At 58.8% G+C, this 113,756-nt stretch carries 105 protein-coding genes and 1 pseudogene (1 of these 106 running past the window's edge); 59 read left to right on the top strand and 47 right to left on the bottom strand.

The window, feature by feature from the left end; all coding sequences use genetic code 11:
- Positions 1–76: 76 nt before the first annotated feature.
- From hrpB (RHM69_RS16765) to RHM69_RS16755, 3 genes are all read left to right on the top strand, one after another.
- Positions 77–2,599 carry an ATP-dependent helicase HrpB gene (gene hrpB / locus RHM69_RS16765; RefSeq protein WP_322255306.1) on the top strand — a complete coding sequence of 841 codons (2,523 nt, stop codon included), beginning with the start codon at positions 77–79 and terminating at the stop codon, positions 2,597–2,599.
- A gap of 194 nt (positions 2,600–2,793) precedes the next feature.
- Entirely contained in the window at positions 2,794–3,783 is a 990-nt protein-coding gene (locus RHM69_RS16760) for a hypothetical protein (protein WP_130175041.1), read from the top strand.
- Positions 3,784–4,059: 276 nt separating this feature from the next.
- Positions 4,060–4,323, top strand: coding sequence for a siderophore-interacting protein (locus RHM69_RS16755; protein WP_130175040.1), 264 nt, complete (start codon positions 4,060–4,062; stop codon positions 4,321–4,323).
- A 61-nt stretch (positions 4,324–4,384) separates the two neighbouring features.
- Here RHM69_RS16755 and RHM69_RS16750 read toward each other — a convergent pair whose 3' ends face one another.
- Complete coding sequence (locus tag RHM69_RS16750; RefSeq protein WP_093466079.1) at positions 4,385–4,861, bottom strand: helix-turn-helix domain-containing protein; 477 nt, start codon at positions 4,859–4,861, stop codon at positions 4,385–4,387.
- Between the two features lie 176 nt (positions 4,862–5,037).
- On the opposite strand from RHM69_RS16750, the gene RHM69_RS16745 reads away from it, so the two are divergent.
- The 5 genes from RHM69_RS16745 (at position 5,038) to RHM69_RS31120 (ending at position 7,873) form a co-directional block, all read left to right on the top strand.
- Positions 5,038–5,772: a metallophosphoesterase gene (locus RHM69_RS16745; protein WP_055137226.1), complete on the top strand. Its 735-nt coding sequence runs from the start codon at positions 5,038–5,040 to the stop codon at positions 5,770–5,772.
- A 75-nt stretch (positions 5,773–5,847) separates the two neighbouring features.
- Positions 5,848–6,165 carry a hypothetical protein gene (locus tag RHM69_RS16740; RefSeq protein WP_060548094.1) on the top strand — a complete coding sequence of 106 codons (318 nt, stop codon included), beginning with the start codon at positions 5,848–5,850 and terminating at the stop codon, positions 6,163–6,165.
- Positions 6,166–6,263: 98 nt separating this feature from the next.
- On the top strand, positions 6,264–6,761 hold the full coding sequence (locus tag RHM69_RS16735; protein WP_060548095.1) for a hypothetical protein: 498 nt from the start codon (positions 6,264–6,266) through the stop codon (positions 6,759–6,761).
- Positions 6,762–6,842: 81 nt separating this feature from the next.
- Positions 6,843–7,472 (top strand): HAD family hydrolase, encoded by a 630-nt coding sequence (locus RHM69_RS16730; RefSeq protein ID WP_200600702.1) that lies wholly within the window; start codon positions 6,843–6,845, stop codon positions 7,470–7,472.
- 134 nt (positions 7,473–7,606) lie between these two features.
- Complete coding sequence (locus tag RHM69_RS31120) at positions 7,607–7,873, top strand: antitoxin Xre/MbcA/ParS toxin-binding domain-containing protein (protein WP_200600703.1); 267 nt, start codon at positions 7,607–7,609, stop codon at positions 7,871–7,873.
- A 182-nt stretch (positions 7,874–8,055) separates the two neighbouring features.
- On the opposite strand, the gene RHM69_RS16725 is transcribed toward RHM69_RS31120, so the two are convergent.
- From RHM69_RS16725 to arsN2, 4 genes are all read right to left on the bottom strand, one after another.
- Positions 8,056–9,246, bottom strand: coding sequence for an MFS transporter (locus RHM69_RS16725; RefSeq protein WP_200645850.1), 1,191 nt, complete (start codon positions 9,244–9,246; stop codon positions 8,056–8,058).
- A 48-nt stretch (positions 9,247–9,294) separates the two neighbouring features.
- Positions 9,295–10,368, bottom strand: coding sequence for a flavin-containing monooxygenase (locus RHM69_RS16720; protein ID WP_200645849.1), 1,074 nt, complete (start codon positions 10,366–10,368; stop codon positions 9,295–9,297).
- A gap of 38 nt (positions 10,369–10,406) precedes the next feature.
- A complete protein-coding gene (locus tag RHM69_RS16715) occupies positions 10,407–10,754 on the bottom strand; it encodes an ArsR/SmtB family transcription factor (RefSeq protein ID WP_200645848.1) in 348 nt (115 codons plus the stop codon).
- Positions 10,755–10,934: 180 nt separating this feature from the next.
- Entirely contained in the window at positions 10,935–11,396 is a 462-nt protein-coding gene (gene arsN2, locus RHM69_RS16710) for an arsenic resistance N-acetyltransferase ArsN2 (RefSeq protein ID WP_153426207.1), read from the bottom strand.
- A gap of 129 nt (positions 11,397–11,525) precedes the next feature.
- Here arsN2 and RHM69_RS16705 point away from each other — a divergent pair, with 129 nt between their 5' ends.
- Genes RHM69_RS16705 through RHM69_RS16675 form a run of 7 tightly spaced genes read left to right on the top strand, consistent with a single transcriptional unit; the run spans position 11,526 to position 16,403 of the window.
- Positions 11,526–11,948 (top strand): arsenate reductase ArsC, encoded by a 423-nt coding sequence (locus RHM69_RS16705; RefSeq protein WP_033902852.1) that lies wholly within the window; start codon positions 11,526–11,528, stop codon positions 11,946–11,948.
- A complete protein-coding gene (locus tag RHM69_RS16700; RefSeq protein WP_032856860.1) occupies positions 11,945–12,301 on the top strand; it encodes a metalloregulator ArsR/SmtB family transcription factor in 357 nt (118 codons plus the stop codon). The genes RHM69_RS16705 and RHM69_RS16700 overlap by 4 nt, the downstream gene beginning before the upstream one ends.
- Positions 12,302–12,325: 24 nt before the next feature.
- Positions 12,326–13,609 (top strand): arsenic transporter, encoded by a 1,284-nt coding sequence (locus tag RHM69_RS16695; RefSeq protein ID WP_032856859.1) that lies wholly within the window; start codon positions 12,326–12,328, stop codon positions 13,607–13,609.
- A gap of 16 nt (positions 13,610–13,625) precedes the next feature.
- Positions 13,626–14,096, top strand: a complete 471-nt coding sequence (locus RHM69_RS16690; protein WP_033902850.1) for an arsenate reductase ArsC — start codon at positions 13,626–13,628, stop codon at positions 14,094–14,096.
- 47 nt (positions 14,097–14,143) lie between these two features.
- Entirely contained in the window at positions 14,144–14,857 is a 714-nt protein-coding gene (arsH, locus tag RHM69_RS16685; RefSeq protein WP_060548102.1) for an arsenical resistance protein ArsH, read from the top strand.
- 20 nt (positions 14,858–14,877) lie between these two features.
- Positions 14,878–15,300, top strand: coding sequence for an arsenate reductase (glutaredoxin) (gene arsC, locus RHM69_RS16680; protein ID WP_032856855.1), 423 nt, complete (start codon positions 14,878–14,880; stop codon positions 15,298–15,300).
- A gap of 29 nt (positions 15,301–15,329) precedes the next feature.
- Positions 15,330–16,403: an ArsO family NAD(P)H-dependent flavin-containing monooxygenase gene (locus RHM69_RS16675; protein WP_130175031.1), complete on the top strand. Its 1,074-nt coding sequence runs from the start codon at positions 15,330–15,332 to the stop codon at positions 16,401–16,403.
- 26 nt (positions 16,404–16,429) lie between these two features.
- On the opposite strand, the gene RHM69_RS16670 is transcribed toward RHM69_RS16675, so the two are convergent.
- Positions 16,430–16,987: an arsinothricin resistance N-acetyltransferase ArsN1 family B gene (locus RHM69_RS16670; protein ID WP_200645847.1), complete on the bottom strand. Its 558-nt coding sequence runs from the start codon at positions 16,985–16,987 to the stop codon at positions 16,430–16,432.
- A gap of 344 nt (positions 16,988–17,331) precedes the next feature.
- Between RHM69_RS16670 and RHM69_RS16665 the strand changes: the two genes are divergently transcribed.
- A complete protein-coding gene (locus RHM69_RS16665; protein WP_200645846.1) occupies positions 17,332–17,679 on the top strand; it encodes a hypothetical protein in 348 nt (115 codons plus the stop codon).
- Positions 17,680–17,959: 280 nt separating this feature from the next.
- Here the strand turns inward: RHM69_RS16665 and RHM69_RS16660 are convergent, their stop codons facing one another.
- From RHM69_RS16660 to RHM69_RS16625, 8 genes are all read right to left on the bottom strand, one after another.
- Complete coding sequence (locus tag RHM69_RS16660; protein WP_130175028.1) at positions 17,960–19,168, bottom strand: HEPN/Toprim-associated domain-containing protein; 1,209 nt, start codon at positions 19,166–19,168, stop codon at positions 17,960–17,962.
- Between the two features lie 269 nt (positions 19,169–19,437).
- Entirely contained in the window at positions 19,438–20,526 is a 1,089-nt protein-coding gene (locus tag RHM69_RS16655) for a UvrD-helicase domain-containing protein (protein ID WP_130175027.1), read from the bottom strand.
- Complete coding sequence (locus tag RHM69_RS16650; protein WP_130175026.1) at positions 20,519–22,117, bottom strand: ATP-dependent nuclease; 1,599 nt, start codon at positions 22,115–22,117, stop codon at positions 20,519–20,521. Before RHM69_RS16650 ends, RHM69_RS16655 begins: the two co-directional genes overlap by 8 nt.
- Before the next feature lie 42 nt (positions 22,118–22,159).
- Positions 22,160–23,218 (bottom strand): hypothetical protein, encoded by a 1,059-nt coding sequence (locus RHM69_RS16645; protein ID WP_130175025.1) that lies wholly within the window; start codon positions 23,216–23,218, stop codon positions 22,160–22,162.
- Positions 23,219–23,465: 247 nt separating this feature from the next.
- Positions 23,466–24,902, bottom strand: a complete 1,437-nt coding sequence (locus RHM69_RS16640; protein WP_130175024.1) for a tyrosine-type recombinase/integrase — start codon at positions 24,900–24,902, stop codon at positions 23,466–23,468.
- A 2-nt stretch (positions 24,903–24,904) separates the two neighbouring features.
- Entirely contained in the window at positions 24,905–25,534 is a 630-nt protein-coding gene (locus tag RHM69_RS16635) for a hypothetical protein (RefSeq protein ID WP_130175023.1), read from the bottom strand.
- Positions 25,531–27,630: a site-specific integrase gene (locus RHM69_RS16630; RefSeq protein ID WP_130175022.1), complete on the bottom strand. Its 2,100-nt coding sequence runs from the start codon at positions 27,628–27,630 to the stop codon at positions 25,531–25,533. Before RHM69_RS16630 ends, RHM69_RS16635 begins: the two co-directional genes overlap by 4 nt.
- Positions 27,614–29,950 carry a hypothetical protein gene (locus RHM69_RS16625; RefSeq protein WP_130175021.1) on the bottom strand — a complete coding sequence of 779 codons (2,337 nt, stop codon included), beginning with the start codon at positions 29,948–29,950 and terminating at the stop codon, positions 27,614–27,616. The genes RHM69_RS16630 and RHM69_RS16625 overlap by 17 nt, the downstream gene beginning before the upstream one ends.
- 79 nt (positions 29,951–30,029) lie before the next feature.
- Between RHM69_RS16625 and hrpB (RHM69_RS16620) the strand changes: the two are divergent.
- Positions 30,030–32,156: pseudogene (gene hrpB / locus RHM69_RS16620) on the top strand (ATP-dependent helicase HrpB); the annotation flags it as partial.
- Between the two features lie 122 nt (positions 32,157–32,278).
- Here hrpB (RHM69_RS16620) and RHM69_RS16615 read toward each other — a convergent pair.
- Both RHM69_RS16615 and RHM69_RS16610 read right to left on the bottom strand, forming a co-directional pair.
- On the bottom strand, positions 32,279–33,367 hold the full coding sequence (locus RHM69_RS16615) for an endonuclease/exonuclease/phosphatase family protein (protein ID WP_019818052.1): 1,089 nt from the start codon (positions 33,365–33,367) through the stop codon (positions 32,279–32,281).
- 41 nt (positions 33,368–33,408) lie between these two features.
- The gene (locus RHM69_RS16610; protein WP_032904195.1) at positions 33,409–34,068 is read right to left on the bottom strand and encodes a YciC family protein; all 660 of its coding nucleotides are present in this window, start codon (positions 34,066–34,068) and stop codon (positions 33,409–33,411) included.
- 182 nt (positions 34,069–34,250) lie between these two features.
- On the opposite strand from RHM69_RS16610, the gene RHM69_RS16605 reads away from it, so the two are divergent.
- From RHM69_RS16605 to RHM69_RS16595, 3 genes are all read left to right on the top strand, one after another.
- The gene (locus RHM69_RS16605; protein WP_200600569.1) at positions 34,251–34,973 is read left to right on the top strand and encodes a DUF2076 domain-containing protein; all 723 of its coding nucleotides are present in this window, start codon (positions 34,251–34,253) and stop codon (positions 34,971–34,973) included.
- A gap of 118 nt (positions 34,974–35,091) precedes the next feature.
- Entirely contained in the window at positions 35,092–35,568 is a 477-nt protein-coding gene (locus RHM69_RS16600) for an NYN domain-containing protein (protein ID WP_003194396.1), read from the top strand.
- A gap of 25 nt (positions 35,569–35,593) precedes the next feature.
- The gene (locus tag RHM69_RS16595; RefSeq protein ID WP_020301743.1) at positions 35,594–36,205 is read left to right on the top strand and encodes a PolC-type DNA polymerase III; all 612 of its coding nucleotides are present in this window, start codon (positions 35,594–35,596) and stop codon (positions 36,203–36,205) included.
- A gap of 327 nt (positions 36,206–36,532) precedes the next feature.
- Here RHM69_RS16595 and RHM69_RS16590 read toward each other — a convergent pair whose 3' ends face one another.
- Positions 36,533–36,844: a DUF6124 family protein gene (locus RHM69_RS16590; RefSeq protein WP_014720050.1), complete on the bottom strand. Its 312-nt coding sequence runs from the start codon at positions 36,842–36,844 to the stop codon at positions 36,533–36,535.
- A 475-nt stretch (positions 36,845–37,319) separates the two neighbouring features.
- Here RHM69_RS16590 and RHM69_RS16585 point away from each other — a divergent pair, with 475 nt between their 5' ends.
- Positions 37,320–37,886 carry a hypothetical protein gene (locus RHM69_RS16585; protein WP_032873225.1) on the top strand — a complete coding sequence of 189 codons (567 nt, stop codon included), beginning with the start codon at positions 37,320–37,322 and terminating at the stop codon, positions 37,884–37,886.
- The gene (locus tag RHM69_RS16580; RefSeq protein WP_019818047.1) at positions 37,876–38,142 is read left to right on the top strand and encodes an acyl carrier protein; all 267 of its coding nucleotides are present in this window, start codon (positions 37,876–37,878) and stop codon (positions 38,140–38,142) included. Before RHM69_RS16585 ends, RHM69_RS16580 begins: the two co-directional genes overlap by 11 nt.
- A gap of 179 nt (positions 38,143–38,321) precedes the next feature.
- Here the strand turns inward: RHM69_RS16580 and RHM69_RS16575 are convergent, their stop codons facing one another.
- Complete coding sequence (locus tag RHM69_RS16575; RefSeq protein WP_014720049.1) at positions 38,322–38,783, bottom strand: Lrp/AsnC family transcriptional regulator; 462 nt, start codon at positions 38,781–38,783, stop codon at positions 38,322–38,324.
- A gap of 160 nt (positions 38,784–38,943) precedes the next feature.
- Between RHM69_RS16575 and yedA the strand changes: the two genes are divergently transcribed.
- Both yedA and RHM69_RS16565 read left to right on the top strand, forming a co-directional pair.
- Complete coding sequence (gene yedA / locus RHM69_RS16570; protein WP_003194388.1) at positions 38,944–39,840, top strand: drug/metabolite exporter YedA; 897 nt, start codon at positions 38,944–38,946, stop codon at positions 39,838–39,840.
- A 48-nt stretch (positions 39,841–39,888) separates the two neighbouring features.
- Positions 39,889–41,223, top strand: coding sequence for a DEAD/DEAH box helicase (locus tag RHM69_RS16565; RefSeq protein ID WP_072435495.1), 1,335 nt, complete (start codon positions 39,889–39,891; stop codon positions 41,221–41,223).
- 113 nt (positions 41,224–41,336) lie between these two features.
- On the opposite strand, the gene RHM69_RS16560 is transcribed toward RHM69_RS16565, so the two are convergent.
- On the bottom strand, positions 41,337–42,563 hold the full coding sequence (locus RHM69_RS16560; RefSeq protein ID WP_191949041.1) for a TIGR03862 family flavoprotein: 1,227 nt from the start codon (positions 42,561–42,563) through the stop codon (positions 41,337–41,339).
- 171 nt (positions 42,564–42,734) lie between these two features.
- Entirely contained in the window at positions 42,735–43,655 is a 921-nt protein-coding gene (locus RHM69_RS16555; protein WP_014720045.1) for a histone deacetylase, read from the bottom strand.
- Positions 43,656–43,732: 77 nt separating this feature from the next.
- On the opposite strand from RHM69_RS16555, the gene RHM69_RS16550 reads away from it, so the two are divergent.
- From RHM69_RS16550 to RHM69_RS16540, 3 genes are read left to right on the top strand one after another with little or no spacing between them, the layout of a single operon-like run.
- Positions 43,733–44,302, top strand: a complete 570-nt coding sequence (locus tag RHM69_RS16550; RefSeq protein WP_014720044.1) for a GNAT family N-acetyltransferase — start codon at positions 43,733–43,735, stop codon at positions 44,300–44,302.
- Between the two features lie 38 nt (positions 44,303–44,340).
- Complete coding sequence (gene tesB, locus RHM69_RS16545; RefSeq protein WP_014720043.1) at positions 44,341–45,210, top strand: acyl-CoA thioesterase II; 870 nt, start codon at positions 44,341–44,343, stop codon at positions 45,208–45,210.
- A complete protein-coding gene (locus RHM69_RS16540) occupies positions 45,207–45,794 on the top strand; it encodes an HAD family hydrolase (RefSeq protein ID WP_014720042.1) in 588 nt (195 codons plus the stop codon). Before tesB ends, RHM69_RS16540 begins: the two co-directional genes overlap by 4 nt.
- Positions 45,795–45,926: 132 nt before the next feature.
- Here RHM69_RS16540 and RHM69_RS16535 read toward each other — a convergent pair whose 3' ends face one another.
- From RHM69_RS16535 to RHM69_RS16525, 3 genes are read right to left on the bottom strand one after another with little or no spacing between them, the layout of a single operon-like run.
- Positions 45,927–46,901, bottom strand: coding sequence for an alpha/beta hydrolase (locus RHM69_RS16535; RefSeq protein ID WP_200600567.1), 975 nt, complete (start codon positions 46,899–46,901; stop codon positions 45,927–45,929).
- Positions 46,902–47,789: a neutral zinc metallopeptidase gene (locus tag RHM69_RS16530; protein WP_014720040.1), complete on the bottom strand. Its 888-nt coding sequence runs from the start codon at positions 47,787–47,789 to the stop codon at positions 46,902–46,904.
- A gap of 45 nt (positions 47,790–47,834) precedes the next feature.
- Entirely contained in the window at positions 47,835–48,248 is a 414-nt protein-coding gene (locus RHM69_RS16525; protein ID WP_014720039.1) for a lipoprotein, read from the bottom strand.
- A 199-nt stretch (positions 48,249–48,447) separates the two neighbouring features.
- On the opposite strand from RHM69_RS16525, the gene RHM69_RS16520 reads away from it, so the two are divergent.
- Complete coding sequence (locus RHM69_RS16520; RefSeq protein WP_003194370.1) at positions 48,448–49,326, top strand: DMT family transporter; 879 nt, start codon at positions 48,448–48,450, stop codon at positions 49,324–49,326.
- A 1-nt stretch (position 49,327) separates the two neighbouring features.
- Here RHM69_RS16520 and RHM69_RS16515 read toward each other — a convergent pair whose 3' ends face one another.
- Positions 49,328–50,662 (bottom strand): MFS transporter, encoded by a 1,335-nt coding sequence (locus tag RHM69_RS16515; RefSeq protein ID WP_058410081.1) that lies wholly within the window; start codon positions 50,660–50,662, stop codon positions 49,328–49,330.
- A gap of 226 nt (positions 50,663–50,888) precedes the next feature.
- On the opposite strand from RHM69_RS16515, the gene quiC reads away from it, so the two are divergent.
- Entirely contained in the window at positions 50,889–52,790 is a 1,902-nt protein-coding gene (gene quiC, locus RHM69_RS16510) for a 3-dehydroshikimate dehydratase QuiC (RefSeq protein WP_200600565.1), read from the top strand.
- A 77-nt stretch (positions 52,791–52,867) separates the two neighbouring features.
- A complete protein-coding gene (locus RHM69_RS16505; RefSeq protein ID WP_014720036.1) occupies positions 52,868–53,533 on the top strand; it encodes a TetR/AcrR family transcriptional regulator in 666 nt (221 codons plus the stop codon).
- A 53-nt stretch (positions 53,534–53,586) separates the two neighbouring features.
- Here RHM69_RS16505 and RHM69_RS16500 read toward each other — a convergent pair whose 3' ends face one another.
- Both RHM69_RS16500 and aroQ read right to left on the bottom strand, forming a co-directional pair.
- Positions 53,587–54,435: a shikimate dehydrogenase gene (locus tag RHM69_RS16500; RefSeq protein ID WP_014720035.1), complete on the bottom strand. Its 849-nt coding sequence runs from the start codon at positions 54,433–54,435 to the stop codon at positions 53,587–53,589.
- Entirely contained in the window at positions 54,435–54,881 is a 447-nt protein-coding gene (gene aroQ / locus RHM69_RS16495; RefSeq protein WP_019818037.1) for a type II 3-dehydroquinate dehydratase, read from the bottom strand. Before aroQ ends, RHM69_RS16500 begins: the two co-directional genes overlap by 1 nt.
- Before the next feature lie 87 nt (positions 54,882–54,968).
- Between aroQ and RHM69_RS16490 the strand changes: the two genes are divergently transcribed.
- The 3 genes from RHM69_RS16490 (at position 54,969) to RHM69_RS16480 (ending at position 56,122) form a co-directional block, all read left to right on the top strand.
- Positions 54,969–55,148: a hypothetical protein gene (locus tag RHM69_RS16490; protein ID WP_200600561.1), complete on the top strand. Its 180-nt coding sequence runs from the start codon at positions 54,969–54,971 to the stop codon at positions 55,146–55,148.
- An 84-nt stretch (positions 55,149–55,232) separates the two neighbouring features.
- Positions 55,233–55,661 carry a DUF4160 domain-containing protein gene (locus RHM69_RS16485; protein ID WP_019818036.1) on the top strand — a complete coding sequence of 143 codons (429 nt, stop codon included), beginning with the start codon at positions 55,233–55,235 and terminating at the stop codon, positions 55,659–55,661.
- A complete protein-coding gene (locus RHM69_RS16480; protein ID WP_200600559.1) occupies positions 55,658–56,122 on the top strand; it encodes a DUF2442 domain-containing protein in 465 nt (154 codons plus the stop codon). Before RHM69_RS16485 ends, RHM69_RS16480 begins: the two co-directional genes overlap by 4 nt.
- A gap of 55 nt (positions 56,123–56,177) precedes the next feature.
- Here RHM69_RS16480 and trmA read toward each other — a convergent pair whose 3' ends face one another.
- Together trmA and RHM69_RS16470 are read right to left on the bottom strand one after the other, a co-directional pair.
- Entirely contained in the window at positions 56,178–57,257 is a 1,080-nt protein-coding gene (gene trmA / locus RHM69_RS16475; protein WP_019818034.1) for a tRNA (uridine(54)-C5)-methyltransferase TrmA, read from the bottom strand.
- Positions 57,254–58,549, bottom strand: coding sequence for an NCS2 family permease (locus RHM69_RS16470; protein WP_003194342.1), 1,296 nt, complete (start codon positions 58,547–58,549; stop codon positions 57,254–57,256). The genes trmA and RHM69_RS16470 overlap by 4 nt, the downstream gene beginning before the upstream one ends.
- A 188-nt stretch (positions 58,550–58,737) precedes the next feature.
- On the opposite strand from RHM69_RS16470, the gene RHM69_RS16465 reads away from it, so the two are divergent.
- The 4 genes from RHM69_RS16465 (at position 58,738) to RHM69_RS16450 (ending at position 62,971) form a co-directional block, all read left to right on the top strand.
- On the top strand, positions 58,738–59,184 hold the full coding sequence (locus RHM69_RS16465) for a DUF4879 domain-containing protein (RefSeq protein WP_014720031.1): 447 nt from the start codon (positions 58,738–58,740) through the stop codon (positions 59,182–59,184).
- A 96-nt stretch (positions 59,185–59,280) separates the two neighbouring features.
- Positions 59,281–59,805 carry a (2Fe-2S)-binding protein gene (locus RHM69_RS16460; RefSeq protein ID WP_019818032.1) on the top strand — a complete coding sequence of 175 codons (525 nt, stop codon included), beginning with the start codon at positions 59,281–59,283 and terminating at the stop codon, positions 59,803–59,805.
- The gene (locus RHM69_RS16455) at positions 59,802–60,791 is read left to right on the top strand and encodes an FAD binding domain-containing protein (RefSeq protein WP_019818031.1); all 990 of its coding nucleotides are present in this window, start codon (positions 59,802–59,804) and stop codon (positions 60,789–60,791) included. The genes RHM69_RS16460 and RHM69_RS16455 overlap by 4 nt, the downstream gene beginning before the upstream one ends.
- Positions 60,788–62,971 (top strand): xanthine dehydrogenase family protein molybdopterin-binding subunit, encoded by a 2,184-nt coding sequence (locus RHM69_RS16450; protein ID WP_137270834.1) that lies wholly within the window; start codon positions 60,788–60,790, stop codon positions 62,969–62,971. Before RHM69_RS16455 ends, RHM69_RS16450 begins: the two co-directional genes overlap by 4 nt.
- A gap of 28 nt (positions 62,972–62,999) precedes the next feature.
- On the opposite strand, the gene RHM69_RS16445 is transcribed toward RHM69_RS16450, so the two are convergent.
- Both RHM69_RS16445 and RHM69_RS16440 read right to left on the bottom strand, forming a co-directional pair.
- On the bottom strand, positions 63,000–65,969 hold the full coding sequence (locus tag RHM69_RS16445) for a membrane-targeted effector domain-containing toxin (protein WP_200600557.1): 2,970 nt from the start codon (positions 65,967–65,969) through the stop codon (positions 63,000–63,002).
- 152 nt (positions 65,970–66,121) lie between these two features.
- Positions 66,122–67,360 (bottom strand): MFS transporter, encoded by a 1,239-nt coding sequence (locus RHM69_RS16440; RefSeq protein WP_200600555.1) that lies wholly within the window; start codon positions 67,358–67,360, stop codon positions 66,122–66,124.
- Positions 67,361–67,676: 316 nt separating this feature from the next.
- Here RHM69_RS16440 and RHM69_RS16435 point away from each other — a divergent pair, with 316 nt between their 5' ends.
- The 3 genes from RHM69_RS16435 to RHM69_RS16425 are packed head-to-tail and all read left to right on the top strand — an operon-like array spanning position 67,677 to position 70,302.
- Entirely contained in the window at positions 67,677–69,116 is a 1,440-nt protein-coding gene (locus tag RHM69_RS16435; RefSeq protein ID WP_014720025.1) for a cytochrome ubiquinol oxidase subunit I, read from the top strand.
- Between the two features lies 1 nt (position 69,117).
- Entirely contained in the window at positions 69,118–70,125 is a 1,008-nt protein-coding gene (gene cydB / locus RHM69_RS16430) for a cytochrome d ubiquinol oxidase subunit II (protein ID WP_014720024.1), read from the top strand.
- A 12-nt stretch (positions 70,126–70,137) separates the two neighbouring features.
- Positions 70,138–70,302: a DUF2474 domain-containing protein gene (locus RHM69_RS16425; RefSeq protein WP_003194328.1), complete on the top strand. Its 165-nt coding sequence runs from the start codon at positions 70,138–70,140 to the stop codon at positions 70,300–70,302.
- Between the two features lie 49 nt (positions 70,303–70,351).
- Here the strand turns inward: RHM69_RS16425 and RHM69_RS16420 are convergent, their stop codons facing one another.
- Together RHM69_RS16420 and RHM69_RS16415 are read right to left on the bottom strand one after the other, a co-directional pair.
- Positions 70,352–71,476, bottom strand: a complete 1,125-nt coding sequence (locus RHM69_RS16420) for a methyltransferase (protein ID WP_014720022.1) — start codon at positions 71,474–71,476, stop codon at positions 70,352–70,354.
- Positions 71,477–71,614: 138 nt separating this feature from the next.
- Positions 71,615–72,325, bottom strand: a complete 711-nt coding sequence (locus tag RHM69_RS16415) for a helix-turn-helix transcriptional regulator (RefSeq protein WP_038451576.1) — start codon at positions 72,323–72,325, stop codon at positions 71,615–71,617.
- A 436-nt stretch (positions 72,326–72,761) separates the two neighbouring features.
- On the opposite strand from RHM69_RS16415, the gene RHM69_RS16410 reads away from it, so the two are divergent.
- Positions 72,762–73,538 carry a ferredoxin--NADP reductase gene (locus tag RHM69_RS16410; RefSeq protein WP_019818025.1) on the top strand — a complete coding sequence of 259 codons (777 nt, stop codon included), beginning with the start codon at positions 72,762–72,764 and terminating at the stop codon, positions 73,536–73,538.
- A gap of 41 nt (positions 73,539–73,579) precedes the next feature.
- Here the strand turns inward: RHM69_RS16410 and mscL are convergent, their stop codons facing one another.
- Positions 73,580–73,996 carry a large-conductance mechanosensitive channel protein MscL gene (gene mscL / locus RHM69_RS16405; RefSeq protein ID WP_014720019.1) on the bottom strand — a complete coding sequence of 139 codons (417 nt, stop codon included), beginning with the start codon at positions 73,994–73,996 and terminating at the stop codon, positions 73,580–73,582.
- Between the two features lie 287 nt (positions 73,997–74,283).
- Here mscL and katB point away from each other — a divergent pair, with 287 nt between their 5' ends.
- Genes katB through radA form a run of 3 tightly spaced genes read left to right on the top strand, consistent with a single transcriptional unit; the run spans position 74,284 to position 77,825 of the window.
- Positions 74,284–75,825, top strand: coding sequence for a catalase KatB (gene katB, locus RHM69_RS16400; protein ID WP_020301753.1), 1,542 nt, complete (start codon positions 74,284–74,286; stop codon positions 75,823–75,825).
- Positions 75,826–75,882: 57 nt separating this feature from the next.
- On the top strand, positions 75,883–76,422 hold the full coding sequence (locus tag RHM69_RS16395) for an ankyrin repeat domain-containing protein (protein WP_014720017.1): 540 nt from the start codon (positions 75,883–75,885) through the stop codon (positions 76,420–76,422).
- A gap of 35 nt (positions 76,423–76,457) precedes the next feature.
- Complete coding sequence (gene radA, locus RHM69_RS16390) at positions 76,458–77,825, top strand: DNA repair protein RadA (protein WP_003194313.1); 1,368 nt, start codon at positions 76,458–76,460, stop codon at positions 77,823–77,825.
- 128 nt (positions 77,826–77,953) lie between these two features.
- Here radA and RHM69_RS16385 read toward each other — a convergent pair whose 3' ends face one another.
- Positions 77,954–78,322 (bottom strand): PilZ domain-containing protein, encoded by a 369-nt coding sequence (locus RHM69_RS16385; RefSeq protein WP_020301754.1) that lies wholly within the window; start codon positions 78,320–78,322, stop codon positions 77,954–77,956.
- A 174-nt stretch (positions 78,323–78,496) separates the two neighbouring features.
- Here RHM69_RS16385 and RHM69_RS16380 point away from each other — a divergent pair, with 174 nt between their 5' ends.
- The 3 genes from RHM69_RS16380 to yjiA all read left to right on the top strand — a co-directional run bounded on the left by RHM69_RS16380 (position 78,497) and on the right by yjiA (position 81,917).
- Complete coding sequence (locus tag RHM69_RS16380) at positions 78,497–80,563, top strand: carbon starvation CstA family protein (RefSeq protein WP_014720014.1); 2,067 nt, start codon at positions 78,497–78,499, stop codon at positions 80,561–80,563.
- 15 nt (positions 80,564–80,578) lie between these two features.
- Positions 80,579–80,776, top strand: a complete 198-nt coding sequence (locus RHM69_RS16375) for a YbdD/YjiX family protein (protein ID WP_003194308.1) — start codon at positions 80,579–80,581, stop codon at positions 80,774–80,776.
- A gap of 184 nt (positions 80,777–80,960) precedes the next feature.
- Positions 80,961–81,917, top strand: coding sequence for a GTPase (gene yjiA, locus RHM69_RS16370; protein ID WP_014720013.1), 957 nt, complete (start codon positions 80,961–80,963; stop codon positions 81,915–81,917).
- A gap of 189 nt (positions 81,918–82,106) precedes the next feature.
- Here the strand turns inward: yjiA and glyA are convergent, their stop codons facing one another.
- The gene (glyA, locus tag RHM69_RS16365) at positions 82,107–83,360 is read right to left on the bottom strand and encodes a serine hydroxymethyltransferase (RefSeq protein WP_003194304.1); all 1,254 of its coding nucleotides are present in this window, start codon (positions 83,358–83,360) and stop codon (positions 82,107–82,109) included.
- Positions 83,361–83,595: 235 nt separating this feature from the next.
- Positions 83,596–87,447, bottom strand: coding sequence for an EAL and GGDEF domain-containing protein (locus RHM69_RS16360; RefSeq protein ID WP_019818019.1), 3,852 nt, complete (start codon positions 87,445–87,447; stop codon positions 83,596–83,598).
- Positions 87,448–87,732: 285 nt separating this feature from the next.
- Between RHM69_RS16360 and ettA the strand changes: the two genes are divergently transcribed.
- Complete coding sequence (gene ettA, locus RHM69_RS16355) at positions 87,733–89,397, top strand: energy-dependent translational throttle protein EttA (RefSeq protein ID WP_014720011.1); 1,665 nt, start codon at positions 87,733–87,735, stop codon at positions 89,395–89,397.
- A 66-nt stretch (positions 89,398–89,463) separates the two neighbouring features.
- Here ettA and RHM69_RS16350 read toward each other — a convergent pair whose 3' ends face one another.
- The gene (locus tag RHM69_RS16350; RefSeq protein ID WP_102666363.1) at positions 89,464–90,393 is read right to left on the bottom strand and encodes a LysR family transcriptional regulator; all 930 of its coding nucleotides are present in this window, start codon (positions 90,391–90,393) and stop codon (positions 89,464–89,466) included.
- A 95-nt stretch (positions 90,394–90,488) separates the two neighbouring features.
- On the opposite strand from RHM69_RS16350, the gene RHM69_RS16345 reads away from it, so the two are divergent.
- The 7 genes from RHM69_RS16345 (at position 90,489) to gdhA (ending at position 98,553) form a co-directional block, all read left to right on the top strand.
- Positions 90,489–91,682, top strand: a complete 1,194-nt coding sequence (locus tag RHM69_RS16345; protein ID WP_032904170.1) for an MFS transporter — start codon at positions 90,489–90,491, stop codon at positions 91,680–91,682.
- 34 nt (positions 91,683–91,716) lie between these two features.
- Positions 91,717–92,541, top strand: coding sequence for a hypothetical protein (locus RHM69_RS16340; protein WP_044483466.1), 825 nt, complete (start codon positions 91,717–91,719; stop codon positions 92,539–92,541).
- Positions 92,542–92,573: 32 nt separating this feature from the next.
- Positions 92,574–93,791, top strand: coding sequence for an MFS transporter (locus RHM69_RS16335; RefSeq protein ID WP_108538265.1), 1,218 nt, complete (start codon positions 92,574–92,576; stop codon positions 93,789–93,791).
- 39 nt (positions 93,792–93,830) lie between these two features.
- Positions 93,831–95,060: a pyridoxal phosphate-dependent aminotransferase gene (locus RHM69_RS16330; RefSeq protein ID WP_200600552.1), complete on the top strand. Its 1,230-nt coding sequence runs from the start codon at positions 93,831–93,833 to the stop codon at positions 95,058–95,060.
- Between the two features lie 24 nt (positions 95,061–95,084).
- Complete coding sequence (locus tag RHM69_RS16325; protein WP_073452133.1) at positions 95,085–95,930, top strand: hypothetical protein; 846 nt, start codon at positions 95,085–95,087, stop codon at positions 95,928–95,930.
- Positions 95,931–95,978: 48 nt separating this feature from the next.
- Positions 95,979–96,869 carry a phosphoenolpyruvate mutase gene (gene aepX / locus RHM69_RS16320; RefSeq protein ID WP_034126960.1) on the top strand — a complete coding sequence of 297 codons (891 nt, stop codon included), beginning with the start codon at positions 95,979–95,981 and terminating at the stop codon, positions 96,867–96,869.
- A gap of 346 nt (positions 96,870–97,215) precedes the next feature.
- On the top strand, positions 97,216–98,553 hold the full coding sequence (gene gdhA, locus RHM69_RS16315; protein ID WP_198833189.1) for an NADP-specific glutamate dehydrogenase: 1,338 nt from the start codon (positions 97,216–97,218) through the stop codon (positions 98,551–98,553).
- Here the strand turns inward: gdhA and RHM69_RS16310 are convergent.
- The 4 genes from RHM69_RS16310 to RHM69_RS16295 form a co-directional block, all read right to left on the bottom strand.
- A complete protein-coding gene (locus RHM69_RS16310; protein WP_014720002.1) occupies positions 98,550–99,047 on the bottom strand; it encodes a GreA/GreB family elongation factor in 498 nt (165 codons plus the stop codon). The two genes, gdhA and RHM69_RS16310, sit on opposite strands and share 4 nt — an antisense overlap.
- 153 nt (positions 99,048–99,200) lie before the next feature.
- Complete coding sequence (locus RHM69_RS16305) at positions 99,201–99,557, bottom strand: hypothetical protein (protein ID WP_019818009.1); 357 nt, start codon at positions 99,555–99,557, stop codon at positions 99,201–99,203.
- A 197-nt stretch (positions 99,558–99,754) separates the two neighbouring features.
- A complete protein-coding gene (locus tag RHM69_RS16300; RefSeq protein WP_072448318.1) occupies positions 99,755–101,608 on the bottom strand; it encodes a DUF4105 domain-containing protein in 1,854 nt (617 codons plus the stop codon).
- A 92-nt stretch (positions 101,609–101,700) separates the two neighbouring features.
- Positions 101,701–102,189 carry a DUF3015 domain-containing protein gene (locus tag RHM69_RS16295; protein ID WP_003194274.1) on the bottom strand — a complete coding sequence of 163 codons (489 nt, stop codon included), beginning with the start codon at positions 102,187–102,189 and terminating at the stop codon, positions 101,701–101,703.
- A 263-nt stretch (positions 102,190–102,452) separates the two neighbouring features.
- On the opposite strand from RHM69_RS16295, the gene RHM69_RS16290 reads away from it, so the two are divergent.
- Complete coding sequence (locus RHM69_RS16290) at positions 102,453–104,891, top strand: Lon protease family protein (protein ID WP_200600907.1); 2,439 nt, start codon at positions 102,453–102,455, stop codon at positions 104,889–104,891.
- 314 nt (positions 104,892–105,205) lie between these two features.
- Positions 105,206–105,523, top strand: coding sequence for a hypothetical protein (locus tag RHM69_RS16285; protein ID WP_003194269.1), 318 nt, complete (start codon positions 105,206–105,208; stop codon positions 105,521–105,523).
- A gap of 59 nt (positions 105,524–105,582) precedes the next feature.
- On the opposite strand, the gene RHM69_RS16280 is transcribed toward RHM69_RS16285, so the two are convergent.
- Positions 105,583–107,406, bottom strand: a complete 1,824-nt coding sequence (locus RHM69_RS16280) for a hypothetical protein (protein WP_200600906.1) — start codon at positions 107,404–107,406, stop codon at positions 105,583–105,585.
- A 162-nt stretch (positions 107,407–107,568) separates the two neighbouring features.
- On the opposite strand from RHM69_RS16280, the gene RHM69_RS16275 reads away from it, so the two are divergent.
- Entirely contained in the window at positions 107,569–108,057 is a 489-nt protein-coding gene (locus tag RHM69_RS16275) for a TIGR00645 family protein (RefSeq protein ID WP_014719996.1), read from the top strand.
- A gap of 15 nt (positions 108,058–108,072) precedes the next feature.
- Here the strand turns inward: RHM69_RS16275 and RHM69_RS16270 are convergent, their stop codons facing one another.
- The 5 genes from RHM69_RS16270 to RHM69_RS16250 form a co-directional block, all read right to left on the bottom strand.
- The gene (locus RHM69_RS16270) at positions 108,073–109,506 is read right to left on the bottom strand and encodes an ArnT family glycosyltransferase (protein ID WP_200600905.1); all 1,434 of its coding nucleotides are present in this window, start codon (positions 109,504–109,506) and stop codon (positions 108,073–108,075) included.
- A gap of 116 nt (positions 109,507–109,622) precedes the next feature.
- Positions 109,623–110,648 carry a hypothetical protein gene (locus tag RHM69_RS16265; protein WP_200600904.1) on the bottom strand — a complete coding sequence of 342 codons (1,026 nt, stop codon included), beginning with the start codon at positions 110,646–110,648 and terminating at the stop codon, positions 109,623–109,625.
- Positions 110,649–110,754: 106 nt separating this feature from the next.
- Positions 110,755–111,009, bottom strand: a complete 255-nt coding sequence (locus tag RHM69_RS16260) for a DUF6124 family protein (RefSeq protein ID WP_060764095.1) — start codon at positions 111,007–111,009, stop codon at positions 110,755–110,757.
- Positions 111,010–111,357: 348 nt separating this feature from the next.
- Positions 111,358–111,876, bottom strand: coding sequence for a cysteine hydrolase family protein (locus RHM69_RS16255; protein ID WP_200600903.1), 519 nt, complete (start codon positions 111,874–111,876; stop codon positions 111,358–111,360).
- Positions 111,877–112,288: 412 nt separating this feature from the next.
- Positions 112,289–112,948 carry a hypothetical protein gene (locus RHM69_RS16250; protein ID WP_322255305.1) on the bottom strand — a complete coding sequence of 220 codons (660 nt, stop codon included), beginning with the start codon at positions 112,946–112,948 and terminating at the stop codon, positions 112,289–112,291.
- 248 nt (positions 112,949–113,196) lie between these two features.
- Between RHM69_RS16250 and RHM69_RS16245 the strand changes: the two genes are divergently transcribed.
- Positions 113,197–113,756, top strand: partial view of a hypothetical protein gene (locus RHM69_RS16245; protein WP_322255304.1) — the 5' end (the start) only. Its footprint extends 754 nt past the window's final position; the window shows 560 of its 1,314 coding nt (coding positions 1–560); the start codon lies at positions 113,197–113,199; the stop codon falls past the right edge of the window.

The following is a 113,756-nucleotide window of genomic DNA, read 5'->3' as shown; positions in this document are numbered from 1 at the left end:
TTCTCAGCTGACTTAGTCGGCCTGCGATCCTGCAACTGAGTGAGCGTATACTGCCGCTCATGTTGCAGGAGTACACATGAGTTCGTTGCCAATCAATTCCGCTTTGCCGGCCCTTCTGAAAGCTCTGAGCGAGCGTGATGAAGTGGTGCTCCAGGCACCACCCGGCGCGGGTAAAACCACCCGCGTACCGCTCGCCTTGTTAGATGAGCCTTGGCTTCAGGGTCAAACCATCATCATGCTTGAGCCTCGCCGGCTTGCTGCGCGAGCTGCAGCCGAGCGTATGGCGAACGAGCTGGGTGAGAAAGTAGGTGAGACGGTTGGGTATCGGATTCGCCTAGAGAGTAGGGTGGGCCCGCGCACCAAGATCGAGGTCGTCACGGAGGGGATCCTTGCTCGCCGGCTACAAGATGATCCTGCCTTGGATGGTGTGGGTATAGTCATCTTCGATGAGTACCACCTGCGTAACCTCGACTCAGACCTTGCACTGGCTCTGTGCCTGAGTGGCCGCGAATTGCTGCGCGATGAGTCTCCGCTGAAACTGCTCCTGATGTCCGCCACCCTGGAAGGCGCTCGCCTTTCAAAGGTGCTGAATGATGCGCCTGTGGTCACCAGCGAAGGGCGGATGTATCCGGTCTCGACGGTTTGGGGTAGCCCCTATCAGCCGGGCGAGCGAATCGATGCACGAGTCACGGACACCTGCTTGACCGCCATCAACGAACAGTCCGGAAGCGTTCTGGTTTTTCTTCCTGGGCAAGCAGAAATTCGGCGGGTGGCAGAGACCCTCAAAGAGCAGTTGAGCAGCCGTTGCGAGGTGATCGTATGCCCGCTGTACGGTGACCTCGATCTGAACGCGCAGCGAGCTGCCATAGACCCCGCACCGAAGGGCTCTCGAAAGATTGTACTGGCCACCAACATCGCTGAGACCAGCTTGACCATCGAAGGCGTCAGGGTGGTTGTGGACAGTGGTCTTGAGCGAGTGCCGAAGTTTGATCCTCGCAGCGGGATGACCCGACTCGACACGCAGCGTATTTCGAAGGCCAGCGCTACTCAGCGAGCGGGGAGGGCGGGGCGTTTGGAGCCAGGTGTTTGCTATCGCCTCTGGTCGGAGTCGCAGCACGAGCAAATGGCGGGCTACAGCACCCCTGAGATCCTGCAGGCAGATCTCGCAGCCCTAGCACTCCAGCTGGCCCGGTGGGGAATGAAGCCGGAAGATATGACTTGGCTAGATCAACCTCCATCCGCCCCTTTTGGGCAAGCCAGAGATCTGCTGAAGCGCCTGGGCGCACTCGACGATGCTGGTCAGATAACACCGCATGGTTCGGCCATGAGTGAGTTCTCAGCGCATCCACGGATCGCTCACATGCTCATCAAAGGCAGCGCGATGGGGCTGGATGACCTTGCGTGCAATATCGCAGCGCTGCTTGGTGAGAAGGACATCCTGCGTGGAGCAGGTGCCGACCTTCACACCAGGCTGAGTGCTTTGTCTGGCGAGCAGCACTTACGTCGAGGTGGTGGCTCATTCCAGAGAGTGAAGCAGTCTGCTCGGCAGTACCGATCCCACCTGCGTGGGAAGGCCTCCATCCCGGTTTGCGAGCTCGATCACCCGCGATGGGTGGGATGCCTACTGGCGTTCGCGTACCCTGACCGAATTGGCCTCCAGAGGCGTGCAAGTGCATCCGAATACCGTCTCTCCAACGGGCGGGCTGCCGTGTTCTCAGAGCCTGATGCTCTCACCAAGCACGAGTGGCTGGTAGTGGCCGACCTGGGTAGCCGGCAAGGGCAGCGTGAGGAGCGAATCTACCTGGCAAGTGACCTTGATCCGGCCCTGTTCGATGACGAGCTGGCTTACCTTGTGAGGTCTGTCGATGAGGTCGACTGGGACGAGAGGGAAGGAGTACTCAAGGCTGAGCGGCAGTTGAAGGTGGGTCAGTTGGTGCTGTCCACAACACCTCTGCTAAATCTTGATGAGCAAACCCGTTCGCTTGCCTTGGTCAACCTGGTGAGGCGGAAAGGCATTGAGCTCCTGCCTTGGAACCCTGAGCTACGGCGGTGGCAAGCGCGGGTCGATCTGCTGCGTCAGCTCGATCTTCAAAATGGGCAGGCAGAAACCAAGTGGCCTGATCTAAGCGATAACAACCTCCTGGACACGCTGGAGGAGTGGCTCACGCCGTATCTGAGAAAAATCACGAGGCTCAGCCAGTTCAGCCAGCTGGATCTGTCTTCGATAGTTAGAAACCTCCTGCCTTGGCCGCTCCCACAGGATTTAGAGGTTCAAGCGCCGCAGACGATTCAAGTACCTTCTGGTTCGAACATCCGCATTGATTATTCAGAGTACCCGCCAATCCTTGCTGTGCGACTACAGGAGTTGTTCGGGCTGACCGAAACGCCTCGGATTGCTCGGGGGAAACAGGCCCTGACACTGCATTTGTTGTCGCCGGCTCGGAGGCCTGTACAGGTCACCCAAGATCTTGCCAACTTCTGGCGGAGTACCTATGTGGAAGTCAAGAAAGACCTCAAAGGTAGATATCCAAAGCACTTTTGGCCCGACAATCCTTTAATCGCAGAAGCGACAGCTAAAGCCAAGCCCCGAAGGTCATGAGTGTTCAAGTAATCCCCAGCCTTATTGGCGGCTGACCGCTTCGCTGCCGATCCAGTAGCAGATGCGGCGAAAAGGTTGAACTAGGCGCGTCAATGCTATATATGCAGCTCCGATGAGGGCACTTGGGTCACCCCGGCTGACGCTAGGTCATGTCGTGTTTCCTCCCCACCGATTACAGCTATGGGAAGCACGCGATGTTTGAGATAGGAAGCCTGCCAGATTGGGACAATATTGCTGGTATTACGAGCGGCGTGCTCGCGCTAGGCGGAGCTCTGCTGGGAGTGAAGAAATTCGTCAAGAGGGCTGGGGCCAAAGCCGGTAGTGAGGCGACGGGAGCACGTGAAGAGGCTGCGTCTCACTCGACTTCTGGCAATCAAAGCCCGGTAGTGGCGAATAACACGGGCAACGTCAACGTCAGCTACAACACCACCTACCATAATCACCCGCCAGTAGAGTCGACGCCGCCTAACTCTGAGCCAGAGTGTGACATTCCAGGGCGTTGGAATCGCCAGCGGGCGATTGAGCTGTGCATGCAGCATCTGAACGCGGCGGATTGGAATGGCTACGATCCTGACCTGGAATTGCCGCTGGAGCACAACGTCATTGATCAGTATTCCTTGCCTTACAGCAATCGTGGGGAAGGGATGGTCGTTTTGTTTTACACGAAGACGGAAGGGCATGACTACCACGCATGTGCCCCGCACGTGAGCATTTTCGAATTCGAGAAAGTTGCAAAAGGGTGGAACCTGATTACAGAAGACATCGCCGTCTTCCGGGGAGGCGTTTGGGGTGAGCCGCCTCAGGCTAGCGTTCAGCTCATCTCGGGTGAGCGGTACGCCGTGATTTTCCGAGATGGGGACATGCACCAAGGTTGGTGTGTTGAAGCATCAACTATTCTTGCGAAGCTGGGCGACACCTTCACTCGCCTGCTCTTCATAATAACGGCACAAAGCGATGCGGACGGTAACGGGTGGTCGAGCGAGCTCACCTTCAAAGACAATGGCGAGGCGTTGCGCGATCTTGAAGTCCGGCGCAAGCCCGATGAGGGCTCCACGAACTTTGTATTCCTCGATGGGCGGGAAGAGTTGAAGCATATGGTGGCCGACTACCACGATAACATCCGCCCGTACGACCTTTTCAAGTTTAACGGCATCTCCTACACATACTCCCCGGCCATCAATTAAAGGCCACGTTCTTCTCCGGAAGGCGAGCGAGAGTGCCGGGCTTGTCGGCGACATCCTAGACAAAACGGGCTGTCGCCGCCCAGGCTGCATCGAAACTCTCCAGCGCACACTAGCGCACCCCCAAACCACGCGATTGCTTCTCCATGTCTACGGCAAAGGCCTGGCGCTGGTCTTCCGACGGCACGATGGAGCCTGGCCCTGTTCTTCCTGAACCAGATACCGCGTGTTCTGAAGTCCTCGGCTGTTTCGTTCAGCGTGTCCTGGTGGTAGGTCACAATGAAAATTTTGCCGCTGACGAGCAGCCCATCCATTCCCATAAAGGTCAAGTCGATCAGTGCGCCGACGCCCTTGATGCGCAGGGTGGTGGTGAGCGGGGATGGGCTCTTCGGCCTCAGGCCTCTCCTCCCGGCACAGTGGGTCAAAGTGTTCCTGCCGTCCAAAACACATCACCAGGTTGGGCGCGCCTTCACCATCCGGGCCTTAGATGCTGACAAGCACGAGCTGACTTTCAATATCGCCTTGAGCTCTATTGGAGGCTGAGGCATTGGCTATGTAGGGTTGTGCGGCATCGAATGGGCATGGGTACCCCACAACTCCCTTTCTAGCCAGGCAGTTCTTTGAGCCAGTAACGCCTGACAGTCGCTTCAGGCAAACCCAGCGCTCGACTCACCTCCGCCTTCGACATGCCACTGGCCTTGAGCTCTAGCACAGCTCGGATTCGATCTGGGCTGCTGGGTTTGCCTCGCGTGCGCTTTACCAGCCCTTCACCAGCGTCCCAGTGCTTCTTCAGGCCCTGCAAGCCTCCCAGGGCTATGAAGCCCTCCAAATCCTGCGAAGCCTTCGCCATGACATCGATAGGTGATGACCCATCTTGGAGGGCCTGACACAGTGCGACCAGAGCCACGAGGTCGAAATCTAGGGTCAGCGCGATCTTGCTCAGCTTGACCAAAGAGACCTGCGTTTTCCCTTGCTCCAATCGCGACAGATTGGCTTGGGAACTGATCTCGGCGAGCTCCTCCTGGGCCGATCCTCTAAGGTCGCGCAGAGCTCGGACTATTGCTGCTATCTCGTTCTGCATGCTCAGCGCTCAAAACGAAGAATAGGGCCACAGCGCCATGCGTCGATAAATATCGAAAGCTGGCAATAATGGCGATCATCGTTTATCGTGGGCCTACAGATGACAGCCTCGCCGCGTCCGGGCGACCGGCCAGGGAGTGATCAATTTATTAGAAAGTCGACGTCAGCAGGCTAGGGATGAAGCTTCACATACTGTCTGATTTACATTGTGAGTTCGCCGATTTCGTCCCCCCTGTGGTGGACTGTGACGTGGTCGTATTAGCCGGCGACATCCATGTGAAGTCCAGGGGGGCCAGATGGGCCAGCCTGGCCTTCAGCACGCCTGTCGTCTACGCCATGGGCAATCATGAGCACTACAGCGGGAATATAGATCGAACTCACAGCAAGCTGCTTGACGCTGCTGAGGCGCACGTCCACATCTTGGAAAATCAGGTTTTAGAGTACGGTGATGTGCAGTTTCTCTGTGCTACGGCTTGGACAAGCCTGGCCGCGACCGGAGACCCAGTAGCTGCTTCTTGGTGTGCTCGTGACTCACTGAATGACTTTCGCGCTATCCGTGTCGGTGAACAGTATCGGCGTTTGCGCCCTGATGACCTGATCGCGAGAAATCGAGAGACGAAGGAGTGGTTAGAGGCTCAGCTGTCGCTGCCATTCAACGGTAAGCGTGTAGTTGTGACTCACCATCCGCCCCTTATGAAGTTCGTGAGTGACCAAGGAGCCGATCCTCACTTGCGAGCAGCCTATGGAAACAATTGGGATGGCCTGATGGATTTCAAGATCGATCTATGGATCTTTGGCCATACCCACGAAGCTGTGGATGAGGTTGTTAATGGCGTCCGGTTTGTGAGTAATCCTCGTGGTTATCCCACCGAAGAAACTGGCTTTCGGCCAGACCTAGTTGTCAGTGTATGAAGACTGATTGGGCTGCCGTCGTTTAGCTTTTTCAGTAAGTGAGTAGGTTTCAAATTCGAACGTGATGGAGAATCCATGAGTTGTCTGAATTCCCAGGGCTGGATGGTTGAGGGCGTAATACGACTGCCCAGTCTGGTGTCAGCTAAGTTGGCGATTGCGCAGGCCCATGATTGGGGTGCGCTAGTGGACGCGTACTTGGTAGATGCAGCTGAAGTTGGCGATCGTTTCGTTGCGTATGTGTATGGCGATCTTTCAGGGCAACTGGTTGATGGGATGACAATTGTCACACCCCCTAGTGAGGTGATAGCGGAGGTCGAAGGCATGGCGTTATTGCGGACAGTGTCAGGCAACGATCATTACGTCATGGTCAGCCGATTGCCTGCCGCCGCTTGAGTGCCCCCGCGTTGTCGAGGCCGCTGTCTCAGCCTACTTAATTAGGCCCCACCGTCATCTAATCCATTAATAGTTAATGTGTGTTTAAGGGAAGAAGCATGTCCGAGTTAAAGAAACTGACATTGACTGTTAAGAACTATGATGCTCAAGGGAGCGGTGATCTAGACGCTCTCTATCGACGTGTTAGATATGAAGATGAGCACGGCGCTACTCTCTATTTCAAAGAGGTTGTGATGCTGAAGTACCTTGTGAAACATGGTGCTTTGGCGACTGATGTTCCGCGAACTTGGTACTATAAGCATGCCTCAAAGAAATCGATAATTGTTGTCGCTTTTGAGAAGGCTGGTGGGAAAGTTGAGTGCGACTTGGATGATCTGCGAATTATTGCAAGGTCGACTTTGGTAAAGGGTGTGGTTATTTCGCTAGCAGCGGTTCCAGCTGGGATTATTGCTGCAACGGCAACCTTTGGAGTTGGGCTTGTCATTATTCCTATGTTTTTGTGGTATGGGTACAGGAACGTCTTCAAGCTTCCGAAAATGCTGGGTCGAAAAACGCTGGTGGATGAATTTTCAAAATTTGGCGTTACTCTTCGGTAGCTTGGTTTTTTGGTTGTTGAACTTGATTCTCGTTAGAGTGGCTGGCTGTCTCGCTGACGGTGACCAGCGAAGGAAACTCAGATGAAGACCTGTGCCGTAATCTTTGACGCCTTCGGAACGCTGGTAGAGATACAGCAGCCGACACATCCGTTTCGACAGTTGCTTCGAGAGGGGCGACGCCAAGGCCGCTTGCCTCGCGCTGATGACATTCGAACGATCATGACCCGTTGCCTTTCTCTAAGCGAGGCTGCGCTGGTCTTTGGTATCAAGATCTCGCCCACCCAACTCGCATTTCTTGATCAATGCTTGGAGGAAGAGCTGGCAAGCATTCAGCCTTATCCAGACGCGGTTGAGGCCGTTGGGCTACTGCAAGCTGCAGGGGTGAGACTGGCCGTATGTTCAAATCTGGCAATGGCCTACGGCCCCGTAGTGGAAAGGATTTTCCCGCACCTTGGGGCCTATGGTTTCAGCTATCGCATTGGTGTTATGAAACCGCAAGCCGGCATCTACCAGCACACCTGCGATCTGCTTAATGTCCGGCCAGAAAATGAGCTCAGTGGTAAGAGACGGATCGTCATGATTGGCGACTCAGAAAGGTGTGATCGGGATGGGCCTGCCCTGGTCGGTATCAAGGGTTACCTGTTGCGCAGGAATGGAGGCGGGGCTTCCAATCTTTCCCATTTTGCACAATCAGTGCTGAGTGATACGTAGCTGCTAGCAGATCCTCAATTCGATGGTAAGCGTTGCGTCTGAGCTAAAGGGCCGCGCCACGAGGTGGCCCTGCCGGGATGCCCCCTGCACAGAGTACGAGGGGCGACCAGACCAGTATCACCAGAGGGTGAAGCATGAATGAGCTTAGGATTGTCGGGCGATGCGTTCGCTCCCCGATCGGCTGCTGGAGTGCTAGGCATCGCTGTTTTCAGACGCGTTACGAGCAGGTCTTCTCAATCGCGCTGGAAGTGTTTGGAAGCCGAAAGAAGGCGCAGCGATGGCTTGTAAGATCTGTAGTAGGTGTAGGCCGTCAGACACCCTGCAGGGTGCTGTGCACACCTATGGGACTCACAATTATCCATGACGAGATTATGCGGCTTGATCACGGCATACGTGCCTAATCCCATTTAGCCTGTTGTTGCTCTCTATCGAATTAGTGGTCGCCATCCCAGAAGCTATGCGATTTGTGGTCATGTGTGCCGAGCCTCACTGCCACATTTTTCCGATATGGTTGTAAGTATTGGTTTGCTAGGGAAGATAGAGGCGGATTTTCTGCGACCAAATTTGCGTCAGGTTTAAGAAGTCATTTTGCTGGGAGAGCAAGGCTCGTAATAAAGCTTATTGCTACTAGAATGCACATTCCAACTAACAGCGGAATTGATCCAAATCTTTCTAGAGCAAGTGCTGCTGCTATGGGGCCTACAGCCTGGGCAATCAGCATCGGGCGAGCCAGCAGCCCCATACGTGCTCCGTAGCCATCCGCGCCGAATAGAGCCAAGGGTAATGTTCCGCGAGCAATGGTCAGAATTCCATTACCTGCTCCGTAAAGCGCCAAGGCTACGAAGGCCAGCCACGGGATGGCCGGTAACAGCAGCGCAATACCCACCCCGCATAGCAGGATGGCGATACGAGCCGACCAGGTAGGGTGTAGGTTTCGCCCAATCGAAAACTCTGCAAGGCGTGCCATGACTTGAGATGGCCCAATCATCATTCCTATGGCCAGTGCTGTTGAAGTTGCGATGCCAAGCAGTTTTAGCACATCAAGTAGGTGGACTGAGACGGAAGAAATAACCAGCGACTGGAATGTCAGCAGCGCTGCCAGCAGGATGAATAAGCGGTTGGTTGATTTGCTGGAACTAGGAATGGGCAGGGGACTTGCTAGAGGTGCAGATTCGGCTGGGGGGCCTTTCTCGCTGGGAATTGTCATAAGATGGATTGGTAGTCCAACTACCAGGTGCATTGCGGCTAAGACAAAGCAACTGTACCTCCACCCGATCTGGTGCTCTAGGCCTGCGATCAGTGGCCAGCCTAAGGTGCTGGCAAACCCACCTAGCAAGGTTAGACCAGTCATCGAGGCACGTGCGTGGTCGCCAAGTAGTTGTCCGAGTGTCGAAAAAGCTGCGTCATAAAGGCCAGCAGCCATGCCAGCGCCGATCAGCGTCCATGCTAGGTAATAAACGGCCAAGTTACTGGCCAAGCCCATCAACAGCATACCCATCGCCAAAAATAACGAGCTAGCTGCCAATACGGGGCGTCCCCCACTTCGGTCGATCCATCGTCCCACCATGGGCGAGCAAGCTCCTGCGACCAGCAGTCCCCATGACAATCCAATTACTACGCTCGTAACTGACCATCCTGTTTCTTTGGTGATTGGTGTCGCAAGAACTGCTGGCAGGTAATAGGTCGAACTCCAAGCGAGGATTTGTGCGATTCCTAATGCCCACACAAGCCTGAATCTATTGATAGGTTGCTGGCTGCTTTCTAGGTTTTTCACTAGCTACGGACTCTTGTGTTTTTCAGACGTAGGCTGCTCAGTTTTGCGTTACGAGCGTGGGGCGGCTTCCAAATTACGAACTCGCTTTAGCAAACACCGAAGTATTTGTTCGGCATCAGGCCCCACGCCTCGTAGGGTTGCAGAGGCGAAGTTGCGTTGTTTGGGCAAGCCTACAAAGTACAAGCCTGGAACATGAACGGCTCGCCCGTCGCGCTGCGCCACTCGTCCCTGCTCATCCATTACTGGAAGGCCTTGGAGAAATGGCAGGTTCGGACGATAGCCAGTGGCAAAAATCAGGCTATCAACGGTTTCATGCTGCCCTTCGGCCCAAATAACGCCTGTTGAAGTGACCTCGGAGAACATTGCTGCTTGATTGAAGCGTCCGGATCTCAGAGCCTTTCTGTACGTGCCGTCGTCCAGTACAGGCGTGCTTTGATCGTTTAGCCACTTAGTTTTCTCTAGGCCTGTCCATTTCAACCAAGTATGAAAATCTGCTCCTAATATCCGTTGTGGCGCGAATCGAATCGCCTCTCGCGTGGCCAGAGTCACGGTTGCAACTTTGGATAAATCGTAAGCGATTTGTACAGCCGAGTTAGCAGCGCCAACTACGACGATGCGTTGCCCACTAAATGCTTCTGCATTCCGATAATTAGCACTGTGAAGCTGAGTGCCGCTGAAGTTCTTGAGCCCAGGGATATCGGGTACGTAGGGACGACTGAAGGCTCCTGAGGCCACGACCACCGCTCTCGCACAAAAGCTTTGTCCGTTCGCTGCAGTGATCCGAAATCCTTCGCCTTCCTGACCTACGTTCGCGACCCTAATCCCTTGAAGGATAGGTAACCGGAAGAAGTCGGCATAACCTTCCAGATAACGCACTACTTCATCCCGAGAAGGGTAGTGGCCTGCTGCTCCAGGAAATGGAAGCCCCGGAAGAGAGGAATATGCTGCTGGCGAGAACAATTCAAGGCTGTCGTAGTAATTACGCCAGTTCCCCCCAGGCTGCGATTGCTCATCAACAATGCGGAAATTGAGGCCGTGCTGCTTCAGGTGCCAACCGGTAGCCAACCCTGCTTGGCCAGCACCAATGACAATAACATCCAACATCTGACTTATTATGTTCATGTATGCGCACTCATGCACGTATTTGTGCAAAAAAAGGCTCAGACCTTTTCGCCTGGACAGCACAGTGCAACGATGCTTTTGGTGTGGATGAGGATGGCCTCTAGACGCTTGATAATGGCTGGGCCGTCCACTTCATAGAACATCTGGCGCCCTACCTTAGTGGCTCTAACGATCCCCGCCTCTAGTAGCACCTGAAGGTGGCGAGACACAACCGAACGCTCTTGAGGTAAGTCAGCCGCAATTTCAGTGACATCAGCACGGCCTAGTAGCATTACGCGCTTCAGCACTGCGATTCGCGGTGGCTCACAGAGGGCTTTGAAGAATGCACCGTCCAGCGATTCTATGGCGGCCTCGATTGCCTGGGTTCGGTTCAGTAATAAGGTCATGTAGCGACTATATGTGCATGTACGTGCACATGTAAAGGTCGGGTCGACAAAGCACGACCTGCCAGCACTCCAGAGGGCCGTGCCTATCTACTGACGAGCAACACCTCAATCCAGGTGCCAAACTTCTCAATGGGATGATCGGCCAACCTTCTGCTGCTAGGTTATCGGTAGCGTCGACAATCAGCCATCGTCCAGCGGTAACGCCTTGCACATGTAACAAGCCGAGCCAGGGCAAAGCCCCCTAAACTGCTCCGTCTGTGAGATCAGAGGCGGCGCAGAGCCCCGTTGATGCACTGCGTACCCCTGCTGCTCAAAAAATCCTGGCGCTGTTGTTGTCAGCAAATGAAATCGAGCGATTCCCTGCCCGGCGGCTATCGCTTCAATGACTCGAAGCATTTCAGCTCCAACCCCTTTCGATCTGCATGCCGGCTCCACGACCAGGGAACGCAGCAACCCGTCCGTACCATGCGTTTCGAATCCTCCCCATGCGACCGTCTTACTGTCCAGCGTGAACTCAAAAAAGGTTCGGCCCGGAAGATCAATATCGTCTGATGGAAGGTCAGCAGATTTCAGTGCATCGCGAAAGCGCTGCCATTGCCCACCGGCTATTTCCGTTGCCTGGATCATCATCTCCCACTCCATCCTTCCATCTCCTTTGTGCTGCTTTGCATGGACTGTTACGGCCCAAGCCGAAGCCGTAGTCATCATATTCGCTTTACCGAATATCTGCCAAAGCGTATATTCGATTTTCCATATGCATCGAGTCTAGTCATGACCCCTGCTATCAAAGTGCTTTTCGTGTGCGTTGCCAACTCAGCCCGCTCCCAGCTTGCAGAGGCTTTGCTGCGTCACACCGACCCGCGCTTCGAGGCCTTCAGCGGAGGATCCCAACCCTCTGAGGTTGATCCGCGCACGATTCAGGCGTTGGAGGCAGTTGGAGTCGATGCGACGGGCCTGCGAAGCAAGTCCATCAGCGAGTTTCAAGCTGATCGATTCGATTACGTAATCACTCTTTGCGATAAATCCGCCAGCGAGTGCCTACCAATGCCCAGTGCAGGTGAAGTCATTGCCTGGGACTTTCCTGACCCAGTAACGAACGATGATCCCGGTGCATTTCGCCACACGCTCCACGACATCCACGAGCGCATCAAGCTCTTCGTTTTGGTCAAGACCAAACACCTGGAGGATCTATGACAGAACCCATGAACCCCACCACGTTATTCAAGTGCTTGGCGGATGACACCCGAGCCAAAATTTCCCTGCTTGTCGTGAGCGAAGGCGAGCTGTGTGTCTGCGAGCTGACGGCGGCACTCGACCTGAACCAGCCGAAGATTTCTCGTCATTTGGCCCTGCTGCGTTCTGCTGGTTTGTTGATGGATCGCCGGCAAGGTCAGTGGGTGTACTACCGCCTGAACCCCGATTTGCCTGCGTGGGTAACTGCGGTTTTGAAAGAAGTCGTAGACGCCAATCAGCAATGGCTGGAAACCGAGACTAAACGCCTGTGCGGTATGAACGACCGTCCGATCAACCAGGCCGTGTGCAGCTGATTCACGCCCAACCGGATTAACGAAATGCTGATTGCCGTATTGATATTTATCGCCACCATCGTGCTCGTCATCTGGCAGCCCAAAGGGCTCGGAGTTGGTTGGAGTGCCACGTTGGGTGCCATCGTGGCGTTGCTGGCAGGCGTCGTTACTCTTGCAGACATACCCGAGGTCTGGCGCATCGTCTGGAATGCTACCGGAACTTTCATCGCGGTCATCATCATCAGTTTGCTGCTTGATGAGGCAGGCTTTTTTAAATGGGCTGCGCTGCATGTGGCCCGATGGGGAGGCGGAAGCACCCGCAAGCTGTTCGCATTTATCGTCCTGCTTGGCGCAGCGGTGTCGGCCCTGTTCGCCAATGACGGAGCAGCATTGATCCTCACACCCATTGTGATCGCGATGTTGCTGGCGTTGCGTTTTTCTCCTGCGGCTACTTTGGCATTCGTCATGGCAGCCGGTTTTATCGCCGACACGGCGAGCTTACCGCTGGTGGTTTCCAACCTGGTCAACATCGTTTCTGCCGACTACTTCGATATCGGCTTCAACGAATATGCTTCGATCATGGTGCCGGTAAACATCGTCAGCGTGGCAGCGACATTAGCCATGCTGCTGTGGTTTTTCCGCAAAGATTTACCAAAGACCTATGACCTCAACCAACTGAACAATCCGGACGAGGCAATCCACGACCGGGCCACGTTTGTAGCCGGCTGGTGGGTGCTGGCACTACTCCTGATCGGCTTCTTTGTCATTGAGCCGTTGGGGGTGCCAATCAGCGCCATTGCAGCGGTCTGTGCGTTCATTCTCTATGTCATCGCGGCTCGTGGTCACGCCATCAACACAAGCAAGGTGCTCAAAGAGGCCCCATGGCAAGTAGTGATTTTTTCTTTGGGTATGTACCTGGTCGTCTATGGCCTGAAGAACGCCGGCCTGACCGACCACATCGCGCAGATCCTGAACGTGTTCGCCGGTTATGGCGTTTGGGGCGCGTCCCTGGGTACAGGGCTGCTAACAGCATTGCTGTCTTCGATCATGAACAACATGCCCACGGTTCTGGTTGGTGCCTTATCCATCCATGCCGCCGAAGTTGATGGCGTCGTACAGCAAGCAATGGTGTACGCCAACATCATTGGCTGCGATCTAGGCCCGAAGATCACTCCAATTGGCAGTCTGGCCACGCTGCTGTGGCTGCATGTGCTGGCCAAGAAGGACATCAAGATCAGTTGGGGTTACTACTTCAAGACTGGGATCGTGCTGACCTTGCCTATCCTCGTCGCCACCTTGTCTGCCCTGGCATTGCGCCTCAGTTTCTGAATCAAGGAATCTTCTGATGAAAGTCTTGTTCATGTGCACCCACAACAGCTGCCGCAGCATTCTGTCCGAGGCGCTTTTCAACCACTTGGCGCCCGAGGGCGTAGAAGCTGTCAGCTCAGGAAGCTTTCCCAGTGGCCGGGTGAATCAAAGGGCACTGCAGACACTGGAGGCGGCGGGTATCTCTACTGCGGGCTTAAGCAGCAAGGCTTCGGACGCTTTTGAAGGCTCGCCGCCAGACATCGTGATCACTGTCTGTGACCGGGCTGCAGGTGAGGCATGCCCAATCTTTTTCGGGCCAGCTTTGAAGGCGCATTGGGGGCTGGCCGACCCGTCTGAGGCTAGCGGGTCGGAAGCCGAGATCACCGCTGCGTTTGAAACCACACTAGCCAAAATTCACGAGCGCGTGAGCGCATTTCTTGCGCTGCCACTGAAGACCATCAGCACTGACCAGTTGAAAGCTGAACTGAACCGCATCGGTTCGCTTTAAAGATCAACCGAGGCGGCACCCAACCAGGCGCCGCTGTAGGAGTTTATATGCAAGACACATTGCCGAACGTCCACGCCGACCTGATCGACATTCCTTCGTTGGAACAACTGGAGCCGCGTACGCCTTCGCTCCATAGACCGCGCATTCTTCTACTGTATGGATCAACGCGAGAGCGCTCATTCAGCCGGTTGGTGACTCAGGAAGCAGCCCGCTTGTTGGAGGAGTTTGGCGCCGAAACCAAAATCTTCGATCCCTCGGGTTTGCCGCTGCCGGACGATGCTCCGGATACACATCCCAAAGTGGCGGAGTTGCGCGAACTCATGCAATGGTCTGAAGGACAGGTGTGGTGTTCGCCTGAACGGCACGGCTCCATGAGTGCAGTATTCAAAGCCCAAATTGACTGGGTTCCGCTGGCGATTGGCGCTGTACGACCTACGCAAGGCAAAACCCTTGCTGTGATGCAGGTCTGCGGCGGCTCGCAATCTTTCAACGTGGTGAATCAGCTGCGCGTACTGGGTCGATGGATGCGGATGTTCACCATCCCAAATCAATCTTCGGTGGCCAAGGCGTTCACCGAGTTCGACGAGGCAGGCCGTATGAAGCCGTCCTCGTACTACGACCGACTGGTGGACGTGATGGAAGAGCTGATGAAGTTCACGCTGCTGTTGCGGGGTCGCCAGGACTACTTGGTTGATCGCTACTCCGAGCGTAAAGAGTCCGCCGAAGAGCTGTCCAAACGCGTCAACCAGCGCTCCATCTAACGTCAGTGCGAGGAAACTGTATGAGCCAGATCACGATCTATCACAACCCGCAATGTGGCACCTCTCGCAACACCTTGGAGCTGATCCGCAACAGCGGAGAAGAGCCGACTGTTATCGAGTACCTACAGACCCCACCTGACCGCACCACGCTTGTCAGGTTGATCAAGGATATGGGTATTGAGGTGCGGGCCCTGCTTCGCATCAAAGGCACTCCTTACGAGGAGTTGGGACTGGTCGATACGTCACTTACTGATGATCAGCTCATCGATGCCATGATGGCTCACCCCATCCTGATCAATCGCCCCATCGTCGTGACGCCCTTGGGCACACGCTTGTGTCGTCCGTCAGAGGCAGTCCTCGACCTTCTACCGCAAGAGCAGCGCGGCAGCTTCGTCAAAGAAGACGGACAAGTCGTCATTGATGAGAATGGCCGCAGGGTTTAAACCGATGTAAAGCAGATGGGCCTGGGGGGATGTTGGTGAATCAAAACTCGAAATTTGATGTAGTGGTCATTGGCGGTGGCCAATCCGCGCTCACCGTAGCCTATTTCTTGAGGCGTACCGGCCTTTCCTATGTATTACTCGACGCCGAGTCAGCACCGGGAGGGGCCTGGCGGCATGGGTGGGATTCTCTCCGACTATTCTCGCCGTCTGCTTGGAGCTCTATTGCCGGCTGGCCCATGCCAGCAGTATCCGAGGGGACTCCTGGGCGGGACGATGTTGTCGACTATCTAACTCAGTACGAACGCCGATATGACTTTCCCATCATCCGATCCACGCGGGTAAACCGTGTCGAGAAAATCGAAGACGGATTACGGGTTGTCTCCGAGGGAAGAGCCTGGGAGGCCAAAGCGGTTATCAGTGCAACAGGCACCTGGAGCCGCCCATTTATCCCAAGCTATCCCGGACAGGAGTTGTTTTTAGGGCAGCAGCTTCATTCCGCTCATTACGTTGGGCCGGATGAGTTTGAGGGGAAAACTGTCCTTGTCGTCGGTGGTGGCAACTCGGGAGCTCAGATTTACGCCGAGGTTTCCAAAGTGGCTCAGGCAACCTGGGTAACTCAAGAGGCCCCGAAGTTTCTACCTGATGAGGTCGATGGTCGCGTCCTGTTCGAGCGAGCTACTGCTCGATTGAAGGCGCAGCAGGAGGGCCTGGAACCTCAGCAGCCGCCAGGAGGGCTCGGAGACATCGTGATGGTTCCGTCGGTCAGGGAGGCTCGTGAACGCGGCGTGCTGAATGCCGTACGACCATTCAAGCGCTTCACTTCAACAGGCGTTGTGTGGTCGTCAGGAGACGAAACAGCGGTGGATGTCGTCTGGTGCACGGGATTTTCTCCCGCGCTCGACCACCTGAGCAGCCTGGGCGTTGTAGGCCTGGACGGTAAAGTGGCTGTGGACGAAAATCGAAGTGTTGCGTCACCCAATCTGTGGCTGGTGGGTTACGGCGATTGGACGGGGCTCGCCTCTGCGACATTGATCGGAGTAACCCGCACCGCTCGGGATGTAGTCAAGCAAGTGCAAAGCTATCTCACAGATGCAGCACGATAGCTCACGTCCAGAATTCGAGTGGACTACTATGATGCCGCTTTAAGCTCGGGAAAAATAATTGGCTCCAGTGGCGGAGTCGCCTGGCACAGTCCGAGCCGCCAGTAACCGACGTCGTGCCATTTCCCAAGCTTGAAGCCCACCTCCGGATATGTCCCGATATGGACGAAGCCTAGCGACTCGTGCAGGCCCACACTGCCCTCATTGGGTTGCGCAACTCCGGCGTAAGCTGCGCGAAATCTCTGTTTTTCAAGGGTCGGAAGCAAGGTCTCATAGAGCTCACGGCCAACGCCCTGCCGGCGAGCCGATTCAGCTACATAAACCGTCACGTCAACAGCCCATCGGTAGGCCGGACGAGCCCTGTGCTGGCTTGCGTAGGCGTAGCCCTTGATCTCGCCATCCTCTTCAGCCACTAGGTAGGGATATGTCTGAAGTGTCGTCGTTATCCGCTGAGCAATTTCCTCAACGCTTGGCGGGGTCTCTTCGAATGAGATCGCTGTATTTAGAACAATGGGAGCATAAATGCGCTGGATGGCTTCTGCGTCGGTGATTACTGCCGTACGAATTTTCAAACCCTTTACAGCCATCTTGAATAATCTCTTCGTTGAATTGCCGTCGTTCGGCGCTCGGAATTTAACTACGCTCGCCGCAGCGATGCATTTCTGACTGAAACCGGTGACTGGTATGGCTTAGAGGCAGAAACGATCGACATGGCCAATGTACCTGCTGGGCGAGGTCGTAGGCGATCACAATTCGCACTTGGCGACCTACTGCGCGCTTCGAAAATTCGGATCTGTAAACTAAATTTTTGATCTGTAAACCTCGGCGGTTAACACGTTAAAAAATTGGTTTACAGGGTGCATCTGAATTCTGGCCGCGCTTGGGGCTATGTTGCCAATTTATGGATAATGCGAGCCCGACATCGGATTCTATGACCCCACTGTCTGATGGTCAGCTCTGGTCTCTTGCCTGCGAAGCCTATGGGGATGATCTCCCTGTAATCCTTCGATCGCTTTTAAGCGTCTACGAGCGTCGTCCTGGGCTGAATAATCCTATCCGTGTTCACAGGTCGGTCATCGGCGTTGATGGCTTTATAGCGCTTCGAGAGGCCCTTGTTACACAGCGCTCCAATAGTTTCCATCAGATCCAAGGTTGCTTGGAGATCCGCGAACCTCTGGCTTGGCATCTCGTACGCCATCTGCAGCAGAAGCTGATCATCGATGGGCATGCCCCTGCTTCAATCCGCGACCAGCGTTTTGCGGCAGACCTGGGGCTTTGAGTTTATCCCGGTGACGCGACTAGTCGCGCATTGGGTCACGGCGGTGCTGGTCGTCATCAGTTGTGGCAGTCCCTTTGTCCGATTTCGATCGCAGCTGTTTGATCGATACACCCGCTTCGCTGAAGTCTGGCATCATCTCCGCGAACTCCATGGGTGACGAGACGGTGCTTCGGGCAGCAGTGCGCAAGTGCCTGGATGAAGAGCGTATAGGGCCGATTCATGGCCTTGGGTTCAGTGACTGTGGCCCTTACGTGGGTGATTGCTGCGAAGCTAAAAGCAGTCACATCACAATAATTTGGAATCTCGGGTTTGGGCTCCAGTCGCTTTCATTATCATTTTCGTAGAAAAGCAAGTTGTTTCGGATTTGATCGTCAATTTTTTCCAGGAATGAAACAATCGACGATATAAGAGCAATAACGTTTTGCTCTGTTATATTGCGATACTCGCCTTTAAAAGTTTTGCCATTTCTGTGGACGATATCGTGCCGGATCTCAACAGCTTTCTTTAGTTCTAGTGTTTCTTCTCTAGGGAAGTTTACAATCAAAACGTTTTGATATAGTTTTGATGTTTCTTCGATGTTGTGAAAGCTGGTCTTGTCGAGTAATGCCGACACATCTTTTTCAAGCTTTTCAAGCGTCAGGTATATCTCACTAATCTTGATTTTTTTCTGAAACGAATCTTCAAATTCAACATACCTTCGGATTACTGCTTGATTATTAAATATTAATTTTCTCATTGTGTCTGATAGATATGTTTCAAGCGCGGTGATAACACCTGCAAACAGAAGCTTTGCAAGTGTATTATTTACTTCGACCGTGTGCACAATGTTTTCTATTTCATGTATCGAAGTTTTAAAAATTTCATAAAGGTATGTGCGCGGCTGAAGGTACTCGATATACGTATCGAACGCAGCTATAGATCCTGCCTTGACGCAGTCTGTGCAGTCCATTATCACTTCGGCGTCGTCAGGAGTAACTTCTAACACTGCGAGCGTGTAGCAGTCGGGAGTAATGCAAGGGAAAGAAGTATATCGATTATCGCTGTTCCATTTGCCAACACTAGTCAAATAGTTTATTACCGCATCCGTGTGCTGATAGTTATCATGTAGAGCGCGTCGATCTAGCTCCTCATTTACGATGACTTTTAATTTGGATAACCAGTCGTCTAACGTCATTCCGGTAATTGCGTTGCGAAGAGTGGCTACGTCGTCCGGGTAGTATTCTGTTGCAAATTCAAATTCTTTCTCAATATCTATAATGGCTCGCTCATACTCCGATTCTAGGAGACGTCTGTCGCACCCTTGGAGCGCTAGTCGACGACGGGCCGTCGCTGCGTCGGTCACATATAAATGCCGCTTAGTACCAATGTTAGCTTCATTCCCTTCCCTAGTTATACGATCGGATTTTTGGAAATACCACTCCGAGAAACACTGACTAGAGTTGCTAAATACTTCGAATCCTTGAATTTTAATGTCATACCAGCTGGACATTACTGCCTCCTTATGGTTGCTAGATCGCGACGCCGGCCGACAAATGCTATGCGTCGATTGCAATTGCTTGCATATCTAACCTGGGCCAGTGTCGCTCGACGGAGCGCCCGAAACAGAGGAGACAGCCAAACATTAGCCTGAAGTTAGCATTTCGCCATTAAGTCGTCGAGCGGCTGCTTTTGGCCGATCAGGGTCGGCCAGCGGGCTGGTCAAATCCGACGCAAACGACTGGTCAAGTCGAATTCAAATGGGTGGTCAAGTCCATGCAATTACTCAGCGGCGACAGTTGGATGCCAATAGGGGATCTGTGAGGCCCCTGGCTTATCCAAGACAATCGCCACACTTTGCTCGGCCCGTGTGACCGCTACATAAAAATCGGCTGCGGATAGGGGCAAGAGATACTCCCCTTTGCTGATGAACTTGCCGATAGGTTCGGTTGGATAAATCAGCACGCGGTTGAAGGTTTGCCCTTTGGATACCCCAAAGTTCATGTAGTTGAGGTCGAACTCCGTCCCCGAGCGAATGCTGTTGCGCAGGCACTGGGGTTGGAATGTCTCAACGTACTGACGGACGTGAGTCTTCTTCACGAGGAAAACGCCGTCGTGGGGTGTGATCGAGTGATTCTGTGAGGTCGTTTCCGGAAACTCCCAGATTGCCTCGAAGATGGTGTCGGAAAAGGTAGCTATTGTCTGGCAGCACCTCCACGTGACAGAGCTGTAGTTGATTTCCAGGCGGCCTGCTTTCTGCTGTTTTTTGAACCATGCAATGGATTTCGAGTAGGCAAAGGCCTTCTTCATTTGACCACGAGGATTGGTGGACAAGACTGCCTGCCGGACGTCCCCGACGAGCCGTATCTCAATGCGTGTGCCGAACAGCGCCTCCAGGATGTCCCAGTCGTAACCTGAAAGATCCTGAACCTCGTCGATGAGTATTTCGTCGTAAAGGCATTCGAGGCGTTGAATCAAGGCCCCGCCGCTTTGGCCAATCAGTTGGTGGGCCAAGCGTGCTAATTCCTTCGCATACACACTGTCCGACGAATCGAAAAATCGATTCTCACCGCTGGCATATCGTCCTGGATCACCTTCGAAATTGAAGCCCCTGCAGCGCTTGCCGGGGAATGCGAATGGGACGAAGGGTTTGACGAAATGACGCAGCAAAAAGCTGAACCAGCCAGAGACTTCCAAGCCGGGTCGGTCTCCGGCATACCGCCTTACGCGCTCGCGCAACTCGATCTGATTGGCCTGGGCGAAGGTGATGAGCAGAACTTTGCGATCGGCTGCTAATGCTTTGCAATGCTCCACCAGGCCTTGAGTCTTGCGAGCACCCGCAACTGCCAGGGTCAGGTAGTTTTTAGCCATGAATGAACGCCGCAGCCGCAGCCATATATGGTGGCGGTGTGACCGTCTCCTTGGATTTGGCGATGAGAAGTGCTGCTTCCGTTTTCTCTCTCGACATCCATTTCTCAAGCTTGGCCCTATCAGTGGCCCCAAGAATCTTGCGCAGAGACTCTTCGCTGTTGCACGCCCTCAATTGTGGCTCCAATGTCCTGCCCGCTTCCTTTGCACCAATAAAGAGTTCGCGCTTTCCTGTTTCGAGCAGTTCGCTGACAGTTTCCTTAAGGGTTTCTGGGTCTTCTCCGTCGTTGTCTCGAAGAACTGCAACTGGTCGATCGATGGCAGTACACAGTTCAAGGCAGCGCCTCAACGTCAGCCCGTGCATGCTCATCACATCAATCCCCAGCTCCATCGGGTGCTTACCGTAGAGGTCTTTGAAGAATCGCTCGAACAGAATCTCGTCCGAAGGGCCCTCCACTAGGACGAGCTTGTGAGCCAGCACCATCCGCAACGTGTCGAAGCCTGGGAGCTTTTGGAAATAGCCGACCGTGTCCGGATCAAGCGTCTCGATGTGAGATGCCTTGCCGCGATGCAGGAGGAGCAAGGAGCTCAGGCCGAGGCGATTCAGCACATAGGCACTGTGGGTCGAGATGAACAGTTGACGCTCACCTGCAGCCTCCTCGATGCGCGACAGCAGCGTGGTCAAGCTGGTATGTGACAGGTGATTCTCTGGCTCTTCAATCATCACGATGCTGGTGTGCTCGGACAGGCGCTGCATGGCCAGCGAAATCTTGATCGAAGCCTGCTGCCCTTGGCCTGCCAAGGCGAACGGCACATGATCTACGTGTGGTGTGACCGACCCCTCCCAGGAGGATTGAGCGCTTTGATCCATGGCTAAGGCCATCACCTGGTTATCCAGTGGCGCTCGAATATCCTTGAGGCGATCATTCACTCCTCCCAGGGAGTTAGAGGTCATGGACTCTTTGATCTCGCGGTAATGCTGGGAGATCTTGGCTTTCTCGCTCGGCTCCAAATGGTCACTGAGGATCTGGCGTAGGTGATAGTCGACGCCTGAGGTTGAGCGGACGGTACGGGAATCGATAGTCGCAACGGCGAGCTGCCGGGGGCGCCGAGTCAGTACCTCATCCCCAAAGGTACGCCATTCAATCTTGTAGTACTCAACGGGTATCAGCGCGCTGGGGTTGATACGCCACTGGGCAAGTTCCTCGTCATACTCGGGGTTAGGAATGACCTTGAACGAGATACCAGGGCAGGCATTCGTCTTCCTATCGCTGTTGATCGCCCCGCAGAGAAACTGCAACTCTGGCCGATTTTCTAGAAATAGCTCAATCAGGATCTCTGGTAGCGCCGATTTTTCATCCCAGGCGCAGTCTTCCAGAAATTGATTAACCAGGTCTTTGTTGAACCAGTACGGGTTCAGCTCCTCCTGAGCGGAGCGACCACCGGTACGCCCGTTGAGCGCGAGACCAATTGCCTCCATCAGGGTCGACTTCCCCGCGTCATTACCGCCCACAAGGATATTGAGATCCCTGTTGGGCAGCAGCGTGAAGTCGCCGTAGATCCGATAGCCCTGGATTTTGATCTTCGTGATCATCTGCTGTCCTTACATGGAAGGGATGTCCGATTAGTCGGTGCATTACTCATAGTGGAGCTCACCAAATAGTCCGATCATGAGGTCGCCGTCCAGGATCTCAAAAGGTAGGGTGACGTACTGATCTCGATGGCGAGGTAGCGCCTTTCCATCGTGCGGTGCGTTCTTCGTGTGCCCTTGAACCTTTTCCCCGTTCTCCTTGATATAGGGAAGCACGACGATCCGGCCATGGTTCTTGGATAAGATCGTTCCCTCGTACCACAAGGTGTTTCCTTCATCGCTGCTGGACTCGCCACCCGTGTTTTTCAGCACCCACCGTGGCACCCCGTCGTCCTCATACCAGAACACGAAGCCACCGCAGACCACTACTCTCTGGCCGCGCATCCTCGCCTCGGCAAGCATCTGCTTGACGCTCGCTAACTGCAGCAGCTGATTGGCTCTGGGAAGAAGCAGTGCCCGAATCTGTGCTTTCGTTCTCCCCCAGTGATCTGCTCCCGAAAGACCGAATCCTTTGGCTGTCACCTCTCGCAGGCAAATCTGCGAGCGTTTGGGAGACAAGGCTCCGATCTGTTCCCACGTCTGGTCTTCGGTACGACGAAGGCACATGTTGAATCTCGGGATGGCAACTATCTCCAGGTAAGGAGCGCGCTCAAGCTCCTGGTAGAGGGGTTGTCGCAAGCTTTCCATCGTATTGTGCAGTTCCAGCTCCTGCATGTTGGGACGGGGCAAATGGGCGTTTCGCTTGATTGCTTCGCGCTCCATGAGCTCTTCTTCTCCCCGGATACGGCGCGCCGCCGTCAGTGCTTTCTCGACCTTCAGGGCGGTCGAGTTCTGAAGCACAGGATCCGGCACCGCCTGAGCTACCAGTTCACTGGTTCGGCTGTTGAATTCGTCCGCAGCTCCTATGGCCTCCTCGTAGGAGGTGAAAACAGCCGCCCTCGCATGGCCACTGCCGTTATCGTAGAAGTAACGCTTCCAGGACAATTGGGAGTCGGGGAAGAGCTTGAGTGCCCGCAACTGCCATGTCCATCCGATGCTGAATTGCCGGAACGGAAGGACGGCCAGGGTGGGCATTGAGTTGTATGGCATCTGATCTAGGCGCATCGATTCTCCCTGCTTTTTGCGTTCTAACGCCCGTGGAGCGCTGGAGCTAATCCTAGGGGAGATAGATTCCCCCGATCTCATGGATAGCATATTGCCAGGATGAATCAATACTAGACCGCTGGTGAGGCGTTATGAGGTTGTGAGAGCCGCCTCCTGGTATTGGTATTGCTACGGATCTGGCGCTTTAGGTCAAGCAGGAGGCCGCTGAGCGGCTTATTGGCAGATCGCTTCATCTGCCTCAGCCTTATCACTTTTTCAGCGACGTAATGCGCTTCTCTGCGATCTCAGCGTCTTGCTTGTACAGTTCCTTAAGCTCCTGCCTTAGTCGGAGGTATTCGGCTACCGGTAAACCTTCTTCCAACTGCTGCTCAAGGTCTTTTGAGAGTGTGAAGTACTTGTCCATAGCCAGTGTAAGGTGCGTTGAGCTAAGGGTCTCGGTGTAGCCCGACAGATCCCTGAAAGCGAGATGGATGTAGTTCTCCACCGAGTCTGGGTCGAGGTGACCAGTCCATTCGGCGACCTCGGCTTTGAAGGTTTCGGTGTCCAAAAGCGCACGCCGAAAATCATCCGCGTTGTTCAGCTGATGCCGTGCGATGAACTGGGTGAAGAGGCGAGTGATCATGGCATGCCGGAACATGTGCGGGCAGATCTGAGACTCGATACCTGCGAGCTTTCGAAGCTTTAGGATTTCGTTAGAAAAATTTTTGTCGCTGAGGGGCTTTCCGGTTCTGGAGCATACAAACAGGTAGCCGTGATCCTTGCTTCCTTTGTAAAAATTGCGCATGAGCTTGCGCCGAGGGCCATCGATGAACCGGTCTAACATTCGCAGCGTTGGCATCAGAATCGGTACATACCGCTTAGCATCTTCCTCACGCTTCAGGGTGTCCAAGCGCAATACCGGAGAGTCGAGGCCAAGAGCAATCGCATCGCGCACATCCTGCACCTTCAGGTTTGCCAGCTCGCCACGCCGAGGGCCGAGGTCATTGAACAATTCGATCATTATGAGGCGCCGCATTTTCACGAAGTCGGTGGCCTTGTCCTTTCGATTGGCAGCCCTAAGCATCTGTACTTGCTCGCTGGTAACAGGGTCACGACGCCGTACTCGGTGAGGCTTGCCGAATGAGTGGTGCCAAAGATGGGACTTTAGAACTTTTCTGCCTCCCCGGACTTTGATGTAGTAGGTCTCCTCGCGCGCACGGATGGTTCCGTTCTCTGAAACGAAATTCGGGTGACGATAGAAGGTGCCCACAAAAACCAAAAAATCGAGCCACACCTTGCCCGTGGCAATCACACTATTTTCTGTCTTCTTGGGCTGAGCTGGATTGTACTTAGCGGGCTCCAGTCGGATTTCGACAATGTAAGCCGTGAAGGTTTGATCCGTGAGGTTGATCGGATCGATACCATCCCGATAGCACCGCTTCAGCAACTGTCCCACCATCCCTGCATGGCCTGCCATCGAGCCCCCCTTCGTCCCCCTCCGGGAAAGGCCATTGCGTGTGCGACCTCGGTTGTTGAGCAAAGTCTGAAGATACAAGTTGCCGATGAGGCAGGGCGAACCGTTCGGCCAACACAAGAAGGACATGTTCGTCGCCTCTTTGGTGCTGAATCGATCGACAGAGTAATGGCTGAAAAATGTAAACTCACCGAGTAGAGAATGAAGCTTTTTCTTGGTCACGGCTTGCATGACTACCCCTTCCTGTAATCGGCAATGTTGGACACGTCGGCGGAGGGTGCCGGCGCTTCGACAGTGTGCAGGGTATTGAAGGGTGGCATCGCCATGCTGAGGATCGCTCTTAGGTTCTCAGTTGCATCCTGCGCCGCCTTTTCCCGCAGCAAGTGGGAGGAGGCGTTGTGGATGTTGAAAAACCAATCGTGGGACTCTGCCAGCGCTTTAAGCAGGAGCATGTTGGTCTGGCGATGCAGCAGAAGCTCATGCTCCAGTTCGGCAACCTTCAGCGTGAGGCCAGAGCGGCTGCGCTTGTTGGCTCGCTCTCCACGATTCTCCGCAATCTTAAGGGCTTCTAGCGCTTTGAGCCTTAGGTCATTGAGGGCCTTGAACCCGCCAGGTAAGTGACCTTCGGCGTAGGTTTTCAGAGAGTTCAGGCTCATGGCCATGATCTGTAGGGATTCGCCACGATCGCTGGTTACCATGCGTTCTAGAGCCGCAATACCACCTTGGCTCTTCAGCGCTTTAAGAAGCTCCTGGTCGGCATAGTACTGCTTAGGCCGTTTGATAGCTTCAACCAGTAATGCGTGCAGCCCACGCACCGACGGCACGGCCTGTGCGGCCAGTGAAACACCCTTGCCCTTGCTCATGCTGCCTCCGGAGCACGCTTAAGGCGCGCCACAATCTTGAATTTTTTGCCTTCGTGATCGCTGAAAAACTCGGGCTCGATCTCGACCCAGCCCTCCTGCATCAACTCCACAATTTGATCTTCCAGGTCGTGGGTGCTGATCAACGTGAATTTTTCAGTACCGTAGCGTTCCTTCAGCAGATGCGTGAGCTCCATGAAGTTCTCATAGTTGCCTTGGTGCAGTTGCTCGGCCACGGCCTGCGCTTTCGCGCTGGCCAGCACTGCACCATCAGTCGACTCCGTGATGTAGCGGTATACGTGCTTCGGATCAGTGTGCCCGAGCATCCATTGCAGCGTATCGAGCTTGGCGAAGCTGCCGCAGTAGAAGAACAGCATCGCGAAGAACCGGCGCATCTGATGCTGGCGGAAGTAGTGTCGTTCCCCCTTAGCCGTCAGCGGGGTCTCAAAATAGTCGCAGTAGAGATCCAGGTTGCGGTTGTAGACGTAGGCACTGGACTCTGTCAGTTTCGCTGCACCCTTGAAGTTCGGAACAGAAAGGAGCTTCTGAAGCTTCGGGATGTAGCCGATACGACGAAGCACCTTCTGCATTCGAATGAGTGTCTTGATCATATCTGCCGCGATCGGCTCGATCGGCCTGGCTTCTCGGCGGCGCATGCCAAACAAGTGCCGAGTGCTTTTTGCGTTCCGGAACAGCAGCCAACCCTCGGTCTCATCTAGGCAGTCTTTGGCGTTCAAGTCGTACAGCTCGCTGACCCTGCGTGCCATCAGGATTCCCACAGTCAGCTGTACGCAGCCTATGTAGACGCCCAGAAGCTCATAGAGGCCATGATTGGCACGCAGGCTCTCAAAATAGGATTCTTTGGTGCCCTTGATATTGCTGTGGTATGCCCCGTTGTTCGCTGAGTTCATAGCCAAGCAAAGCTTGCTTACACCAAACGCTGCCAGCTTGGGCCCTACCAGTTGTTGAACCTCTGATGCGGTCAGGGCGCTCGGGGAAACGCTGCGTTTACGACACTCTAGTGCGATACGGCAAAACGCCCTGCTAAGCTCCTGGCCATGGTCGAGGTGAAACTCGATTGCCTGGCGCAGACCCGTGAAGACGATTTCGGACGGAAGGGTGCGGAAGCGCCCGATGGTCGACAGATCAGGCTGGAATTTTTCCGCCTTTATGAGGGCTTCTTCCCTTGGGGCTGGCAACTTCAACTCATGGAGAACGCCTAGCTGATACACTGCGCGCCGGTAAGTAACGTATGTAGAATCACGCATTTTTTCTCGGGCGCCGCTTGTTACAGGCGCACCTGGGAACTCACGATCGAACTGTGAGGAGTCATCATTATAAATGAGGATGTCATACATCACTTTGGGTTGGTTTTTCCCCCAAAGGGTCTCTAGATAGATCTCCTGCGATAGCTGAGTGGTGTTTGGTCTGTTACCACCCACCTGCTTGTGGTAGAAACCTTTAAGATAGAGCGCGGCGCGAACTTTAGGAATTAGCTCGCAAGCAATGCCGAGGTTGTTATCGACACGCTGCTCATCGGAAACTTCGGCAATTTGGGGCATGGCTTGAATGAGTTCGGCCAAGGCGATGGAACTGGTTGCTTCGACAAGCTTTAAGCAGTAATTTCTCAGCCGTTCACGCCAGTTGTACACCGACTCTGCAATGAGTGGAGTGTCAGCAAGCGTTTCGAGAATCTCTGTCAAGTTACCGGCAGTAAGACCTTCCAGGCCATACTTCGCCAATCGGTAGCGTTTGCCATTAATTAACAAGAAATCCAAGATGTGGCATGCATGACAGAAGCGCTGAAGCTGCTGGCCCTGGACTTCATTGGTCTCCTGAATATAGCCCGAATCGTCACGAGTGCAGGACGTTAGGTAGTACTTGAAGCCCAACAGAAGATTTTGGTTTTTGGCATCCGTCAGCAGGCTTCCATCATCCAGCTGCACCCTCCAATCCAGGTTTTTGGGCTTTTTGTAGTCAAAGCTGTATTCCCAGATATCAGCGTCGAAGTCATTCAGCAGCCAAGACGCGTATCGATACGCCTCTGAGGGCTCAACCAAGAAAGGGGCAAGGAAATCGAGCTCAGGAGGCAGTTGCATAGATCAGGTCTTCCATGTGAGAGGCATTGACGTGGTGTTGAGCAGCTTCGAGGTGATCAATCAAGTCACTGTCCAGGCCTTCCTCAATATCTTTGACCACCAGATCCGTGAAGCGCGCCCAGTAGATGGCCTTCGAGCAGAGCTGCCTGCCTGTTGGGTTTGTCTTGGTTGCTTCGACAACGGCGGCTTTTAGCGACAGCAGGGCCGTGAGCACGCCGGTATCGATCGAAACGATCACCTGGCCAGGCTTGTCAGCATCAGAATCGTTGGCTGCGGCTGCGGCTGCGGGCGTCTTGAGATAGTCAGGGTTCTGCAAGTGCTCCGGGATTTCCCGCAATGCGTGGTTTTCCAGGAATTTATGGAGCTCCTCCATGCTTGCGAAGTGGGCGACTTCTAGCAGGCGCGGGCTGTCTTTCATAGCGCGGCAGATAATCCCGCGCTGAAACAGACGGATCCAGCGTGTCTGGAAGAAGGCCAGGATGGGCTCTGGCAAGTAGCTGCTAAGCAGTGTGGAGGTGTATCCCTTGTGGCCCAACGCCCTGGCCATCTCCTCAACGTCGTGATCACGCAGGAAGATCTCGACGGCTGCGGAAGCGCGAAATGCTGTGACTGACAGCCTAGAAATGAAGCGCACGGTCGCGAATTCGCTACGATTTCCAAGAACCATGAACTCTTCAACCATTTCGCGTCTGAACTTAATGGTTTTATCATTCAGCTTAATGGACTCTGGCTTAGACGGTGTAGCAAATCGTCCTGCGGTGTGAAGAAACATATATCGCCACTCGTCGTTACCTGCTGCTCGAAGCTCGTCTCGCAATACTTGGTTCATGGAAAGCGTAAGCTGTACCCACTCGGTCTCTTCATCCGATAGCAGGATCTTTCTCTCACTATTATGGCCGCCAGCCCTGTCTTTATATCCGGTCAATTGATAGGCGCCCGACTCTGTTTTTGTGAGCGCTGTTAGGTCGCCTCGCTTATCATAAAGTTCTAGGCCCAAGAAAAACGCGTCGGTGACATCTGGATGTCCGTGGATCAATAGCATCTGTAGAGCGAAGACGGTCTCTACGCTGGGAATGCCAAGAAGCTTATAGGCTTCGCCTTTGGGAGCTTTGCCCAGGATGCTCTTTAAGTTGTTCTTGAAATATGTGATCCCTTTTTTTAGGAAGGTCGCACATATATTTTCTGCGCCAATTTCGTCGATAGTTTTTGCGTTGCTGTTACCACCGGTGATAACAGTTCCTCGTTGCCCACGCTCTACACAGGCCTCGTATGCTTCTTTGGCTTTTTGCAGTCGATGTCTCGCCCATTTCAAAACGAGCGCGTTGTCTTCATGGATGTTTTTGAACAGAATTTCGATAGCTTCGCTATCGGTAAGGTGGATAGGAACTTCTGTAATCAATTTGTCCTTTACAACTGTTCCGTCAGCTTTCTGTTTGGTATTTGTCTTTGTACCTGACGTCGACTTTGAAATTGGCCTGGGTAGAGCGCCCGAGAATGGCTTAGCCCAAATTCCGGATTGCAGAAAAACCTCATCCATTGAGAATACAAATTTTGAGTAGGAACGGCTTCGGTTATCTAAGTCTGTACCGTTTTCTAATGCCTGTGTGAAGCTGTGGAACATGAAGTCAACGAATAGTCGCCTGATTTCCACTGGATTTTGGAATGTCGAGATTGGCCAGCGTTCTTCGTTGTTCGCGAGATAATAGACAAATGTATTGAAGTCAGAATGGGATGGGCTCAACTTTTTCGACATGTTGTTGCTGTAGTGTTCGTACACACTTTCAGCGAACTCATGGCCATGAGAGTTCCACAAATAAGCAATGGGCACGTACCCGTTTTTTCCATTACGGCCTTGAACCGTCCAGCCATTCCAGTACCGCACAGCAATAGGATCCAGGTGATGTTGCATCTCCTGCCACACGTGCTGGTAGAGCTTAGGTTGCCAGTCTGCGGTGGTGAGTTCCGGCAGCATCGGAATCTCTTCGCGCATCTTGATCATTAGCTTGACGAAGCTCCGCTGGTACTCCCTCCTGGCTTGATATCCCACGGGAACTAGCGAGTCGCCATCGAGGGCCCCCAAAAAACCTTGGATGACTTTTTCGAATCCCGCGTTCGAAAGTGACAGGTAGGTGATGGGCGTAGCGGTCACATGACAGTAGGCATCGAAAACGGGAATGAGGTTGCCAGCCTTTGTATTGGAACGTGTGGCTAAAGCATCGAAAGAACGCTGCATGAGCTCCAGGACGTCACGAGGGATCGCTGTGATCGGATAGAAAGGCAAACACTGCATTTCCTTGATGATTGTCAAAGTGTTTTCCATTCACATAAATCCATTCAAGCCACTGTATTAACTACATTTTTGACAGCTTTGATAAGATAGTGCAAGTGGCAATCTCGTCGAGCGCAGCCTCGATGCCGACCTGGCGCTGGCCCTGAGCCTTAACGGTCGCGAGCTGTTTCGCGACGAGCAGCCGCTGAAGATCCTGCTGATGTCCGCCACCCTCGAAGGCGAGCGCTTGGCCGGCCTGCTGGATGACGCGCCGATCCTGCGCAGCGAAGGGCGCATGTTCCCGGTGCAGATGCGCTGGGGCCGGCCGTACCAGGCCGGGGAGTTTATCGAGCCGCGCGTGGTGCAAACTATCCTCGAAGCCCTGCATGACGAGCCCGGCAGTGTGCTGGTATTTCTGCCGGGGCAGGCGGAGATTCGCCGGGTCAACCAGCAACTGACTGAGGCCTTGGGAGATCGCCCTGATGTACTGTTATGCCCGTTGCACGGTGAGCTGGACCTCAACGCCCAGCGCGCCGCCATCGACCCGGCGCCGGCCGGCAAGCGCAAAGTGGTGCTGGCCACCAACATCGCCGAGACCAGCCTGACCATCAACGGCGTACGCGTGGTGATCGACGCCGGGCTGGCGCGGGTGCCGCGTTTCGACCCCGGCAGCGGCATGACCCGCCTCGACACCCAGCGCATCTCCCGCGCCAGCGCCACCCAGCGCGCCGGCCGGGCAGGGCGGTTGGAGCCGGGGGTGTGTTACCGGTTGTGGTCCGAAGACCAGCACGACGGTCTGGCCGCTTATGGCAGCGCGGAAATCCTCGCCGCTGACCTGGCAGGGCTGGCCTTGCAACTGGCCCGTTGGGGTGTGAAGCCCAACCAGTTGGTGTGGCTGGACGTACCACCGACTGCCGCGTATGCCCAGGCCCAGGATCTGTTGCAACGCCTCGGTGCATTGGACGAAGAAAACCTCACTGCCCATGGCCAGAAGATGGCCGAGTTGCCGGCTCACCCGCGTATCGCCCATCTGTTATTACGTGGCCAGGACCTGGGCCTCGCCGCCACCGCCTGCGACGTGGCAGCCTTGTTGGGCGAACGCGACATCTTGCGCGGCGGCGGTGCCGATTTGCACAGCCGCCTGGCGCTGATGTCCGGTGAAGAACGTGCGCGCGGCACCCAGGGGGGCGTGCAGCGCGCCAAGCAACTGGCCCGGCAATACCGTGGCTACCTGCGCGGCAAGGCGACCCAGCCGGTGGACAACCCCGACCACCCGCGCTGGCTCGGCGCCTTGCTGGCATTGGCCTACCCGGACCGCGTCGCCCAGCAACGGCGCCCTGGTGGCGCTGAATATCGTCTGGCCAATGGCCGAGCAGCGCTGTTTGCCGAAGCCGACAGCCTGATGAAACAACCCTGGCTGGTGATCGCCGACCTGGGCAGCCGCCAGGGCCAGCGTGAAGAGCGCATCTACCTGGCGGCGGATTTTGCCCCGGCGCTGTTCGACACGGTGCTGGCCGAGCAAGTGCGCAACGTCGACCAACTCGACTGGGACGAGCGCGAAGGCGTCTTGCGTGCCGAGCGCCAACGCAAAGTCGGTGAACTGGTGCTCAGCCGCGAACCCCTGACCGGCCTCGACGAATCCGCTCGCAGCCAGGCGCTGGTCAACCTGGTGCGCCGCAAAGGCCTGGAACTGCTGCCCTGGACCCCGGAACTGCGTCAGTGGCAAGCCCGTGTGATGCTGCTGCGCCAACTGGATGCCGGCAACACCAGCGAGTGGCCCGACATCAGTGACAAGGCCCTGCTCGCGAGCCTCGAACACTGGCTGATGCCTTACCTGGGCAAGGTCTCGCGCCTCAGCCATTTCGCCAACCTGGATATCTTCAGCTACCTGCACAACCTGCTGCCATGGCCCTTGCCCCAACGCCTGGAAGAGCTGGCGCCGCAGCATGTGAAAGTGCCTTCAGGGTCATCGGTACGCCTGGACTACAGCGAACAGCCGCCGATCCTGGCGGTGCGCTTGCAGGAATTGTTCGGGTTGGCAGACACCCCGCGCATTGCCGGCGGGCGCCTGGCCGTGAAGCTGCACCTGCTGTCCCCGGCGCGGCGACCGGTGCAGGTCACGCAGGACCTGGCGAACTTTTGGCGCAGTACCTATGCCGAGGTGAAGAAGGATTTGAAAGGGCGCTACCCCAAGCATTACTGGCCGGATGACCCGTTGGTGGCCGAAGCGACGGCCCGGATCAAGCCGCGTAAGTAGGCACGATGCAGTTCAAATGTGGGAGCTGGCTTGCCTGCGATCGCATCGCTGCGGTGTCACTGAAAGACCGCATCGGCGGCATCGCAGGCAAGCCAGCTCCCACAAAAGATTAAGGATGTGGGTTATTGCGCGGCAGGCAGCAGGAAGCGGGCGATAACCGGTAGATGGTTGGAAATGCGCAATGTGTCCTCCTGCCTCACCTTCGCCTCCACCCGCTTGATGCGCGGGCTGTAGAACAGATAATCCAAGGTGCGATCCGGCCCGTCCAGGCTCGGGTCATTGGGGAAGTGCGTCAGCCATTTTTCTCGATCAATCCCGCTGGACTCGCTGTTACGCGGGATCATCGGGTACTTGTCCCACAGCAGGTGCAACTCGCTGTCCGGCGCATACTGCCCACGCTTAGCCGCGTCCAGGCGCAGGTATTGGCCCAGTGGCAGCAGATTGAAATCCCCGCCGATCAACCAGGGCGTGCCCCGGCCTTCGAACTTGTCCAGCAGCTTGGCCGTGGCTTGCACTTGTTGTTGCGCTGCCGAGCGGCCAGGTGCGCCGCCGTCCAGGCGTGTATTGAGCACCGCCAGTTGGCCGCCATCGCTCAAGGGCAGGTAAGTCAGTAGCAACGCAGGTTTAGGTTGGAACTGCCGGCTGATGAAGTTGGTTTCGGCGGCCGGCAGTTGCAGGCGTTCGGCGTGTTCGATCTGATAGCGGCTGAGCGTAGCTAGCTTGCGCCCGACACTGCCGAAGATATGCAGGCTGGGCACAAAGTCGGCCTTCCAGTCGAACGCCTGGGCGCTGCAGGGGTAGAGGTCGACCAGACGCTCCTGTAACAGCGCAAGCTGGTCCTGATAATGGGAAGGCTTGGCGCCTTCGTCGACTTCCTGCAACAGCAGGATGTCGGGTTGTTCGTCGCGAATCACCCGCGCCACTTCGTCGAGGCTGAAGGCCATGTCTTCGACGGTGGGGCGATCGTCCGGGCCGCTACCGTCCGGGGTGTCGTACCAGAACACGTAGTTCTTGCCGGCCAGGTATTGCACATTCCAGGTCATGACCTTGAGCGCCTGCCCCGGCAACAGTGTCGGCGCACGGGGTGCCACGCAGCTGACGGGCAGGGTCTCTTTGTCGGCAGGGCGCCAGGTCAGGCTGTAGATCAGCGCGGCCAGCAGGCCGGTGATGATTAACAGGCTCAACAGGGTGATGCGCAATAAACGGGTCATCGGCTCGGCTTATATGCGTGTCAGAAGAGCCACGGAGCATATCACCGCACGTCGGCGTCGCCACCGATCAGCATGAATAAACGGAACAGCACCACGCTGGTGAACAGTTGCAGGAAGCTGTGGGCGCTGTCCATCAGCAGCCCCAGCAACGGCGCCGGTTCAGGGTACGCCGCCACGCTGGCGCCCTTGAGCAGCCACAACGGCGTCATCACGCACAGCAGGCACACCAGGATGCGCCAGAAATGCCCGCGGGTCAGGCGAAAGCTCTCCTTCATCGCCGCCAACGCCGGCATACCGCGCAGCACCAGCAGGTATTCGGCAAACGCCAGCACCACCATCAGCCACAAGCCCGGCAGGAAATACAGCGACAGCCCCAGCAGAATCAGCAAGGTGCTCATGGCTGTCAGCAGGGCAAAACGCGGCCACAGGCTCAAGGCCATGGCCCACACGTCCTTGGTGCGCGGCGACTCGCCCCGGGTGCGGGCGTCGAGAAACAGGATCAGGGCGCCGGTGTACAGCGGGTACACCAACAAACCTACGACCACGCTGTAGCCGGGAAACGCATCCGGGCCCAGCGTGTGGTCCAGCACCTGTTGCAGCAAGGCTTCGAGGATCACCAACGGCAGGCACAGCTGGACGATGGCGCCCAGGTTGCGCTGGGTAAAGCGGAAGGAGTCGCGCAAAACGTCTAACGGATTCATCAGGGTCATCACAGGCCTGGAAGCAGATGGCGACACTTTAACCGATCAGGGTCCAAGGGGCGCAAACGTAAACCTTGAGTAAAGACCATTGAAACAACTCGTAACATCCCCATAACTGGAAAGCCCCCAGCCTGATCACAGGCGGGACCGGAATTTTTTATCGGCAATCTAACGAGGTCGCCATGAACAGCGAAGAGCAAACCCTGATCGATGGACTGTTTTCACGGTTGCAGCAAGCCGAAACGGACTCAGCCCCCCGCGACGCCCAGGCCGAAGCGCGGATCAAGGAGCATATGGCTCGCCAACCCGCCGTCGGCTACTACATGACCCAGTCGATTCTGGTGCAGGAACATGCGCTGCAGAGCCTCGACGCGCAAAACAAGCAACAGGCCCAGCAAATCCAGCAATTGCAGGACGAGCTGCAACGGGCCAAGGCCACGCAACCAGCGCCGGCCAGCGGTGGTGGGTTCCTGTCGAGCATCTTTGGCGGCGGCTCCCGTGAGCCACAGCCTGCGCCGAGCAACTCAGGTGGCGGCTGGCGTGAGCCGGCGCGGCCCGCTTTTGGCCAGCCAGCGCCGCAACAGAACTATCAACAGCCGCAAGCACCGGCCGCCGCGCCAGCCGGCAGCGGCTTCCTCGGTGGCGCCATGAAAACCGCCGCCGGCGTGGCCGGTGGGGTGTTGCTGGCCGAAGGCATCAGCAGCCTGTTCCATCACAACCAGCAGCCGCAGGTGGTGGAAGAAATCATCGAACAACCGGCACCGGCCAGTGACCAGGGCAACTGGGGCAACGATGACCAGAAGTTTGCCGGCAATGACAGCTGGGGCAGCAACTCTGATAACTTCGCCGACAGCGATTATTCCGACGATTCCTCATCCTTTGGCGACGACGATTCCTTCGTCTGACACACCACGCCGGGGCGCTGCGGCGCTCCGGTCTGATTTTTTCCCGGAAACGCTCCCTTGGCTGGCATACTGGCGCCCTTTCCGGGCGCTGGCGCCTGGCTGTCCATGAGGAAGTGCGGTGAAAAAAATTGCAGTGTTCGCCGATGTGCAAAACCTCTACTACACCGTGCGCCAGGCCTATGGTTGCCACTTCAACTACGCCGCCCTGTGGGCTGACATCAGCGCGCGCGGGCAGATTGTCGAGGCGTACGCCTACGCCATCGACCGCGGCGACAGCAAGCAGCAGCAGTTCCAGCAGATCCTGCGCAACCTGGGCTTTACGGTAAAACTCAAGCCGTACATCCAGCGCAGCGACGGCTCGGCCAAGGGCGACTGGGACGTGGGCATCACGCTGGACATCATGGACGCCGCCGACCATGTCGACGAAGTCGTGCTGGCCTCAGGTGACGGTGATTTCGACATGCTGCTCGAGCGCATTATCCACAAGCATGGCGTGCGGGCCGTGGCCTACGGCGTGCCGGGGCTGACGGCCAACTCATTGATACGCGCCGCCAGCCACTACGTGCCGATCGAAGGCGCGTTGTTGCTCAAATAGATCGTTGAACGGAGTAGGAACAGGTTTGGAACGCATAGCGGTCATCGACTTTGAAACCACCGGCATCACCCCCAGCAGCCACTGCCGGGCCACGGAGATTGGCGTGGTCATCCTTGAGCGCGGGCAAATCGTGGACCGCTACCAGAGCCTGATGAATGCTGGCGTGCGCATACCGGCGTTTATCGAACAGCTCACCGGCATCAGCAACGCCATGCTGCGCAGCGCGCCACCGGCTGAACGGGTGATGAACGAAGTCAATGAGTTCGTCGGCACCACGCCCTTGATGGCGCACAACGCCGCGTTCGACCAGAAGTTCTGGGACTTTGAGCTTGGCCTGATCCGCCGCACCCGCCTGCAAAAATTTGCCTGCTCCCTGCTCCTGGCTCGCCGCCTGATGCCGGCGGCGCCCAACCACAAGCTCGGCACCCTCAACACCTACGCCAAACTGCCCCACACCGGCCAGGCTCACCGGGCGCTGGCGGATGCGGAAATGGCCGCCAACCTCACCGCGCACCTGGCCCAGGAACTGCGCCAGACTCATGGTTTGCGCGAGCTGTCCCATGACCTGTTGTGCACGTTGCAGAAAGTGCCTGCCGCAAAGATCAATGAACACCTGAAGAAACATCGCGGGTTTTAAGGCCTGGCGCTGATCGTCCCCACGCTCCGCGTGGGCATGCATCTGGTGACGCTCCGCGTCACGACTTTAAGAGCGGACGCAGAGCGTCCAGGGCGGCATTCCCACGCAGAGCGTGGGAACGATCAGCAAGTCGCTAAATAAGTTGACTGACACACCGCCTTCGCGAGCAAAACATCGCGGGTTCTGATCCAGCCACCCCTCTCAAGAACACTGAAGTTCCAATGTGGGAGCTGGCTTGCCTGCGATAGCGGTGTATCAGCCAGCCATTTATTGCCTGACCCTCCGCTATCGCGGGCAAGCCCGCTCCCACAGGGGGTTATGCGTCGACTATCGAGGCTGTGCGCACTCCAGCGCCTGGTCCACCACCCCCTTCGCCATCTCCACCAAATGCATCACCGCCCGCTGCGGCGCCTTCATCACCTCACCCGACGCATTCGCTGTCTCCACCGCGCAGTGCAACAACTCCGCCGCATGGGCCAGGGCGTCTTCGAAGCTCAGGTTGTCATTCAGGATAAAGATCGGCGCATCCGGGGCGGATGCCTTGAGGTAGTAGTCGATGGCACGACGGTGGAGCAGGGCGTCTTCGCTGAGGAAGTCGGTTTTGGGCTGGGGTGGATCGGGGGTGACTTTTTTGACCATGGTGAAACTCCTTGCTGGAAGAAGTCGACACCGTTCGCTTGCACGCGAATTAGGGTGGCAACTGTGCGTAGGTGTGCAAGACCGGGGCAAGGATCCAAACCCAGCAGGCCCGAAGGCCTCCCACGCACAGCCGCCATAACAGGCATATTGGCTGTAGGTTTATTTATGATCTTGCTTGCCATCGGACTTGCACGTCCGGTCACCGAACATTCGATGACAGAGCGAGACTAGCTACCGAATCCGACGGAAACAAGGCCGTGGGATTCTCTCGGAAACGTCCCGCAAATGAAAGGGATCGGTCTTGCTGGCCACTGAAACACGGAGGTTTTGAGGTCTCTTTCACCTGAGCGCTGAATGGTCGGTAGGCCAAATCCGGCTATGACCTAGGACCTTTCTGGTTTTCCTCTTTACTCCTCTATCGCGTCTTACTGCGACCTACCACCCCGTCTGTCACTCATGCACAGGGATTACAGTCATGCAGGAAAGCGATCTTCATACAGCGATTATGCGAAGCAAGTTGGAACTTGAATCAAATGGCATTGATCTGGGCTCCAGTTCAAGCATGGCGTTTCATGTGGGCAACACGATGACAAGCTGCCCGGCAGTCATGGTGTTGCCGAGTTCGCCAGGTTGGAGTCATGGCCCTCATTACCAGTTACTCAAGCCGATTCACGCTGACCCCGCTGTGCCGGATACGACGTTTGATGAACTCTGGAAATGTACACAGCAACACTACGGCCTCACGGCAGCCACCGTGATCACTGGCGCGGCGGGCATACCGATAAGCAAAATTGCGGTGGGTGCTTGGGTTCACGTCGGCTCCAGCAAAACCACGAACCTGGCTAGCCTGATCGGCATGCGCTTTTTCCCTCGTACATTGATCAGGCAACCCACCATGGCCAGAATGGCAAAGGCAACGTTTGGCACGGTTCGGGTATTTGGCATCATCGGGCGAGGCATACCCTTCGTTGCTGCCGGGCTTGCAGTCTTTGACCTAGTCAGTATTGGTAAGTGTGCCTATGAGGCGAGAAATGGAAGGTAGCCTGACCAGAGCCGACATCAGCGAAAAAGTGATCCAGCTATTCGTCGATATCATCGGCTTTATCGACCGAAGCGATGTGACGGAGCAAACCGATTTCATCCATGACTTCGACATCATTGATGACGATCTGACGTGCTTTGTCATGCAGATCAAGTGGCAGTTCAAGTTGCAAGCGACGCAGGAGGATTGGGATCACATCACGACCATCGAGCAGATAGTCGATCTGATCGTCCAGCGCAGATCGAGCCCTTTGTAGGAGCGAGCTTGCTCGCGAAGAACGCCAACGGTGACGCTGGCGTCCTGAATGCACGCGGCGCCCTCGGGTTTTTCGCGAGCAAGCTCGCTCCTACAGGGGGCGCGGCGGGCAACCGGTGAGGCCACTGGCGCCATCGCAGGCAAGCCAGCTCCCACAGTTGACCGCGTCGCTTGGGCAGATCAGCCAGCATTTTTGCCATTGGCTTCCAATTGCCCCAACGGCACCCGCCGCTCTATGGCGCTGGACAAAATAATCGAGGTCTTGCTGAAGCCGAACTTCGCTACCCGATTAATCAGGTTTTCCAGCTCGGGCATCGAGCCCACCGCCGCTTGCATGATCACGCACGGGTCGCCGGTGACCCGGTGGCATTCGGTCAGTTCGGGTATTTCCGCCAGGGCGTCGTAAACCTTTTGGCTGCCATGGTTGGTCAGTCGCAGTTCAATCACGCATTGAATCGGCAAACCCACTTTGGATAAATCCACCTTGGCCTGGTACCCGGTGATCACGCCGCTGGCCTCAAGCTTGGCCACGCGTTCGGCCACGGCGGGTGCGGAGAGGTTCACGGTGCGCGCCAGTTGCGCGTAGGAAGCACGGCCATCTTCAAGCAGGGCGCTGAGGAGCATGCGGTCGTATTTGTCCATGATAAGGCTCCGGTTGCGCATGGCTTTCGAAAGCACGGTTTATAGCCTTGATAACCATGGTTTGAGAAGTGTATTGGCGTTTTAAACAGGTTTTGTAACTTAAGTTTATCCACCTTCGTTTCTAGAATAAGTCTCCCATTTCCTGCCATAGAGCCGCCCAATGCCTGGCCCACGTCGCTTTCCCTTACCGTTGATCGCCGCCTTTTTTGCGTTGTATGTGATCTGGGGTTCCACCTACCTGGTGATCCGCATTGGCGTGGAGTACTGGCCGCCGCTGTTGCTGGCGGGGATTCGGTTTTGCACGGCGGGTGCGTTGATGTACGGCTTTCTCAGGTGGCGCGGGGTGCCAGCGCCGACCTGGCCGCAGTGGAAGGCGGCCGGGATGATCGGCATTTTGCTGCTCACCGTGGGCAATGGTGGCGTGAGTGTGGCCGAACATATGGGCGTGTCGTCCGGCGTGGCCGCGCTGGCGGTGGCGACGGTGCCGCTGTTTACCTTGCTGTGTGGGTTTTTCTGGGGGGCGCGTAATACACGGTTGGAATGGGCCGGGGTGCTGCTGGGGATCATCGGCATTGCCATGCTCAACATGGGCAGTACCTTGCAGTCGAGCCCACTGGGCGCGGTGTTGCTGTTGATGGCGGCGGCGTCCTGGGCCTTCGGCTCGGTGTGGAGCCGGCATTTGCCGCTGCCCCAAGGCGCCATGGCCAGCGCCGCGGAAATGCTCGTGGCCGGTGTGGCGCTGCTGATCGTCAGCGCGCTGTCCGGCGAGCACCTGCAAGCCATGCCGCCGCTGGAAGGCTGGCTGGCCCTGGCGTACCTCACGGTGTTCGGCTCGATCATCGCCTTCAACGCTTATATGTACCTGCTCAAGCACGTACGCCCGGCGGCGGCGACCAGCTACGCCTATGTGAACCCGGCCGTCGCCGTGTTGCTGGGGATTGTGTTCGTGGGTGAGAGCATCGGCCTGGAAGAAGCCTTGGCAATGCTGGTGATCATTAGCGCGGTGTTGCTGATCAGCCTGCCCCAATGGCGCAAGCCCAAACCGGAAATAAGGTAAACTGCCGCGCATTACGCCCTTGCGCTGAATTTTTCCTACGGTAACTACATGACTTTCGCCACCCTTGGCCTGATCGAACCCTTGCTGCGCGCCCTTGAGACGCTTGGCTACCAGACCCCGACGCCGGTGCAGGCCCAAGCCATTCCGGCCGTGCTGGCCGGTCGCGACCTGATGGCCGCAGCCCAGACCGGCACCGGCAAGACCGCAGGTTTCGCCTTGCCGCTGCTGCAACTGCTGACCCTGGAAGGGCCGAAAGTCGCCGCCAACTCGGCGCGTGCGCTGATCCTGTGCCCGACTCGCGAGCTGGCCGAGCAGGTTCACGCCAGCGTTGCCGAGTACGCCCAACACCTGCCGCTGACCACCTACGCGGTGTACGGCGGCGTGAGCATCAACCCGCAGATGATGAAGCTGCGCAAGGGTGTGGATATTCTGGTCGCCACCCCTGGCCGCCTGATCGATCTGTTCCGCCAGAACGCACTGAAGCTCAACCAGCTGCAAACCCTGGTGCTGGACGAAGCCGACCGTATGCTCGACCTGGGCTTCTCCGAAGAACTGGCGAACATCTACCGCATGTTGCCGAAAAAGCGCCAGACCCTGCTGTTCTCTGCGACCTTCTCCGATGACATCCGCCTGCTCGCCGGGCAAATGCTCAACGACCCGCTGAGCATCGAAGTCAGCCCCCGCAACGTTGCCGCCAACACCGTCAAGCAGTGGGTGGTGCCGGTGGACAAGAAGCGCAAGCCGGAGCTGTTTGTGCACCTGATGCGCAAAGGCCGTTGGAAGCAAGTGCTGGTGTTCGCCAAGACCCGCAACGGCGTGGACGCCCTGGTGGACAAGTTGCAGGGCCTGGGCATCAACGCCGACGGCATCCATGGCGACAAACCCCAAGCCACCCGCCAACGCGCATTGGACCGCTTCAAGACCAGCGACGTGCAGATCCTGGTGGCCACCGACGTAGCGGCCCGTGGCCTGGATATCGAAGACCTGCCGCTGGTGGTCAACTTCGACCTGCCCATCGTGGCCGAAGACTACATCCACCGTATCGGCCGTACCGGGCGTGCGGGCAACACCGGTGAGGCGATTTCCCTGGTGTGTGCCGACGAGGTGAACATGCTCTCGGCGATCGAGATGCTGACCCGTCAGACCCTCACCCGCAAGATGGAACCGGATTTCGAGCCGGAGCACCGCGTGCCGGACACCGATGCCAGCGGGCAGGTGGTCAAGAAACCGAAAAAGCCGAAGAAGCCTAAAGCGTCCGGCGGTGGCGGCAAGCGCAACTTGGGCAAGTGGGTAGACAGTGGGGAAGTGGCGCCGGCCGAGCCTTCGATCAAGCCGGTGCGCAAGGTGCCGGTGTTTAACACTGGGCCGCGTAAGAAGAAGTGATTGATCGTTCCCACGCTCCGCGTGGGAACGCATCCTGTGACGCTCTGCGTCACGAACCTAAAGCGGGACGCAGAGCGTCCCTGGCGGCATCCCCACGCAGAGCGTGGGAACGATCAGCGTTGGAGCCACTCCAACATCCCCAGCCCAGCCGTCCGGCCACTGGCAAAACAGCCGGTCAGCAAATACCCACCGGTCGGCGCCTCCCAATCCAGCATTTCCCCCGCACAAAACACGCCAGGCAATGGCTTGAGCATCAACCGCTCATCCAGCGCTTCAAACGGCACACCACCCGCCGTGCTGATCGCCTCATCCATCGGCCGTGTTTTCACCAATGTCAGCGGCAACGCTTTGATATCCACCGCCAATTGCGCCGGATCGGTGAAGTGTTCAGCGGGCGTCAACTCGCGTAACAACGCCGCTTTCACCCCATCCAACCCCAACTGACTGTGCAAGTGCTTGCTCATCGACCGCGAGCCACGGGGCTTGGCCAATGCGGCCTGCACCTTGTCCAACGGCTTGCTGGGCAGTAAATCGATATGCACCGTGGCCGCACCGTCGCGGTTGATCGCTTCGCGAATCGGCGCCGACAAGGCGTAAATCAAACTGCCTTCAATGCCGGTGGCGGTGATCACGCATTCACCCAGCCGAGGCTTGTCATCCCCCAGGCCAATGGCGACGTTTTTCAACGGTGCGCCCGCGAATTTGCTGACCATCAACGCGCTCCATGCCGACACTTCAAACCCGCAGTTGCTCGGTTGCAGTCGCACATAGGGCAGGCCTTTGCCTTCAAACAGGTTGAGCCATGCACCGTCGGAGCCCAAACGCGACCAGCTGCCGCCGCCCAGGGCCAGCAGCACAGCGTCGCTGTGGACAACTTTTTCGCCGTCCGGGCTGTGGATAAGTAAATCGCCCTCGTCATTCCAACCCGTCCAACGATGCCGGGTGTGGATAACCACACCTTGCTCCCGCAGACGCTTGAGCCAGGCGCGCAGCAGTGGCGCGGCTTTCATATCGGTAGGAAATACGCGGCCGGAGGTGCCGACAAAGGTCTGGATACCCAGGCCATGGATCCATTCGCACAACGCCTCGGCGCCAAAGCTGCGCAGCAGCGGCGCCATGTGCGGCGCGCGTTCAGCGTAGCGCGACAGGAACGCCGGGTACGCCTCGGAGTGGGTGATGTTCATGCCGCCTACGCCGGCCAGCAGGAACTTGCGCCCCACTGAAGGCATGCCGTCGTACAGGTCCACGCGCACGCCCGCCTGGCTCAAGACTTCAGCGGCCATCAGCCCGGCAGGGCCGCCGCCGATAATGGAGACGTGGTGGGCAGAAGTCTGAGGCATGGGCAGGGCTACGGTGATGTGAATAGGCCGAGCATTCTACCCGACCATGACGCCGCTGCCTGATCAAAAAACGTACACTTTCCTACAGGCCATGCGGCTACTCGCTTGCAGCCGCTTACGCTCAAGTTATCCACAGGCCGTTCCACAGGCATTGTGGGTAACGCCCACAGCTCAATGACAGCCTGATGACGTCCACACCCGCTGCGCGCTGTGGTGCAGGATGCCGTGGCGGCGGGCGAGGGCGGGGCGGTCCTTGCTGTAACCGCCGCCGATCACGCCCATCACCGGTATGTCGCGGCCAAGGCAGTGGCGCATCACGCTTTCATCACGGGCGGCGACGCCTTCGTCTGTCAGCTTGAGGTAACCAAGGGCGTCGTCCTTGTGCACATCCACGCCGGCGTCGTACAGCACCAGATCCGGCTGGTAGAGCGGCAGCAGGTAGTTGAGCGCGTCATCCACCACCTTGAGGTAGTCGGCATCGCCCATGCCCATGGGCAGCGGGATGTCCCAGTCGCTCTGGGCCTTGCGTGCCGGGAAGTTCTTTTCGCAGTGCAGCGACACGGTGATGGCGTCCGGCGTGTCGTGCAGGATGCGTGCGGTGCCGTCGCCCTGGTGCACGTCGCAATCGAAGATCAGCACGCGATTGACCCGGCCGCTGGCCAACAGGTAATGGCTGATCACCGCCAGGTCATTAAAAATGCAGAAACCCGCCGGATAATCGTAATGGGCATGGTGGGTGCCGCCCGCCAAATGGCAGGCCAGGCCATGTTCGAGGGCTTGTTCGGCGGCCAGGATCGAGCCGCCCACCGCGCGCACCGTGCGCCGGGCCAGGGCTTCGCTCCACGGCAGGCCGAGGCGGCGTTGGTCTTCGCGGGACAGTTCGCCGCTCATGTAGCGTTCGATATATCCAGGTTCATGGGCCAGGGCCAAAATGTCTGCCGGGCACAGCGGCGGGCGCAGCAATTGGCTGTCTTCGGTCAGGCCGCTGTCCACCAAGTGGTCACGCAACAGGCGAAACTTGTCCATGGGGAACCGGTGGTCCGCCGGGAACTCAGGGCTGTAGTCTTCGTGGTAGATCAATGGCAAGGACATGGGATTTTCTGACGGGAACCTGCGACGGATCTTAACAGCGCTGTACACTCACGCACATGGCAAGGCAGGGGGGATCCATGGAGCCAATACTGGAATTGGAAAGTGCACGCTTGGTGCTGCGCCAATGGCGCGACAGCGACCTGCCGGACTTTGCGCGCATGTGCGCCGACCCGCAGGTGATGCGCTACTTTCCGGCTCAATTGAGCCACTTGGAAAGCGCCGCGTTGATCGGCCGGATTCGCGGGCATTTTGCTGAATATGGCTTTGGTTTTTGGGCCTTGCAGCGCAAGGACACGGGCGAATTTATCGGCCTGACCGGGCTTGCGAATGTCAGCTTTGAAGCCGGCTTTACCCCGGCGGTGGAAATCGGCTGGCGCCTGGCCCGCGAACATTGGGGCCTGGGTTATGCCAGTGAGGCCGCCTGGACAGCGTTGCGCTGTGGTTTTGACCGCTTGCAACTGGACGAAATCCTGGCCTTCACCACCGAGAGCAATCTGCCCTCACAAAAAGTCATGCAGGCCATCGGTATGCATTACGATCCGCAGGCAGATTTTGAACACCCGAAAGTCGCAGCCGGTGACCCGCTGCGACCGCATGTTTTGTACCGCATCACCCGCGCCCAATGGTTGGACACGCTGCACGGATAAGCAGCCCGGAATGCCCTATTGATTGTAGGAGTTGCTCTATGAGCCAAGTATTGGAAGATCTGGTGGACTTGCTGACCCTGGAGCCGATCGAGGAAAACCTCTTTCGCGGCCGCAGCCAGGACCTGGGCTTTCGCCAACTGTTCGGCGGCCAAGTGCTCGGCCAGTCGCTGTCGGCGGCCAGCCAGACCGTAGAAGAAGCGCGGCATGTACATTCCCTGCACGGTTATTTCCTGCGCCCTGGCGATGCCGCGTTGCCGGTGGTGTATTCGGTGGACCGCGTGCGCGATGGTGGCAGTTTCAGCACGCGTCGTGTCACCGCGATTCAAAAGGGCAATCCGATCTTCACCTGCACGACCTCGTTCCAGTACGACGAACAAGGCTTCGAGCACCAGACCACCATGCCGGTGGTAGTGGGCCCGGAAAACCTGCCGTCGGAACTGGAGCTGACCCAGCAACGTGCGCACCTGATCCCCGAGCACATGCGCGACAAGCTGCTGTGCCCCAAGCCCATCGAAGTGCGCCCGGTCACCGAAAAAGACCCGTTCAACCCGCAGCCGTCCGACCCGGTCAAGTACGTGTGGTTTCGTGCCGACGGTGCCTTGGCGGACACACCGGCGTTGCATAAATACCTGTTGGCCTATGCCTCGGACTTTGGCCTGCTGACCACCTCGCTGCTGCCCCATGGCAAGACCGTGTGGCAGAAAGACATGCAGGTCGCCAGCCTCGATCACGCGCTGTGGTTCCACGCCGACCTGCGTGCCGATGACTGGTTGTTGTACGCCATGGACAGCCCGTGGGCTGGCAACTCCAGGGGGTTCTCCCGGGGCAGCGTGTACAACCGCGCCGGGCAACTGGTGGCGTCGGTGACCCAGGAAGGTTTGATCCGCCATCGCAAGGATTGGGCATGAGCCTCGGCGACGTTAGGCACTGGGTGTTCGACATGGACGGCACCCTCACGGTGGCCGTGCATGATTTTGCCGCTATCCGCGTGGCACTGGACATTCCACCTGAAGACGACATCCTCACGCACCTGGCGGCCTTGCCTGCGCCGGTTGCAGCCGCCAAGCACGCCTGGTTGCTGGAGCACGAGCGCGAGCTGGCCCTGGGTTCGGTGGCGGCGCAGGGCGCGGTGGAGCTGGTACAGGAATTGGCCGGGCGCGGTTACCGCCTGGGGATCCTGACCCGCAATGCGCGGGAGCTGGCCCATATCACCCTGGAGGCGATAGGCCTGGCGGACTGCTTTGCGATTGAGGATGTGCTGGGGCGCGATGATGCGCCGCACAAGCCGGATCCCGGTGGGTTGCTGAAACTGGCGGCGGCTTGGGACGTAGCACCCCGCGACATGGTGATGGTCGGGGATTACCGCTTTGACCTGGATTGTGGTCGGGCAGCGGGCACCAAGACGGTGTTGGTGAACTTGCCGGAGAACCCTTGGCCGGAATTGGCGGATTGGCATGCCGAGGATTGTGCGGCGCTGCGCCGAATGATCTAAGCCGGGCGACAGAGAGCAAATGTGGGAGCTGGCTTGCCTGCGATGACGGACTGTCAGTTGATAAAGTGTCAGCTGACCCACCGCTATCGCAGGCAAGCCAGCTCCCACATTTTGATGGGGTTCCTTCAGGTGCTACTGGGCGAACAGTACCTTTTCTCCCTCTGGCGAGGTAAACATCTTATCCCCGTCATGCCCCACCCCTGGCACTTCTACCAGCCGGTGGCCTAACTGCGGATGCCGCTGCTTGAGGTAGTCAAAATAGTTGTGGCCACGCATCAGCCGATACGCACCCTGGGTTTCGGCTTCGCAGCTTTTATCCAATGCCGGGTGGTTGGGGTCGGTGTCCTGCTGGCCCAACAGGTAAGTGATGTCGCGTGAGACGTAGTCTTGTTCCAGTTGCTGGGCACCTCGGCCCCCCACGTAATCCGGCAGGTTTTGCATGCCGTACTTCCAGTCGTTGAAGCCTGGGCAATTGGCGATGTCGAACGTCACCGGGCGCTGCGGGCTGAAGTACGCATAGGACGACGGGTTAGCCACCACATACCGCAGGCGGATGCCCTCGGAGTTCAGCAACGGGTGGTCGTGGCCGGTGAGGGCGAAGCGCTGCACCACTTGGCCGCCACCGGAATGCCCGGCGACCACGATTTCTTTCAGCGCCGGGAACAGTTTGTGGTTGCCCAAGTGCTTGATGATCTGGTCCAGAGCGCCATAAGAGCTGATCTGCCCTGGGCCGGTGGACGCTTCGCCGGCCATCCAGTCGTTACCCGTCCAACGCACTACCTCGTGGCCCAGGTGATTGCGCTTCACGTCGGCTTGATTGAGAAACTGCGGCGCGATCACCAGCGTAGTACCGCCCACCCCGGCATGCTCGGCGGCGTCGATGCCGCTTTGCAGGTAGGTTTGTGCATTGCGCAGGCGGCCATGCACGATGATCAATGCGCGTGTGACCTTGGGCAGTGGTTCGCGCCAATCCTGGCTCAGGCCCAGGCTGAGGTCGCCGGCCTCCAGATGAAAGCGATCGGGGCTGACCACCTTGACGCCGTGTTCGGTTGCGAAGGTGCAACAGGACACGAGCACACCCAGCAGTAACCCCCATCGTTTGATCATTTAGAGACTCTTGGCCGCGAAGGTATCGCATTGAGTGATCTGGCCCTGGGCGAAGCCGGTCTTGAACCAGCGCACGCGCTGGGCCGAGGTGCCGTGGGTGAACGAGTCTGGTACCACGCGCCCCTGGCCTTGTTGCTGCAAGCGGTCATCGCCGATGGCATTGGCTGCGTTCAGGGCTTCTTCGATATCGCCGGGTTCCAGCCAGTTCAGACGTTTTTGCGCATGGTTGGCCCACACGCCGGCAAAGCAGTCGGCTTGCAGCTCCTGGCGAACCAGCAGGCCACCGTCGCCTTCCATCTGCCGGCCCTGTTGGCGCGCCGCCTGGATCTTGGACGAGATGCCCAGCAACGTTTGTACGTGGTGCCCGATTTCGTGGGCGATCACGTAGGCCTGGGCGAAATCACCGGCGGCCTGGAAGCGTTGCGACATTTCCCGGAAAAAATCCAGGTCCAAGTACACCTGCTGGTCAGCCGGGCAGTAGAACGGGCCGCTGGCCGAGGTGGCGCCACCACAGGCTGAGTTCACCCGGCCACGGAACAGGATCAGTTTCGGGTTCTTATAGGCCAGCCCATTTTCCTGGAACACTTGGCCCCAGGTGTCTTCGGTATCGCCCAGCACAGCGCGCACAAAGTCGGCTTGCTCATCGTTGGCTGGCGGCGCTTGACGCGGCTGGGTACTGACCGATGGCGCCTGTTCCATCTGGCCGGTCAATTGGCCAAGAATCTGCATCGGGTCCTGGCCGGTCAGCCAGCCAATGCCGACGATCAGCACGATGGCCGTGAGGCTCAGGCCCTTGCCGCCGCCGAAGCGCATACCGCCACCGCCGCCACCACTGTCGTTACGGGCATCCACCACGTTGTCGCTGCGTCGGCCTTTTTTCCATAGCATGGGAGCAATCCTCTGTGTGCAAACCGTGATTGATTATGGTCGGTATTAACGGCAATAGCCTTCGCCAGTGGCGACGATCAGGCAGTCTTTTTTATCTGCCAGCCATTTCAAGCCGGTGGCGGCGCCGTCGCCAGCGCGCAACAACTGCGGGCCGTCGGGGCGGATGAAGGCGATGCCGTCTTCGGTGGCCTCACCTTTGAAGGTGCCGGCGTCATCGGCGTCGAGGCCGTATTGCATGGTCAGCAGGTAGTGGCCACGGCCAATGCTGTCGTCCTTGGCGATGGTCAGGTGCAAGCCTTCGACACCGACCCACTTGCCTACCCATTTATCGGTCGGCGGAGTCTCGGGCACCAGGGTCGCTTGCACGGAAGCCGGCGCGGGCTTGGGGGCTTCTTTCGGGGTTTTATCGCAGGCGGCGAGCAGGGCGAGGGCAGACAGGGCAAAGAGAATTTTTTTCATAGCGGCAAGGCCTTGGTTAAAAAGTGTGCAACGCCGGGGCGAGCGTGCAGCGTTGGACTCGAATCCACCGATTTAGTGCGCTGTTCGCCCGGTGTTTGGTTATGCTCTTGGGGCAGACTCCGGCCCGGCTGCTAGATTACCGGGTTGAGCGCGACTTGGTTCAGCGCTCAGCGTCCCGCTCGCCACACAAGAGAATTCAATGACTGTCAGTACCCCGCTCTCCGGCGTCAACCATCCGTTCAAAGGCATCCTGCTGATTGTGCTGGCGACGTTCCTGTTCTCCAGCCACGACGCCTTGTCCAAATACCTGGCCGGGTTCTACCCGATCGTGATGGTGGTGTGGGCGCGGTACATGGTGCACACCTTGCTGATGGCCGGGATCTTTCTGCCGCAATCGGGCCTGCGCGTGTTGCGCAGCAAGCGGCCGGGCATGCAGGTGGTGCGCGCGTTATGCCTGTTGGGCACCAGCCTGTTCTTCACCACGGCGCTGCATTACATCCCGCTGGCCGAAGCTACAGCGGTGAACTTCCTGGCGCCGATCCTGGTGACGGCGCTGTCGGTGCCGTTGCTCGGTGAGCACGTGACTCGTGGCCAGTGGCTAGCGGTGATCTGCGGGTTTATCGGCGTGGTGATCATTATCCACCCCGGCGGCGAGCTGTTTACCCCGGCGGTACTGCTGCCGCTGTGCTCGGCGCTGTTCTTCTGCTTCTACCAGTTGCTCACGCGCATCCTCAGCCAATACGACAGCCCGACTACCAGCAACTTCTTCGCCGGCCTGTGCAACACCTTGGTGATGAGTGCGATGGTGCCGTTCTTCTGGCAAGTGCCGACGTTGTGGCACGCGGTGATGATGCTGGCGCTGGGCACCTGCGGGATGACCGCGCACCTGATGCTCACCCAGGCGTTCCGCTTCGCGGCGCCGGCCTTGCTGGCGCCGTTTGGCTATTGCCAGATCGTGTTTGCGGGGTTGTTGGGCTGGCTGGTGTTCAGCCATACCCCCGATATGACCACGGTGGTGGGTATCGGGGTGATCTGCATGAGCGGGTTAGCCGCTGCCTGGCAGCAGCGGCGCAGGTAGATCAAACGTCTACGGTAGGGATCTTGCGCGGCGCCATGAAGTACATCCACACCAGTGCGATGAAGTACATCGCCGGGATCAGGGTGAACAACACCGTGTAGTTGTTGTTGGTCACCGTGAGGATATGGCCGACGATCTGGGTCATGAACATGCCGCCGATGGCCGCGCACATGCCGCCGAAACCGAACACCGTGCTCATCATGTGCTTAGGCGTGTAGTCCATCACCAGGCTCCAGATGTTGGCGGTCCAGGCCTGGTGCGCGCCGATGGCCAGGGAGATGGCAAACACCGCGACCCACAGCTGGCTGGAGCCGGCCGCCATGATGACGCCGACGATGCAGCAGGCGAACAGCAGCATCGACAACAGCCGCGCCTTGATCGAGTTCATCCCTCGGCCAATCAGGAATGACGACAGGATCCCGCCCCCGACGCTGCCAAAGTCGGCGGTGAGGTAAATGATGATCAGCGGAATGCCCATCTGGGTCACGTTGATGCCCAGGTTGTATTGCTGATTCAAGAACGGCGGCAGCCAATACAGGTAGAACCAGAACACCGGCGCGGTCAGCGAGTAGGCGAGGGCGAAGGCCCAAGTGCCACGCATGCGCAGGATGCGGCTGAACGGCACGCGGGGTTGTTCCGGTTCGACTTCCTGTTGCACGTAGTCCAATTCGGATTGTTTAACCGTGGGGTGGTCTTCCGGGTTGTAGTACTTCAAGCCCCAGAGCACCAGCCAGATACCGCCCAGTGCCGACATGCACAGGAACGCTGCCTGCCAGCCCCACACGTGCAGGATCAACGGCAGCAGCATGGGCGTCATCATCGCGCCGACGTTGGTGCCGGCGTTGAAGATGCCGGTGGCCACTGCACGTTCACCCGCCGGGAACCACAAGCGTGTGGTCTTGACGCAGGCCGGGTAGTTGGCGGCTTCGGTCAGCCCGAGGATAAACCGGCAGACCATAAAGCCGACCGCCGAGGTGGCCAGGCCATGGGCGCCGGTGGCCAGGCTCCACAGCAGCACGGCGCAGAAGAACACGCGCTTGACGCCAACCCGGTCAATCAGGCGGCCTTGCAGCACAAAGCCGATGGCGTAGCCGACCTGGAACCAGAAGTTGATGTTGGCGTAGTCCATCGCCGTCCAGCTCATTTCCTTGGCGAGGATCGGTTGCATCACGCCCAGGGCGGCGCGGTCGATGTAGTTCAAGGTGGTGGCAAAGAACACCAGGGCCAGCATGCCCCAGCGCGTTTTACCCACGGCCAGGGCACCGCGGATCTTGTCGCCGATGCCGGCGTGCGGGTTGCCCGGGCGCGCGGCCAGGGCTGAATTTTGCAGAGGCATGAGGTTTGTACCCGTTTTTTGAAATTCTTATGGTGTGTTCTGGGTCTTTGTTACGTGAGCGAATTGCCCGGTCGATGGTGCGCAGTGGTTAAAAAGTCGTCAATTCGCCAAAGGGGCTTAGTGTTCGATAATCGCACCAAAAACTAACCGGTTCGTACATTTTAATTGCTGCCTGTAGGCTGGGGGCGAATAATTTGCCACAAACAACAATTGCCGGGAGTCTTCCATGCAACGTTCTATCGCCACTGTGTCCTTGAGCGGCACCCTGCCGGAAAAACTCGAAGCCATCGCCGCCGCCGGGTTTGATGGGGTGGAGATCTTTGAGAACGACTTGTTGTATTACGACGGCAGCCCTCGGGAAGTTAGGCAGATGTGTGCCGACCTCGGCATCGCCATCACCCTGTTCCAGCCGTTTCGCGACTTCGAAGGCTGCCGCCGTGATCGCCTGGCGCGCAACCTGGAGCGCGCCGAACGCAAATTCGATCTGATGCAAGAGCTAGGCACCGACCTGGTGCTGGTGTGCAGTAACGCCTCGGCCGACAGCGTGGGTGACGAACGCATTCTGCTCGATGACCTGAGCCTGCTGGCCGAACACGCGGCCAAGCGCGGCCTGCGCATCGGCTATGAAGCGTTGGCCTGGGGCAAGCATGTGAACACCTGGCAGCAGGTATGGAACCTGGTGCGCCAGGTCGATCACCCAAGCCTGGGCGTGTTGCTCGACAGCTTCCACACCTTGTCGCTCAAGGGCGACCCGAGTGGCATCGCCCAGATCCCGGGCGACAAGATTTTCTTCGTGCAGATGGCCGACGCGCCGATCCTGGCCATGGATGTGTTGGAGTGGAGCCGGCATTTCCGTTGCTTCCCCGGCCAGGGCGAATTTGACCTGGCGGGCTTTCTCGCGCCGATCATCCAAAGTGGCTACACCGGGCCGTTGTCCCTGGAAATTTTCAACGATGGCTTCCGCGCCGCGCCCACTCGTGCGAATGCGGCAGATGGCTTGCGCTCGTTGCTGTACCTCGAGGAAAAAACCCGCCAGCGCCTGGCGCAAGAGGCACCCGCTGCGCCAGTGGACATCCTGTTTGAAACCCCGGCGGCCAGCGAGTACGACGGGATCGAATTCCTCGAATTTGCCGTGGATGAAAGCCTTGGCGCCAAACTGAGCAATTGGCTGGAACGCCTGGGGTTTGCCAAGGCCGGCCAGCATCGCTCGAAGAATGTGAGCCTGTTGCGCCAGGGCGATATCAATCTGATCCTCAACTGCGAACCCTATTCCTTCGCCCACAACTTTTTCGAGGCTCACGGCCCGTCGCTGTGCGCCACGGCAATTCGGGTCAAGGACAGTGCCAAGGGCCTGGAGCGGGCGGTGGCCTACAAGGGCCAGCCTTATCGCGGCCTGGTCGGCCCCAACGAGCTGGAATTGGCCGCCGTGCGTGCACCGGATGGCAGCCTGATTTACCTGGTCGACCCCAGCGAAGGCGGGCTGTACGACACCGATTTCAACCTGCAAACGGCCGCACCCGCTAGCGGCGGCTTGTTGCGCATCGACCACATGGCCATGGCCTTGCCGGCCGACAGCCTCGACAGTTGGGTATTGTTTTATAAGAGCCTGCTGGATTTTGAAGCCGACGATGAAGTGGTGCTGCCCGACCCTTACGGCCTGGTGAAAAGCCGTGCGTTGCGTAGCCGCTGCAGCTCGATCCGTCTGCCGCTGAACATCTCCGAAAACCGCAACACCGCGATTTCCCACGCGCTCTCCAGCTATCGCGGTTCGGGCGTGCACCACATTGCCTTCGATTGCGCGGATATTTTCGCCGAGGTACGCCGGGCCAAAGAAGCCGGTGTGCCGTTGCTGGATATCCCGCTCAACTATTACGACGACCTGGCGGCACGCTTCGATTTCGACGAGGAGTTCCTCAGTGAGTTGGCGTATTACAACGTGCTGTACGACCGCGACGCCCAGGGCGGTGAGTTGTTTCATGTGTACACCGAGGCGTTCGAGGGGCGGTTTTTCTTCGAGATCATCCAGCGCAAGAATGGCTATGCCGGCTACGGCGCTGCCAACGTGGCGGTGCGTCTGGCGGCGATGGCCAAGTCGCGCAGTGGGGCGGTACGCCAGGCTCGGCTATAACCGCAAGGCAGGTGCTTCCTTCGGGGAGCGCCGCGGCCCATAATCAGCGCCTGCACAACAATGGCCGTGAGCGCACCATGACCTCGAGTCCCGATCTCCCCGCGGTAGCTGACGCACCGCGCAAGAGTCGCAAGAACAATCCGGAAAAGACCCGGGAGAATATTCTCCAGGAAGCCATTGTCGAGTTTGTTCAACAGGGCCTGGCCGGCGCTCGCGTAGACGCCATCGCCGAGCGCATTCACACCTCCAAGCGCATGATCTATTACTACTTCGGCAGCAAGGAGCAGCTATACGTCGAGGTGCTGGAGAAGCTCTACGGTGATATCCGCAACACCGAAACGCGCATGAACCTCACCGCCCTGGAGCCGCGTGAGGCGATTCGCCGGCTGGTGGAATTCACCTTTGATCACCACGACCAGAACGTGGATTTCGTGCGCATCGTCAGCATCGAAAACATCCACAACGCCGAGTACGTCAAACGCACCGAGACCATCAAGGCGATGAACAGCAAAATCCTGGAAGGGTTGGGGGAGACCCTGCGCCGCGGGGCTGAGTTGGGGCTGTTTCGCGAAGGGCTGGAGCCGCTGGATGTGCACTTGCTGATCAACTCGTTCAGTTTCTACCGGGTGTCCAACCGGCACACCTTCAGCGAGATTTTCCAGATCGAACTGTCGGATGAGGCGATCAAGCAGCGCCATCGGGAAATGATTTGCGAGTCGGTGCTGCGCTACCTGCAAGCCTGAGAACTGATCGTTCCCACGCAGAGCGTGGGAACGATCATGATGGGGTTGCATCCCTAGATATTCATGCTCTGGAAGTGCGCCAGCATTCTGTCTGCATCCGCCACTTCGCCGCTGAACAACTCAAATGCCTTCACCGCCTGAAACACCGCCATATTGCCGCCATCCAGGGTACGGCAACCCAAGGCGCGCGCGTCCCGCAGCAGTTGGGTTTCCAGCGGGAAGTACACAATTTCCGCCACCCACAATTCAGCCCGCAACAACGCCGCAGGCACAGGCGTGCCGGGCAGCTTGGCCATGCCCATCGGCGTGGTGTTCACCAGGCCATCGGCCTCGGCCATGGCGTTTTCCAAGTGGCTGCCGACCTGAGCGCGACCGGTGCCGAACTGCTGGGCAAGGTTATCCACAAGGTCCTGGGCGCGAGTGCGGTCGACATCGAAGATGCTCAAGTACTCCACGCCTTCTGCCAACAGTGCATGGGCCACTGCCGCGCCCGCACCACCGGCGCCCATCTGCACCACGCGTTGGCGCGGCACGTTGTGCAAGTTGCGCCGAAAGCCTTCGGCGAACCCCAGGCAGTCGGTGTTATGACCGATGCGTTTGCCGCCCTTGAACACCACGGTGTTGACCGCACCAATACCCCTGGCCTCATCGGAGAGCTCATCGAGCAACGGCAGAATCGCCTGCTTGCACGGGTAAGTAATGTTCAAACCGGTGAAGTGCATCAACTCAGCGGCCCGTAGTAATTCCGGCAGGGCTTTGAGGTCCAGGTGCAGCGGCTCCAGGTCGATCAGGCGATACAGGTAGCGCAAGCCTTGGGCGTCGCCTTCCTGCTCATGCAGTGCCGGTGTGCGTGAGGCCTGGATGCCGGCGCCGATCAGGCCAGCGAGAATGCGTGGTTTCATCACGTGCGTCCCTTCAGCGTCAGGCTGAAATGTTCCAGGGCCAGGTGGTAGCCATGGCTGCCAAACCCGGCCAGCACGGCCTGGGCGATCGGTGACACAAACGAGTGATGACGAAAGGCTTCACGGGCATGCACGTTGGATAAATGCACTTCGATCACTGGCACTTCACTGGCCACCAGGGCATCGCGGATCGCGACCGAAGTGTGAGTCCAGGCCGCCGGGTTGATCACAATACCCGCGCAGCGGTTGCGGGCGCCGTGGATCCAGTCGAGCAATTCGCCCTCGTGGTTGGTCTGGCGAAACTCGATCTTCAGCCCGAGCTTGTCGGCGCTGCGACCACACAGGGCGGCAATGTCGGCCAGGGTTTCATGGCCATAAGTGGCAGGCTCGCGGGTGCCGAGCAGGTTGAGATTGGGGCCGTTGAGCACCAGCACGATGGGCGGCATAGAGGCTTCTCCACAGTTCTTATTGGTTGTGGAGTCAAAATGTACTGATTGGTTAATTTGGTCAATGGATGGCTGCGGATCTGTTCGGTGATCGAACGTTTAATCAGTGCAATTGCTGGATTACCGGCTGATGGGCATTCGGTTGAAGTATTGCGCGAGGTTGCTGAACGAGGCGGACTTTCGAGCATTGACCGGGTCGTTCCAGTCGTTGGCATCCCTGGTTACAACCCGGCATTCGCCGGGTTTTTTGTGCTTACTAATCTGTGAAACAGCTTCGGGAATAGGAGCCGGTTGTCGGGTGGCAGAGGGAAATTGTTACCTGACGGAAAATAACCTAACGGATGGGTTACGATGAGAGTAGGTGCTTACAAAGGCTATGTCATTTCGGTGTTTATCAGGGATGAGCATTGCCCGCCCCATGTGCATGTCAGGGGCAAGGGATGGGATGCGCGGTTTCGTTTCAGTTTCCTGGATGGGGAAGTTGAGTTGTGGGATGTAGAGCCTGAACGGAGGCGGCCACCCACAGCACTTCTGAAGGAGATACGCGTGGCGATCATGCAGCGGCACTACTTGGCGCGGGCACGCAGGATCTGGTGGGAAAAACTGCAGACGGTTTGCCTGGAGAATCATTCCTGGAATTGGGACGCTGGTGAGTTGGTTCCAGGATTGGTCATTCGACACGGCGTCTATGTCATCGCCAGCGCCAGGCACGATGTCGTAGCGCAACGGACTATTTTGAATCTGGTAAGAGCGCCAGATTGCGTGGGGATTAATTTATGAAACTCATAAAAGCCAAAGTCACACCTTATTTACCTCTCACTGAAGCCGACGTTGACAAGGCAATCGCCCGAGGACGCAGGTTGAAACGCCTGTACGCCAACGCCAGTAACGTACGTTATGAAAACGATTGCCTCTCCATTGGCTTCAGCGATGGCAGCCGCGTGGTGTTGCCGGTGGCTGGCCTGCCGGAGTTCGAAGGGTTTTCAGAGAAGGATTTCCAGCAGTTGGAAGTGACTTTCGGAGGCAAGGCGATTAGCTGTGAAGCGCAGGACCTGGATGTTTCGATCACAGGGTTGATCGCTACAAGCCAGCCGCTGATGGACCTGGCAACCAGCCTGGTGGCATCGCGCAATGGTCGCAAAAGCAGCGCGGCCAAGACCGCAGCGGCCCGGGCCAATGGCAAGAAGGGGGGCCGGCCACGCAAGGACGTACCGCAGCCCCCAGAGACAACAGACACTTGAATAACCAACAGGGGAACTGTAGGAGCGAGCAAGCTCGCTGCTACAACCCGCAGATTTATCGGCGGGTCAGCAACACACCCGACTCCATATGGTGCGTCCACGGGAACTGGTCAAACATTGCACACTGGGAGATCCGGTGCGTGTCGTGCAGTTGCGCGATGTTCGCCGCCAGCGTCTCCGGGTTGCAGGAGATGTACAGGATGTTGTCGAAGCGCCGGGTCAGCTCGCAGGTGTCCGGGTCCATGCCAGCGCGGGGCGGGTCGACGAAGACGCTACCGAATTCGTAGCTTTTCAGGTCGATGCCGTACAGGCGGCGGAACGGGCGCACTTCGTTCAGGGCTTGGGTGAGTTCTTCGGCGGAGAGGCGCACCAGGGTGACGTTATCCACGCCATTTTCATCCAGGTTGCTCAGGGCCGCATTCACTGAGGTCTTGCTGATCTCAGTGGCCAGCACCTTGCGCACGCGGGTCGCCAGCGGCAGGGTGAAGTTGCCGTTGCCGCAGTACAGCTCCAGCAAATCGTCCGGGCGATCGCCCAGCGTTTCGTAGGCCCAGTTGAGCATCTTCTGGTTCACCGTGCCGTTGGGCTGGGTGAACGCGCCTTCGGGTTGGCGGTAGCTGAAGGTGCGCCCACCGACGTCGAGTTTCTCCACCACGTAGTCGTGGCCGATCACATCGCGCTTGCCCTTGGAACGGCCGATGATGCTCACATTCAGCTCAGCGGCCAATGTGTTTGCGGCGGTGTGCCAATGTTCGTCCAGCGGGCGGTGATAACACAGGGTGATCATCGCGTCGCCGGCCAGGGTGGTGAGGAACTCCACCTGGAACAGCTTGTGGCTCAGGGCGGCGCTGGCTTGCCAGGCGGCCTTGAGTTGCGGCATCAACTGGTTGATGCGCTGGCTGGCGATGGGGAACTCTTCGATGAGGATCGGCGTGCGCTTGTCCTCCTGGGAGAACATCGCGTAGTGGCGCTCGCCGCCTTCGCGCCACAGGCGGAACTCCGCGCGCAGGCGGAAGTGCTGCAGCGGCGAGTCGAAGACCTGCGGCTCGGGCGCGTCGAACGGTGCGAGCAGGTCACGCAGGCGCGTGACCTTGTCTTGCAGTTGAGCGGTGTAGCTTGCGGCGTCGAAAGTCATGCGTTGAACCAGCCCAGCTTGATCACAAACAGGATCGACAGGATCACCAGTGCCGGGTTCAGCTCACGGTAGCGGCCCGAAAGCAGCTTGATGGCGGTCCAGGCGATGAAACCGAAGGCGATGCCGTTGGCGATGGAGTAAGTGAAGGGCATCGCCAGGGCGGTGATCACCACCGGCGCTGCCACCGTAATGTCGTCCCAGTCGATTTCGGCCAGGCCTTGGCTCATCAGCACCGCCACAAACAGCAAGGCTGGCGCGGTGGCATAGGCCGGTACGCTGGCGGCCAATGGCGAGAAGAACAGCGCCAGCAAAAACAGGATCGCGACCACGATGGCGGTCAAGCCGGTACGGCCACCGGCGCTCACGCCTGCGGCCGATTCGATGTAGCTGGTGGTGGTCGAGGTACCCAGCAGGGAACCGGCCATGGCAGCGGTACTGTCGGCGATCAGTGCACGGCCCATTTTCGGCATATGGCCGTCCTTGCCCATCAGGCCGGCGCGCTTGGCGACGCCGATCAGGGTGCCGGAGTTGTCGAACAGGTCAACGAACAGGAAGGCGAAGATCACGCTGACCAGGCCGATGTCCAGCGCGCCCTTGATATCCAACTGCAGGAAGGTCGGCGCCAGGGACGGCGGTACTGAGGTCACACCGATGAACGGCGTGAAGCCCAGGACGATGGAGGCGACGGTCACCGCCAGGATGCCGATCAGCACCGCGCCGCGTACGGCCAGGGCTTCCAGCGCGACGATCAGCACGAAACCCAGGGTCGCCAGGATCGGCGCCGGTTGTTTCAGGTCGCCCAGGCCCACCATGGTGGCCGGGTTGCTCACCACGATACCGGCGTTATGCAGGGCGATCAGCGCCAGGAACAGGCCGATGCCGGCGGCAATCGCCGAGCGCAGCGGCAGGGGGATGGCGTTGATGATCCACTCACGAATGCGGAAGATCGACAGCAAGAAAAACAGCACCGCCGAAATGAATACCGCGCCCAGCGCCACCTGCCAGGTGTGGCCCATGTGCAGGACCACGGTGTAGGTGAAGAAGGCGTTGAGGCCCATGCCCGGTGCCAGGGCAATCGGGTAGTTGGCGATCAGGCCCATCACGGTCGAACCGATGGCCGCCGCCAGGCAGGTGGCGACAAACACCGCGCCCTTGTCCATGCCGGTCTCGCCGAGGATGCTCGGGTTCACGAACAGGATGTAGGCCATGGCCAGGAAGGTGGTGATCCCCGCGAGAATCTCGGTGCGCACATTGGTGTTGTGGGCTTTGAGTTGAAACAGCTTTTCCAGCATGCCGGCTCCCTGTGACGCTAGTGTGCGTCGTGATTTGTTGACCTCTAAGTCAAAGCACAAACTGCGCCAAACGCTTGTGGTTTCAGAGAGGATCGGAAAAAGCGGCGCATCATACCAGCAGCCGAGGCTGTGTGGCGCATGGGCTTGAGGCATACTGCGCCGACGTTCAACAGCCGGTCATCGACAGCATGAAAAAAGCCAACCCGTGGAGTCTAGCTCTGATCGCCAGTATCAGCCTGTGGCTGGGCGCAGCACCGGCGTGGGGCGCGACTGCACCGGCCTTGAGCGAGGTGCGGGTGTTCAAGGTGGAATCGGCCGACTGCAGCGAAGCGATCCCGGAGCGGGTCAACACCACCCAGATGTGCGAGCACCGCGGGCCCACCCAGGTCTCGGTGATGGAAGTCGGCCTGGGCAACAGCCCCATGGGCCGCTTTAACGGCGCAGAGTTGAATGGGCAACGCACAGCGGTGTGCCAGGTCGGCAACATCAGTGAGGCGTGCAACGGCGTGGGCACCTTGATGGGCTACATCTATGTGTTCGACCTGAACGTCCAGGCCCAGGGCTGGTTCGAATTCACCAATACCTCGATCAACCCACCGCAAAACACCCTGAAAGCCCAGCTCAATATCCGCTGATCAATCATCTTGAACGCTCAAAACACCCGGAAGTCGTACCCCTAAGACGGCGATTTTCCTGAACGCCGCGGACGTACACCAACCCGTGAGGTGTTTATGAGCGCGACCCCCCATGGCGCGGCGGCCCAGCCGTTCGTTGCCCACCCGATACGCCTGACACTCAACGGCCAGGCTCGCCAACTGAACGTATTGCCCTGGACCACCTTGCTGGACTTGCTGCGTGAGCAGTTGGACCTGGTGGGCAGCAAAAAAGGCTGCGACCACGGCCAGTGCGGCGCCTGCACCGTGTTGCGTGACGGCAAACGCGTGAATGCCTGCCTGACCCTGGCCGTGATGTGCGACGGCGCCGAATTGACCACCATCGAAGGCCTGGCCGACGGCGACCAACTGCACCCCATGCAACAGGCCTTTATCCAGCACGACGCGTTCCAGTGCGGCTATTGCACCCCCGGCCAGATCTGTTCTGCCGTGGGCCTGGCCAATGAAGGCCGCGCCCACGACCGTGCGCAGATCCAGGAGTTGATGAGCGGCAACCTGTGCCGCTGCGGCGCCTACAACAACATCCGCGATGCCATCGAAGACGCGCTGCCGGCCTGCCGCCGCCAGGGAGGTGAGTCATGAACCCCTTCCACTACAGCAGGCCGACCGATGTGCAGCAGGCCGTTCAGATGAGCAGCGGCGCCTCGCGCTTTATCGCCGGTGGCACCAACCTGCTGGATCTGATGAAGGAAAACATCAGCCATCCCGAGCATCTGATCGACATCACCGGCTTGCCGCTGCACGACATTCAAGAGACCGCCGAGGGTGGCCTGCGTATCGGTGCGCTGGTGAGCAACGCCGACCTGGCCTGGCACCCACTCATTGAGCAGCGTTACCCGTTGCTGTCCCAGGCCATCCTCGCCGGGGCGTCCCCGCAGTTACGCAACATGGCCAGTACCGGCGGCAATCTGTTGCAGCGCACCCGTTGCTATTACTTCTACGACGCCGCGGTACCGTGCAACAAGCGCCAGCCCGGCAGCGGCTGCCCGGCGCGCAACGGTTTGAACCGTATCCATGCGATCCTCGGCGCCAGTGAACAGTGCGTGGCCACCCATCCATCGGACATGTGCGTGGCCCTGGCGGCGCTTGCAGCGCGGGTGCATGTAGAGGGACGTGGCGGTGCGCGGGTGATCGAGTTCGCCGACTTCCATCGCTTGCCAGGCGATGCGCCGCAACGTGACAACCAATTGGCCGACGATGAGCTGATCACGGCCATTGAGCTGCCCGCCGATCACCTGGCCCGCCACAGCCATTACCTGAAAATCCGTGACCGTGCCTCCTATGCCTTCGCCCTGGTTTCGGTGGCCGCCGCCTTGGAGCTGGACGGTGATGAAATCATCGACGCACGCCTGGCCTTGGGCGGTGTGGCGCATAAACCCTGGCGTGACCGCGCAGTGGAAGCCTTGCTGATCGGCCGCACGGTCAGCCGCGAAACCTTCAGCGCCGCCGCCGACGCCCTGCTGCAAGACGCCGAACCGTTGGAACACAACGGCTTCAAGGTCAAGCTGGCCCGGCGCGCAATCATTCGTGCCCTGAGCGACGCCGCCGTCGCAGGAGAACAGCCATGAGCGCCATCGGCAAACCCCTGGACCGTGTCGACGGTCTGCTCAAGGTCACCGGCCAAGCACGCTACGCCGGTGAATTTCCCGAGGACGGCCTGCTGCATGGCAGCGTGGTGTCGAGCACTATCGCCAAAGGCCGGGTGCTGCGCATCGATGCGTCCAAGGCGTTGGCGTTGCCGGGTGTGGTGGACGTGATCCATCACCTCAATCGGCCGAAAATCGCCAGCTATGATGAGGCGTTCGCTGATGCCGATGCGGCCGATGGCTCGCCTTTTCGCCCGCTGTATAACGACCGCGTACTCTACAGTGGCCAGCCCCTGGCCTTGGTGATTGCCGATAACCTCGAACTGGCGCGGCACGCCGGCTCGCTGGTGCAGATCGACTACGCGCCTGAAGCCTTCGAAACCGACCTGCTCACCCAGCAAGCGGCGGCGCACCCGTCGCCCCAGACCCCACCCAAACCGCGAGGCAACTTCGAGGCTGAATGGGCCGGTGCCGCAATCAATCTGGACTTGCACTACAGCACGCCCATCGAGCACCACAACCCGATGGAGCCCCACGCCAGCACCGTGCTGTATCAGCCCGACGGCACCCTGCATATTCACGACAAGACCCAGGGCCCGCAGAACTGCCAGGCCTATGTGCAAAAAGTCTTCGGCCTGGATAAGAACCAGGTGCGCATCTTCGCTGCCTTTGTCGGGGGCGCCTTCGGTTCGGGCTTGCGCCCGCAATACCAATTGCCGCTCGCGGTGATGGCGGCCATGGCGCTCAAGCGTTCGGTGCGGGTCACCCTGACGCGCCAGCAGATGTTCACCTTCGGCTATCGTCCGCGCACCTTGCAGCGTTTGCAGATGGGCGCCGCCGCCAATGGTCGCTTGCTGGCGCTGGGGCATACCGCGATTGGCCAGACCTCGCGCTTTGAGGATTTCAGCGAGCACGTGGTGGAGTGGAGCGGCATGCTCTATCACTGCGACAACGTGCAGCTGACCTACAAGCTGGTGCCGCTGGACGTCTTTACTCCGCTGGATATGCGCGCGCCCGGTGCGGCACTGGGCGTGATCGGCCTGGAGTGTGCCATGGACGAACTGGCCTGCGCCTTGGCCATCGATCCGGTGCAATTGCGCCTGATCAACTACGCCGAACGCAACCAGAACGAAGACAAACCCTGGTCGAGCAAGGCCCTGCGCGAGTGCTACAGCGAAGGCGCCGAACGTTTCGGCTGGAGCCAGCGCAACCCGGAACCGCGCAGCATGCGTGACGGCCGCCAACTGATCGGCTGGGGCATGGCCGGTGGGGTGTGGGAAGCCATGCAGATGAAAGCCAGCGCCAAGGCCCGCATCGATAGCAACGGCAAACTCACCGTGAGCAGTGCCACCACGGACATCGGCACGGGCACCTACACAGTGATGACCCAGATTGCCTCTCAAACCAGTGGCGTGGCGATGGCCGATATCAGCTTTCTGCTGGGGGATTCGTCATTGCCCACGGCGCCGTTGCAGGGCGGTTCGTTTACCGTGTCTTCCGTCGGCACCGCCGTGCAGCAAGCGTGCGAAGCGCTCAATGCCAAGTTGCTGGAGATCGCCCGGCAGACTTACCCGGTATTTAAGGATGCCGATTCCATTCGGTTTGAAGACGGCCAGCTACAGAGCGGTGACGTGAGTGTGTCGTTGGCGCAACTGGTCAAGGACAGCGGTGAAGAAGCCTTGCAGGTACAGGTCGACAGCGAGCCCGACAAGAAGCGCGAGAGCTATGCCAGCGCTACCCACTCGGCGGTGTTCGTCGAAGTGCGCGTCGATGAAGACCTGGGCACCATCAAGGTCAGCCGTGTGGTCAGCGCGGTAGCCGCCGGGCGCGTGGTCAACCCGAAGATGGCCCGCAGCCAGATCCTCGGCGGCGTGGTATGGGGCATTGGCATGGCGCTGCATGAAGAGACTCAGGTCGACCACCAATTGGGACGCTACATGAACCACAGCCTGGCCGAATACCACATCCCGGTTAACGCCGATATCGGCGAGATTGACGTGCTGTTTGTCGAAGAACACGACGAGGTGGTCAATGCGCTGGGTTCCAAGGGCGTAGGGGAGATCGGTATCGTCGGCGTGGCGGCGGCGGTGGCGAATGCGATTCACCATGCCACCGGCAAGCGGGTGCGGGAGTTCCCTGTAACGCTGGATAAGGTGCTCTGACACAGCCCCCTTAAGGGGTTGCACATTTTCAACGCTCTGCGAGGTCAATATAGATCTGCGTTTTGTCTCGGGATTGAACGACAGAGGTTGAGACATTCGCAGGCGCGTTGTCCACAGTAACCCCTGTTGCGCCTGTCAGTGTATCGAGGCCTTGAACATCTTTATACTTAAACACATGGTAGCTGCCGACCCGTGCAATCCATTTTGTTCGGGGGGCGGCAGCTTGATCTTGCTCGATCACGTTGGCCGCATAATAGTTCATGTTTTTAATACGCCTGGCGATGGGCTCCACCGAGGGCACGTCAATTGCTTTAACTCGAATGCCATATTTTCGCATCGTCAGAAGAAGATTTTTATTGGTGTAGGGCTCATGGGCGACATGCGCGCGGTCAATTAACCTCAACCGTTCCCTCAATGCTTGAGAAAACTCACCCGTCTCGAAAAACCTATCAAGGTCTGGCTGCAAAGAGTGTTCAAAGCCCTCTGAATACAGCAGGCTCACATTATTGGCTTTGAATGTAGGCGCTTCATCCATAAGCACTCGCAACACCGCCGATTGCGTATGGTCTTCGCCAAAAATCATACCGGGTGATTTTTGGAGTACGGAATTGATGACTTCTTTGGGCGGTGTGTTGGATGGCAGGTCCGAATGAATGGGCATCGTTTTCGGTTTTGCTTTTTTTAGGTAGTGATCTGCATCTTGCTTCAGCCGTTTATCTACTTTCCCGGACGCTTCTGATGAAGAGGCTTCCCCCTCGCGGGGATAGTCGTAAGCGCCGGGATCAAATGGCTGCGTTCGAGAGCTTCCTGATTGCCAAGGGAATTTTATCCCCCCAGGCCCATTGATCGGCGTCCACTCTCCCTGCGCAGTGGCCTGCACGGTCATCACAGGTTTTTTGGTCAATGGGTCAATGATCTGGGCATAACCATCACTGAGCTTAAACCGGCCGTCGATCTCATGTACTTGGCTGTTTCCTGCGTCATCGGTTATTCGGATCATCCATCGGTCTTCGCCGTTGGGCCCCTTGATTTGATAGATGCCTTTGGCGTTTGGGGTAACGCCTGAGATCAGTTGCTCACCCTCTGGTACCACATGGCTGCTGATGTCCTTCCATTGAGATGGACGTAGACGATTGACTGTCGATTCGCCGGCCCCTACAGGGGGGGCGGTATCTGGCGGGTAGTGGGGGGGCGAAGGTGCCTCGCCGGGTTTTACCGTAGGCGCCTTGAGTTCGTTAACGGCACCTTCCCCCGCTTTGCCAGCCTTTACGATACGCGGTATCGCCACAGTTGCGGCATTGAACACGCCGAATAGGATTCGTTGGTTGCCAGTCGGTTTGCCATGTATTTTGTCATCGATACCAATACCCGTATTGGTGGCTCCGCTGGCCAGATAGAACGCATCCAATGCCAGTCCCACTTCAGGCATCGCGAAAGCCAGTGGAGTCAGGAACATCGCTACTTTTGTAGCCTTTTCAAAACCAGAGAGAATATTTTTCTTGGTGACGTCGCTGTCACTGGTGATATCCACGGCAGCATCTGCATAAGATCGGTCTTTCTGACGCTTTGTGAGTTCGTCGAAGGGCGAATGGCTGGGTTCTGCCTTAATGTAGTTTTGTGGGTCCCAGTAACCGCTGAACGCCCGATGGTCATAGGACAATAACCCTCCCGGGGTCTCGCGCTTTTCAGGCCAGGTACCGAGCCCGGTCAGCGTCTCTTCTGTGCCTGCTTGCGCATAGCCGTTAGGTTTATCTTTGAGGGGGAAGTGCGCGACCATCGCTTCGCGCTTCACGGGATCGGCCATCTGCTTGGCGAACCATGCCTTCATTTCAGCCTGGCTGTTGAAAGTGTGAATGGGGGAAGAGTTTCCGGGTATGTACAAAAGCGTCAGGGGTGGAAGCTTGTTGCCGTTGGCATCGTATCTGACCTTTTTGTCCGTGATGTACATAAGATCGGTAGATTGAAAGTTTCCGACTTTCAGCATCCCCATTTCGATGTTGGGATCTTTTGGAGGTTTTTTTTGCAGGTCTTCAAGTTTGATGTCCGGCCAGGCGGTCTCTTCGCCTGACAAACCGAGGGCCCGCATGACCAAGTCGTGGGCGTCCTTAGTGAGGCTGTGCTCTTGATGCTGGGTTTTGGCGGCCTTGATCAGAGACGCTTTGGAGAGTAACGGATAGTTTTTCTCGTTCTGGTTCCAGAACTCATTCAGGAATTGATCGTAAGGCTTTTTATAGTCCGCCTTCCAAATCATTTTCCTGAACTCATCGGGAGTGAGCGCACTCTGGTTTCCTGCGTTGTAAACCAGTGCAGGTTCTTCGGCGGACTCTCGGTAAATGCCTTGAAAGGTATGAGTAGTGTCAGCCTTTTCAGTGTAGGGGTTGAACCGGCTGAAGCTCAAGATGCCAGGTGTATGCGTTTTTAATTCAGGCTTAACGATGACCTCAGGGCCGCCTGGGTAGAAAGCGACTGGGTAACCATTACCCTTTGGTACGTCCTGATCGTTGGTAATGAGTGCCTCGGTCAATGAGATGCGCTTGATGATTTTCGCGGGATAAGGTCTTTCACCCTGGGTGTTGTAGTCGTACGTCACTATGTAGGTGTTATCGGGATCTATATCCCACTTTTCTTTTTCGGCAGGGGTCTTGGCTTTGGCCGCCATCTCGGCAAATTTGTTCTTCAGGTAAATCGAGGCTTCTTGTTGAACGCTTTTGAAGTCGTCACTTATCTTTTGTGTGACTGGGTCGACGCTGGTGTTTGGGCCAAGGTCGACGGTCGCGGGGGCTTTCTGCCCCACCCCGACGCTTTTGCCCGGATCAGGGTTAACAGTGATTTGAGTATATCCATTGCCTGAGTCTGGGTCTGGCACGGTCTCCTTCACTAGTTCCTGTTTTTGAGGTGGACTGGAATCGATTGAGCGTTTCTGGCGCTGACCAACATTTGCCGAAGCAGGCTCGGGCAGTGCGGGGTAGGTGTTAGGGCGAGGGGAGCCGACTAGCATGAAAAACCTCAGGTTTTATGACTGAACTAGGTAGCCCCTGAGTGGTGATGCTGTAGGTAAAGTTCCATTGGCTGTGTAGCTCTTTGCAACCTTTGGGATCGGCTTGGTTCCTACTTATCCTCCCCGGTAAACGTGCAATGGTCAAAACGTTCTCAAGTACTCTTTTCTTCGACCGGTACGTGCATACGATCACGGTTGGCCAGCGTCGGGAACAGCTTGATCCACACCCCGGTCACCACCAAAGTGCCAACCCCGCCCATCACCACCGCAGGCACGGTGCCAAACCAATGGGCGGTAATCCCGGATTCGAATTCGCCCAATTGATTGGACGCACCGATAAACAGGCCATTGACCGCACTCACCCTCCCGCGCATTTCATCTGGCGTTTCCAACTGCACGAACGACGCACGGATCACCATGCTGATCATGTCTGCCGCGCCCAGTACCACCAGCACCGCCAGTGAAAACCAGAACGAAGTCGACAGGCCGAAGGCAATGGTTGCCACCCCGAACACGCCGACGGCGGTGAACATTACGCGGCCCACCTGGCGGTCTACCGAGAACCGCGCTAGCCACAGTGACATCAGCAATGCCCCCACGGCCGGGGCCGACCGCAGCAGGCCCAGGCCCCAAGCGCCGGTCAGCAGGATGTCCTTGGCGAACACCGGCAACAGCGCGGTGGCGCCGCCCAGCAGCACGGCAAACAGGTCCAGGGAGATGGCGCCGAGAATGTCCGGGCAGCTGCGGATAAAACGAATACCGGCCAGCAACGAGTCCAGGGTAGCCTTGGCTTTGTTCAGCGGGGTCTGGCGGGCGGGCAGGTTCAGGGTCAGCACGCAGGCGATCAGGTACAGCGCCACGGTGGGGCCGTACACCCACACGCTGCCAAACGCGTAAAGCAAACCGCCCACGGCCGGTGCGACGATGGTCGCCAGTTGCTGGGCCGATTGCGAGGCGGCCACGGCGCGGGGGAACAGCGCGCTGGGCACGATGCTCGGCAACAGCGCCTGGGTGGTAGGCATTTCAAACGAACGTGCGGCGCCCAGCAGGAAGGCGAGGATAAAGATCATCTCGCGGGTCACGTTGCCGGTCAGGCCGCCGATGGCCAGGGACAAGGCAATGAGTGCCTGTAACGTCTGGCAGATAGCGGCGACCCGGCGCCGTTCATAGCGGTCAGCCACGTGACCGGTGTGCAGCATGAACAGTACGCGCGGTATGAATTCCACCAGGCCGACCAGGCCCAGGTCCAGGACGTTGCCGGTCAACTGGTAGAGGTTCCAGCCAATCGCCACGGTGAGCATCTGGAAGCCGCTGGCCGTAAAGATCCGCGCCAGCCAGAACGCGATGAAAGGGCGGTGGTGACGTAACAACAACGCAGGTTCACTGGGCATCGGCAATCAGGTCGGCAACGGGAGAACGGCGAGATTAGCATCAAGCTGTAACAAATAGTTGCAAGAACTGAGCTGAGGCAAGCTGTCACGCGGCAAAAGACCACACAGTCCTACGGCAAAAATGGGACTACTCTTTCAACGATGCTTGATCCAGATCAAAACCTGCCCCGGGATTGTTCTGGTGGCCGAAAGGCCAGATTCCCCACGCGATGGGTAATAAAAGAAACGAATTGAAATTCGCCACACTCCATATCCGTGGGGGCAGTGGGTGCAGGCTCCCAGCCAGCAGCCGGTATTACCTGACAGAGGAAGACTTATGTTCGGTTTGGAGGCGCTAGATCTCGCCCGAATTCAATTCGCGTTCACCATCTCATTCCACATCCTGTTCCCGGCGATCACCATCGGCCTGGCCAGTTACCTTGCGGTGCTGGAGGGCTTGTGGCTCAAGACCCACAACGACACCTACCGTGACCTCTATCATTTCTGGTCGAAGATCTTTGCCGTCAACTTCGGCATGGGTGTGGTATCGGGCCTGGTCATGGCCTACCAGTTCGGCACCAACTGGAGCCGCTTCTCAGACTTCGCCGGTGCCGTCACCGGGCCGTTGCTGACGTACGAAGTGCTCACGGCCTTCTTCCTCGAGGCCGGTTTCCTGGGGGTGATGTTGTTTGGCTGGAACAAGGTGGGGCGCAAGCTGCACTTCTTCGCCACCGTGATGGTGGCCGTGGGTACGTTGATCTCCACGTTCTGGATTCTCGCCTCCAACAGCTGGATGCAGACGCCCCAGGGCTTTGAAATCATCGATGGCCGCGTGATACCGACCGACTGGTTGGCGGTGATCTTCAACCCCTCGTTCCCCTACCGCCTGATGCACATGGCCACAGCGGCGTTCGTGGCCACGGCCTTCTTCGTCGGCTCGTCGGCGGCCTGGCATCTACTGCGCGGCAAGGACAACCCGGCGATCCGCAAAATGCTCTCGATGGCGATGTGGATGGCCTTGATCGTTGCGCCCATCCAGGCGGTGATCGGCGACTTCCACGGCCTCAATACCCTCAAGCATCAGCCGGCCAAGATCGCCGCGATTGAAGGCCACTGGGAAAATATCGGCAACGAACCCACGCCGCTGATCCTGTTCGGCTGGCCGGACATGAAAGCCGAGAAAACCAAATACGCGGTCGAGATTCCGTACCTGGGTAGCCTGATCCTGACTCACTCCCTGGACAAGCAGGTGCCGGCGCTCAAGGAGTTCCCGCCTGAAGACCGCCCCAACTCCACCGTTGTGTTCTGGTCGTTCCGGGTCATGGTCGGCCTGGGGTTCCTGATGATCTTCACCGGTCTGTTCAGCCTGTGGCTGCGCCGGGGCGACAAGATGTACACGTCCAAACCGTTCCTGTACCTGGCGTTGTGGATGGGCCCGTCTGGCCTGATTGCGATTCTTGCCGGCTGGTTCACCACCGAAATCGGTCGCCAGCCCTGGGTGGTCTACGGGTTGATGCGCACGGCGGATGCCTCCTCCGGGCATAGCCTGACGCAGATGACCATTACCCTGGTGTTGTTCGTGGTGGTGTACTTCGCGCTGTTCGGTGCGGGCCTGGGCTACATGATGCGCCTGGTACGCAAAGGCCCCGTGACCCACGACAGCACCGAGCCAGCCCACGGTGGCCCTGGCCAGAAACGCACCCCGGCGCGTCCGTTGTCTGCTGCCGACGATGGCAGTGATAACGACCACGACCACATCCAGCACAAGGGGAATTGAGATGGGTATTGATCTTCCGCTGATCTGGGCCGTGATCATCATCTTCGGCATCATGATGTACGTGGTCATGGACGGCTTCGACCTGGGGATCGGCATTCTTTTTCCGTTTATCCCGGGCAAAGTCGACCGTGACGTGATGATGAACACCGTGGCGCCCGTATGGGACGGCAACGAAACCTGGCTGGTACTCGGCGGCGCGGCGTTGTTCGGCGCGTTCCCGCTGGCCTATTCGGTGGTGCTGTCGGCGCTGTACCTGCCGCTGATCTTGATGCTGATCGGGCTGATCTTCCGCGGCGTGGCCTTTGAGTTCCGCTTCAAGGCCAAGGACCACAAGCGTCACCTGTGGGACAAGGCGTTTATTGGCGGCTCGCTGGCGGCGACTTTCTTCCAGGGGGTGGCGTTGGGCGCCTTTATCGACGGTATTCCGGTGGTGGATCGCCAGTTCGCCGGCGGCTCACTGGACTGGCTCACACCCTTCACGATGTTCTGCGGCGTGGCGCTGATCGTGGCGTATGCCTTGCTCGGCTGCACCTGGCTGATCATGAAGACCGAAGGCAAGTTGCAGGAGCAGATGCACAACCTGGCGCGGCCATTGGCCTTCGTGGTGTTGGCGGTGATCGGCATCGTCAGCATCTGGACGCCGCTGACCCACCCGGAAATCGCGTCGCGCTGGTTCACCTTGCCGAACCTGTTCTGGTTCCTGCCGGTGCCGATCCTGGTGCTGGTTACCATGTACGGGCTGATCCGCGCCGTGGCACGTAATGCGCACTACACGCCGTTCCTGTTGACGCTGGTGCTGATTTTCCTCGGCTACAGTGGCCTGGGGATCAGCCTGTGGCCGAACATCATCCCGCCGTCCGTGTCGATCTGGGATGCCGCCGCGCCGCCGCAAAGCCAGGGCTTCATGCTGGTGGGCACGTTGTTCATCATCCCGTTCATCCTGGGCTACACCTTCTGGAGCTACTACGTGTTCCGCGGCAAGGTCACCCACGAAGACGGCTATCACTAGGAGGGTTGAAACATGTCCAAACCTTCGTTGCACGAAATTGAACAGGCCGAGAAGCAGCCATTGTGGCGGCGCCTGGGGTGGCTGGCGATGATCTGGACCGGCAGCGTGCTGGCCCTGTTTGTGGTGGCCAGCCTGATGCGCATGTTCATGAATGCGGCAGGCCTGAGCACGCACTGATACTCCTACGAAAAAGCCCTGCTTTTCTTGATCGAAAAGCAGGGCTTTTTTATTTACGCGCCTTGAGGATCACGAACTTGGGCGTGGCCGCTACTTGCTCGACACCACGGAACAGCCGCGCCAGCTTGCTGTGGTAGCCCAGGTGACGATTCCCGACGATGTACAAGGCGCCACCGACCACCAGTGCTTCGCGTGCCTGCTGGAACATACGCCAGGCGAGGAAGTCACCGACCACTTGTTGTTGGTGGAACGGCGGGTTGCACAGCACCACGTCCAGCGATTGCGCCTCCTGGCCGGCCAGGCCATCGTCGGCACGTACGCTGACGTCCCGTTCACCCAAGGCGGCTTGCCAGTTTTCGGCGGCCGATTGCACTGCCATATACGACTCATCCACCAAGGTGTAGTGCGCGTCGGGGTTTTGCAGGGCGCTGGCAATCGCCAGTACGCCGTTGCCGCAGCCCAGGTCCGCCACGCGGGCGCTGCCCAGGCTTTTTGGCAGATGCGGCAGGAAGGCACGGGTGCCGATGTCCAGGCCTTCGCGGCAAAACACGTTGGCGTGGTTACACAACTCGATGACCGGCGCATCCAGGGTATAGCGGGTCGGGTAGGGCGAGACCGCGGCAGGGCGCTGCTCGACGCTGGCGATCAGCAACCGTGCCTTTTTGACCGCCAATGAGGCGTGCATGGGCCCGATGTAACGCTCCAGCAATTCACCTGCGGCCCGGGGCAAATGCTTGACCATCGCACCTGCGATCACCTCGGCGCCGGGCGCCAGTTGCCCTTGCAGGCGGATCAGTTGTTCTTCCAGCAACGCCAGGGTTTTCGGCACGCGGATCAACACGCGATCGAACGGCCCGGTCGCGAGCTGGCTAGCCGGTATGAAGGGCACGGCATCGAAGGGCTTGCCGTTGCGCACCAGGTTTTTTTCCAGGCCCTGGGCGGCGAGGAACGAATCGCCGCTGGAGGTTACCTGTACCTGGCCCTGAAGGCTGGCCGCCAGGGCGCCGAAGCTGTCATTGAGGACCAGCACGCGGGTGGCGGCAGTGGGCTGTTGCGCGGCGAGGTGGCTGAGCAGGTATTCGTCGGCGGCATCGAAGGCTTGCAGCGGATCATTGTGTTGCTCTGGCTGACGAATCAGGTCGAGCTGGGCGAAAGGGCTGTCAAGCAGGGGCATGGCGGGGCAAGGCTCTGGGTAATCGACGGACCGTCTGAGTGAACGGCGGGGGCCACGCGAAGCGCACCCTCAACACTCAGAATTGGCCGTAAATATTACGTTTTTTTCAACGCGATGACATGCGGTGTTTTGCGTGGGCTAAAACAGCCCGGCTTTAGCGGCACGCAGCACCGCCTGGATCTTGTTATGCACGCCCAGCTTCTTGAAGGTACTGCTGATATGAAAGCCCACGGTGCGCTCGGACAGGCAAAGAATCGCGGCAATCTCGGAGGCGGTCTTGCCCATCGCGGACCACTTGAGTATTTCTGTTTCCCGGGCAGTCAATTTGCTGGGCGCTTTGATCTCGGGTGCGTTGGCGTACTTGCGCGCGACCACCGCATGCATCACATGGCAAAGCCACAACACCTGGGCGGTTTTTTCGTAGAGCTCTGCAGGGGTGACCTTGCCCTTGCTGCGAACCAGGGTCAGCATGCTGAACACCCCCTGGAAATCATGCACGGGTTGGGTCCAGCCGAAATGCACTCCGCATGCCTGGGCCAACTCCCACAGCTGGGGGGCGTCAGCAAAGGTTTTTTGCTCCCAGAGAATGGGCAGTACCGAAGTTTTACAGTGGGTTACAACGGGGTCTACATCGAAGAAGTGTGCTTTTTTATAAATACTGAGCCATTCATTTGGATAGTTATTGAATAAAATTGGTTTTGTAGGGGGGCATTGTGATTGGGTGCTCATGGTAAAGGAGCAATATTCGAAGCCTAGTTCATAGGTGTGGTTTATCACCATCTCAAACACACTGGTGATTTCACTCTCGCCGTCCAGCTTGGGTAGCCGGGTATTATGCCAATTGACCATCGGTGACTCTCCATAGGTGTCTGTGTAACCTGGGTACGTCCTGATCTCCCAATGCAACTCGAAAAGAAGTGTAGGGTAAGTCCTACAACTGAGTTTAAAAAAAATTTTATCTACAGGGCTCGTTTAGTTCGCCGGTTTTGTACAAGACTCGAAGTTTTGTATAGGAGCGCTTGGCAGGGGCTTTTTTTTCAATGTTTTGAAGGTGGTATCAAAATGATGTCGCTGTAAGTGCCGTTGCTTCTAGTGAGGTATTCGGGGCACGTTAATAGCCAAATAGTTAGTTCCGGAGTGGAGTGCATGGTTGACCCCGTGATGGGCAAAAAACGTGCAGCCCAGCTGAGTGTGCTTTGAGCGATTGCAAAGCCAGTACCAATCATCGGTGTTTGCGCGGGCTGTTTTGAGGGACACTAAAGGCCTGTGCAAAACGGAGCCCCCCATGACGGCCAGTGCTGAGAAATTTACCCGCCAGACCCTGCTCGATGTGCAATCGCTGACCCCCAGCCTGTTCACCCTGCGCACCACCCGCGATGCCGGTTTTCGTTTTACCGCCGGCCAGTTCGTGCGCCTGGGCGTTACCAAGGCGGATGGCAGCACCGTGTGGCGTGCCTATTCCATCGTGTCTTCGCCGTTTGATGAGCATCTGGATTTCTTTTCCATCGTGGTCCCCGGTGGTGAGTTCACCAGTGAACTGAGCCGTCTGAAGGTGGGCGATACCTTGCTGGTAGAGCGCCAGGCTACGGGTTTTCTGACCCTCAACCGCTTTGTCGACGGGCGCGACCTGTGGTTGCTGGGAACCGGTACGGGCGTCGCGCCGTTCCTGTCGATCCTGCAGGACTTCGAAGTCTGGGAAAAATTCGAGCGCATCATCCTGGTGTACAGCGCCCGGGAAGCCAAGGAACTGGCCTACCAGTCGCTGATCGACACGCTGGGTGAGCGCGAGTACCTGGCCGAGTACGCCCACAAGCTCACCTACATTCCCATCGTCACCCGCGAGCAGCATCCGGGCGCGTTGAATGGGCGTATTACGGCCTTGATCGAAAATGGCGAATTGGAGCGGGCCGCCGGCGTGGAGCTGACGGCGCAGGATTCGCGCGTACTGATTTGCGGCAACCCGCAGATGGTCGATGACACGCGCCAGTTGCTCAAGCAGCGGGACATGCAACTGAGCCTGAGCCGACGGCCTGGCCAGGTGGCGGTAGAAAATTATTGGTAGAAAAAAGGCGCCTTGCGAGGCGCCTTTTTTGCATCCGCCGGTTAAAGCGGCTTGTTGTTCTGTGCCTTGAGCAGATCGCGGATCTCGCCCAGCAGCACTTCTTCCTTGCTCGGCGTCGGCGGCAGGCTTGGGGCCACGGCTTCTTCGCGCTTCAGACGGTTGATCGCCTTCACGCCCATGAAGATTGCAAACGCGACGATTATAAAGTCGATGATGCTCTGGATGAACTTGCCGTAGGCCAGGACAACAGCGGGTACATCACCTTGTGCTGCCTTGAGCGTGACGGCCAGATCGGCAAAGTCCACGCCACCGATCAGCAGGCCGATGGGAGGCATTATCACGTCGCCTACAAATGAGGAAACAATCTTGCCGAAGGCAGCACCGATGATGATACCGACGGCCATGTCGACCACATTACCTTTGACCGCGAAGGCCTTGAACTCACTGATCACGCCCATAGGTTATTCCTTGTTACAGTTGAGGAGGGTGGAGGTCAGTGTAATTCAGTCGAACAGCGCTTGCTCGACACAACTGTTAACACTGTCGGTTTTTATCGACACATCAAATCGCAAATAGTTTGCAAAGTGCCATCAATCGCGCGCGAATTAGCCGCTATTTCAGCGAGTTACCAGATTTTTTTCTTAATCGGGTCTGTGGTGTTTTTCTATTTATCTTCTGACTCGCAGGTCACTAGCCTCTGACAAGCACAACAGAATGTGCGCTAAAAAAACCAGAGGAAACCTCGATGAACACTCCAATCAGCCGCAGGCCCGTGTCGGCGCGCCATGCGCTGGCACTGGTAACCGCCAGCCTGCTTTCCCTCTCTGTGCAAGCCGCCAACCTGACCCGCGATAACGGGGCCAACGTCGGTGATAACCAGAACTCCCAGACCGCCGGCGCCAATGGCCCGGTGTTGCTGCAGGATGTGCAACTGATCCAGAAGCTGCAGCGCTTCGACCGCGAACGCATCCCGGAGCGCGTGGTGCACGCACGCGGCACGGGCGCCCATGGCACCTTCACCGTGACCGACAACCTCAGCGACCTGACCAAGGCCAAAGTGTTCGCCGCCGGTGAAACCACGCCGGTGTTCGTGCGCTTCTCGGCGGTGGTGCATGGCAACCACTCCCCGGAAACCCTGCGGGACCCACGGGGCTTCGCCACCAAGTTCTATACCGCCGAAGGTAACTGGGACCTGGTCGGTAATAACTTTCCAACGTTCTTTATTCGCGATGCCATCAAGTTCCCGGACATGGTCCATGCCTTTAAACCGGACCCGCGCACTAACCTGGACGATGACTCGCGCCGTTTCGACTTCTTCTCCCATGTTCCAGAGTCCACTCGTACACTGACCGAGTTGTACTCGGACTCCGGCACCCCCGCCAGTTACCGCGAAATGGACGGCAATGGCGTACATGCCTACAAGTTGATTAACACTAAAGGTGAAGTGCACTACGTCAAGTTCCATTGGAAGAGCCTGCAGGGCATCAAGAACCTTGATCCCAAGCAAGTTACCGAAGTGCAAGGGCGTGACTACAGCCATATGACCAATGATCTGGTCACGCACATCAACAAAGGCGACTTCCCTAAGTGGGACCTGTATGTGCAGGTGCTCAAGCCTGAAGACCTGGCCAAGTTTGATTTCGACCCACTGGATGCCACCAAGATCTGGCCGAATGTGCCCGAGCGCAAAGTCGGGCAAATGGTGCTGAACCGCAACCCGGCCAATGTGTTCCAGGAAACCGAGCAAGTCGCGATGGCCCCGGCCAACCTGGTACCGGGTATCGAGCCGTCGGAAGACCGTTTGCTGCAGGGGCGGGTTTTCTCCTACGCCGATACGCAGATGTACCGCCTGGGCGCGAACGCCCTGCAGTTGCCGATCAACGCTCCACGGGTCACCGTCAACAACGGCAACCAGGATGGCGCGATGAACTTTGGCAAGACCACCACCGGTGTGAATTACCAGCCAAGCCGCCTGTTGCCGCGCGAAGAGCCGCAAGCCGCACGCTACAGCCAGGCGCCGCTGTCGGGCAGCACCCAGCAGGCCAAGATCCAGCGTGAGCAGAACTTCAAGCAGGCCGGTGACCTGTACCGTTCCTACACCAAGAAAGAGCGCGAAGACCTGATCAACAACTTCGGCGGCTCATTGGCCACCACCGATGACGAGAGCAAGCACATCATCCTGTCGTTCCTCTACAAGGCCGATCCCGAATACGGCACCGGCGTGGCCAAGGTCGCCAAGGGCGACCTGGCTCGCGTAAAGGCGCTGGCGGAAAAACTGACTGACTGATTCGTTGGTTATGGTCGGCGCCTTCACGGGCGTCGACCTTTGGCAGGAGAACACCCTATGCGCATCACTATCGGTTTACTGATGGCCATGCTGGCCTTCGCTGCCCATGCCGAGTCCCCCGACCCGGTGGCGCTCAAGGCACAGTTGCAGGACTACTATTTCGACGCCGCCCGTCGTGGCGACCTCGACATGCTCAACACCTTCATAGAGTCCGGCTACGGCCTCAATGCCCAGGATGACAAGGGCTACACCGCATTGATCCTGGCTGCTTATCACGGCCAGGGCCCGTATGTGGAGCGTCTGCTCGATGCTGGCGCCGACGCCTGCGTGCAGGATAAACGCGGTAACACAGCGTTGATGGGCGCCATCTTCAAAGGTGAGCTGAAAATCGCCCAGCGCCTGTTGGCCACCGACTGCAACCCCGACCAACGCAACGGCGCAGGGCAGACCGCCGCCATGTACGCCGGGTTGTTCAAGCGCGTCGAGTTGCTGGGCGCGCTGCAAGCCAAAGGCGCCGACCTGAACGCCGAAGACCCCGTCGGTAACAGCGCTTCACGTTTGGCTAATGGCGAAATCCGGACCCCAGCGTCGCGCTGAGCTATCATCGCGGTTTTTCGGTTGGAGGTTCTCATATGGCAAAGGCCAAGCGCATGTACGGCTGCACAGAGTGCGGCGCGACCTTTCCCAAATGGGCGGGCCAGTGCTCCGAATGCGGCGCGTGGAACACCCTGACTGAAACCATGATCGAGAGCGGCGGTGCCGCGGCCCCCACCGGTCGTGCCGGCTGGACCGGGCAACAGGCGCAGATCAAGACCCTGGCCGAAGTCAGCGTTGAAGAGATCCCGCGCTTTTCCACCGCCTCCGGCGAATTGGACCGGGTGCTGGGCGGTGGCCTGGTGGACGGCTCGGTGGTATTGATTGGTGGTGACCCGGGCATCGGCAAGTCCACGATCCTGCTGCAAACCCTGTGCAGCATCGCCAGCCGCATGCCTGCGCTGTATGTCACCGGCGAAGAGTCCCAGCAGCAAGTGGCCATGCGCGCCCGGCGCCTGGGCTTGCCCCAGGACCAACTGCGGGTCATGACCGAAACCTGCATCGAAAGCATCATCGCCACGGCGCGCATCGAAAAGCCCAAGGTCATGGTCATTGACTCGATCCAGACGATTTTCACTGAACAACTGCAATCGGCACCCGGCGGTGTGTCCCAGGTGCGCGAAAGCGCGGCGCTGTTGGTGCGTTACGCCAAGCAGAGCGGCACGGCGATCTTCCTGGTCGGCCACGTGACCAAGGAAGGCGCACTGGCCGGGCCACGGGTGTTGGAACACATGGTCGACACCGTGTTGTATTTCGAAGGGGAATCCGACGGTCGCCTGCGCTTGCTGCGAGCGGTGAAGAACCGTTTTGGCGCCGTCAACGAACTGGGGGTGTTCGCCATGACCGACCGGGGGCTGAAAGAAGTCTCGAACCCCTCGGCGATTTTTCTCACCCGCGCTCAGGAAGAAGTCCCAGGCAGTGTGGTGATGGCCACCTGGGAAGGCACCCGGCCGATGCTGGTGGAAGTCCAGGCGCTGGTGGATGACAGCCATTTGGCCAACCCACGGCGGGTCACACTGGGCCTGGACCAGAACCGCCTGGCGATGCTGCTGGCGGTGCTGCACCGGCATGGCGGCATTCCGACCCACGACCAGGATGTGTTCCTCAACGTGGTGGGCGGGGTCAAGGTGTTGGAGACCGCGTCCGACCTGGCGTTGATGGCGGCGGTGATGTCCAGCCTGCGTAATCGGCCGTTGCCCCATGACTTGCTGGTGTTTGGGGAGGTGGGGTTGTCGGGCGAAGTGCGCCCGGTGCCGAGTGGGCAGGAGCGGTTGAAGGAAGCGGCCAAGCATGGCTTCAAACGGGCGATTGTGCCCAAGGGCAATGCGCCGAAGGAGGCGCCCCCGGGGTTGCAGATTATTGCTGTGACGCGGCTGGAGCAGGCGTTGGATGCCCTGTTCGAATAATCCGCAACACTGCTGAACACCTGTGGGAGCTGGCTTGCCTGCGATAGCGGCGGGTCAGCTTACCCATCCTTGTCTGATACACCGCCATCGCAGGCAAGCCAGCTCCCACCCTTGATTCATGTTGGCGGCTAGAGCTCCAGCAGGGCGCCCAACTCGCGCTCCAGTTCTTGCTCATCACCCAGGTTCAACTCAACGAACCTACGCAAATGGCTGATCGAGTCCAGATCAATGTGCTTGCACACAAAGCCCAATTGGCCCTGATCTTCATGGGTCAGCCGCGCTTGCATCTTTATATGCGTCTTCTGTTCCAGGCGTATGTCGACGTCAAAGGGCAGCGCTTTATTCCCCTTCCAGTCGTCAGGCCGTTCCACCAGCAATCCCTTGAGTGACAGATCCACCAGTTTCACCGGCCATTCGCTGCCGTTTTGCCGAAGTTCGGCCGTGGCATCAAAGGCGATTCGGCGAAAACGGCGACGTTCAGACGCATGTTCGGTCATGGTATAGCCCTCTGTGAATGGGAGGAGTGTAGCCCGGGGCCATCAAGGGGCGTTTATTTCGGCTTTTTTTAACGGTTGAAGGCTCTAGACCAACGTAGGGGGCTGGTCTTTAAGGCCAGTAGCGCTAAACTCGGGCTGGCTGTCCTTTCTGTCCACCCTGGCTGGAATATAAAAATGAAAAATAATAATAGCCTGCTACGCCACTTACCCTGGCTGGTGCTGGCAATTGTAGGCGCGTGCGCCCTGGGCGTAGTGGCCTTGCGCCGCGGCGAGGCGATCAACGCCTTGTGGATTGTGGTCGCTGCTGTGGCCATCTATCTGGTTGCGTACCGTTACTACAGTCTGTTCATCGCCAACAACGTGATGCAACTCGATCCACGGCGGGCAACCCCTGCGGTGGTCAACAACGATGGTCTGGACTACGTGCCGACCAACAAACACATTCTTTTCGGTCACCACTTTGCAGCGATTGCCGGTGCAGGCCCGTTGGTGGGCCCGGTGCTGGCGGCGCAAATGGGCTATCTGCCCGGTACCCTGTGGCTGATTGCCGGGGTGGTGCTGGCCGGTGCGGTGCAAGACTTCATGGTCCTGTTCCTGTCCACCCGTCGCAACGGCCGTTCCCTGGGGGATATGGTGCGCGAAGAGATGGGCCGCATTCCCGGGACCATCGCGCTGTTCGGCTGCTTCCTGATCATGATCATCATCCTCGCGGTGCTGGCGCTGATCGTGGTCAAAGCCCTGGCCGAGAGCCCATGGGGCATCTTCACGGTGATGGCGACCATCCCGATCGCGATGTTCATGGGCATCTACATGCGCTACATCCGCCCGGGCCGCATCGGTGAAATCTCGATCATCGGCGTGCTGTTGCTGCTCGGTTCGATCTGGCTGGGCGGGCAGATTGCCGCTGATCCGGTGTGGGCCAAGGCGTTCACCTTCACCGGTATCCAGATCACCTGGATGCTGATCGGCTACGGTTTCGTGGCCGCTGTGCTGCCGGTGTGGCTGATTCTGGCGCCCCGCGACTACCTGTCGACGTTCCTGAAAATCGGCACCATCATCGCCCTGGCGATTGGCATCCTGATCACCATGCCTGATCTGAAAATGCCGGCTCTCACCCAGTTCATCGACGGCACCGGCCCGGTGTGGAAGGGCGGCCTGTTCCCGTTCCTGTTTATCACCATTGCCTGTGGCGCGGTCTCGGGCTTCCATGCGCTGATCTCCTCGGGCACCACGCCCAAGTTGCTCGCCAGTGAGAGCCATGCCCGTTACATCGGTTACGGCGGCATGTTGATGGAATCGTTCGTGGCCATCATGGCAATGGTTGCCGCTTCGGTGATCGAGCCTGGCGTGTACTTCGCCATGAACAGCCCGGCTGCCATCGTCGGCACCGACGTGGTCACCGTGGCGCAAACCGTCAGCAGTTGGGGCTTTGCCATTACCCCTGAGGCGTTGTCGGCCGTTGCCCACGATATCGGTGAAACCACCATCCTGGCGCGTGCCGGCGGTGCGCCGACCCTGGCGGTAGGTATCGCGCAGATCCTGCACAGCGTGCTGCCGGGTGAAAACACCATGGCGTTCTGGTACCACTTTGCGATCCTGTTCGAAGCGCTGTTCATCCTCACGGCGGTGGACGCCGGTACCCGTGCCGGTCGCTTCATGCTGCAGGACCTGCTGGGTTCGTTCGTGCCTGCGCTCAAACGCACCGAGTCCTGGACCGCCAACCTGATCGCCACGGCCGGTTGCGTGGCCATGTGGGGCTACTTGCTGTACCAAGGCGTGATCGATCCACTGGGTGGCATCAATACCTTGTGGCCGCTGTTCGGTATCTCCAACCAGATGCTGGCCGGTATCGCGCTGATGCTGGCGACCGTTGTGCTGATAAAGATGAAGCGCCAGCGCTACATCTGGGTGACCATGTTGCCAGCGGTGTGGCTGTTGATCTGCACCACCACGGCAGGCTTCATCAAGCTGTTCGACGCCAACCCGGCGATCGGCTTCCTGTCGCTGGCCAAGAAATACAGCGATGCCCTGGCTAACGGCCAGATCCTCGCCCCGGCCAAGAGCATCGACCAGATGCAGCACGTGATCTGGAACGCCTACACCAACGCAACGCTGACGGCGCTGTTCCTGTTCGTGGTGTTCAGCATCCTGTTCTATGCGCTCAAAGTCGGCGTCGCCGCCTGGGGTAACAAAGAACGTACGGATAAAGAAGCCCCGTTCCAGGCTGTACCGGACGCGTAAACGAGGATTGCAAGCATGTTCAATGACATCAGTCGCCTCGGTAAATACCTCGGTCAGGCCGCCCGCCTGATGGTCGGCATGCCCGACTACGACACCTACGTCGAGCATATGCAAACCAAACACCCGGACAAGCCGGTGATGGACTACAAGGCGTTCTTCCGGGAACGCCAGGAAGCCCGTTACGGCGGCAAGGGTGGGCCCAAGTGCTGCTGACCCGGTAACGCGGGCCAATGCGATATCCCTGTGGGAGCAGGGCTTTCTGTGGGAGCTGGCTTGCCTGCGATAGCATCACCTCGGTCTGACGCAAGCACCGAGTTGTCTGCATCGCAGGCAAGCCAGCTCCCACAGGGGCCTTTGCTCCCACATTTGTTTCTGTGTTTCCTCAAGGAGAATCTCTTTGTCCTCTCCCATCCCCGTCACCATCCTCAGTGGCTTTCTCGGCGCCGGCAAGACCACCTTGCTGCGCCACCTGCTCAAAGCCGAGCACGGCTTGAAAATCGCCGTGATCGAAAACGAATTCAGTGACGCCGGTATCGACACCCAACTGCTGGGCGACGAGCCGGTGCAAGTGATGACCCTGTCCAACGGCTGCGTGTGCTGCACCATCCACACCGACCTGACCAAAGCCCTGTACCTGCTGCTGGAACGCCTGGACAGCGGCGAGATCGCCTTCGACCGGCTGGTGATCGAATGCACCGGCCTGGCCGACCCGGCGCCGGTGGCCCAGACGTTCTTCATCGACGAAGAACTGCGCGAGCGTTATATCCTCGACGGCATCATCACCTTGGTGGATGCGGCCCACGCCGAGCATCACCTGACCCAGACCATCGCCCAGGCCCAGATCGGCTTTGCCGACCGCTTGCTGGTGAGCAAACGCGACTTGGTAGACGACGCCAGCTTCGACGCCCTCAGCCAGCGCCTCACCCGCATCAACCGCCGTGCGCCGATTCGCGTAGTGGACCACGGCAAGATTGATTTGGCCGAGCTGCTGGACGTGCGCGGCTTCAACCTCAATGCCGGCATGAGCCTGCGCCCGGTGAGTGCAGCGCCGTCGGTGGACCGTATTTCCAGCCTGGTGCTACGCACCGACCAGCCGCTGGATATCGACCGTCTCAGCGAGTTCATGAACGAACTGCTGGAAGACCACGGCAAGCAACTGCTGCGTTACAAGGGCGTATTGAACATTGCCGGAGAAGACCGACGCATGGTGTTCCAGGGCGTGCTGAAGCTGTATGGCTTCGACTGGGATACCGAATGGGCCGAGGGCGAGGCGCGGGAGAGTGTGATCGTGTTTATTGCCGATGAGCTGCCCGAAGACAAGATTCGCCAAGGCTTTGAGCGGGTCTACCAATGAACTCGGCTTGAAATGCACGCCAATGTGGGAGCTGGCTTGCCTGCGATAGCGGTGGGTCAATCACTGATGGGCTGACTGCACAACCGCCATCGCAGGCAAGCCAGCTCCCACACTTGACCCTGTTTCAAATTGAAATCGGCATAAAAAAGCCCGGCTCATGAGCCGGGCTTCTTATTCACGCAACTGCCATCAAGCGCCGTATACCGGCAGCTTCTTGCAGATGGCCTTGACCTTCTCACGTACCGCGTCGATCACGGCTTCGTTGTTCAGGTCGGCCAGGATGTCGCAGATCCAGCCCGCCAGTTCCTTGCACTCGGCTTCCTTGAAGCCACGGGTGGTCACTGCCGGGGTGCCGAAGCGCAGGCCGGAGGTGACGAACGGCGAACGTGGGTCGTTCGGCACGGAGTTCTTGTTCACGGTGATGAAGGCTTTGCCCAGGGCAGCGTCAGCATCTTTACCGGAAATGTCCTGCTTGATCAGCGACAGCAGGAACAGATGGTTTTCAGTACCGCCGGACACCACGTCAAAGCCGCGCTCGATGAACACGCTGGCCATGGTCTTGGCGTTCTTGACCACTTGTTGCTGGTAGGTCTTGAACTCAGGCTGCAGTGCTTCCTTGAAGCAGATCGCCTTGGCCGCGATCACGTGCTCCAGCGGGCCGCCTTGGGCGCCCGGGAAAACGGCGGAGTTGAGCTTCTTCTCGATCTCGGCGTTGGCACGCGCCAGGATCAGGCCGCCACGTGGACCGCGCAGGGTCTTGTGGGTAGTGGTGGTGACCACGTCAGCGTAAGGCACTGGGTTGGGGTAAACGCCCGCAGCTACCAGACCGGCCACGTGGGCCATGTCGACGAACAGGTAGGCACCGACCTTGTCGGCGATTTCACGGAAACGTGGGAAGTCCAGGATCTGCGAGTAGGCAGAGAAACCGGCCACGATCATTTTTGGCTTGTGCTCGACCGCCAGGCGCTCGACTTCGTCGTAGTCGATCAGGCCGTTGGCATCGATACCGTACTGAACGGCGTTGTACAGCTTGCCGGAGGACGAAACCGTGGCGCCGTGGGTCAGGTGACCGCCGTGGGCCAGGCTCATGCCCAGGATGGTGTCGCCGCCTTGCAGCAGGGCCAGGTACACGGCGCTGTTGGCTTGGGAACCGGCGTGTGGTTGGACGTTGGCGTAATCGGCGCCGAACAGCTCTTTTGCACGGTCGATGGCCAACTGCTCAACCACGTCGACGTACTCGCAACCACCATAGTAGCGCTTGCCTGGGTAGCCTTCGGCGTACTTGTTGGTCAGAACCGAACCTTGAGCCTCCATCACCGCAGGGCTGGTGTAGTTTTCCGAAGCGATCAGCTCAATGTGCTCTTCCTGGCGCACGGCTTCTTGCTCCATGGCGGCGAAGAGATCGGCGTCGTACTTGGCAATAGTCAAATCACGGCTGAACATGGCGGTCCTCAAGGATCGGGGGCAGAAAAGGAGGGCATTCTAACCCAATGGGTTTTAGATGGCATATGAAAGGACATCATGTCGCGGACAAGTGGTTTTCACTCAGCCCCTGATCGTTCCCACGCTCTGCGTGGGAATGCATCCCGTGGCGCTCTGCGTCACATTTAAAAGCGGACGCAGAGCGTCCAGAATTGCGTTCCCACGCGGAGCGTGGGAACGATCAGGGACGGCACTTTCAGTCAAACATGAACAGCGCATCATTACTGAACTGCACCTCAAACCGATTCGCCGGCATCGGCCGCCCGAACAGGTAACCCTGCACCTCATCACAGCCATGCTCACGCAGGAAGTCCAACTGCTCATGGGTTTCCACGCCTTCGGCAATCACTGCCAGGTTCAGGCTGTGGGCCATGGCAATGATCGCCCGGGCAATCTGTGCGTCCTGCTCACCCGAGGGCAGGCCGTCGACGAAGGTGCGGTCGATCTTCAGCACATCGATAGGGAATTGCTTGAGGTAGTTGAGCGACGAATAACCGGTGCCGAAGTCATCCACCGCGATGCTCAGGCCCAGGTTTTTCAGGCTGGCGAGGATCTGCAGGGCTTCGTTGACTTCACGCATCAGGATACTTTCGGTCAGTTCCAGCTCCAGGCACGCCGGCGGCAGGCCGGTGTCCTTGAGGATAGTGGCGATGCGCGTGCCCAACTGGCCGTCGGAGAACTGCCGCGCCGAGATGTTCACTGAGACTTTCGGCACGCGCACCTTGTTCTGGTGCCAGGTCTTGAGCTGGCGGCAGGCTTCGCCGATTACCCAGTCGCCCACATCCACCACCAGTCCGAGCTCTTCCAGCACTGGGATAAAGTCCCCGGGCGGTACCAGGCCACGGCGCGGGTGGCGCCAGCGCAGCAGGGCTTCGGCGCCGGTCAGGCGTTTGCCGTCGCCGCTGAATTGCGGCTGGTAATAGAGCACGAATTCGTTCTGGTCCAAGGCGTGGCGCAGGTCGCTTTCCAGTTCCAGGCGCTCCAGGGCGCTGGCGTTCATGTCGGCCTGGTAGAACTGGAAGTTGTTCTTGCCGCGCTCTTTAGCGTGATACATCGCCGTGTCGGCGTTTTTCATCAATTGGCTCAGCTCGTTGCCGTCTTGCGGGCTCAGGGCGATGCCGATGCTGGCGGTCACGAAGAATTCGCGGCCCTCCAGCACAAAAGGTTTGACCAGGCTGGCGAGAATCTGCTCGGCCACATGAATGGCGCGGTTCAGCGCCATGTCGCGGCTGACCCGTGGTTGCAGGAGCAAGGTGAATTCGTCGCCGCCCATGCGCGCCACGGTGTCGTCCTCGGCCACGCAGCCGAGCAGGCGCGTGGCCATTTCCTTGAGCATGCGGTCGCCGGCCGCGTGGCCGAGGGAGTCGTTGATCGGCTTGAAGCGGTCAAGGTCGAGGAACATCAGCACCACCCACGACTTCTGCCGTTCGGCGGACTGCAACGCGGTGTGCAGGCGGTCCTGGAACAGGGTGCGGTTGGGCAGGTGGGTCAGGGCGTCGTAGTAGGCCAGGCGGTGGATGCGCTGCTCACTGGCCTTGCGCTCGCTGATATCGCTGAAGAAACACACGTAACTGGCCAGGTCGCCTTCGTCGTCGAACACCGCGGTAATGCCCACCCAGGCCGGGTAATGCTCGCCATTGAGACGCTTGAGCCACACCTCGCCTTCCCAGGTGCTGTGCTGGTGCAATTGCTTGAGCACATAACGCAGATGGGCTTCCTGCTGCTCATCGACGGTGAGCATATTGGGCAACTGGTCGAGCACATCGCTCACCGCATAGCCGCTGACCCGGCTGAACGCCTCGTTGGCTTGCACGATATAACCGGCCGGGTCGGTGATCAGGATCGCCGAGGTGGAATGCTCGAATACCGTGGCCGCCATGCGCAGGTCTTTTTCGGCGCGGCGTTGCTGGCTGATATCGCGGCCCACGCCGAGGATGCCTTCAAACGCGCCATGTTCATCCCACACCAGCACCAGGCGCAGTTCTATCGGCACCTTGCGCCCGTCGGCGCGCAGGCAGTCGAACAGAAACAGTTGGGTCTGCAGTTCATCGCGCAAGGTGTTCAAGGCGTCGGGGTTGCCGAGGGCGCGGCTGACCTGTTCCATCAGGCTGTAAATGCCGGTCAACTGCTGAGGGTTGGCAACGATCGACTGCCAGCCGTTCTTGAACACCCAGTCCACGTCATAGCCCAGGACGGTGTTGACCGAGGGGCTGATGTAGTTGAGGGCCAGTTGGCTGTCGGTGGAGCAGATCACGTCGCTGATGCTTTCGGCCAGCATCCGGTAGCGCTGTTCACTGTCGCGCAGCGATTCACTGGCCTCGATCTGGTCGGTAATGTCCTTGGCCACGCCGATGATCCGGGTGACCACCGTAGACGTATCGCGGGCCAGGGCCTGTTCGCGGATATCGAAGCGGCGCCACTGGTTATTGCGGTGACGAAAGCGCAGTTGGCAGTGCAATTGGGTCGTATAGCCGACCTGGCGTTGTTGTTGGCGCGCGTCATGGTAGTGCTCGGCGTCTTCGGGGTGCAGCAGGATTTCCCAGAAGTACTCACCCATTTGCTGCAACTCGGCTTTGTTGTAGCCCAGGGTGTGACCCAAATGATGGTTGCTGAAAATCATGCGCTGGCTGATCACGTCTTGCACATACAGGTGGTCGGGCACGGTGCGCACCACATCCGACCAGAAGCTTTCACGCTCCACCAGCGACAACTCGATCAGCTTGCGGCTGGTGATGTCGCTGATGCTGAGAATCACGGCCTTGACGTCATCCTGCTGCTCGGGCAAACGCATCACCAGCCACAGGTACTGTTCGTTGCCGGCCACGTCGTTGAGCTGGATTTCCAGCTCCAGCTGTTTTTGCCGAGTCAGTACGGCTTCCAGCACCTGATAGCCGATGGACGTGGCATTGCGCGGGCAGTCATCGATCAGGCGTTCCCACGCCTGCTCGCAGGACGCGACGTTGAGCAGGCGCACGGCCATCTGGTTGACCTCGGTGACGCGCAACTCCTTGAGCAGTTGCTTGCGCTCCGTGGGGTTGGCCTGCAACCAGGCGTGCAACTGCTCACGGCTTTGCACCTGGGTCTTGTTGCAAAACGCCTTGAGCCCCGACAGGTCCAACACGCACAACGCGACGCCGGTGCCTTCGAAGATGTCCTGGTAGCGTCGCCGGCCTTCGTTCACCTGGCGTTGGCGGCGGCGCATGTTGAGCAGCACGATCACCGGGATTAGCGAGAACGCCAGGCCCAGCAGGCACTTGCCGATAAAGGCGGGCAGTAGTTGTTCCAGCACCGCGCTGCGGTCAAACATGCCGCGCAGTTGCCAATCGCTTTTGCTCAACGGCGTGACCAGCACGCTGCGGTTCAATTCTTCCGGTGTCAGGGCGCCGGACCACTGCGCCGGCATGCCGCTGTCACGGCTGACCACACGATGGTTCAGGCTGTTCTCGATTGCCCACATCGGGCGCTGGCCCTGGACATCCTGGCGTGTGAGGTTGGCCAGATAATTGGGCGCCAGGCGCAAGGCCCAGTACACCTTGGAGCCACCGCTGGGTTGGTGCAGCAACAGATAGATGACCGTGCCGTCATTATCATTGCTCAGGTAGTAGGACTGGGCGTGACTGCGTTTGACCAGGTCTTCAAGCAGGGCACTGTCTTGGCTGCCTTCGGCAGTGTCGCTGATCAGTGCGCCGCTGGGGGCGAGCAGGGCGAAGCTGCGCAGGTCCGGTAATGAGCGCTGCAGCGTGCGCATCAGGGCCTGCTGCTGTTCGGCATTGCGCGGCGGCTCGACAATCGGCAACAGGTTCAGGGCGATCTGTGCGCTCAGGGCCATGTTCTGGCTGATCTGCTCGGCCAGGTCGGCGCTGTAGTCGATGGTGTATTGCTGTTGGTTTTTCTGGTTTTGCTGCAATTGGTCCAGCAGTTGCCAGAACAACAGGGCGAGCAACAGCAGGACAAGCGTCGCCAACGCGCCTTTCAAGGTGCCGTGCAGGGGCGCTCCCGGCGCAATATGAGCGGCGCGCAAGGGCGTGGGCGGCGTGACGTTGGACAAACTGTGATCCTGCGGTTTGGCTGGACTGGCGCGCGACGTGCACTATAAGCCGGACGCCCGAAGGGCGGCTAGCATGCCTTGAGTTGTGGCAAAGTGCCAGTCCTGCCTGGCTGGACTGCCCCAGCGCATTCAGGTAGCTTTGCCGGTTACGCGGGGGCGTTCCAGCCCCAGACATTCAGGCTTTTTTTGCTCGCTGGCATTGATGATAGTCAAAGGCCCGCGCGGCGCATGGCCTGGCACGGGCTTCGTCCGCTTAATTCATCAGTCACTGACGCTAGGTTCACCATGGCTCAATACGTCTTCACCATGCATCGGCTGGGAAAAGTTGTTCCGCCGAAGCGGGAAATCCTGAAAAACATTTCGCTGTCCTTCTTCCCAGGCGCCAAGATCGGCGTGCTCGGCCTCAACGGTTCGGGTAAGTCCACCCTGCTGAAAATCATGGCGGGCGTCGACACCGAGTTCGAAGGCGAAGCCCGTCCGATGCCGGACCTGAACATCGGTTACCTGCCGCAAGAGCCGATCCTGGACCCGACCAAGACCGTGCGCGAAGTGGTCGAAGAAGCCGTCAGCGTGATCAAGGACGCCCAGGCCCGCCTTGATGAGGTGTACGCCGCCTACGCCGAACCGGATGCCGACTTCGACAAGCTGGCTGCCGAACAGGCCAAGCTCGAAGCGATCCTGCAGGCGGGCGATGGCCACAACCTGGAGCGCCAACTGGAAGTCGCCGCCGATGCGCTGCGCCTGCCAGCCTGGGACGCCAAGGTCGAGCACCTGTCCGGTGGTGAGAAGCGTCGTGTGGCCCTGTGCCGCCTGCTGCTGTCGGCCCCTGACATGCTGCTGCTCGACGAACCGACCAACCACTTGGACGCCGATTCCGTCGCCTGGCTGGAGCACTTCCTGCACGATTTCCCGGGCACCGTGGTTGCGATCACGCACGACCGTTACTTCCTGGACAACGTCGCCGGCTGGATCCTCGAACTCGACCGCGGCGCCGGTATCCCTTACGAGGGCAACTACTCCGGTTGGCTGGAAGCCAAGTCCGACCGTCTGGCCGCCGAATCCAAGCAGCAATCGGCCCACGAAAAAGCCATGAAGGAAGAACTGGAGTGGGTGCGCAAAGGCGCCAAGGCCCGCCAGTCCAAATCCAAGGCCCGTCTGCAACGCTTTGAAGAAATGCAGTCGCAGGAATTCCAGAAGCGCAGCGAAACCAACGAGATCTACATCCCGGCCGGTCCGCGCCTGGGTGACAAGGTCATCGAGTTCAAGAACGTGACCAAAGGCTACGGCGACCGCGTGCTGATCGACAACCTGTCGTTCGCCATGCCAAAAGGCGCGATCGTCGGCGTTATCGGCGGTAACGGTGCGGGTAAATCCACGCTGTTCCGCATGCTGATGGGCAAGGAAACCCCGGACTCCGGCAGCATCGAGATCGGTGACACCGTGCAACTGGCCTGTGTGGACCAGAGCCGCGACGACCTCGACGGCAGCAAGACTGTGTTCCAGCAGATCTCCGACGGTTCCGACCAGATCCGTATCGGCAACTATGAAATCCCGTCGCGCACCTACGTCGGCCGTTTCAACTTCAAGGGCGGCGACCAGCAGAAGTTCGTCAAGGACCTGTCCGGTGGTGAGCGCGGTCGCTTGCACCTGGCCCTGACCCTGAAAGAGGGCGGCAACGTGTTGCTGCTCGACGAACCGTCCAACGACCTCGACGTTGAAACCCTGCGTTCCCTGGAAGAAGCCCTGTTGGACTTCCCGGGCGCCGCCATTGTGATCTCTCACGATCGGTGGTTCCTTGACCGCGTCGCGACCCACATCCTGGCGTACGAAGATGACTCCCAGGCGGTGTTCTTCGAAGGCAACTACACCGAGTACGAAGCCGACCGCAAGAAGCGCTTGGGTGAGGCCGCTGCCCAGCCGCACCGCGTACGCCACAAAAAACTGGCCTGATGCTGCAATAGCCGCAACAGCCTGTTGAAAAAATACCCCTCACGCAGGGGTATTTTTTTGCCCGCGTTATGCCGGAAGCGTCGTGGGCGCCAGGGCCGGGCGGCTGCGCAGCAATTCTTCGACCACCCCCATAAACGCCTCGACCAACAATGAGCGTGACGGTGAGCGCGTGAGTATCAGCAGGTGTACCCAGGCTTCGGGGTCTGCCAAGGGGCGGTAGACCACGCCTTCCCTGGCCAGGGTGCGGGTGCACTGGGGCACGAGCGAGACACCTTGGCCTGCCGCCACCAGGGCGATGATCGAGGTGATCTGACGCCCCGCAGGGCCCGGGCGCAGCGCCAGGCCACGGCGTTGATACAGGTGCTCGATGGAGCCGTTGAGGCCCGAACCGTAGTCGCTGGGGAACAGAATCAACGGGTACTCACTGAGCTGGGCGAGGGTGACTTCGCTCTGCTCCGCCAGCGGGTTGTCGCTGCAAAGCGCCGCCACCAGTGGTTCTTGCCCCAAGGACAAAGCCTCGACACCGGTTTGCCCAGCCTCCGGCAGCAGGCGGCTCATGCCGACGTCGATGCGCCCGTCTAGCACGTGCGTGTGCAGGCTGCCGGAAGCGCTCTCCACCAGGGTCAGTTGCACATCGGGAAAACGCTGGGCGAAGGCTTGCAGGGTTTGGCTGAAGAGTTCCGACAACGCGATCGAGCTGGCATAGCCTACGACCAGTTGGCCAGTCGAGCCGGCAGCCAGCTTGGCGGCGATGTCTTGTGCAAGCCTGGCGTGCTCCAGCGCTGCGCGGGCATACGGCAAAAAGTGCTGGCCTTGGGCGGTCAGTGTGACCGTGCGACTGGTGCGGTCGAACAGGCGAAAGCCAAGCTCGGTTTCCAGGGCCGAAATCTGCCGCGTCAGGGGCGGCTGGGCAAGGTGCAGGCGCTGGGCTGCGCGGCCGAAGTGCAGCTCTTCGGCGACCGTCAGGAAGTACCGTAACTTGCGTAGATCAAGCATTCTGTTTCCTGGGTATTGATCGGTCCGAATTCGGTATTGGTGTTCCCTGCGCTGGGTATTCTATAAACATCCTCGACTATAAGACGAGAGGCCACATGAACCCGCGCATGCATCACGCCCGCTTCGCCGTGTTCCTGTGTGGCTGTGCGGCGTTTCTGAATCTTTATGCGACACAGAGCATCCTGCCTGCGTTTGCCGAAAGCTTCCAGGTGAGTGCCCGACAGGCAGGGTGGAGCATCACGGTGACCACGTTGGCCGTGGCGTTGACCGCGCCGTTTGTCGGGCGCCTGACCGGCCGTTTCGAGCAGCGCACGGTGATTGCCGTGGCTGCATTGCTGCTGGCGCTACCGACGCTGCTGACGGCCTATGTGGACAGTTTTGCCGAGCTGCTGGTGTGGCGTTTTGTCGAAGGGATGTTGATTCCCGTGGTGTTCGCCACCAGCGTGGCCTACATCGGCGATCGCTGGCGCGCGGCCAGCGTTACCGAGATCACCAGTTTGTACGTCGCGGGGACGGTGCTCGGTGGGTTTGCCGGGCGCTTTGTCTCGGGTGTCATGACCCAATATGTGGGCTGGCGCGAAGCCTTCGAACTGTTGGCGGTGATCAGCCTGCTGGTCGGCCTGCTGATTGTGTGGCTGTTGCCGGCCAATCCAGTGGCGCGGCCCGGCGTTGCGGCCGTGGGCATGCACGGGGTGCGCCGGCTCCTGCGCAAACCCTTGCTGGCGGCCTATGGCGTCGGTTTCTGCGTGCTGTTCTCCCAAGTCGCAACCTTTACCTATGCCGGGCTGTATCTCAGCCAGGCCCCGTTCAACCTGGGCGCTGCAGCCTTGGGCACTTTGTATGCGGTGTTCCTGCTGGCGCTGGTGGTCATTCCTGTTGCGGGGCGCTTGAGCAAATCGCGACCACAATCGCAGTTACTGACCGGCGCTGTGGCGCTCGGCATCTGTGGCTCGGCGCTGACATTGTTGCCGTCCCTGTGGCTGATCGTGCTGGGGCTGGCCCTGAGTTCGACCGGCGTATTCCTGGCACAGGCATCCGCCAATGCGTATATCGCCACCACGGCAGGCCCGGACAAGTCCGGCGCCGTGGGGCTGTACCTGACCGGCTATTACCTGGGCGGCAGCGCCGGCGCCGTGGCCCCGGCCATGCTTTGGAATCAATGGGGCTGGCCGGGCTGCGTGGCGTTGGTCGCAGGTTTTCAGCTGTTGTCGCTGGCGATTGCCCTGCTGGGCTGGAAACCGGTAAAGCCCCAGGCCCTGATCGCCGGACAGCGGGGCAAACCAGCCTGATTTTTCATCCAATAAAGGACTATGAGAGGTGAACATGACTAACACCGTGATCAAGCGTAGCCAGTTGTTGAAGCTCATCGAACCGGTATTGAACGACATGCCGGCCGGTGCCTTGCGTCACGCGCTGTTCGAAGCCTTCTGGGCTCAGGAAGACGCGCTGGTGGATATCGAAGACGCTTTTGCGCGACTCACCTCGCGTCGGCATTCGCCGGCGGTACTGCGCAAGTTCTTCGCCAGTTGGTCCAAGACCAATAATTCGGCAGCCAGTGTGTCCGGCCTGGCCAACCGCATTACCTTGCTGGCGCGCTCCGATGAAGGCTCCGCCGCCGCCGCGCAGTTGTACCGCGCCTGCGGCAGCCTGCAACGCATCACCGATGAAGATCTGGGCGCGTTGGGCAACACCTTGCACGCAGACCTGTTCTACACCATGGCCACCGCGCTGTGCGGCGATGACCAGTGGATATTGAAGGACAATTGCCTGCCCTCGGCACAGGCGTTCAAGGACTGGACCGACACCCGCCGCCTGCGTGATCGCGACCTGCTGCAGGGGTTGCTGACCACGTTGATCCACGAGGTGTACACCCATGGCGAAGTGGAATTCATCCACCCGTTGTACTCGCAGTGGTTCGTGCGGGACATGGGCGTGCCGCCGGAGAAATCCCGGGCGACGGTGGCCTGGGTCACGGTGCACACCGGCGGTACTGAGAGCAACCATTTCGCCCATGCGGTGGCGGCGGTGAATGAGTTCACCACTGCCATGCAGATTGAAGTGGACCCCGCCACGGCACGCGAGATTTTTGCCCAATACCTGCAGCGTAAAGCCAGTGTGATGAGCGACTGTGCGCAGTTGCTGGGTTAACCCGGCGTTTTGCCTGAGAGCCTCTGACCCAGATGAACACCCTGAAGCAGACCGCAACGCCATCGTTGTCGCCGCCTGACCCGGTCAGCGTGCGTCGCCGCGCTCTGGTGGCCGGCTGCGGCGCGCATGCCGTGCACGACGGGCTGACCGATGTGATTTATGTGCTGTTGCCGATCTGGCAAGCGCAGTTCGGCCTCAGCTACGCCCAGATCGGCCTGTTGCGCGGTGCCTATGCGGGCATGATGGCCGGTTTTCAGTTACTGGCCAGCCGGGCTGCCGCGCGCTGGGGGCGTGAACGCTTGCTGGTAGGTGGCACGGCGTTGGCGGGCCTGGCCTACCTGCTGGCCGGCCAGGCCGGTGGGCTGGGCGTGTTGTTATTGGCGCTGCTGCTGGGCGGGCTCGGCGCGAGTACGCAGCACCCGCTGGCCTCGTCGTTGATCACCGATACGCACGAGGCCGGCGGGGGCGTCAAACAAGCGCTGTCGCAGTACAACTTCAGCGGCGATATCGGCAAGACCCTGATCCCGGGGCTGATCGGCCTGTTGCTGGCGGTCATCAGTTGGCGCGCCAGTGTCACCCTGCTGGGTGTACTCGGGCTGCTGGCGGCAGGCCTGTTGTGGTGGCTGATCCCGGCACGCACCGAGGCGACGGCGGCGCCGCTGAAAGCCACCCGTACGGGCGGCGGCGCCGGCTCTGCGAGCGGCCTGCGTGCGCTGATCGTGACCGGCACGCTGGACAGCGCCGTGCGCATGGGTTTCCTCACGTTTCTGCCGTTTTTGCTCAAGGCCAAGGGCGCCGGGCCTGCGGGCATCGGCCTGGCGCTGACCATGCTGTTCGTGGGGGGCGCCTTCGGCAAATTGTTGTGCGGTTACCTCGGTGCGCGCATCGGCATGATGAAAACGGTATGGGCCACGGAGTTCACCACGGCCGTGTTGATCGTCATGGCGGTGTACTTGCCCTACGCCGGCTTGATGGTGATGTTGCCGCTGCTGGGGCTGGCGCTGAACGGCACGTCGTCGGTGCTGTACGGCGCAGTCCCGGACCTGGCAGGGCCGGGCAGGCGCGACCAGGCGTTCGCCGTGTTCTACACCGGCACCATCGGTGGCGGCGCCTTGGCGCCGGTGCTGTTCGGCAGCCTTGGGGATGCCACCGGTGTGCCCATGGCCGTCCTGTTGCTGGCCGCCACCCTGTTGCTGACCTTGCCGCTGTCCTGGCGGGTTCAGCAAGGGCTGGAGGCCCAAGCCCGGTAGGGCGAACGAACGTTCCAACGTGTTCTGGCAGGTATAACAATGAATAACAGTGAACCGTCTGCCGTGTCATTGCCGTTGTCCCAGCGTGCGCAACGTCTTAGCGCACCCGGCACATCCAGCATGCGCAGTAAAGCCAATGCCTTGAAAGAAGCCGGCATCAACGTGGTCAACTTTGCCGCTGGCGAATTGTCCTTCGATGCCTGCCCGGTGATGAAAACCGCCGCGGCCGATGCGCTCGCCACTGCCCGCAACCGCTATACGCCGCCCATCGGCCTGCCCCAGCTTCGCCACGCGCTGGCGCAGCAGGTCACTCAGCGCTGCGGGGTGAATTACGCCGCCGATGAAATAGCGGTGACCGCCGGTGCCAAGCAGGCGCTGTATAACGCCGCGATGGTGCTGCTCAATCCGGGGGATGAAGTCATCGTCGCGGTGCCGTACTGGGAAACCTTCCCCACCCAGATCCAACTGGCCGGTGGCGTTCCCGTCTATGTCGACACGGCTGCGGATGACTATCGCCTCACCTGCGCAGCGGTCCAGAAGGCCCTGACCCCGCGCACCCGGATGATTGTGATCAACACCCCGAACAATCCGACGGGCACGGTTTATCAGCGCGAAGAACTGCTGGGTATTGCCCGGCTCGCCTTCGCACACAGGCTTTGGGTGGTGTTCGACGAGTGTTACCGCAAACTGGTGCGCGCGCCCCATGAACATCACAACATCGTGTCGCTGTTTGCGCCGCTCAAACATCAGACGGTACTGGTCGATTCGTTTTCCAAGAGCCACGCGGTCACCGGCTGGCGGGTAGGGTATGCGTGCGCGCCCGCCCCAGTCATCGCCGCCATGCACAACCTGCAAGGGCATACGACGTCCAACCCCAGCAGCCTGTCCCAATATGCCGCGCTCGGCAGCCTGATGGCGGACGCGCCGCACTTTACCCGCCAGGTCAATGCCTTCCTCGACCAGCAATTGCTCGCGGCCTGCACCTGCCTGGGGCATGTCGACGGCATTCGGTGCGCCCCGCCAGAAGGGGCGTTCTATCTGTTTATCGATGTGTCCCGCAAGTTGGGGGGCCGCTACCTGGGCACCGTTATTCGTGACGTCGACCACTTGGCCGATCTGTTATTGACCGAGGCCCATATCGCGGTAGTGCCCGGCTCTGGTTGTGGTGACGGCAACAGCATCCGTATCTCCTACGCCGTTGAGCGTGAAGCGCTGATTGAGGGCCTCACACGCTTTAGTCGTTTCATGTCAGAAATCGTTGCGCATTAACCCCACCTTAAAAGGATATGAGCCGTGGAAAATCTGAGCCGCCAATTGATCGGGTACGTGAACCAGGCGCTGGTGGATGTCGAGGACGGACATCTGGCCCAGGCCCTGCTCAGCGGTTTCAACAGTCAAACCGCCGCGCTGGACACGTACTGCGAGACCTATGTCGACATGACCTCCAGTAATTGGAGCGAGTCGTCACTGTGTACGTTCTTCTGTGGCTGGCGTAGCCCGGACGGCGCCGCCCATGCCGTCTCGAGCGTCATCGTGCGCATCCTCCAGGAGTCGGCATCGTTGACGGATGACGCCCGGTTGAAAATGCTCGAAGCGGCGGCCCATTGTGGGGAGATCATTGTCGAGGACATCGGGCTGGGTGAAATGCATGGGCATCCGCACCATTCCAAGCTGTATTACCGCATGGCTTCGGCCATCTGCGGCTCCGATGATTGGCGCCTGCAAGACAAATTCCTCAACCCGATTACCAAAGAGTTCTCCGGTTGGGTGGGGAAAAAACGCCCATTGGCGCCGCAACTCATCGAAGCGCTGGAAATGATGGCCATGACGGAGTTGTTCAATACCGGCGAATACAACCTGATGACCCCGCTATGGAAGCAGTGGTTGCGCGATGTACGGGGCTACAGCGCCGGTGAGGCCAGCCGCGTCGCAAGTTTTCTCAGCGTGCATTGCGGCAGCGTGGAAGCACGCCACTTCAAGCATGCCGCTGAGGCGTTGCGGCTGTATGCCAGCGCCACCGGGCAGGCCGTGGATTACGCGCGTATCGCACGGCTCTCCAGGGAGTACGTGGCCAGGGCCTGCGAACATCTGCAAAAGATGGCGTCGGTGCTCAAGTGCGAACAGCCCGCCTGGGATTGAGGCTGTCCGATAACCCTTGTTGTGCCGCTGATAAGGAGCCTGAACCCTATGATGGATACCGAAGCGCGCCGACGGCCTCTGTCGGCGCTGTTGGATAGCAACCGTTGCCTGCGTGTACTCGAAGCCCATAGCCCGATATCGGCGTTGCTCGCGCAGCGCGCCAGGCTGGAAATCAGCCCCGGGCATACGGTGGGGTACGACGCCATCTGGTCGAGTTCGCTGACCGACTCGACCCAGCGCGGGTTACCCGACATCGAAATCCTTTCGCCCAGTAACCGATTGCCGGGGATTCGCGAAATATTCGATGTGTGCTCGCTGCCGCTGATATTCGATGCCGATACCGGCGGTAAGGCCGAACATTTCGCGATTCATATCAAGATGCTGGAGCGCGCAGGCGTCTCGGCGGTGGTGATCGAAGACAAATGCGGCCTGAAGAAGAATTCACTCTTGGGCATCGAGGTCGACCAGGCGCAGGAGTCCATCGAGGCCTTTTGCGCCAAGCTCCAGGCCGGGTGCACGAGTCGCACCGGCTCAGGGCTGATGATGATTGCCCGGTGTGAAAGCTTGATCCTGGATCGCGGCATGGAAGAGGCGATGGCGCGGTGCCTGGCGTATGTCGAGGCGGGGGCGGATGGCATCATGATCCACAGCCGCAAGCAGGATGGCCTGGAAATCCTGGAATTCGCCCGGCAGTTTCGCCTGCAGCGGCCCAGAGTACCGCTGATTTGCGTGCCGACCAGCTATGTTCACCTGAAGTTCGAGGTGCTGGAGCGAGCAGGTTTCAACGCGGTGATTTATGCCAATCACATGTTGCGCAGTGCCTACCTGGCCATGCGCGATACTGCCGTCGGCATACTCGCCAATGGCAGGACGCTGGAACTGGAGCCACGTTGCCTGGGCATCGACGAGATACTCGACCTGGTGCCCGGTACGCGCTAGAGACATGCGCGGGTCTGTGGGTAAATGCTGTGCGGGCTTGCTCGCGAAAGCGGTGGGTCAGTCGCTGCATCTGTAACTGCACCGCCGCTATCGCAGGCAAGCCAGCTCCCACATGACCGGTGTACTCGATCCAATGTGGGAGCTGGCTTGCCTGCGATAACGGCCTACCTGTTGGTGCAAAACTCAGAGTGAAATCCCCATTTAAGGGCAAAAGAAGGCAGTTATTTATACTTATTGCACCATTTGATTTCACAAAGGCGACATTTTGCCCTGTCACGGTGCGAAACGAATTGATAAAGTCCGGCTCAATCTCCGTTTAACAACAATCAATTTGCCGAGACTGTTCATGACCGAATCCGTCGATTCCTTCCTTGCCCGCCTCAAGAAACGCGACCCGGACCAACCGGAATTCCACCAGGCTGTAGAAGAAGTCCTACGCAGCCTGTGGCCCTTTCTTGAAGCCAACCCCCGTTATCTGACCTCGGGCATTCTGGAACGCATTTGCGAGCCAGAGCGCGCGATCACGTTCCGGGTGTCGTGGGTGGATGACCACGGCAAGGTCCAGGTCAATCGCGGTTTCCGTATCCAGATGAACAGCGCCATTGGGCCCTACAAAGGTGGCTTGCGCTTCCACCCTTCGGTCAACCTGGGTGTGCTGAAATTCCTCGCCTTCGAACAGACCTTCAAGAACTCCCTGACCTCGCTGCCCATGGGCGGCGGCAAAGGCGGCTCGGACTTCGACCCCAAGGGCAAGAGCGACGCCGAAGTGATGCGCTTCTGCCAGGCGTTCATGAGCGAGCTGTACCGCCACATTGGTGCGGACGTGGACGTACCGGCCGGCGATATCGGCGTGGGCGCACGGGAAATCGGCTTCCTGTTCGGCCAGTACAAACGCCTGAGCAATCAATTCACCTCAGTGCTGACCGGCAAGGGCATGACCTATGGCGGTAGCCTGATCCGCCCTGAAGCCACCGGTTTCGGCTGTGTGTATTTCGCCGAGGAAATGCTCAAGCGCCAAGGCCAGCGCGTCGAAGGCAAGCGTGTGGCCGTGTCCGGCTCCGGTAACGTGGCGCAATACGCGGCGCGCAAGGTCATGGACCTGGGCGGCAAGGTGATTTCCCTGTCGGACTCCGAAGGCACTCTGTACGCCGAAAGTGGTTTGACCGAAGAACAATGGTCGGCCCTGCTGGAACTGAAAAACGTACAGCGCGGGCGTATCAGTGAACTGGCCACACGTTTCGGCCTGGAGTTCCGCAAAGGCCAAGCGCCGTGGGAACTGGCCTGCGATATCGCACTACCTTGCGCCACCCAGAACGAACTCGACGCCGAAGCAGCGCGTACCTTGCTGCGCAACGGTTGCCTCTGCGTGGCCGAAGGCGCGAACATGCCGACCACGTTGGAGGCTGTGGATATCTTTATCGACGCGGGCATTCTGTTTGCACCGGGCAAGGCGTCCAATGCCGGTGGTGTGGCGGTGAGCGGTCTGGAAATGTCGCAGAACGCCATGCGCCTGCTGTGGACCGCCGGGGAAGTGGACAGCAAGCTGCACAACATCATGCAGTCGATCCACCATGCCTGTGTGCATTACGGTGAAGAAAACGGCCGTATCAACTACGTCAAGGGCGCCAACATCGCAGGCTTCGTGAAAGTGGCTGACGCGATGCTGGCCCAAGGCATCGTTTAAATCTCGGGTTCGACGCGTAACACTTCGATCAACTGATCGCCGACGGGGCGCTGCCACAGCACCTCGTCGCCCACCTGGGCGCCCAACAAAGCACGGCCCAGGGGCGAGCCCCAGTTGATCAAGCCTGCGTTGGCATCGGCCTGGTCTTCACCGACCAACTGGATGCGCTGCTGTTCGTCCTGTTCGTTGGCGAACGTGACCCAACTGCCGATCTGCACCTTGTCGGTGGACGTGGCCGGCGCGACTACCTGGGCACTCTGCACTCGTTGGTTGAAGTAGCGCAGGTCCCGCTCAAGATCCGCCTGGCGCTGTTTATCGGCCTGCTCACCCTTGGCGGCTTCGTCGCTGTGCTCCCCTTGCAACTGCGCCACCTTGGCCTGCAATTGCGCCAACCCTTGCGCGGTCAGGCGGTTAGGTTGCGCGCTGACCTGGCGCTCCACCGGCTGATCAGCCTGGGCCGCCGCGTTATCTTCATTTACAAAAGCTCGGCTCATGGCGTTCTCCTTCCTATGGAAGTTGGGCCACGTTCGCGGGCTGATCGTTCCCACGCTCCGCGTGGGAATGCATCCTGTGACGCTCCGCGTCACGACCTCGCGAGCGGACGCGGAGCGTCCAGGGCGGCATTCCCACGCGGAGCGTGGGAACGATCAGCGTGAGCGATAGGCTTTGGCGGCGTCACGATCTTTTTCCTGCTGCCAATCGCGCTCGCGGTCGTCCCTGCGGTTTTCCTCGTAATCGCGCAGTTCCTGGCTCTCGCGCATGGCCTTGCACTGACGAAACCCATCTTCCCAACCTTCGGCGTATGGCCGGTCTTTCAGATAGCGCGGCACATTCTTGCGAAACGCCCCCGTAATCACCCCAGCGGCCTGGCGACCGCTGCTGCAACCGTCATCAAAACCATCGGCGAAGGCGGGTGGATAACCTTTGGCCAGCAATTCCTGATGGGTTGACTGGCAACCCGACAACCCCACCACCGCGCACAGCATGACCGCATACCGCCACATGGCGTACTCCCTGGCCGTTTTACGGCTGATAAGGGAAGTCTAGAAGGGGATTTGTTGGGGCGGTGTGAAAGGCAGGTCAGAAAGTTGTGGGCCGAGTATAAAACCTGTGGGAGCTGGCTTGCCTGCGATGGCGGTGCGTCAGTCACTTAAACCTTGGCTGATATACCGTATATCGCGAGCAAGCCCGCACTCATTAATCAGTAGTGGTACCACTTCAGCTCAAGCATCACTTCATTCACTGGCGTGGACAGGTGGCTGTACTCACGCTGGGCACTCAGGCGCAGGCCCAGGTTGCGCGACAGTTCCCATTGCTGGTTGAGGCTGATGCTGCGCCGCACTTCGCCATTGGTGAAGAAATCCCCCTTGGCTTCCAGGCTCAGATTGCCCAACGGGTTTTTCCACAGCACGCCGGTGTTGAACCCTGCCGCCGGGGAGATGGCTTCGCTGAAGTCGTTGTTGTGCTCCACGCGCACGGTGCCGAGGGCGAAGCCGAGCATGTCGTCGGAGAGTTGCCAGGTGCCGCCCGCGCCGCCGTTGACGTGGGCGACCAGGGTTTCGTCGTCGTGTTTGCCCGGCACCCGCTCCAGGCCGCCGGTAACTTGCCACGACCAAGGTTGCAGCAGCGCATTGCGTGGCGTCAGCGAGCGGATGGTGGCCAGGTCCAGTTGCTGGAGCTGCCAGTGATTGCCTTCGTACTGGCGCAGTTTCATTTGCAGGATTTCGATCTGCGCGCCCAGGGGGAAGCCTTCGGCGTTGTCGTTGAGGTCGTGGTAGGCCATGCGCAGGCCGTATTCGCCGAAGGCTTTGTCGCCGCGGGTGCCGATGCCGGCTTGCCAGGTGCGCGACTCGTGGCCGTTTTCCGGCAGGCCAGGCGGGGTGATTTTCAGGTCTGGTGCCGGGTTCTGGTTGATCGCGCGCAGCAGTTCGAAGCTGCGCTGGGAGCGTGTCGCGTCGCGCTCCAGGCCATTGGCGCGGTAGCGGCCCAGGCGGTAAGCAGCATCCACGATCAGTGCCTGGCGCTCGCGGGGCAGTGCTTTGAATGCCGGTTCCTGCAGTTGCTTTTGGTCGTCGCTGATTTTCAGCACCCACTGTTGCTCATCGCTATCGAGTGGCTTGGCGCGTTCCAGCAGTTCACGTTCACGGGAGGGGCGATAGTCGATCTTCTCCACCAGCCCTGCATCTTTTACCGCTTTGACCGTGTCGGTAGGGATCGCGGTGAGTGGGAATTGCTCAGTCAAACGCAGGCCAGGGCGGGCCACTTGCAGCAGTTCGAGCAGGCGGTAGGAGCAGTTTTCGTCGAAGAAGAAGTAATCGAACTGGATCTGCTTGAGCTCCCACACGTGCTCGACCATACGCTTGGTCTCGACCTCGGTGAGATTCAAGCGGTATTCCCACAAATCGCGGTTTTCGAGGCTGCGGTATTCCGAGAGTTTCTCCTGATAGGGCACCAGGGCGAACAGGCCCGGATAACCGCCCATCAAGCCCTTCCAGGCATAGAGGATGCTGTTGTCGGAGCCTTCGATATAGGCGCCGAAGTTGATCGCATAGCTGAGCAGCGCGGTGTTGTTGCTTTGCACGTCGGCCTGGTCGATGCGCAGCAGGGTGTGGCCGAACATCGACGACGGGCTGTTGAGGTAGGCCGCCGGGAAGATCATCACTGCGCTATGGGGCGCGACGTCCTTGAACCATTGGGTGAACTCTTTGCACTCCAGGGCGGGCAGGTCGTTCAGTTGCAACTGCGCCTTGAGCCAGCGTGTACGGGCGGGGTAAACGCACTGGGCGTGCTTTTCACCCAGGCTGGCCGGTGCATACAGCGCATCAACGGTCGCCTTGAGTTCGGCGTCCGGATGGTGTGCGCCATCGGGAGCGAGGAAGAATTTCTTGTCGCTGACGTAGCTGCGCCAGCCACTGACTTTGCCGGCTTCGTAGTGCCCCAGCGACAGCCAGAACGGATCATTGGCCAGTTGCTGCAAACGTTGATCGTCGAGGTGCGGTGCCGCATGCAGCGGGGCGCAGGCGAAGAGAGCCAGGCAAGCGAGGCGTTTGAGCATGGAGGCTACTTAAGTCGGACGGAAAAAAAGACCCAAGGTGGGCGGGTCGAAAAAATAAAACCCGCGCCTCGAAAGGCGCGGGCAGGTCGAGCTTAAGCCTGGGTTGCGTATTTCGCCAGACGGGCATCGCTTTTCAGTACGGCAATGGTGTTGTTGTGCACGTCGTCAGCGGTCACGTCAGCCTTGCTGAAGATCTGCTGGAAGTGCTCGTGGGTCACGGCCGCGAAGTGATCGCGATCTTCCGGCGCAACACCCAGTACCACCGCGTAGGTGGTCAGCGCTTCGCCGTTGCCTTTGGCCATGTCTTCGGACAGCTCGTTCATCATGCCATTCATGGCAATCCAGGACTTGCCGCCGTAGGTCAGGGCGCTGTTGGTGCTGCAACCGTTGGTGCCCGAGGTCATGCCGAAGGTGGCGTTACCCGAAGTACCGTTGGTGGTGGAGGCGAGGAAGTGGGCCGGAGTACCGCGCTGGCCTTCGAACAACATGTTGCCCCAACCGCAGTTCGGGCCACCTGGTGCTTCTGCCATTGCATTGAGGGAGACGACGGTGAAGAGAGTACCAAGAAGGATCCGTTTCATAGCTTTGTTCTCTTTGTGTGCAAACCAATGGACAAGGGTTCAGGTGCTCAACGCACCCTAGGGGCCAGTTATTAGTCCAACCCGCGCAGTTTGGAGTTTAGGCACGTTCCCAGGGTTCCGTGTTTTTTTATAAACATTCAGTGGCGGGCGATTTTTTTGCAGGACGCATGCGATGGCTATGCTTTCCCGAAAGCGCGCCTTGCCAGAGCGCTCAACCGGGAGCCAGAATGCCCCATCTGCCCCGCCTGATGTAAGGAAGCCCGATGTCTGATCCTGTTGCTGCCAGCTTGCGTCTAGCGCCCGAAGCGCTGACTCGCCCTTTCTCCGCTGAACAGTTCAGCTTCTCGACCACCAATGATTTGGAGCCCTTTCGCGGTGTGCTTGGCCAGGAACGTGCGGTTGAAGCCTTGCAGTTCGGCGTGGCCATGCCACGCCCCGGTTACAACGTGTTTGTCATGGGCGAGCCGGGCACCGGCCGCTTTTCGTTCGTCAAACGCTACCTCAAAGCCGAAGGCAAGCGCCTGCAAACCCCGGCGGACTGGGTTTATGTGAATAATTTCGATGAGCCCCGCGAGCCTCGTGCCCTGGAATTGCCGGGTGGCGCCGCCGCGGCGTTTATCGCCGATATCAACGGCCTGGTCGACAACCTGGTCGCCACCTTCCCGGCGGTGTTCGAGCACCCGACTTATCAACAGCGTAAAAGCGCCATCGACCGGGCGTTCAACCAGCGCTACGACAAAGCGCTGGACGTGATCGAGCGCCTGGCCCTGGAAAAAGACGTGGCGCTGTACCGCGACAGCTCCAACATCGCCTTCACGCCGATGCTCGACGGCAAGGCGCTGGATGAAGCCGAGTTTTCGCAACTGCCGGAAGCCGATCGCGAGCGCTTCCACACCGATATCTCCGAGCTGGAAGAGCGCCTCAACGAAGAGCTGGCCAGCCTGCCGCAGTGGAAGCGTGAGTCCAACAACCAGCTGCGCCAGTTCAACGAAGAAACCATCACCCTGGCCCTGCAGCCTTTGCTGGCGCCGTTGTCGGAAAAATACGCAGAAAACGCCGGCGTCTGTGGCTACCTGCAGGCCATGCAGGTGTACCTGCTCAAAACCGTGGTGGAGCAATTGGTGGACGACGCCAAGACCGACGCCCAGGCGCGCAAGCTACTTGAGGAACAATACTGCCCGAGCCTGGTGGTGGGGCACTCGGTCAACGGTGGCGCGCCGGTGGTGTTTGAACCGCACCCGACCTACGACAACCTGTTCGGCCGAATCGAATACAGCACCGACCAGGGCGCGCTCTACACCACCTATCGCCAGTTGCGTCCAGGTGCGTTGCACCGCGCCAACGGCGGTTTCCTGATCCTGGAAGCCGAAAAAATGCTCAGCGAGCCGTTTGTGTGGGATGCGCTCAAGCGCTCCCTGCAATCGCGCAAACTGAAGATGGAATCGCCCCTGGGCGAACTCGGCCGCCTGGCCACCGTGACCCTCAACCCGCAGATGATTCCCTTGCAGGTCAAGGTGATCATCATCGGCTCGCGCCAGTTGTATTACGCCTTGCAGGACGCCGACCCGGACTTCCAGGAGATGTTCCGCGTACTGGTGGACTTCGACGAAGACATCCCCATGGTCGACGAAAGCCTGGAGCAGTTCGCCCAGTTGCTCAAAACCCGTACTTCGGAGGAGGGCATGGCGCCGCTGACCTCGGATGCGGTCGCGCGCCTGGCGACTTACAGCGCACGCCTGGCCGAACATCAGGGCCGTTTGTCGGCGCGTATTGGCGACCTGTTCCAGTTGGTCAGCGAGGCGGACTTTATTCGCCACCTGGCCGGCGACGAAATGACCGATGCCGGGCATATCGAGCGCGCCCTCAAGGCCAAGGCCACGCGCACCGGCCGCGTGTCGGCGCGGATTCTCGACGACATGCTCGCTGGCGTCATCCTGATCGACACCGCCGGCGCGGCTGTGGGCAAGTGCAACGGCTTGACGGTGCTGGAGGTCGGCGACTCGGCATTCGGCGTGCCGGCGCGGATTTCCGCCACGGTATACCCGGGCGGTAGCGGTATTGTCGACATCGAACGCGAAGTTAACCTCGGCCAGCCGATTCACTCCAAGGGCGTGATGATCCTCACCGGTTACCTGGGCAGCCGTTATGCCCAGGAATTCCCGTTGGCCATCTCCGCCAGTATTGCCCTGGAGCAGTCCTACGGGTATGTGGACGGCGACAGTGCGTCCCTGGGCGAGGCGTGCACCTTGATCTCGGCCTTGTCGAAGACGCCGCTCAAGCAATGTTTTGCCATTACCGGCTCGATCAACCAGTTTGGTGAAGTGCAGGCGGTGGGCGGGGTCAACGAGAAGATCGAAGGCTTCTTCCGCCTCTGCGAAGCCCGTGGGTTGACTGGTGAGCAGGGTGCGATCATCCCTCAGGCCAACGTGGCCACGTTGATGCTCGACGAGAAGGTGTTGCAGGCCGTGCGTGCCGGGCAATTCCATATCTATGCGGTGCGCCAGGCGGATGAGGCCTTGAGCCTGCTGGTGGGCGAGGATGCCGGTGAGCCGGACGCCGAGGGGCAGTTCCCGGAAGGCACCGTGAATGCGCGGGTGGTGGAGCGCTTGAGGGCGATTGCCGAGATGATCAGTGAGGAAGATTTGAAGGAGGCGGAAAAGGAGCTGGCGCAGCAGGCGTTGGCCGAAGCCAAGCCGACCTGATTGCTGTCATCACTCGGTCAAGGTGGGAGCTGGCTTGCCTGCGATAGCGGTGTATCAGCCAACTGGGAGGTTGGCTATGAGTCTGTCATCGCAGGCAAGCCAGCTCCCACAGTGGTCCGTGGTGTTTTGGGGCGCGTTTAGCGTGCCACAAAATTGACTCCATTCTCGGGGACCAACGCCCGTTGGTCCCTACAACCTTGGTTTGTCGTGTTTTTCTTCTATTCTCAGACTCAGGGATATCCACAGGAGTCGCAGGATAGAAACAGCCTCGCCTTGCGCTGGGGCTGAACACCGATCTACCGAGGGGCGCCGCCATGTCGCGCAACCTTTGCCTTACTCGCCAGTGCCTGGGCCTGGTTACCCGTATCGAATGCTCCATTCGCCCTCTCGCCGGGGATAACGGGATGTGGACGCTGTTGTTTGCCGCCGGCATGTCGGGCGAGCAGCCTTCCACCGTCAAATCCCAGGGCCCGTTCCATGGGCCCTTCGTGGCAGAACGCATGCTGGGCACCATCGTTGATAGCCTGACCTTGCACGGCTACGAGCAAATGGACGAGCCGCAAATCTGGTGCCTGCACCTGCAGGCTCATCTGCGCCAACTCAATGGCGGCCAGGAGCGGCTAGCCCTCTGAGGATCGTTCCCACGCTCCGCGTGGTAACGCCGCCCCGGACGCTCCGCGTCCACCCAGGGCTATTTGCTCTCAGGCTTGTCCAGCTTCACCTCAAAGCCGTACTGCACGGTGCTGAGGTCGGTGCGCTGGTAACTTTCCAGCGTGGTCGGCTGGCCGTAGAAGTAATGCACGTCAAACATCGCCGTGCCGTATTCCTCGGCGCGGTGGCTGACGCCGAGGATCTCCTTGAGGTAATTGCCGCTGGCATCCTTGGCGTAGAAGCGCCAGCTGTCGGCGGGGAAGTCCTTCTGGTCGACGATCAGCGCGTTGTCCTTGAGCGACAGGCCCTTGGGCAGCTTGGCGGCGTCAATCGTGGCCTTCTCGATGGTGGCCAAAAACAACGGGACCGAGCCCACCACAAACGCCGGGGTTTCCGGGAACAGGTTGAGGTCGTAGGTGAGCGTGCCGCTGACGGCGTTCAGCTCGAAAGCCTCGGTCGGCAGCTCGATAGGCTCGCCGCGCTCGCCCTTGTCGTCGGCGGTGAAGAAGGTGATAGGCGCGTCACTGTTGTTGCGCTCGGCACCGACCAGGTCGTCATTGAAGGTGAACGGGTGGTCGAACACGATTTTTGCGGCACTGGCGTCTTCGGTTGATTGGCTGATGGTGACGCTGTTTTTCAGTTGGTCCTCGGTCATCGAGGCATCTTTGAGCCAACTGGCGGCGCCGTCGTCATACACCGTGACCGGCATTGGCAGGGGCTGTACGGTCTTTTGCAGGCTGTTCCTGTCAAAGCGCATCACCGGCAGGTCCAGGTCTTTACGGGTGAGCGTGGCCTTGGAGAAATCCAGCACATTCACCTGCAGGTTATCGATCAGCCCGTTGAAATACACCTTGGCGTAATGGCTGGTCTGCTGGCGCTCGAAGGCTTTTTGCGCGTCGGTGAGCTGTTGATCGAAGGCATCGGACCACGCGGTCTGTTTTTGCATCTCGGCCAGTTGTTTTTCATAGAACGCCACTTGCGCGGCACTCTCGTTGATCGAGCCTGAGCGGGTCAGAAACTGCCCGGTGCTGTCCCGTGCCTGCACCAGCAGTGGGTTGGGTGACGCATCGCCCACTTCGGCGGCCAGGGGCTGGCTGTTGGTCAGTTCAATCTCGGCGTAGTTCTTTTCCAGCGTCAGCAGGTTGAGGGTGATATTGCCGTCGGTGCGTTTATGGCCCACGTCTTGTTTGGTCAGGTCAAACGTCAGCACCTTGCCCGGGGTGATCACTTCCACCGCGCCCTTGAGGCTGATGGGTTGTGGCTGGCTCTTGTTTTCCGTCTCGATCCCTTCAATAAACGGGTAGGTCACCGTCAGGTCGTCGGGGTTGGTCAGGTTGGAACTGCTGGGGCTCAGTTGGATGCCGGGGTCGGTTTCTGACCATTCCGGCTGGAAGGGAATGACTTTATTGTTGCTCAGGGTGACCGACTGCCATTCCAGGCCATGGGGGAAGGGGAACTGGTCAGGGGCGTTGAAGTTGAACGGGAAGACCGGCTGCAAATCCGTCAGGTAGTCGGAATGCGAGGTTTTGCGCAGCACGAACAGGCCATTGATGTAGGTGTTCACCAGCGCTTGGGGCGTAGGGTAATGCTTGAGCAGGGCCAGGCTGTCTTCGCCGTATTCGGCTTCGATGGGCTTGCTGGCGAGCTTGACGCGCGCACGTTCCAGCAACAACAGCGAGCCGCCCAGGTCCGCAATGGCATCGCGCAGCTTGGAATCCTGGATGCTGTCCAGGGACTGTTCGAACTTCGTGGTTTTCTCTTCGAGGGTCGCCTGCTTCTGCTCTTCTTTGGGGGAGCAGCCGCTGGCCATCAGCAACGCCGCGCACAGGCCGAAAGTGGCCAAAGGGGATCGCACATCCATCATCTGAGTTTTCCTGTCCGACATCATCGAGCCGAGTGAATGGCCTCGACACTAGCAGAAAAATTCTCTTACAGATGCCACTTGGGTCAGTTTTCTCGCGGTGACAGGGGCCGGGTGGCGGCTGGTATACTCGGCGCCATTTTTAGCCAAGCTGTGTGAGATTCAATGGAACGCTTTATCGAAAATACAATGTACGCCTCGCGTTGGCTGCTGGCGCCGATCTACCTGGGCCTGTCCCTGGGCTTGCTGGTCCTGGCGCTGAAATTCTTCCAGGAAATCATTCACGTGATTCCCAACATCTTCACCATGTTGGAAGCCGAAGTGATCCTGCTGCTGCTGTCGTTGATCGACATGGCCCTGGTCGGTGGCTTGCTGGTGATGGTGATGATTTCCGGCTACGAGAACTTCGTGTCGCAGCTGGATATCGACGAGAACAAGGAAAAGCTCAACTGGCTGGGCACCATGGACTCTTCGTCGCTGAAGATGAAAGTGGCGGCCTCCATCGTGGCGATTTCCTCCATCCACCTGCTGCGGATCTTCATGGACGCCAAGAACGTCGATCCACAGCACCTGATGTGGTACGTGATCATCCACATGACGTTCGTGGTCTCGGCGTTTGCCATGGGCTACCTGGACAAACTCACCAAGCATTGATAACCCGCGCCGGCCTTACTGCTCCACGAAGTAGTAAGGCTGGCGGTTGACTGCCATCTGCTTGATCACCGTGACCGGCTCTTTCAGCCGGTCGGTGTGGTCCGTCAACGCCACGTTGCCGGGCTTGGCGCTGAGGAAGGCGCGCAGTTCGGCTTCGGTGTTCAGGATTGGCAAGTAGGCCTGTAGGTAGAACACGCTGGCGCCGTCGATGCGCTCGTTGGGTTGGTACATCGCCACCGTCCTGCCTTCGTCTTGCAGGGTCTGGATCTGGCTGATCACGTGTACGAATGAATGGCGCACATCGGCTTTGGGTGCAAACCAGAACGCTGCGCTCAGGTAGCAGGCGATGGCCAGGGCGAAAACCCCACCGATAATGCGCCGATGAAAACGGTACAGCCCCGGCTTATGGTCCTTGGCCCACTCCAGCAACACCCGCGCATATTCGGCGGCCAGCACCGCAGCGGCTGGCGTCAGCGCCATCAAGTACACCGTGCGTTTGCTGGAAGCCAAGGTCAGCAGAGTGAACTGCGCCACCAGCCACACACTGAAAAACAACCGATAGCGGTTACGCACCAGGCTTTTGCGGAAGTGCCACAGGCCCAGGTACACCAGGATGTTCCAGGGCAGGAAGGCCTCGGGCAGTTTCGCGAGGTAATAGTAGAAAGGTTCGTAATGCCCGGCCTCGACGAACGAACCACTGAAGCGCCCGACGCTATTGGTCCATAACACCTCACCCACCGCCTGCATCCCACCGCGCTGAAACAGAAACCCCAGCCAGATCAGCAGCGGCACCAACGCCAACAGCGTGAACAGCGCCGGCTTGAGCCAATCGCCCAGCCGCAGGCGTTTATCCATCAGGCTGGTGCTGAACAGGTACACGAAAATCACAATGCCCGGCATCGCCAGGCCCAACACACCCTTGCTCAACGTAGCGATGACCATCCCGGCGGTAAACAACGCCCAGGCCCAGGTACTCGAACCTTCGCGCTGGGGCCGTACCGCCTGGTAAAACCCCAGCAGGGCCGCGGTGACACCGAGGCTGAGCAACGAATCCTCACCCACACCCCGCACATTGCCCCAATAACTGGCCATGGTCGCCAGGATCAGCGCAGCGCTGAACGCCAGCGTCTGCGGCCGCCCGAACCGACGCAACATCCCGTACAACAGCATCACACTGAACAACCCGGCAAACGCCGACGCCAGGCGCACCGCCCCGGTGCTGGCGCCAAACAGGCGAATCGCCCCGGCATCCAGCCATAGGCTCAGGGGCGGTTTTTCCAGGAAGGGTTCACGAAACAGGCGCGGCACCACCCAGTCATTGTCCAAGTGCATCGCCATGGCGATCCCGGACACCCGGGCTTCGGTAGAGCCTTGCAGCTCGTGGTTGCCGAGGGCGAAGAAGAACAACAGAGCAGCAAGCAAGAGCAGCAGGGGAGCGGGGCGCGTCATGGAGTCTGGCTACCGAGGCATGAGACCGATCGGGCGACCGGTCATGGGTAGTCAGGGAGTATACGAGCGCGATTCTTAACCTTTGGTGAACGGCCGCGGGGTTTTTCTCCGGCGCGTCAAGGCAGTTTCAAACTGGGCAGTGCCGCTTTGCCTTGTGCGGTCAGCACCGGCTCCAACTGCTCCCAGGTGAAGGGCAAGTCGTTGTCGCAACCGTCACCATTGGCCGGTGTCGAGAGTTGCAGGCCCTGGGTGTTGAAGCTGAGGTGAAAGTTGGAATAATCGGTGATCGCCGGGCAGCCCTCGTCGGTGGTGGTTTGCTTGGCCAGCCAAGTGCTGAAGGCGGCCGGCAGCTTCAAATGGCCGGAATAGGCGTCATGCCATTGCTGATGGCCGCCGAGCCAGGCCCACGGGTCCACACTCTCGCCGGTTTGCAGGTTCCAGGAGTGCAGGCCCCAACTGATGCCCATGGCGCCTTGGCCCGCGGCCCAGCGGTAGAACCGCACGGTGAGAAATTGCGATGACCAATAGGCAGGCTCAACCTCGATCTCACTGGTATAGACCGAACCGTTTCGACCCAGGTATTCACGTCGTTCATAAAAATAGTCGGTTAGATCTTCGTCATTGACGGCCAACGCGGCGAGTTGCTGGTTGATCTTCTGCACCGCCGGGCTATCGCCCTCCAGCTTGAGCGTGACGCGGGGGCCTTGGGTCTTGAGCTGGTAGGTGTGGTTGTGGAAAGTCTTCTTCTCAGTCTTGATTGGCAGCGGCGCAGCTTCCATGGGCGCGTTGTAGGCATCGCTGCCGCAGCCGTCCGTGCCAATGCGGCGCAGGGCCAGTGGCAGCGGCGCACCGCCATCGGTTTTGCTCCAGGCACCCGAAAGGGTATCGGCCTGAGGTTTTTGCAGGGCCCAGAAACCGGTGTTTCCTTCCTCTACCCAGCGGGCGGCGTCGTTGGTCTGAGTCAATTGGATAGGGGTACGAATGCGCTGGTAGTAATAACTGCCATGCTCCCCGTCGGCGCCGTTGAAACAGACGGTGATAGCGGACTTGCCCAAAGTACCTTGCCAAACCCCGGCCAGCTCGGCAGCGGTGACGAATGAAGGGATGAAGGCGAGGGCGATGACGGCGAAGGGCTTGAGCACGGGTATCTGACTTCCGGTTGTCTGATAAAGGCCGTCAGGGTAATGGGAAGTGTGAGGGGATGCCAGCGGGCGAGATGCGGTGAGGCAGCTCGCCCGTTTGCGTGTTTTAGGGTTGTGGCGTCTGGGTAGTGAATGGTTGGGTGTTCAAGACTCGTTCTACCAGTAGCTCACCCAGAACGATCAATTGTTGGGCGCCCAGCAACTTGTGGCGGTGCGCGCCTTCAAGTTCGAAAGCCAGGTCGGTGGTCATGGCGTTGAGGGAGGCGAGGGTTTCGCTGGCTTGGATTAGCAGGGTTTCGGGGTGGATGTTTTCGGCGAGGGTGAAGAGGGTCGTTGGGGGATTGGGGGTGATCTTTTTCATGGCTGAAACTCCTTGATTGATGGAGTCGCCAGACATCGCTGCTAAACGAAAAGGGTGGCGACCGTACGCGGGTTAGCAGACCAGGAATCAAGGAACCCGGCGCACCCGAAAGTGCCCCACGCACAGCCGCCATGATACGAACCAGCGGATGCTGAAAGCATCGCTCGAACGGATGGTGGCTTTGCAGGCCTTGATATTAACCGAGCTGCTAAACCCGGTCGCTGATTTTGCAGCGACAGGGGGAGGCTAGGCTTGTTGGGCTGAGTGCGCTAGTTCACCGACAGCTCGGCATCTTGCGGGAAAATTCCGAAGCCCAGCCCTGTTAACCTCCCCCGTCGTCAGGCTCTGTTAAAAACTCCAGTCCTCAGCCTGAACCAACTGGCAGAACGGCCCGTTGAGCGTGGCATTGTGATGAGCCACGATGGCCTCGGCTTTCATCAAGGGCGTGTCAGAACAGGTATGACCGTCGGCGATAAGCACCGCATCGAAGCCAAGATCACGCGCGGCACGGCAGGTGCTGTCGACGCAGTATTGCGTTTTCATCCCAGTGACTACCACGCCAGTAGCGCCGCAAGCGCGCAAATTGTCAGCCAGTTCGGTCATCGCAAAAGCATTGGGCCGGCGTTTTTCGAACACCACTTCCCCGCCCATTAACTTCAGTTCCTGTGCAATCAACGTAAGCGGGCTGCCCGGTTCGATTGGCGAGCCAGCGGGGCCGATGTGACGCGCGAGAAAAATCGGCGCGCCTGCGCTGCGGGCCTTGTCCATCAGGGTGTTGAGGGTTTCCAACAGCTCGTCGCAGCGCCATGGTTTTTCTGGGCCGTGGATGAGTCCGACTTGGATATCCAGTATCAACAGGGCGTACATGGGTGCATCTCCTTGCGTGTGAACCAGCGACACAAGGGCATAAAAAAGGCCCTGTCCATTGCTGGCGGGCCTTTGAAGTGTTCGTTTGTTATTGGCTCACGACACCTCGCACGCTCCGCTTGATGCGGTCGTGGTGGTGGTTGTCGAGGTGAGGCAATGGGTAGTCATGGGGCGACACTATCATTGTGGTTGATGGAACGCCAGGTACAAAAAAGACGTCCATGGATGTCTCTTTTCGTTGAGCCGGGGTAATCTGAACTGAGTTTCTATCTATTTGAAATATATAGTAAATCACGGTTCGAAAATTTTACTGGAATACTATTTGGAATACCGCTCGGCTGTCTTTGAACTCAGGATGCGGGAGCGTGCGGAAGATCCAAGGGTCACGTTTATGCTTCAGGCTCGCAATTGCTCAGATCGACCTCGGGCTCAGCATCTCGTTTTTCGCTACGGCTGCATTGATGGCCTCCTGGATTACGCGCAGGCGCTTCTCTGCAAGAGCCGCTGCGGCTGCTTCGTCTTCTAGGGATAGCTCTGGCAGCTCCTCTTTCAAAAATGATTCCCACCGCGCGAGCTGCTTCATGCAGTGATGCAGCTGTTTCTTGGTCTCATCAATCCGAACCTTGTCCAGTTCTTGTTCAAGCTTGCGCGAGTTGTGTATGACCTTGGTCATTTGAGCTTCGCGACGCATCGCCTCTTTCTGTATGGAGGCTACTTGGACTGCGCCTTCAATCAAGCGCTCAATCAGTGCCGTCTCAGTGGTTTTGTTGAGTTTGGCGAGGCGCTTCAGAGTGGTCTTGGTTTCGAGTGGGAGCGTGAAGGAACAGGTCTTTCTCCCGCCCTTAGACAAGCGATATCGCCTTTGTCTGATGGCGTTTCTCAACCGCTCGATGAGCTTTACGCCTTCAGCCTCGGATTCGAGAGCATGGATCGACCTGACTAGACGGCTGAAGTCGACGTCCGCGAGCAGGCTTAGCTTGTCTTGCAGTGACGAGGAGCATCGGCTCGATAGGTAGCCGGCAGCCCACCGCCACTCATCGCTGTCCTTCTCATTGAGCCAGCTCGGCGTCATCCCAGTCTCCTTCATTCTCGGAACCTCCTGATCGATACCCAAATCTGGGCAGCGGTAGCTCTCAGTTACCGCGTACTGTTAACGCTACTGCTACATGTCCAGTTATAAGAGTATTTTCACGTTACGTTAATGCCTATGTTAGCTGAACTGGTAACAGGCTCGTTAACACATTCGTTACATGAATTATAAAGACTGAAAAAATAGAGTATAAAATCTCATCTAAATTTACGGTTTTTAGGATTTTGTAAGTGTCTACGCTGATAGTTTTTTCAGAAGCACTAGATGTTGAAGCAGAGTCAAGGTATTTCCTTCAAGCGTTGATCTGTAGAGAGCGGGCCGTCTTTGGAGCTTCGTTCAAGGTCAAGCCGGTTGCAAAGCTCCTTTGCCTGACAGAGCGGTTAGTCAGAGACGCAGCACGCGAGCTGGTTGAGGCCGGACTGCTGGTGACCCAGAAGCAGATAGACAAGGTGGGGCGTCCCGGGCAGGAATATGAGGCGTCGCAGTACCTGCTCGATCTGCTCGCAAAGCCAGGAAGGGGCGAGGTCGCTCATCAGGATCTGGTCCTGCGTCTCTTTAGAGAGCCTGAGATTTATTCTGAGGGGCCGCTACCTGAAGCCGAGGCGGGGAAGAGCAAGGTTGCTCGTAAGCAGGTACGCAAGGATGGGCGGCCGGCCGCTCCTGGGGCCTGTGGGCGCCTGGGGGCTGCCACGAGAATGGTTTTGGCTGCCCTTTTAACCTTTGCCGATCAGTGTGGGGTTGTGACCGTGGTGGGGGAGGCGAAGCTTCGAGCAATGACGGGTTTGAGTTC

This window comes from Pseudomonas sp. CCI1.1, from assembly GCF_034348165.1.
GTDB lineage: Bacteria > Pseudomonadota > Gammaproteobacteria > Pseudomonadales > Pseudomonadaceae > Aquipseudomonas > Aquipseudomonas paracarnis.
This window is presented reverse-complemented; position numbering and strand designations above follow the sequence as displayed.

Coding starts and splice junctions, on each gene's coding strand:
- hrpB (WP_322255306.1), top strand. CDS start 77: ATGAGTTCGTTGCCAATCAATTCCGCTTTGCCGGCCCTTCTGAAAGCT.
- RHM69_RS16760 (WP_130175041.1), top strand. CDS start 2,794: ATGTTTGAGATAGGAAGCCTGCCAGATTGGGACAATATTGCTGGTATT.
- RHM69_RS16755 (WP_130175040.1), top strand. CDS start 4,060: ATGAAAATTTTGCCGCTGACGAGCAGCCCATCCATTCCCATAAAGGTC.
- RHM69_RS16750 (WP_093466079.1), bottom strand. CDS start 4,861: ATGCAGAACGAGATAGCAGCAATAGTCCGAGCTCTGCGCGACCTTAGA.
- RHM69_RS16745 (WP_055137226.1), top strand. CDS start 5,038: ATGAAGCTTCACATACTGTCTGATTTACATTGTGAGTTCGCCGATTTC.
- RHM69_RS16740 (WP_060548094.1), top strand. CDS start 5,848: ATGAGTTGTCTGAATTCCCAGGGCTGGATGGTTGAGGGCGTAATACGA.
- RHM69_RS16735 (WP_060548095.1), top strand. CDS start 6,264: ATGTCCGAGTTAAAGAAACTGACATTGACTGTTAAGAACTATGATGCT.
- RHM69_RS16730 (WP_200600702.1), top strand. CDS start 6,843: ATGAAGACCTGTGCCGTAATCTTTGACGCCTTCGGAACGCTGGTAGAG.
- RHM69_RS31120 (WP_200600703.1), top strand. CDS start 7,607: ATGAATGAGCTTAGGATTGTCGGGCGATGCGTTCGCTCCCCGATCGGC.
- RHM69_RS16720 (WP_200645849.1), bottom strand. CDS start 10,368: ATGAACATAATAAGTCAGATGTTGGATGTTATTGTCATTGGTGCTGGC.
- RHM69_RS16715 (WP_200645848.1), bottom strand. CDS start 10,754: ATGACCTTATTACTGAACCGAACCCAGGCAATCGAGGCCGCCATAGAA.
- arsN2 (WP_153426207.1), bottom strand. CDS start 11,396: ATGGAGTGGGAGATGATGATCCAGGCAACGGAAATAGCCGGTGGGCAA.
- RHM69_RS16705 (WP_033902852.1), top strand. CDS start 11,526: ATGACCCCTGCTATCAAAGTGCTTTTCGTGTGCGTTGCCAACTCAGCC.
- RHM69_RS16700 (WP_032856860.1), top strand. CDS start 11,945: ATGACAGAACCCATGAACCCCACCACGTTATTCAAGTGCTTGGCGGAT.
- RHM69_RS16695 (WP_032856859.1), top strand. CDS start 12,326: ATGCTGATTGCCGTATTGATATTTATCGCCACCATCGTGCTCGTCATC.
- RHM69_RS16690 (WP_033902850.1), top strand. CDS start 13,626: ATGAAAGTCTTGTTCATGTGCACCCACAACAGCTGCCGCAGCATTCTG.
- arsH (WP_060548102.1), top strand. CDS start 14,144: ATGCAAGACACATTGCCGAACGTCCACGCCGACCTGATCGACATTCCT.
- arsC (WP_032856855.1), top strand. CDS start 14,878: ATGAGCCAGATCACGATCTATCACAACCCGCAATGTGGCACCTCTCGC.
- RHM69_RS16675 (WP_130175031.1), top strand. CDS start 15,330: ATGTTGGTGAATCAAAACTCGAAATTTGATGTAGTGGTCATTGGCGGT.
- RHM69_RS16670 (WP_200645847.1), bottom strand. CDS start 16,987: ATGGCTGTAAAGGGTTTGAAAATTCGTACGGCAGTAATCACCGACGCA.
- RHM69_RS16665 (WP_200645846.1), top strand. CDS start 17,332: ATGACCCCACTGTCTGATGGTCAGCTCTGGTCTCTTGCCTGCGAAGCC.
- RHM69_RS16660 (WP_130175028.1), bottom strand. CDS start 19,168: ATGTCCAGCTGGTATGACATTAAAATTCAAGGATTCGAAGTATTTAGC.
- RHM69_RS16655 (WP_130175027.1), bottom strand. CDS start 20,526: ATGGCTAAAAACTACCTGACCCTGGCAGTTGCGGGTGCTCGCAAGACT.
- RHM69_RS16650 (WP_130175026.1), bottom strand. CDS start 22,117: ATGATCACGAAGATCAAAATCCAGGGCTATCGGATCTACGGCGACTTC.
- RHM69_RS16645 (WP_130175025.1), bottom strand. CDS start 23,218: ATGCGCCTAGATCAGATGCCATACAACTCAATGCCCACCCTGGCCGTC.
- RHM69_RS16640 (WP_130175024.1), bottom strand. CDS start 24,902: ATGCAAGCCGTGACCAAGAAAAAGCTTCATTCTCTACTCGGTGAGTTT.
- RHM69_RS16635 (WP_130175023.1), bottom strand. CDS start 25,534: ATGAGCAAGGGCAAGGGTGTTTCACTGGCCGCACAGGCCGTGCCGTCG.
- RHM69_RS16630 (WP_130175022.1), bottom strand. CDS start 27,630: ATGCAACTGCCTCCTGAGCTCGATTTCCTTGCCCCTTTCTTGGTTGAG.
- RHM69_RS16625 (WP_130175021.1), bottom strand. CDS start 29,950: ATGGAAAACACTTTGACAATCATCAAGGAAATGCAGTGTTTGCCTTTC.
- RHM69_RS16615 (WP_019818052.1), bottom strand. CDS start 33,367: ATGACCCGTTTATTGCGCATCACCCTGTTGAGCCTGTTAATCATCACC.
- RHM69_RS16610 (WP_032904195.1), bottom strand. CDS start 34,068: ATGAATCCGTTAGACGTTTTGCGCGACTCCTTCCGCTTTACCCAGCGC.
- RHM69_RS16605 (WP_200600569.1), top strand. CDS start 34,251: ATGAACAGCGAAGAGCAAACCCTGATCGATGGACTGTTTTCACGGTTG.
- RHM69_RS16590 (WP_014720050.1), bottom strand. CDS start 36,844: ATGGTCAAAAAAGTCACCCCCGATCCACCCCAGCCCAAAACCGACTTC.
- RHM69_RS16585 (WP_032873225.1), top strand. CDS start 37,320: ATGCAGGAAAGCGATCTTCATACAGCGATTATGCGAAGCAAGTTGGAA.
- RHM69_RS16580 (WP_019818047.1), top strand. CDS start 37,876: ATGGAAGGTAGCCTGACCAGAGCCGACATCAGCGAAAAAGTGATCCAG.
- RHM69_RS16575 (WP_014720049.1), bottom strand. CDS start 38,783: ATGGACAAATACGACCGCATGCTCCTCAGCGCCCTGCTTGAAGATGGC.
- yedA (WP_003194388.1), top strand. CDS start 38,944: ATGCCTGGCCCACGTCGCTTTCCCTTACCGTTGATCGCCGCCTTTTTT.
- RHM69_RS16565 (WP_072435495.1), top strand. CDS start 39,889: ATGACTTTCGCCACCCTTGGCCTGATCGAACCCTTGCTGCGCGCCCTT.
- RHM69_RS16560 (WP_191949041.1), bottom strand. CDS start 42,563: ATGCCTCAGACTTCTGCCCACCACGTCTCCATTATCGGCGGCGGCCCT.
- RHM69_RS16555 (WP_014720045.1), bottom strand. CDS start 43,655: ATGTCCTTGCCATTGATCTACCACGAAGACTACAGCCCTGAGTTCCCG.
- RHM69_RS16550 (WP_014720044.1), top strand. CDS start 43,733: ATGGAGCCAATACTGGAATTGGAAAGTGCACGCTTGGTGCTGCGCCAA.
- tesB (WP_014720043.1), top strand. CDS start 44,341: ATGAGCCAAGTATTGGAAGATCTGGTGGACTTGCTGACCCTGGAGCCG.
- RHM69_RS16540 (WP_014720042.1), top strand. CDS start 45,207: ATGAGCCTCGGCGACGTTAGGCACTGGGTGTTCGACATGGACGGCACC.
- RHM69_RS16535 (WP_200600567.1), bottom strand. CDS start 46,901: ATGATCAAACGATGGGGGTTACTGCTGGGTGTGCTCGTGTCCTGTTGC.
- RHM69_RS16530 (WP_014720040.1), bottom strand. CDS start 47,789: ATGCTATGGAAAAAAGGCCGACGCAGCGACAACGTGGTGGATGCCCGT.
- RHM69_RS16525 (WP_014720039.1), bottom strand. CDS start 48,248: ATGAAAAAAATTCTCTTTGCCCTGTCTGCCCTCGCCCTGCTCGCCGCC.
- RHM69_RS16520 (WP_003194370.1), top strand. CDS start 48,448: ATGACTGTCAGTACCCCGCTCTCCGGCGTCAACCATCCGTTCAAAGGC.
- RHM69_RS16515 (WP_058410081.1), bottom strand. CDS start 50,662: ATGCCTCTGCAAAATTCAGCCCTGGCCGCGCGCCCGGGCAACCCGCAC.
- quiC (WP_200600565.1), top strand. CDS start 50,889: ATGCAACGTTCTATCGCCACTGTGTCCTTGAGCGGCACCCTGCCGGAA.
- RHM69_RS16505 (WP_014720036.1), top strand. CDS start 52,868: ATGACCTCGAGTCCCGATCTCCCCGCGGTAGCTGACGCACCGCGCAAG.
- RHM69_RS16500 (WP_014720035.1), bottom strand. CDS start 54,435: ATGAAACCACGCATTCTCGCTGGCCTGATCGGCGCCGGCATCCAGGCC.
- aroQ (WP_019818037.1), bottom strand. CDS start 54,881: ATGCCGCCCATCGTGCTGGTGCTCAACGGCCCCAATCTCAACCTGCTC.
- RHM69_RS16485 (WP_019818036.1), top strand. CDS start 55,233: ATGAGAGTAGGTGCTTACAAAGGCTATGTCATTTCGGTGTTTATCAGG.
- RHM69_RS16480 (WP_200600559.1), top strand. CDS start 55,658: ATGAAACTCATAAAAGCCAAAGTCACACCTTATTTACCTCTCACTGAA.
- trmA (WP_019818034.1), bottom strand. CDS start 57,257: ATGACTTTCGACGCCGCAAGCTACACCGCTCAACTGCAAGACAAGGTC.
- RHM69_RS16470 (WP_003194342.1), bottom strand. CDS start 58,549: ATGCTGGAAAAGCTGTTTCAACTCAAAGCCCACAACACCAATGTGCGC.
- RHM69_RS16465 (WP_014720031.1), top strand. CDS start 58,738: ATGAAAAAAGCCAACCCGTGGAGTCTAGCTCTGATCGCCAGTATCAGC.
- RHM69_RS16460 (WP_019818032.1), top strand. CDS start 59,281: ATGAGCGCGACCCCCCATGGCGCGGCGGCCCAGCCGTTCGTTGCCCAC.
- RHM69_RS16455 (WP_019818031.1), top strand. CDS start 59,802: ATGAACCCCTTCCACTACAGCAGGCCGACCGATGTGCAGCAGGCCGTT.
- RHM69_RS16450 (WP_137270834.1), top strand. CDS start 60,788: ATGAGCGCCATCGGCAAACCCCTGGACCGTGTCGACGGTCTGCTCAAG.
- RHM69_RS16445 (WP_200600557.1), bottom strand. CDS start 65,969: ATGCTAGTCGGCTCCCCTCGCCCTAACACCTACCCCGCACTGCCCGAG.
- RHM69_RS16440 (WP_200600555.1), bottom strand. CDS start 67,360: ATGCCCAGTGAACCTGCGTTGTTGTTACGTCACCACCGCCCTTTCATC.
- RHM69_RS16435 (WP_014720025.1), top strand. CDS start 67,677: ATGTTCGGTTTGGAGGCGCTAGATCTCGCCCGAATTCAATTCGCGTTC.
- cydB (WP_014720024.1), top strand. CDS start 69,118: ATGGGTATTGATCTTCCGCTGATCTGGGCCGTGATCATCATCTTCGGC.
- RHM69_RS16425 (WP_003194328.1), top strand. CDS start 70,138: ATGTCCAAACCTTCGTTGCACGAAATTGAACAGGCCGAGAAGCAGCCA.
- RHM69_RS16420 (WP_014720022.1), bottom strand. CDS start 71,476: ATGCCCCTGCTTGACAGCCCTTTCGCCCAGCTCGACCTGATTCGTCAG.
- RHM69_RS16415 (WP_038451576.1), bottom strand. CDS start 72,325: ATGGTCAATTGGCATAATACCCGGCTACCCAAGCTGGACGGCGAGAGT.
- RHM69_RS16410 (WP_019818025.1), top strand. CDS start 72,762: ATGACGGCCAGTGCTGAGAAATTTACCCGCCAGACCCTGCTCGATGTG.
- mscL (WP_014720019.1), bottom strand. CDS start 73,996: ATGGGCGTGATCAGTGAGTTCAAGGCCTTCGCGGTCAAAGGTAATGTG.
- katB (WP_020301753.1), top strand. CDS start 74,284: ATGAACACTCCAATCAGCCGCAGGCCCGTGTCGGCGCGCCATGCGCTG.
- RHM69_RS16395 (WP_014720017.1), top strand. CDS start 75,883: ATGCGCATCACTATCGGTTTACTGATGGCCATGCTGGCCTTCGCTGCC.
- radA (WP_003194313.1), top strand. CDS start 76,458: ATGGCAAAGGCCAAGCGCATGTACGGCTGCACAGAGTGCGGCGCGACC.
- RHM69_RS16385 (WP_020301754.1), bottom strand. CDS start 78,322: ATGACCGAACATGCGTCTGAACGTCGCCGTTTTCGCCGAATCGCCTTT.
- RHM69_RS16380 (WP_014720014.1), top strand. CDS start 78,497: ATGAAAAATAATAATAGCCTGCTACGCCACTTACCCTGGCTGGTGCTG.
- RHM69_RS16375 (WP_003194308.1), top strand. CDS start 80,579: ATGTTCAATGACATCAGTCGCCTCGGTAAATACCTCGGTCAGGCCGCC.
- glyA (WP_003194304.1), bottom strand. CDS start 83,360: ATGTTCAGCCGTGATTTGACTATTGCCAAGTACGACGCCGATCTCTTC.
- ettA (WP_014720011.1), top strand. CDS start 87,733: ATGGCTCAATACGTCTTCACCATGCATCGGCTGGGAAAAGTTGTTCCG.
- RHM69_RS16350 (WP_102666363.1), bottom strand. CDS start 90,393: ATGCTTGATCTACGCAAGTTACGGTACTTCCTGACGGTCGCCGAAGAG.
- RHM69_RS16345 (WP_032904170.1), top strand. CDS start 90,489: ATGAACCCGCGCATGCATCACGCCCGCTTCGCCGTGTTCCTGTGTGGC.
- RHM69_RS16340 (WP_044483466.1), top strand. CDS start 91,717: ATGACTAACACCGTGATCAAGCGTAGCCAGTTGTTGAAGCTCATCGAA.
- RHM69_RS16335 (WP_108538265.1), top strand. CDS start 92,574: ATGAACACCCTGAAGCAGACCGCAACGCCATCGTTGTCGCCGCCTGAC.
- RHM69_RS16330 (WP_200600552.1), top strand. CDS start 93,831: ATGAATAACAGTGAACCGTCTGCCGTGTCATTGCCGTTGTCCCAGCGT.
- aepX (WP_034126960.1), top strand. CDS start 95,979: ATGATGGATACCGAAGCGCGCCGACGGCCTCTGTCGGCGCTGTTGGAT.
- gdhA (WP_198833189.1), top strand. CDS start 97,216: ATGACCGAATCCGTCGATTCCTTCCTTGCCCGCCTCAAGAAACGCGAC.
- RHM69_RS16310 (WP_014720002.1), bottom strand. CDS start 99,047: ATGAGCCGAGCTTTTGTAAATGAAGATAACGCGGCGGCCCAGGCTGAT.
- RHM69_RS16305 (WP_019818009.1), bottom strand. CDS start 99,557: ATGTGGCGGTATGCGGTCATGCTGTGCGCGGTGGTGGGGTTGTCGGGT.
- RHM69_RS16300 (WP_072448318.1), bottom strand. CDS start 101,608: ATGCTCAAACGCCTCGCTTGCCTGGCTCTCTTCGCCTGCGCCCCGCTG.
- RHM69_RS16295 (WP_003194274.1), bottom strand. CDS start 102,189: ATGAAACGGATCCTTCTTGGTACTCTCTTCACCGTCGTCTCCCTCAAT.
- RHM69_RS16290 (WP_200600907.1), top strand. CDS start 102,453: ATGTCTGATCCTGTTGCTGCCAGCTTGCGTCTAGCGCCCGAAGCGCTG.
- RHM69_RS16285 (WP_003194269.1), top strand. CDS start 105,206: ATGTCGCGCAACCTTTGCCTTACTCGCCAGTGCCTGGGCCTGGTTACC.
- RHM69_RS16280 (WP_200600906.1), bottom strand. CDS start 107,406: ATGATGGATGTGCGATCCCCTTTGGCCACTTTCGGCCTGTGCGCGGCG.
- RHM69_RS16275 (WP_014719996.1), top strand. CDS start 107,569: ATGGAACGCTTTATCGAAAATACAATGTACGCCTCGCGTTGGCTGCTG.
- RHM69_RS16270 (WP_200600905.1), bottom strand. CDS start 109,506: ATGACGCGCCCCGCTCCCCTGCTGCTCTTGCTTGCTGCTCTGTTGTTC.
- RHM69_RS16260 (WP_060764095.1), bottom strand. CDS start 111,009: ATGAAAAAGATCACCCCCAATCCCCCAACGACCCTCTTCACCCTCGCC.
- RHM69_RS16255 (WP_200600903.1), bottom strand. CDS start 111,876: ATGTACGCCCTGTTGATACTGGATATCCAAGTCGGACTCATCCACGGC.
- RHM69_RS16250 (WP_322255305.1), bottom strand. CDS start 112,948: ATGACGCCGAGCTGGCTCAATGAGAAGGACAGCGATGAGTGGCGGTGG.